The sequence below is a fragment of the Paenibacillus sp. Cedars genome, assembly GCF_003184205.1.
GTDB lineage: Bacteria > Bacillota > Bacilli > Paenibacillales > Paenibacillaceae > Paenibacillus_AQ > Paenibacillus_AQ glucanolyticus.
Map to the genome: position 1 here is coordinate 4,992,672 of NZ_CP020866.1, position 115,343 is coordinate 5,108,014.

General features: G+C 50.7%; 101 protein-coding genes (2 of these 101 cut by a window edge). 31 read left to right on the forward strand and 70 right to left on the reverse strand.

Features of this window, described 5'->3' with window-relative positions; translation table 11 throughout:
• The 4 genes from B9D94_RS24540 to B9D94_RS24555 form a co-directional block, all read left to right on the forward strand.
• Positions 1-608, forward strand: the 3' portion of a protein-coding gene (locus B9D94_RS24540; protein ID WP_148248196.1) for a Fe-Mn family superoxide dismutase. 562 nt of this gene lie to the left of the window's left edge; only the last 608 of its 1,170 coding nucleotides appear in the window; the start codon falls outside the window, past its left edge; its stop codon occupies positions 606-608.
• Positions 609-909: 301 nt separating this feature from the next.
• Positions 910-1,221 (forward strand): hypothetical protein, encoded by a 312-nt coding sequence (locus B9D94_RS24545; protein WP_006208204.1) that lies wholly within the window; start codon positions 910-912, stop codon positions 1,219-1,221.
• Between the two features lie 28 nt (positions 1,222-1,249).
• Positions 1,250-2,509 carry a Tle-like phospholipase domain-containing protein gene (locus tag B9D94_RS24550; protein ID WP_006208203.1) on the forward strand — a complete coding sequence of 420 codons (1,260 nt, stop codon included), beginning with the start codon at positions 1,250-1,252 and terminating at the stop codon, positions 2,507-2,509.
• Positions 2,510-2,541: 32 nt separating this feature from the next.
• Positions 2,542-2,814 (forward strand): hypothetical protein, encoded by a 273-nt coding sequence (locus tag B9D94_RS24555; RefSeq protein ID WP_006208202.1) that lies wholly within the window; start codon positions 2,542-2,544, stop codon positions 2,812-2,814.
• A 100-nt stretch (positions 2,815-2,914) separates the two neighbouring features.
• On the opposite strand, the gene folE is transcribed toward B9D94_RS24555, so the two are convergent.
• The 9 genes from folE to B9D94_RS24600 all read right to left on the reverse strand — a co-directional run bounded on the left by folE (position 2,915) and on the right by B9D94_RS24600 (position 13,400).
• Positions 2,915-3,508, reverse strand: a complete 594-nt coding sequence (gene folE / locus B9D94_RS24560) for a GTP cyclohydrolase I FolE (RefSeq protein WP_006208201.1) — start codon at positions 3,506-3,508, stop codon at positions 2,915-2,917.
• A 121-nt stretch (positions 3,509-3,629) separates the two neighbouring features.
• Positions 3,630-3,866, reverse strand: a complete 237-nt coding sequence (locus B9D94_RS24565; protein WP_006208200.1) for a YneF family protein — start codon at positions 3,864-3,866, stop codon at positions 3,630-3,632.
• Positions 3,867-4,009: 143 nt separating this feature from the next.
• Complete coding sequence (gene queG, locus B9D94_RS24570) at positions 4,010-5,863, reverse strand: tRNA epoxyqueuosine(34) reductase QueG (protein ID WP_148248198.1); 1,854 nt, start codon at positions 5,861-5,863, stop codon at positions 4,010-4,012.
• 40 nt (positions 5,864-5,903) lie between these two features.
• The gene (lepB, locus tag B9D94_RS24575; RefSeq protein ID WP_006208198.1) at positions 5,904-6,506 is read right to left on the reverse strand and encodes a signal peptidase I; all 603 of its coding nucleotides are present in this window, start codon (positions 6,504-6,506) and stop codon (positions 5,904-5,906) included.
• A 202-nt stretch (positions 6,507-6,708) separates the two neighbouring features.
• Positions 6,709-7,131 (reverse strand): GNAT family N-acetyltransferase, encoded by a 423-nt coding sequence (locus B9D94_RS24580; RefSeq protein ID WP_148248200.1) that lies wholly within the window; start codon positions 7,129-7,131, stop codon positions 6,709-6,711.
• Positions 7,132-7,566: 435 nt separating this feature from the next.
• A complete protein-coding gene (locus B9D94_RS24585; RefSeq protein WP_006208196.1) occupies positions 7,567-8,655 on the reverse strand; it encodes an efflux RND transporter periplasmic adaptor subunit in 1,089 nt (362 codons plus the stop codon).
• Between the two features lie 33 nt (positions 8,656-8,688).
• Positions 8,689-10,017, reverse strand: a complete 1,329-nt coding sequence (locus B9D94_RS24590; RefSeq protein ID WP_006208195.1) for an ABC transporter permease — start codon at positions 10,015-10,017, stop codon at positions 8,689-8,691.
• A 14-nt stretch (positions 10,018-10,031) separates the two neighbouring features.
• Entirely contained in the window at positions 10,032-10,802 is a 771-nt protein-coding gene (locus B9D94_RS24595; protein WP_036638752.1) for an ABC transporter ATP-binding protein, read from the reverse strand.
• 27 nt (positions 10,803-10,829) lie between these two features.
• Positions 10,830-13,400 carry a hypothetical protein gene (locus B9D94_RS24600; protein WP_036638750.1) on the reverse strand — a complete coding sequence of 857 codons (2,571 nt, stop codon included), beginning with the start codon at positions 13,398-13,400 and terminating at the stop codon, positions 10,830-10,832.
• 305 nt (positions 13,401-13,705) lie between these two features.
• Between B9D94_RS24600 and B9D94_RS24605 the strand changes: the two genes are divergently transcribed.
• The gene (locus B9D94_RS24605; RefSeq protein ID WP_006208191.1) at positions 13,706-14,314 is read left to right on the forward strand and encodes a superoxide dismutase; all 609 of its coding nucleotides are present in this window, start codon (positions 13,706-13,708) and stop codon (positions 14,312-14,314) included.
• A 98-nt stretch (positions 14,315-14,412) separates the two neighbouring features.
• Here the strand turns inward: B9D94_RS24605 and B9D94_RS24610 are convergent, their stop codons facing one another.
• The 6 genes from B9D94_RS24610 to B9D94_RS24635 form a co-directional block, all read right to left on the reverse strand.
• Complete coding sequence (locus B9D94_RS24610) at positions 14,413-15,648, reverse strand: MFS transporter (RefSeq protein ID WP_036638746.1); 1,236 nt, start codon at positions 15,646-15,648, stop codon at positions 14,413-14,415.
• A gap of 59 nt (positions 15,649-15,707) precedes the next feature.
• Positions 15,708-16,850, reverse strand: a complete 1,143-nt coding sequence (gene mutY, locus B9D94_RS24615; protein WP_006208189.1) for an A/G-specific adenine glycosylase — start codon at positions 16,848-16,850, stop codon at positions 15,708-15,710.
• Between the two features lie 26 nt (positions 16,851-16,876).
• The gene (acpS, locus tag B9D94_RS24620) at positions 16,877-17,269 is read right to left on the reverse strand and encodes a holo-ACP synthase (protein ID WP_006208188.1); all 393 of its coding nucleotides are present in this window, start codon (positions 17,267-17,269) and stop codon (positions 16,877-16,879) included.
• Between the two features lie 256 nt (positions 17,270-17,525).
• Positions 17,526-18,335 carry an NAD(+) synthase gene (gene nadE / locus B9D94_RS24625; protein WP_148248202.1) on the reverse strand — a complete coding sequence of 270 codons (810 nt, stop codon included), beginning with the start codon at positions 18,333-18,335 and terminating at the stop codon, positions 17,526-17,528.
• Positions 18,336-18,449: 114 nt separating this feature from the next.
• The gene (locus B9D94_RS24630; protein ID WP_006208186.1) at positions 18,450-18,884 is read right to left on the reverse strand and encodes a BrxA/BrxB family bacilliredoxin; all 435 of its coding nucleotides are present in this window, start codon (positions 18,882-18,884) and stop codon (positions 18,450-18,452) included.
• A 327-nt stretch (positions 18,885-19,211) separates the two neighbouring features.
• Entirely contained in the window at positions 19,212-20,936 is a 1,725-nt protein-coding gene (locus B9D94_RS24635; protein ID WP_036638743.1) for a two-component system sensor histidine kinase NtrB, read from the reverse strand.
• A gap of 215 nt (positions 20,937-21,151) precedes the next feature.
• Between B9D94_RS24635 and B9D94_RS24640 the strand changes: the two genes are divergently transcribed.
• Positions 21,152-22,429, forward strand: coding sequence for a BaiN/RdsA family NAD(P)/FAD-dependent oxidoreductase (locus B9D94_RS24640; protein WP_148248204.1), 1,278 nt, complete (start codon positions 21,152-21,154; stop codon positions 22,427-22,429).
• An 80-nt stretch (positions 22,430-22,509) separates the two neighbouring features.
• Here the strand turns inward: B9D94_RS24640 and B9D94_RS24645 are convergent, their stop codons facing one another.
• The 3 genes from B9D94_RS24645 to B9D94_RS24655 form a co-directional block, all read right to left on the reverse strand.
• Positions 22,510-23,775: an ABC transporter permease gene (locus tag B9D94_RS24645; RefSeq protein WP_148248206.1), complete on the reverse strand. Its 1,266-nt coding sequence runs from the start codon at positions 23,773-23,775 to the stop codon at positions 22,510-22,512.
• 14 nt (positions 23,776-23,789) lie between these two features.
• A complete protein-coding gene (locus tag B9D94_RS24650; RefSeq protein WP_082834290.1) occupies positions 23,790-24,524 on the reverse strand; it encodes an ABC transporter ATP-binding protein in 735 nt (244 codons plus the stop codon).
• A gap of 86 nt (positions 24,525-24,610) precedes the next feature.
• Positions 24,611-25,948 (reverse strand): MFS transporter, encoded by a 1,338-nt coding sequence (locus B9D94_RS24655; protein ID WP_148248207.1) that lies wholly within the window; start codon positions 25,946-25,948, stop codon positions 24,611-24,613.
• A gap of 213 nt (positions 25,949-26,161) precedes the next feature.
• Here B9D94_RS24655 and B9D94_RS24660 point away from each other — a divergent pair, with 213 nt between their 5' ends.
• Entirely contained in the window at positions 26,162-26,629 is a 468-nt protein-coding gene (locus tag B9D94_RS24660) for a MarR family winged helix-turn-helix transcriptional regulator (protein WP_006208179.1), read from the forward strand.
• Positions 26,630-26,707: 78 nt separating this feature from the next.
• Here B9D94_RS24660 and B9D94_RS24665 read toward each other — a convergent pair whose 3' ends face one another.
• The 12 genes from B9D94_RS24665 to B9D94_RS24720 form a co-directional block, all read right to left on the reverse strand.
• Positions 26,708-27,763, reverse strand: a complete 1,056-nt coding sequence (locus B9D94_RS24665) for a glycoside hydrolase family 53 protein (RefSeq protein WP_172964074.1) — start codon at positions 27,761-27,763, stop codon at positions 26,708-26,710.
• A gap of 291 nt (positions 27,764-28,054) precedes the next feature.
• Positions 28,055-30,127 (reverse strand): beta-galactosidase, encoded by a 2,073-nt coding sequence (locus tag B9D94_RS24670; protein WP_148248209.1) that lies wholly within the window; start codon positions 30,125-30,127, stop codon positions 28,055-28,057.
• A gap of 39 nt (positions 30,128-30,166) precedes the next feature.
• Positions 30,167-31,045, reverse strand: a complete 879-nt coding sequence (locus B9D94_RS24675; RefSeq protein WP_036638729.1) for a carbohydrate ABC transporter permease — start codon at positions 31,043-31,045, stop codon at positions 30,167-30,169.
• A 21-nt stretch (positions 31,046-31,066) separates the two neighbouring features.
• Positions 31,067-31,957, reverse strand: coding sequence for an ABC transporter permease (locus B9D94_RS24680; protein ID WP_006208175.1), 891 nt, complete (start codon positions 31,955-31,957; stop codon positions 31,067-31,069).
• Between the two features lie 172 nt (positions 31,958-32,129).
• Entirely contained in the window at positions 32,130-33,821 is a 1,692-nt protein-coding gene (locus tag B9D94_RS24685) for a type 2 periplasmic-binding domain-containing protein (protein WP_006208174.1), read from the reverse strand.
• Positions 33,822-33,918: 97 nt separating this feature from the next.
• Positions 33,919-35,559, reverse strand: coding sequence for a response regulator (locus B9D94_RS24690; RefSeq protein ID WP_172963995.1), 1,641 nt, complete (start codon positions 35,557-35,559; stop codon positions 33,919-33,921).
• Entirely contained in the window at positions 35,537-37,321 is a 1,785-nt protein-coding gene (locus tag B9D94_RS24695) for a sensor histidine kinase (protein ID WP_148248211.1), read from the reverse strand. The genes B9D94_RS24690 and B9D94_RS24695 overlap by 23 nt, the downstream gene beginning before the upstream one ends.
• A gap of 321 nt (positions 37,322-37,642) precedes the next feature.
• Complete coding sequence (locus B9D94_RS24700; protein ID WP_148248213.1) at positions 37,643-39,160, reverse strand: MDR family MFS transporter; 1,518 nt, start codon at positions 39,158-39,160, stop codon at positions 37,643-37,645.
• A 193-nt stretch (positions 39,161-39,353) separates the two neighbouring features.
• A complete protein-coding gene (locus B9D94_RS24705) occupies positions 39,354-40,904 on the reverse strand; it encodes an ABC transporter ATP-binding protein (RefSeq protein ID WP_148248215.1) in 1,551 nt (516 codons plus the stop codon).
• A gap of 4 nt (positions 40,905-40,908) precedes the next feature.
• On the reverse strand, positions 40,909-41,499 hold the full coding sequence (locus B9D94_RS24710; protein WP_006208169.1) for an ECF transporter S component: 591 nt from the start codon (positions 41,497-41,499) through the stop codon (positions 40,909-40,911).
• Positions 41,500-41,620: 121 nt separating this feature from the next.
• The gene (locus tag B9D94_RS24715) at positions 41,621-42,379 is read right to left on the reverse strand and encodes an energy-coupling factor transporter transmembrane component T family protein (protein WP_036638720.1); all 759 of its coding nucleotides are present in this window, start codon (positions 42,377-42,379) and stop codon (positions 41,621-41,623) included.
• A 1-nt stretch (position 42,380) separates the two neighbouring features.
• Positions 42,381-42,962, reverse strand: a complete 582-nt coding sequence (locus B9D94_RS24720; protein ID WP_036638719.1) for a GNAT family N-acetyltransferase — start codon at positions 42,960-42,962, stop codon at positions 42,381-42,383.
• 224 nt (positions 42,963-43,186) lie between these two features.
• Here B9D94_RS24720 and B9D94_RS24725 point away from each other — a divergent pair, with 224 nt between their 5' ends.
• Positions 43,187-44,203, forward strand: coding sequence for an alpha/beta hydrolase (locus tag B9D94_RS24725; RefSeq protein WP_006208166.1), 1,017 nt, complete (start codon positions 43,187-43,189; stop codon positions 44,201-44,203).
• A gap of 119 nt (positions 44,204-44,322) precedes the next feature.
• Here B9D94_RS24725 and B9D94_RS24730 read toward each other — a convergent pair whose 3' ends face one another.
• The gene (locus B9D94_RS24730; protein WP_006208165.1) at positions 44,323-44,628 is read right to left on the reverse strand and encodes a hypothetical protein; all 306 of its coding nucleotides are present in this window, start codon (positions 44,626-44,628) and stop codon (positions 44,323-44,325) included.
• Between the two features lie 182 nt (positions 44,629-44,810).
• Here B9D94_RS24730 and B9D94_RS24735 point away from each other — a divergent pair, with 182 nt between their 5' ends.
• Both B9D94_RS24735 and B9D94_RS24740 read left to right on the forward strand, forming a co-directional pair.
• Entirely contained in the window at positions 44,811-45,296 is a 486-nt protein-coding gene (locus B9D94_RS24735; RefSeq protein WP_006208164.1) for a GAF domain-containing protein, read from the forward strand.
• 76 nt (positions 45,297-45,372) lie between these two features.
• Positions 45,373-45,735, forward strand: coding sequence for a hypothetical protein (locus tag B9D94_RS24740; RefSeq protein ID WP_006208163.1), 363 nt, complete (start codon positions 45,373-45,375; stop codon positions 45,733-45,735).
• Positions 45,736-45,859: 124 nt separating this feature from the next.
• On the opposite strand, the gene B9D94_RS24745 is transcribed toward B9D94_RS24740, so the two are convergent.
• The 4 genes from B9D94_RS24745 to B9D94_RS24760 form a co-directional block, all read right to left on the reverse strand.
• Entirely contained in the window at positions 45,860-46,420 is a 561-nt protein-coding gene (locus B9D94_RS24745) for a hypothetical protein (protein ID WP_040680246.1), read from the reverse strand.
• A 172-nt stretch (positions 46,421-46,592) separates the two neighbouring features.
• Positions 46,593-46,790 carry a YwbE family protein gene (locus tag B9D94_RS24750; RefSeq protein ID WP_006208161.1) on the reverse strand — a complete coding sequence of 66 codons (198 nt, stop codon included), beginning with the start codon at positions 46,788-46,790 and terminating at the stop codon, positions 46,593-46,595.
• 189 nt (positions 46,791-46,979) lie between these two features.
• Positions 46,980-47,735, reverse strand: a complete 756-nt coding sequence (locus B9D94_RS24755) for a C40 family peptidase (RefSeq protein WP_235187332.1) — start codon at positions 47,733-47,735, stop codon at positions 46,980-46,982.
• Between the two features lie 513 nt (positions 47,736-48,248).
• Positions 48,249-49,013 carry a pirin family protein gene (locus B9D94_RS24760; protein WP_006208159.1) on the reverse strand — a complete coding sequence of 255 codons (765 nt, stop codon included), beginning with the start codon at positions 49,011-49,013 and terminating at the stop codon, positions 48,249-48,251.
• Positions 49,014-49,250: 237 nt separating this feature from the next.
• On the opposite strand from B9D94_RS24760, the gene B9D94_RS24765 reads away from it, so the two are divergent.
• Complete coding sequence (locus B9D94_RS24765; protein WP_006208158.1) at positions 49,251-49,937, forward strand: response regulator transcription factor; 687 nt, start codon at positions 49,251-49,253, stop codon at positions 49,935-49,937.
• Positions 49,934-51,427, forward strand: a complete 1,494-nt coding sequence (locus tag B9D94_RS24770) for a sensor histidine kinase (protein WP_148248217.1) — start codon at positions 49,934-49,936, stop codon at positions 51,425-51,427. Before B9D94_RS24765 ends, B9D94_RS24770 begins: the two co-directional genes overlap by 4 nt.
• On the opposite strand, the gene B9D94_RS24775 is transcribed toward B9D94_RS24770, so the two are convergent.
• Both B9D94_RS24775 and B9D94_RS31665 read right to left on the reverse strand, forming a co-directional pair.
• Positions 51,424-51,639, reverse strand: coding sequence for a nitroreductase family protein (locus B9D94_RS24775; RefSeq protein WP_253806038.1), 216 nt, complete (start codon positions 51,637-51,639; stop codon positions 51,424-51,426). The two genes, B9D94_RS24770 and B9D94_RS24775, sit on opposite strands and share 4 nt — an antisense overlap.
• The gene (locus tag B9D94_RS31665) at positions 51,627-51,770 is read right to left on the reverse strand and encodes a hypothetical protein (protein ID WP_234972781.1); all 144 of its coding nucleotides are present in this window, start codon (positions 51,768-51,770) and stop codon (positions 51,627-51,629) included. The genes B9D94_RS24775 and B9D94_RS31665 overlap by 13 nt, the downstream gene beginning before the upstream one ends.
• A gap of 326 nt (positions 51,771-52,096) precedes the next feature.
• Here B9D94_RS31665 and B9D94_RS24785 point away from each other — a divergent pair, with 326 nt between their 5' ends.
• The 6 genes from B9D94_RS24785 (at position 52,097) to B9D94_RS24810 (ending at position 58,644) form a co-directional block, all read left to right on the forward strand.
• On the forward strand, positions 52,097-52,798 hold the full coding sequence (locus B9D94_RS24785) for a response regulator transcription factor (protein ID WP_006208153.1): 702 nt from the start codon (positions 52,097-52,099) through the stop codon (positions 52,796-52,798).
• Positions 52,795-53,802 (forward strand): sensor histidine kinase, encoded by a 1,008-nt coding sequence (locus B9D94_RS24790; RefSeq protein WP_148248222.1) that lies wholly within the window; start codon positions 52,795-52,797, stop codon positions 53,800-53,802. Before B9D94_RS24785 ends, B9D94_RS24790 begins: the two co-directional genes overlap by 4 nt.
• Positions 53,803-54,000: 198 nt before the next feature.
• Positions 54,001-54,771, forward strand: coding sequence for an ABC transporter ATP-binding protein (locus B9D94_RS24795; RefSeq protein ID WP_036638703.1), 771 nt, complete (start codon positions 54,001-54,003; stop codon positions 54,769-54,771).
• Complete coding sequence (locus tag B9D94_RS24800; RefSeq protein WP_036638701.1) at positions 54,746-56,695, forward strand: ABC transporter permease; 1,950 nt, start codon at positions 54,746-54,748, stop codon at positions 56,693-56,695. The genes B9D94_RS24795 and B9D94_RS24800 overlap by 26 nt, the downstream gene beginning before the upstream one ends.
• Positions 56,696-56,738: 43 nt before the next feature.
• A complete protein-coding gene (locus tag B9D94_RS24805) occupies positions 56,739-57,350 on the forward strand; it encodes a DedA family protein (protein WP_148248224.1) in 612 nt (203 codons plus the stop codon).
• Positions 57,351-57,801: 451 nt separating this feature from the next.
• Complete coding sequence (locus tag B9D94_RS24810) at positions 57,802-58,644, forward strand: undecaprenyl-diphosphate phosphatase (RefSeq protein ID WP_006208144.1); 843 nt, start codon at positions 57,802-57,804, stop codon at positions 58,642-58,644.
• Positions 58,645-59,652: 1,008 nt separating this feature from the next.
• On the opposite strand, the gene B9D94_RS24815 is transcribed toward B9D94_RS24810, so the two are convergent.
• The 3 genes from B9D94_RS24815 to B9D94_RS24825 all read right to left on the reverse strand — a co-directional run bounded on the left by B9D94_RS24815 (position 59,653) and on the right by B9D94_RS24825 (position 62,757).
• Positions 59,653-60,555 carry a helix-turn-helix domain-containing protein gene (locus B9D94_RS24815; RefSeq protein ID WP_006208142.1) on the reverse strand — a complete coding sequence of 301 codons (903 nt, stop codon included), beginning with the start codon at positions 60,553-60,555 and terminating at the stop codon, positions 59,653-59,655.
• 211 nt (positions 60,556-60,766) lie between these two features.
• Entirely contained in the window at positions 60,767-61,762 is a 996-nt protein-coding gene (locus B9D94_RS24820; RefSeq protein ID WP_148248226.1) for a Gfo/Idh/MocA family protein, read from the reverse strand.
• Positions 61,759-62,757, reverse strand: coding sequence for a Gfo/Idh/MocA family protein (locus B9D94_RS24825; RefSeq protein WP_148248229.1), 999 nt, complete (start codon positions 62,755-62,757; stop codon positions 61,759-61,761). The genes B9D94_RS24820 and B9D94_RS24825 overlap by 4 nt, the downstream gene beginning before the upstream one ends.
• A 270-nt stretch (positions 62,758-63,027) precedes the next feature.
• Between B9D94_RS24825 and B9D94_RS24830 the strand changes: the two genes are divergently transcribed.
• A complete protein-coding gene (locus tag B9D94_RS24830; protein WP_063478544.1) occupies positions 63,028-64,491 on the forward strand; it encodes a carboxylesterase/lipase family protein in 1,464 nt (487 codons plus the stop codon).
• A 99-nt stretch (positions 64,492-64,590) separates the two neighbouring features.
• Here B9D94_RS24830 and B9D94_RS24835 read toward each other — a convergent pair whose 3' ends face one another.
• From B9D94_RS24835 to B9D94_RS24845, 3 genes are all read right to left on the reverse strand, one after another.
• Positions 64,591-65,409: a carbohydrate ABC transporter permease gene (locus tag B9D94_RS24835; protein WP_006208139.1), complete on the reverse strand. Its 819-nt coding sequence runs from the start codon at positions 65,407-65,409 to the stop codon at positions 64,591-64,593.
• The gene (locus B9D94_RS24840; RefSeq protein WP_006208138.1) at positions 65,409-66,275 is read right to left on the reverse strand and encodes a carbohydrate ABC transporter permease; all 867 of its coding nucleotides are present in this window, start codon (positions 66,273-66,275) and stop codon (positions 65,409-65,411) included. Before B9D94_RS24840 ends, B9D94_RS24835 begins: the two co-directional genes overlap by 1 nt.
• A gap of 167 nt (positions 66,276-66,442) precedes the next feature.
• Positions 66,443-67,663 (reverse strand): ABC transporter substrate-binding protein, encoded by a 1,221-nt coding sequence (locus B9D94_RS24845; RefSeq protein WP_006208137.1) that lies wholly within the window; start codon positions 67,661-67,663, stop codon positions 66,443-66,445.
• A gap of 207 nt (positions 67,664-67,870) precedes the next feature.
• Between B9D94_RS24845 and B9D94_RS24850 the strand changes: the two genes are divergently transcribed.
• Both B9D94_RS24850 and B9D94_RS24855 read left to right on the forward strand, forming a co-directional pair.
• Positions 67,871-68,623, forward strand: a complete 753-nt coding sequence (locus tag B9D94_RS24850; protein ID WP_036638683.1) for an RNA polymerase sigma factor — start codon at positions 67,871-67,873, stop codon at positions 68,621-68,623.
• 67 nt (positions 68,624-68,690) lie between these two features.
• A complete protein-coding gene (locus tag B9D94_RS24855) occupies positions 68,691-69,101 on the forward strand; it encodes a VOC family protein (protein ID WP_036638681.1) in 411 nt (136 codons plus the stop codon).
• Positions 69,102-69,197: 96 nt separating this feature from the next.
• On the opposite strand, the gene B9D94_RS24860 is transcribed toward B9D94_RS24855, so the two are convergent.
• The 6 genes from B9D94_RS24860 to B9D94_RS24885 all read right to left on the reverse strand — a co-directional run bounded on the left by B9D94_RS24860 (position 69,198) and on the right by B9D94_RS24885 (position 75,378).
• Complete coding sequence (locus tag B9D94_RS24860) at positions 69,198-70,418, reverse strand: sn-glycerol-1-phosphate dehydrogenase (RefSeq protein WP_148248231.1); 1,221 nt, start codon at positions 70,416-70,418, stop codon at positions 69,198-69,200.
• Complete coding sequence (locus tag B9D94_RS24865) at positions 70,415-71,182, reverse strand: glycerophosphodiester phosphodiesterase family protein (RefSeq protein ID WP_036638677.1); 768 nt, start codon at positions 71,180-71,182, stop codon at positions 70,415-70,417. Before B9D94_RS24865 ends, B9D94_RS24860 begins: the two co-directional genes overlap by 4 nt.
• A gap of 25 nt (positions 71,183-71,207) precedes the next feature.
• Positions 71,208-72,521: an ABC transporter substrate-binding protein gene (locus B9D94_RS24870; RefSeq protein ID WP_036638676.1), complete on the reverse strand. Its 1,314-nt coding sequence runs from the start codon at positions 72,519-72,521 to the stop codon at positions 71,208-71,210.
• A 62-nt stretch (positions 72,522-72,583) separates the two neighbouring features.
• Positions 72,584-73,420, reverse strand: coding sequence for a carbohydrate ABC transporter permease (locus B9D94_RS24875; RefSeq protein WP_148248233.1), 837 nt, complete (start codon positions 73,418-73,420; stop codon positions 72,584-72,586).
• Between the two features lie 31 nt (positions 73,421-73,451).
• Complete coding sequence (locus tag B9D94_RS24880; protein WP_006208128.1) at positions 73,452-74,330, reverse strand: carbohydrate ABC transporter permease; 879 nt, start codon at positions 74,328-74,330, stop codon at positions 73,452-73,454.
• On the reverse strand, positions 74,323-75,378 hold the full coding sequence (locus B9D94_RS24885) for an ABC transporter ATP-binding protein (RefSeq protein WP_148248235.1): 1,056 nt from the start codon (positions 75,376-75,378) through the stop codon (positions 74,323-74,325). The genes B9D94_RS24880 and B9D94_RS24885 overlap by 8 nt, the downstream gene beginning before the upstream one ends.
• Before the next feature lie 363 nt (positions 75,379-75,741).
• Between B9D94_RS24885 and B9D94_RS24890 the strand changes: the two genes are divergently transcribed.
• Positions 75,742-76,503: a DeoR/GlpR family DNA-binding transcription regulator gene (locus B9D94_RS24890; RefSeq protein ID WP_036638670.1), complete on the forward strand. Its 762-nt coding sequence runs from the start codon at positions 75,742-75,744 to the stop codon at positions 76,501-76,503.
• A gap of 106 nt (positions 76,504-76,609) precedes the next feature.
• On the opposite strand, the gene B9D94_RS24895 is transcribed toward B9D94_RS24890, so the two are convergent.
• The 3 genes from B9D94_RS24895 to B9D94_RS24905 all read right to left on the reverse strand — a co-directional run bounded on the left by B9D94_RS24895 (position 76,610) and on the right by B9D94_RS24905 (position 79,700).
• Positions 76,610-77,839, reverse strand: a complete 1,230-nt coding sequence (locus tag B9D94_RS24895) for a sensor histidine kinase (RefSeq protein ID WP_148248237.1) — start codon at positions 77,837-77,839, stop codon at positions 76,610-76,612.
• Between the two features lie 145 nt (positions 77,840-77,984).
• Entirely contained in the window at positions 77,985-79,022 is a 1,038-nt protein-coding gene (locus tag B9D94_RS24900; RefSeq protein ID WP_006208124.1) for a lytic polysaccharide monooxygenase, read from the reverse strand.
• A 378-nt stretch (positions 79,023-79,400) separates the two neighbouring features.
• Positions 79,401-79,700, reverse strand: a complete 300-nt coding sequence (locus B9D94_RS24905) for a hypothetical protein (RefSeq protein ID WP_036638865.1) — start codon at positions 79,698-79,700, stop codon at positions 79,401-79,403.
• A 203-nt stretch (positions 79,701-79,903) separates the two neighbouring features.
• On the opposite strand from B9D94_RS24905, the gene B9D94_RS24910 reads away from it, so the two are divergent.
• From B9D94_RS24910 to B9D94_RS24920, 3 genes are all read left to right on the forward strand, one after another.
• Positions 79,904-81,319, forward strand: a complete 1,416-nt coding sequence (locus tag B9D94_RS24910) for an NAD-dependent malic enzyme (RefSeq protein WP_006208122.1) — start codon at positions 79,904-79,906, stop codon at positions 81,317-81,319.
• On the forward strand, positions 81,312-81,917 hold the full coding sequence (locus B9D94_RS24915; protein WP_006208121.1) for a class I SAM-dependent methyltransferase: 606 nt from the start codon (positions 81,312-81,314) through the stop codon (positions 81,915-81,917). Before B9D94_RS24910 ends, B9D94_RS24915 begins: the two co-directional genes overlap by 8 nt.
• A gap of 77 nt (positions 81,918-81,994) precedes the next feature.
• A complete protein-coding gene (locus B9D94_RS24920) occupies positions 81,995-82,510 on the forward strand; it encodes a DinB family protein (RefSeq protein WP_063478532.1) in 516 nt (171 codons plus the stop codon).
• Between the two features lie 105 nt (positions 82,511-82,615).
• On the opposite strand, the gene B9D94_RS24925 is transcribed toward B9D94_RS24920, so the two are convergent.
• From B9D94_RS24925 to B9D94_RS24955, 7 genes are all read right to left on the reverse strand, one after another.
• Positions 82,616-83,680, reverse strand: coding sequence for an anti sigma factor C-terminal domain-containing protein (locus B9D94_RS24925; protein ID WP_253806039.1), 1,065 nt, complete (start codon positions 83,678-83,680; stop codon positions 82,616-82,618).
• 126 nt (positions 83,681-83,806) lie between these two features.
• Positions 83,807-85,231, reverse strand: coding sequence for an alanine/glycine:cation symporter family protein (locus tag B9D94_RS24930; protein ID WP_148248239.1), 1,425 nt, complete (start codon positions 85,229-85,231; stop codon positions 83,807-83,809).
• A 237-nt stretch (positions 85,232-85,468) separates the two neighbouring features.
• Entirely contained in the window at positions 85,469-86,242 is a 774-nt protein-coding gene (locus B9D94_RS24935; protein WP_148248241.1) for a MerR family transcriptional regulator, read from the reverse strand.
• Positions 86,243-86,465: 223 nt separating this feature from the next.
• Entirely contained in the window at positions 86,466-87,233 is a 768-nt protein-coding gene (locus tag B9D94_RS24940) for a hypothetical protein (RefSeq protein WP_148248243.1), read from the reverse strand.
• A 261-nt stretch (positions 87,234-87,494) separates the two neighbouring features.
• Positions 87,495-88,691, reverse strand: a complete 1,197-nt coding sequence (locus tag B9D94_RS24945) for an acyl-CoA dehydrogenase family protein (protein ID WP_006208115.1) — start codon at positions 88,689-88,691, stop codon at positions 87,495-87,497.
• Between the two features lie 85 nt (positions 88,692-88,776).
• Positions 88,777-89,556, reverse strand: a complete 780-nt coding sequence (locus B9D94_RS24950) for an alpha/beta fold hydrolase (protein WP_006208114.1) — start codon at positions 89,554-89,556, stop codon at positions 88,777-88,779.
• 25 nt (positions 89,557-89,581) lie between these two features.
• Entirely contained in the window at positions 89,582-90,175 is a 594-nt protein-coding gene (locus tag B9D94_RS24955) for a TetR/AcrR family transcriptional regulator (protein WP_006208113.1), read from the reverse strand.
• Positions 90,176-90,362: 187 nt separating this feature from the next.
• Between B9D94_RS24955 and B9D94_RS24960 the strand changes: the two genes are divergently transcribed.
• Entirely contained in the window at positions 90,363-93,485 is a 3,123-nt protein-coding gene (locus tag B9D94_RS24960; RefSeq protein WP_172963996.1) for a beta-galactosidase, LacZ type, read from the forward strand.
• Positions 93,486-93,678: 193 nt separating this feature from the next.
• Here B9D94_RS24960 and B9D94_RS24965 read toward each other — a convergent pair whose 3' ends face one another.
• From B9D94_RS24965 to B9D94_RS25010, 10 genes are all read right to left on the reverse strand, one after another.
• Positions 93,679-94,746 carry a hemolysin family protein gene (locus B9D94_RS24965; protein WP_006208111.1) on the reverse strand — a complete coding sequence of 356 codons (1,068 nt, stop codon included), beginning with the start codon at positions 94,744-94,746 and terminating at the stop codon, positions 93,679-93,681.
• Between the two features lie 80 nt (positions 94,747-94,826).
• Positions 94,827-96,125 carry a hemolysin family protein gene (locus B9D94_RS24970; RefSeq protein WP_148248245.1) on the reverse strand — a complete coding sequence of 433 codons (1,299 nt, stop codon included), beginning with the start codon at positions 96,123-96,125 and terminating at the stop codon, positions 94,827-94,829.
• A 536-nt stretch (positions 96,126-96,661) separates the two neighbouring features.
• Positions 96,662-97,156 carry a pyridoxamine 5'-phosphate oxidase family protein gene (locus B9D94_RS24975; protein WP_063478526.1) on the reverse strand — a complete coding sequence of 165 codons (495 nt, stop codon included), beginning with the start codon at positions 97,154-97,156 and terminating at the stop codon, positions 96,662-96,664.
• Between the two features lie 239 nt (positions 97,157-97,395).
• On the reverse strand, positions 97,396-99,429 hold the full coding sequence (locus B9D94_RS24980; protein WP_148248247.1) for an alpha-L-arabinofuranosidase C-terminal domain-containing protein: 2,034 nt from the start codon (positions 99,427-99,429) through the stop codon (positions 97,396-97,398).
• 68 nt (positions 99,430-99,497) lie between these two features.
• The gene (locus B9D94_RS24985; RefSeq protein WP_006208108.1) at positions 99,498-100,391 is read right to left on the reverse strand and encodes a carbohydrate ABC transporter permease; all 894 of its coding nucleotides are present in this window, start codon (positions 100,389-100,391) and stop codon (positions 99,498-99,500) included.
• A gap of 16 nt (positions 100,392-100,407) precedes the next feature.
• Positions 100,408-101,370, reverse strand: a complete 963-nt coding sequence (locus B9D94_RS24990; RefSeq protein ID WP_006208107.1) for an ABC transporter permease — start codon at positions 101,368-101,370, stop codon at positions 100,408-100,410.
• Between the two features lie 33 nt (positions 101,371-101,403).
• Entirely contained in the window at positions 101,404-102,975 is a 1,572-nt protein-coding gene (locus B9D94_RS24995; RefSeq protein ID WP_036638633.1) for an extracellular solute-binding protein, read from the reverse strand.
• A 198-nt stretch (positions 102,976-103,173) separates the two neighbouring features.
• Positions 103,174-104,823 (reverse strand): response regulator, encoded by a 1,650-nt coding sequence (locus B9D94_RS25000; RefSeq protein WP_148248249.1) that lies wholly within the window; start codon positions 104,821-104,823, stop codon positions 103,174-103,176.
• 3 nt (positions 104,824-104,826) lie between these two features.
• Positions 104,827-106,626 (reverse strand): sensor histidine kinase, encoded by a 1,800-nt coding sequence (locus B9D94_RS25005; RefSeq protein ID WP_148248251.1) that lies wholly within the window; start codon positions 106,624-106,626, stop codon positions 104,827-104,829.
• A gap of 88 nt (positions 106,627-106,714) precedes the next feature.
• Positions 106,715-107,569 carry an AraC family transcriptional regulator gene (locus B9D94_RS25010; RefSeq protein WP_006208103.1) on the reverse strand — a complete coding sequence of 285 codons (855 nt, stop codon included), beginning with the start codon at positions 107,567-107,569 and terminating at the stop codon, positions 106,715-106,717.
• Between the two features lie 125 nt (positions 107,570-107,694).
• Between B9D94_RS25010 and B9D94_RS25015 the strand changes: the two genes are divergently transcribed.
• From B9D94_RS25015 to B9D94_RS25035, 5 genes are all read left to right on the forward strand, one after another.
• Positions 107,695-109,233 carry a sulfatase family protein gene (locus tag B9D94_RS25015; protein WP_148248253.1) on the forward strand — a complete coding sequence of 513 codons (1,539 nt, stop codon included), beginning with the start codon at positions 107,695-107,697 and terminating at the stop codon, positions 109,231-109,233.
• Positions 109,234-109,241: 8 nt separating this feature from the next.
• On the forward strand, positions 109,242-109,880 hold the full coding sequence (locus B9D94_RS25020) for a chromate transporter (protein WP_100086470.1): 639 nt from the start codon (positions 109,242-109,244) through the stop codon (positions 109,878-109,880).
• A 26-nt stretch (positions 109,881-109,906) separates the two neighbouring features.
• Entirely contained in the window at positions 109,907-110,437 is a 531-nt protein-coding gene (locus B9D94_RS25025) for a chromate transporter (protein WP_006208100.1), read from the forward strand.
• Positions 110,438-110,457: 20 nt separating this feature from the next.
• Positions 110,458-111,435 carry a formylglycine-generating enzyme family protein gene (locus B9D94_RS25030; RefSeq protein ID WP_006208099.1) on the forward strand — a complete coding sequence of 326 codons (978 nt, stop codon included), beginning with the start codon at positions 110,458-110,460 and terminating at the stop codon, positions 111,433-111,435.
• A gap of 122 nt (positions 111,436-111,557) precedes the next feature.
• Positions 111,558-113,729: a peptidase G2 autoproteolytic cleavage domain-containing protein gene (locus B9D94_RS25035; protein ID WP_148248255.1), complete on the forward strand. Its 2,172-nt coding sequence runs from the start codon at positions 111,558-111,560 to the stop codon at positions 113,727-113,729.
• Positions 113,730-114,334: 605 nt separating this feature from the next.
• On the opposite strand, the gene B9D94_RS25040 is transcribed toward B9D94_RS25035, so the two are convergent.
• Positions 114,335-115,343, reverse strand: partial view of an ABC transporter permease gene (locus B9D94_RS25040; protein WP_006208096.1) — the 3' portion only. The gene runs 296 nt beyond the window's last position; the window shows 1,009 of its 1,305 coding nt (coding positions 297-1,305); its start codon lies beyond the right edge, outside the window; its stop codon occupies positions 114,335-114,337.

Sequence of the window (115,343 nt, forward strand, 5' to 3'; positions counted from 1 at the left end):
ACCGCCTCCCCCCTCTCCCTTACGCTTATGATGCGCTTGAGCCTTACATTGATGAAAAGACAATGCGGATTCATCATGACATTCACCATCAGAGCTATGTCGACGGCTTGAACAAAGCGGAGAAGAAATTGGAGGAAGCCCGAAAAAGCGGAGATTTCGAACTCGTGAAACATTGGGAACGCGAGCTGGCCTTCAATGGTGCTGGCCATTATCTGCACACGATCTTCTGGAATATTATGAACCCTCGGGGCGGCGGCGAACCGGGCGGGGAGCTTGCCCAGCAAATCAAGAACTATTTCGGCAGCTTCGATCGCTTTAAGAAGCAATTTACCGAAGCAGCAGACAAGGTGGAAGGCGGCGGCTGGGCCATCCTCGTCTGGAGCCCGCGCAGCCATCGGCTTGAAATTTTACAGGCTGAGAAACACCAGAACCTGTCCCAATGGGATGTCGTCCCTCTCCTCACCCTGGATGTATGGGAGCATGCCTATTACCTCAAACATCAGAATAAACGGAAAGATTACATTAACGACTGGTGGAAAGTGGTCTACTGGCCAGAGGTTGCGGATCGCTTCAAACATGCCAGCAAGTTAAAATGGAAGCCGTTCTAAGCAAAATCCAGCTGGATTGCTTCGCAATGGTTAATATTGGGTATTAAGTTATAGCCCTCCTTACTTCGCTTCTGAAGTTTAGGGAGGGCTTATCCATTATTTCAGATAACCACGTTGTTAGGTCTTAATAACCATTACTCTGGTTATTTATTCGGTTGAAGTCTCCTATTTACTGGATTATGATAAAAAGAATGAATGAACATCTGGAAGGGATGAAATTGATATGCTTACCCGATTAGGGTGGAAAAAACCATTCATATTCCTTATGTTAACAATGGTTGTACTAGGGGGTTGTCAAAATATGAATTCAAATAAAAACAACAATACCTCAGGTATCACGGATGACATTACAAACCATGATGATGAATTAATGAGCCAAACCAGAGAAACTGCAATTCAATTCTTCAAGGAAGAATATGACCTGGAAGTTGAGATAACAAACCAAAAGAAAATGCCTACCTATGTCGCAGATGAGATTGATGTTGAAGGATATGTCATTGGACATAAAGATCAAACATTTAATATTTCTGTAAATTACAAAACCTTTCAAACCAAAAATTTTGTCATGAGTCCTGAACTAAAGAAGGTTATCCAATCTAAGAAGCAAAAATAATGAATTATGTTTGATGGAGGAACTCATCATGGTCAATGATGAAACATATAACATTTTATCCAGATTGGCATACAAGGATCTAAAAGAAGGCACTCAAATTGAAGATCTTCCACAATGGGAGGTTTTAGAAAATACTAAAAGCTATAAGTTGTCAGGATTTGATGCTGTCACTTTTGTGAATAGAGATACTGGGGAAGCGGTCATTGCATACAGAGGGACAGAGGGAGAAGCACAGTTATCAGCATCTATACCTGATTATGTAAGTGATGTTGGAATTGGAATTGCGGAACTCAAAAGGAAAGCTGAAATTGAAAGACCATTTGAGGACCATCTAACCAAATTTGAGGATGCGGTTGGAATTAGCAGCATCAACGATTGGCTCGGCGAAACTTCAAGAAAGCTTGATAAGAATATGAATATTCTGGGTACCAATCAGATGTACCAGGCGGAAGACTACGCTAAAGAAATGCAGGAAAAACATAAAGATCTAAATTTTTCTCTGACAGGTCACTCACTCGGCGGTGCAAATGCACAATATGCTGCTGCTTATACAGGTATGACAGCTGTGACTTTTAGTGCCCCCTCTGTTATTGGGAGTCTGTCTCCGGAATTTAGAAGAAAAGCCGAGGATGGGGGGTTCGACTCCCAGATTATTAATTTTGCGCATCCAGGTGATATTATTGCCAGTGGCACTTTGGGAGGTTATGACGGCCACGTAGGCTCTACCTATTACATAGACTCTAGTTACCAAGATGCTAACGATGGGATTAGCATAAAAGAAAAAATTGATAATACACTAGGGGGTCCGAATTATCATCAGCTTGAACGATATCAATTCGAGAATGGGTATATTTCCAACCCTCTGTATGACGGCAGCTCTGACAAGTCTATCGAGTCTCCCCGAGTCCCATCAGAAAGCATGCTCTTTGATGGGTTGAGGAACATGATACTTGGAACTGCAGGAGCCTTATCTCCATTCTTGGGCCTAAATAGAGATGCTGCAGGCAGTTCCTCCAGCACCATCCAGGTCACCCCTGCCGAGCTCCGAAGCGTGGCCGAGAAATGGAGAACACACGCCCAGCAAAGCGATGCCGAAGTTCAAGGAATCAGGCAGCGTCTCGCTAAGTATATGTATTCCAGTCACAGCAGACGCCTCCAGCCGATTGTACAGCAACTGGATGCATCCATCATGTCGATGAGCGAGTGGCATTTACAGCATACCACGGATATTGTTCAGTACATTAAATTTAAGGCTGATCTATTTGAGCGGACAGACAACATCGGGTAAACATCTATAAGAAGTGACCGGGAGGGAAAGATATGAGTCGAGAAATTTTGCTGGAACTTGATGATTTGCTTCAAGCAGAACGTGAGCTGTCGGGACTGCTGGCCGCCATCCAGGCTGACGAACAGGAAGCGAAGGTCATGTACGCCCGTCTGCAGGATTGGAAAGGCCAGTCAGCCCATGTTTTACGGGAGCAGATCGAAGCCTTCTTCCTGGAAATGTCCCGCCGGATCAAGGATATCGAGGAACACAAAAGCAACCTCACCCAGTATGTACAATATATGAAACAGGTAGATGGCGCATCATAGGTCCTCATGCTCATCTTGAAGTATTTAAAATATCCATTCATCATACAGCAAAAAAAGGCTTCGCCTCCATGGGCGAAGCCTTTTTCCATTATCCTCATTCTTAGTCTTTGATCAAAGACAGGAATTCCGAACGCTGCGCGGAATCGCTCCGGAAGCTTCCGCGGACAGCTGACGTTACAGTCTTGCTGCCTGGCTTCTTCACGCCGCGCGCGCACATGCACAGATGCTCGCCTTCCACAACGACCATGACACCGTTTGGCTCCAGCGCCTCGACCATAATATCCGCGATTTGCGAGGTGATGCGCTCCTGTACCTGAAGCCGGCGGGTAACCGCCTCTACCAGGCGTGCCAGCTTGCTCAGGCCAGCGATTTTGCCGCTTGGGACATAACCGATATGAACTTTACCGAAGAACGGCGCCATATGGTGCTCACACTGACTGTAATAGACGATATCCTTTACAATAACCAGTTCCTCGTGATTTTCGTCAAATGTAACGCCGAGAACATCCTTAGGATCGACTTCGTATCCCGCAAAAATCTCCTCGTACATCCGTGTCACGCGGGCCGGTGTCTCAAGCAGTCCCTCACGCTCGGTATCTTCACCGATCAGCTTCAAAATCTGCTCTACATGGTACTCGATCTGCTCTCGGTTTTCGCCTACTTTGTTATTTACATAATCTTTTACGCCCGCCACAGTACATCCCCCTTTCCGTCCCAAAAAAAAGCAAACGGTTAACTTATAGCCGCTGTTAGCGGCCTTTTTAAATAGAAATGCCCCTCCGTCCTAAATGTAGACGCGAGCGGGCCTTCTGGCATTATGATTTGCGTTTACGACCTTGACCTTTACCAGGCATTGGCTGATTTTTCATCATTTGCTGCGCACGCTGCATTTGCTTGCCGTTCATGTTGTACCCCATTTGTTTGGCCATCTTCTGCAGCATTTGCGGATCATTCTGCATCTTCTCCAGCTGCTTGCGGAGATAGAATACACCGATGAAAAATCCGCCAACCAGACCCACGATCAATGTAATAATCGGAATGACATAGTTCATCACTTGACCACCTTCTACTATACTAATATTTACCATTTAATGGCGCATATACGAACCTATCATAGCATGTCCTTTTCGACACAGCAAATGAAAATAACGGATACATAGCAGCCAGGCAGTCCCATGATGGCACCTTAGATCCCTTACGACCCTTTCCGGTCAGGCATAGCCCCTTCCAGCGTTAACAAGGTACGTTTAATTTCCGGGCCGCCGGCATATCCAATCAGTGCCCCGTCGGTTCCAATCACCCGGTGGCATGGCACGATAATCGGCACAGGATTTTTGTTGTTTGCACCGCCTACAGCACGCACGGCTTTTGGACGACCGATGGATTCGGCTATATCCTTATAAGAACAAACCGTCCCGTAAGGAATGGATTTCAGAGCTTCCCATACTTGCAATTGGAATGAGGTTCCCCGCATATCCAGCCCAATGTCGAACTCCTTCAGCTCACCTGAAAAATACCGTTCCAGCTGCGCTGTCGCAGGAGCTAACCTCGCCTCGTCCCGCTGGTAACCGCCGTTGCCGGCCCAGGTCCGAGACCACTGCTGGATGACTGCTTCCTTTACATAGAAGCTGCCGAACTCAATCAGACAAAGTCCCTTCTCCGTTGCACAAACCGTTAAAGGTCCGATCGGCGATTGAATTTCGTCATAATACAAAACTTCGGGTCCGCCTTCCGGAATGGCCATAGGCTCTACTCCATGAATGGCGGGGCTCTCCTGTTCCGGCTTATTTCCCTTATCCGGGGAAGCCGGCAACGCGTTGCCACTGGATAAAACTTCTGCCCCGGCTTGCGCCTCAGTTGGGGCCTCTTTCTCATTCGATTCAGGCTTCAATTTATTCAAGGCTTGCTGCAGCATATCTCGTACTTGGGAATCCCCTTCTGATTTCATGCTTTTCTCTAAGTTGTTCAACGCTTCTTCGCCTCCAATACGGCCCAGAGCCCATGCAGCGGTTCCCCGCAGCTCCGGGCGCGGGTCTTTCAGCAGTACTTCGCTCAGCTTCGGTACAGCTGAAATATCTTTAAAGTTGCCAAGCGCGATGACAGCGTTGCGCTGTATCGGCTTTCGGCCGCGCCAAGCGGCAGATGTATCTCCGAACGTTTCCTTGAATTCACGGTTGCTTAAATCAAGGATCGGCAGGAGCAGCGGCTTGGCTTTTTCAGGATCGGGTTTGAAGGCCTCTTGATGAGTCCAGTTCTTGCCCCGATTCTTCGGACAAACAATCTGACAGGTATCACAGCCGTACAGCCGGTTGCCAATCTTGCGCATGACTTCTTCGTCCAGAAACCCTTTGGTTTGGGTCAAAAAAGAAATACAGCGCTGGGCGTTAAGCTGCCCCGGGCCCACAAGCGCGCCGGTAGGGCAAGCATCGATGCACTTGGTGCATTCCCCGCAGTCCTCGGTAACCGGCGTATCCGGCGGAAACGGGATATTGGTGATCATCTCGCCAAGGAATATCCAGGAGCCTAACTTCGGAGATATGATGGCACAGTTCTTAGCACTAAAGCCAATGCCTGCACGCTGGGAAACCGCCCGGTCGACAAGCGCTCCCGTATCGACCATGCTTTCAAGTCTTGCATCCGGTACCCGTTCTCTTATAAAAGCCTCCAGACGGCTCATGGCCTCCCGAAGCACCTGATGGTAATCTCTGCCCCAAGCAGAACGCGCCATAATTCCCCTGTACTTTCCAGGCTCCGATTTTGGCGGGTTGTCCATTTTGGAATGGTACGTTATCGCAATCGCGATTAAGGACATGGGCTCGTTTCCCGGGAGAGCCGGAGTAACCCTCTTATCCAGATCCGGCTCTTCAAACCCGGATTCATAACCTTTGTCCCGATGATTCTGCAGGACTCCCTTCAAGGACTGAAACGGTTCCGCCGAAGCAAAGCCGATATCATCAATACCAAGCTCTGGGGCAACGGATTTCAGTTCCTGTTTGAGCTCCTCCCAAACCGAAGGCGGAGGAGCGTACGAGCCGAGTGTGTAGGTCATTCTCCAGCGCCTCCTTTCCTGGGATGATGTCCATTGGCAGCTACAGCTTTTTGATCTCGGACAGCGGCCAGAATATGAATTCCGCCCTGCCTACAATGTCGCTTTCCTTCACACTGCCAAACATGCGGCTGTCCTTGCTCTTTCCGAGATGACGGTTATCTCCCATAACAAAATACCGTCCCTCCTCGAGGGTAACAGGCTCAAAGCCTGGATCTTCGATCGCAACATCGGTGTATCCTTCCTCCTTGGCCACACCGTTAACATACAGCGTCTGATCCTTTACTTCAATGGTATCCCCTGGAACGCCGACAATACGCTTCACCAAAAACTCCTTCTTGTCTGGACCATCGCTTGGATCCTTAAGCACGATGACATCACCATGACTCGGTTCTGCAAAGCGATACACTACTTTATTAATAAATAGCCGCTCCGATGCTACCAGTGTCGGCTGCATTGATTCACCTTTAACCATGGACAGGTTGAAAACAAACATATTTAGAAGCACCATAATAACAAATGCAATCGTAATCGTCTTTACCCAGTCCCAAAGCTCGGCTGCCCACCCGTTCTTCTTGCTGGGTTGATTCTGTGGTCCGTTGTTCTCGCCATTCTCAGTTGAATCCGGAGGAATCACTTGTCCCATACTGCACCTACCTTACTTCGATTTCGCCTACAAGCTCCGACGGCGGCACCCTCAAAAAAGGTACATTAATAGAAAAGCATATCTCCCAACCATTTGCAACGGCCGGTAGATATGCTTCATATAGAAAAAATGTCGTTTCTTATCTCTGTCGAAGCTTAAAGCCGCCGTTTTACGTGGCAGTATGTACCGCTTAGTCGTTCAACTATTGACCTAGGATACTGAGCTTCTGGAACGACCGCAGGATTTGGCTGGCACCGTATCCCATGGCTTCATAAAATGGCATGGCTGCGGCGTTGTGCTCGTCTCCGGCTACCATAATCCGACTGACCTTACGTGATTGAAAACGCTGTTCCATCGCCGATATCAGAGCCTTGCCAATTCCTTTTCTGCGATAGTTAGGATGAATGGCAATGCGGTAATAACAACCATGATTGCGTTCGATCGTACCAATTAGGGCACCAACGATTTCACCGTTTTCTTCAGCCACCATAATCAGATCAGAGTCCCAAGCGAGCTGTCTGGAGAAGGGCTCCATCGTGTTTTCGTAGCAGTCTTCCGATAAAGCAATCTGTAGTAGCTCGGTTACGGGGGTACAGTCACTCAACTGAAAGGAACGAACATGCATTTCAAAATCTCCCTTTTCGTTAGCATGATGCGGTTTACCCGGTTTACAAAGATCTAGTATTCCGTTAACGCAAACCTGACATTTGTGTTTACTACAAAAAACGCGAAAATCCTGTTTCCTTGTCCATTAAACCACATCTTTCTCGTAAATTCACGAGTTTTCTTCTGTAAGCGCTTTATCTGAAGCGGTTACATTTTTATTGATGGATTTACTTCCATATTTTTGTTGAATGTATGTGCTGTTTCCTGCTGAAAACTGTTAGCGCACTGTAAAAATCAACTCCAATACTTTCTATACATGCTTTTTGTATCTGTACTAATTTTACAAAGCGACCCACTAAATCCTCTGCTTATCTTATTGGGAAGGGTACGAATAGAAAAGCAGCGTCCTCCCGGCTATATGCCGTTAAGAACGCTGCGTAATCGATTTCTATTTTTACTGGAGAACCACGGTATCGCCCGATTTCAGTCCTGACAGGACTTCGATTTTGTCGAGAGTTTGCATACCGGTCTCAATATCCTGACGTTCAATTTGACCGCCGCCCCTATCCACCATGACGTATGATTTACCCCCATCCGTCATGACGGCGAGTTTGGGAACGACAACGGCTTTGTCCTTCCGCTTGGTCACAATGTCTCCGTTAAGCGTCAATCCGCCGATCAAGCGGTCATTCTTAGGCAGCGAGACAATCACCTTGAACTGCGGTGTCTGAGACGTTTGTTTTTCCTGGGCGGTTGCCTCAGCGAATTTGGCCACCTCCAGCACTTTCCCCTTCAGCTTCAAATCCTTGATGGAAGGCATCTTCACCTCAACCGCCATATCCGGTTTAATGTTGAACACCTCGTTCTCCCCTACATATGCCACGAACCGGAGGGAATCCAGATCGACGATTTTACCGATATACTGGTTCGCCGTGACCGATTGCGGCACCTGCTGTGTCGGGTCGAACAGAAACAACCCCGTAGCCGGAGATTGATATGTGGACTTCTTCAGTCTATCATTCAGATCATTCATCGTCTGTCGTTCAATATCATTGTTCACTTCGTCCAGCTGGCTGCTCAGCCGCGCATTTTCCTGGTCTGCCAGCATTTTCAGACGCTCGGCCTCGGTTGCCCCGACTGGCGCGTTATCCAGGTCCTGATTCAGCGTGAATTCCTTCAGTTCCTGCTCCAGCTTCTTCTTCTGCAGTTCGGCCTCTTTCTGCTGAAGCTGCTGGCGGATCGCTGTTTGCTCCAATTTAAAGAGTGTATCGCCCTGCTTGATCTGCTGGCCATTCTCTACGCTCCATGACTCGACCTTCGCTTCAAAAGGGGCGTACACATTCGTCTCCCGTCCGTACTCGGACGTTCCCTTGACCTGCACGGTCGAAGTGATGGTTTCCTCGGTTACGGGAAACGAGATGACCTGGGGTTCTTCCATCATCGGAATTTCAGGCTCTTTCGGTTTCACCTGTCCATATCCCCAATAACCCACCACACCCAGCACAGCCACGATAATTGTCCATTTTATGATTTTTTTGATCATACCGATTTAGCTTCCTTTCCGATGCTCATAATCCTAATCCCGCTTAATGGCAAGGAGCGCATTTGTTCTTGCTGCGCTTATCGCCGGATAAATCCCCGAGAGGATTCCGGTCATCACCGCGAATGCGATGCCGATGGGCAGCGTGCCCAGCGTAACTGCAATCTGCAGCCCCGACATCCCTGCAGAAGCTGTAATGAATGAATTCAACCCGTTGATGATCAAATACGCGAACACGATGCCAAGCAAACCGCCAAGCAAACCGAGCAGACTGGCCTCCACGATAAACATATTGCGGATTTGCGGCATATTCGCCCCCAAGACCTTCATAATGCCGATTTGCCGGCGGCGCTGATGCGTAGACATTGTCATGGCTACAATGATCGAAATGGAGGCCAGCAATAGAATAAATACGCCTACGCCCAGTGCAATCGCCTTGAATGTGTCCAATTGGGAAGCGATCTGATCGCGCATCGCCAGATTGTCGCTTGCATTAAGCGCAAGTTTTGATATCAAATCCTCAAGTGGTTTAATATTCTGCAGGTCATCCACTTTGACCGTTACGCTGTCGTATACCCGCTGCTTGGAAGCCGTCCCATTTTGCAAATTCAGGCTGTCTGCAAGCCATTCAGCCGTATCAAAGGAAACATAGGCCTGCCTGTCGTAGATGGCAAACTGGGCTTCCCGCCCCGTAGGCACATCCAGCACACCCCCTACGTACATCTGCGGACCCAGCAGCTTCTTTTCGTTGTCCATCTGCTCAAGCTGAATGCTTTTGCCGCTCATGTCCGTCACGGTGCCCTCATACATCTGGAATTCTTCCCACAGCTTCGGATTGTTGGGATCGGTATTCATCATATTGGTCAATCTCTCGCTTGTCTCTGCATCCTTCCATCCTGTTGTGGCTCCATAATTGAGGACGACGGCGCCTATCTGCTCAAGCGCACCACCCTCCTTGAACCTGTGTCCCTGCTCTTTGAGTTTGGACAGGTCCACGGCCACTACATTAACACCTTCGCTAATCAGATTGTCGGACGAAATGGATCGGAAATATCCAAGCTGCTTGGTCGCGATAACGGATTTGACATGATTAAAGCCCTGAATCACCTGAACCTTATCATCCGTAAGCAATCCACGCTCCCCACCGGCAGCGCCGCCCCCCTCTCCGGGTCCACTGCTGCCCTGCGGGGTCACCGTAATCTCATCCAGCTTCATACCGCCTATAATCTCGGTCTCCAAATAACCCTGGGCGGCGTTGCCAATGCTGATCGCAACAATGATTGCCGCACATCCAATGGAAATACCGGTCATGCACAGGGCTGTCACTACTTTGCGGCGCTTGATCTGCCCCCATGCCAGCCGCATGCTGTCTAGAATTTTCAGCTGACTTCACCTGCCCCCTCCGAATGAACCTCGACACCGGACGGAAGCGATGAGGCATTAGGCGCCTTAGAGCCTCCTGCTGCGGGTCTCGTGTATTCCTCCGGCTGAACTAAGTAACCGTCACGGAGCATGATCGTTTTTTTCATTTGGGCCGCAACTTCCATCTCATGGGTAACGATGACAAATGTCGTATTCATGGACTCGTTCAGCGCCATCATAATCCGGATGATTTCCTCTTCCGTTTTGGTGTCCAGATTGCCTGTCGGCTCGTCCGCAAAAATGACGGAAGGCTCCGTGATCAGCGAGCGCGAAATACTGACGCGCTGCTGCTGTCCGCCGGACAATTGGGAAGGGTACAGTGCTGCCTTATCGCCAATTCCCGTCATCTCCAGAAGCTCCATCGCTTTCTTCCGGCGCTTGGACGGTGAAACGGACTGAAAAACAAGCGGCAGCTCCACGTTTTCCCGTACCGTCAGGGTCGGAATAAGCTCGTAGGCCTGAAATATAAATCCGATATGCTTGCGCCTAAAGACGGCAAGTTTGTTCTCCCCGTATTTGACAATATCCTGATCGGCAATATAAATATGGCCCTCCGTGGGCTTCATCAGTCCAGCCATCAAGTTGAGCAGCGTCGACTTGCCCGACCCTGAGCTGCCGAGGAGAGCAATCATCTCTCCCTTCTGGACTTCAAACTGGATGTTATGAAGCACCTTTAACACTTCGTTGCCGTTCTTAAAGCTGTGCGATACATTTTCCAAACGCAACATGTTCGCTGTTCCTTTCCGATTCTTAATCTATCTCTCCTCATTCGGATCCACAGTAGGCTGGAATGTCAGATTATAGCTTTGGCTGCCAAGCGTGATTCGCTCATTCTGGAATTCGTCCACAAGGGTCAGGTTAAACCATCCGCCGCGAAGTCTTTTATATTGATCGTCCGTCAACTCGATCGACATAGACCGAGTACCTGGCACCTGGATATCCGTACCTGGCGTAAGTGTGCGCTCCTGTGTCTGTCCCAGCACGTCTTTGATGATCAGAATCAGCTTGTGGCCGGAATCCGCGGCAGTAATACTCTCGCTGCGTTTCACGTCAAACGTGACATTCAGCGAAATGGAAGAGCTGCCTTCCTGCAAATGCCCTGACGCCTTCGTGACGGAGACGTTGTAAGGATACCAATCGAGCTGCGTCAGCCCGGAGCTTGCTGCCGGTCTCACCGGATTCAGCATCAGTTTCTTCACGCCCATCACACCGGTAACGTCTTTCCCCGTTTCCGCAAGCTTGCCGCCGGACATCGCCGTGCCAAGAGCTAGTCCCAGTTCGCCCGATACCCCTTTTGGCACCCTTGCCCAAAAGACAACGGACTGCTTGGACCCTGGCTGTAGCGCGGCTTCCGGCTGAATGGTGTCCGCTTCGTAAATCATTCCGTCCGCGCTCTGGAAATACCCTTTCAGCATGGCCGCTTGCACACGGCGCTGTTCATTGCTGGTCAGCAACAGCTCGGAATAGACAATGTCGGTATCTACCCCCTCATAGATCACGGTCCGTCGCTCCTGCGCATCTGCACGTTTACCGATAACGGTAACCGAGTAGGGTTTTCCCTTCTCCAGCACTTCAATCGACTGCGTGGCTCCTGAAGTGGTTACGGTCAGGAAAGAAGATTTAGCTGTATCTTTCTGGGTAAACAGCTCGAAGCGGAGCGAACGGATGTCCTTGGTATAAGGGATCCGCGCCATGACATACACCTCTGTTGATGACCCGGGGGCAATCAAAGAGCCCTGTTCCTCTGCAATAACCTCAGAGCCGGTCAACACCGTTTTTTCGTCCGATGTGACGTTTGCCTTAAGCTCAGGCAGCGGCAGCGATTTGGATTCCTGAGTATTTCGCAGACGCAGCTTGGCAACAATGAGATCTGTATCCTGCCATGGGAGACGCTGCATGGATACAAGCGTGTAAGCAAATCCCTGGGCAGACTGCGCGCCGTATTCGACACCGATGGAAGCCTTGCGCTCCGTTTGATACGAAATGTCAAAATAGGCAATCGGCAGGGCCACTTTCTCCTGAGCTCCTGACGCCGATTCGCTGCCCGGCTCGGCCGGATTAGCAGGGGTTTGGGTTGAAGGATCATCCCCGGCAGAGGATTCAATCATTTGCAGCTTCAGCTTGTCCTGCTTGAGCTCAAGCGGAAGCGAAATTTCCATCGACATCGTTTTCTCTTCGCCAGGTCGCAGTGTCAGACCCACTTTGTTATCCGGATTGTAAGGATGGAAGGAGCCTTCCGAGGCTTTAATCGCAAAATCATAACCCGGCACTGCCACCGATTTCTTGCCTTTGTTCTTGAAAGACATCTCGATGTTCCATATGCCCTCGCCCCCGGAGGAACGCAGCGAAGCCTGCCTGATTCTGGCTTCAACCGGAATCCCCTTGATCGTCATCTTCTTGGCTGCCCCCGCCGCGATATCCCATTTAGGAGCTGTTGCCGCTGGCAGCTTAAAGGACTCGACCGGCAAGGTGAGCTTCAGTGTGTCGTCGTTTTCGGTCCATAGGAAACGCAAACCGGCCGATTTAAGATAAGAGGGAATTTCCGTTATGTAATATACCAATTTCTTCTCTTTCGGCTGGATGGGTACCCCCTCTGTACCTGCTTCGTGATGAAGAAGGAATGAATTGCCGCTTGCTGTCACCAGATGAGGTTCGAAACCGCGGTCGCTCCACACTTTCCCGCCATGGTTTGTCATGTACATGCCGACTTTGGCTATCACTTTGCCGTCATACTTAATGATCTCCAGCGATTCCGCCTGAACGGTAACCGGCGTACCGCCCAATTGCAGCTTGGTACTCGATCCCGGTGCGGCAGCTGCCGAATAATTGGCAGGCAATCTGTACGTTCCGACACGCTGCAGGTAGCCTTTGGCTTTCGGATTCCATACGTCCATCACCAGCTTCATGCCGGATAAGGAGTTGCCTTCGGTTTTGGCATAGTAGGTCACGCTGAGGCTCTGACCCGGTTCAATCTTCTTCTTGGCAAGATCTCTGGTAATTGGATTAGCAGCTGTCACAGAACCGCCGGGAAGCACCACCTTAGGAAAATAGGATACCAGCCGTGCGGAGCTCTTGCCCCCGTTTTTGTACTTCAGGGTAAACACTGCAACATATGTGCCGTTTTGCTGCCATCCGTCGGCATGCTCCAGCGTTGCCGTAACGTTATTGCCAAGCGTTACGTTCCATGCAGGCACTGCATGATTCTGCGAATTGGATTTCGTGACTTGCGATGGCCCCGTCTTAGCTGCCGCTGCCTCTGCTTGCGGTGCCGCTGCCAGAATTGCAGCCATTAAGACGGCAGTCACTCTGAACTTTGTACTACTCATGTTTTGAAACGACTCCCTTCTACCTCGGCATATCCCTTTCATTGTCCCATGCAGATGTCATCGACTTGTGTCCATGGTCATATATATAACGACAAGTTTCACAGGAAAGTTCTTCATAAATTTTTGCTGATTTATCAGGTCTTTCGGACTTTTCAAACATAAAAGTTGATTTAATCACCCAAAACGGTTTAATATATGTAGTGTAGCCGGATTACATATCTCATTGCTCCGGGATGATAAAGACTTCCTGATGAAGGAAGACCTTTCATCATAACCAAAAACTAAATTTACAGGAGGTTTTTATTATGGCATTTCAATTACCAGCACTTCCTTACGCAAACAACGCGCTCGAGCCTCATATCGACGCACAAACGATGGAGATCCACCACGATCGCCACCATAATACCTACGTAACGAACTTGAACGCTGCGCTTGAGAACGCTCCTGAGCTTCAAGACAAATCCCTTGAAGAACTGATTGCTAACCTTGACGCTGTTCCAGAAAGCATCCGCACAGCAGTTCGTAACAACGGCGGCGGCCATGCAAACCACTCCCTGTTCTGGGAAGTTATCGGACCTAATGGCGGCGGACAACCGACTGGCGCATTGGCTGATGCTATCAACAATGAACTGGGCGGCTTCGATAAATTCAAAGAAGATTTCGCAAAAGCAGCTACAACACGTTTCGGCAGCGGCTGGGCTTGGCTCGTTGTTAAAGACGGCAAATTGGCAGTAACCAGCACACCTAACCAAGACAGCCCGATCATGGAAGGTCAAACACCTGTCCTTGGCCTTGACGTTTGGGAGCATGCTTACTACCTGAACTATCAAAACAAACGCCCTGATTACATCTCCGCTTTCTGGAATGTAGTCAACTGGGAAGAAGTCGGCAAACGCTACGATAACGCGAAGTAATATCGTTTAACTAAGCCGATGCATACAAAAAGGCTGCTTACAGCTGTAGATCATGTCTACCGCTGTAGCAGCCTTTTTTTGATGTCTACGACTATCGTTTAATGGATGCCGGTCGCCGTCACCTTATCGGACTCGTAATAGCGGACTTTGGATGGTGCATAGATGACACCCCATAATACGACCGAGATAAGAACCGCTGCACCTGCACCGATCAGGCAGACGGCCTGTAGTGACCATACATCAGCTGCAAAGCCTAGCAGAAGCGTAAGAGCGATCTGAAGCATCCCTTCCAACATACGGGTCACGCTGGTGAAGCGTCCCATCAGATCGATAGGCACCTGATTTTGAAAGAATGTGGTAAACCCCGCATTGGCATACGAAGAGAAAAAACCAAAAATGATAAATCCGATTACTGCAGTCACAAGGCCGGAAGCTGCATAGAAAATCATATAACCCGCACTCGACAGCAGGACGCCAGCTCCGATAAACATACGCAGCGACAGCCATTTTACCGATAGAGACGCCGCCGCCGAGCCTGCCAAATACCCTGCTCCTGCTACACTTATAAGCAAACCGTAATCCTCATCTCCGAGCAGCAGCACTTGTTTAATGAAGGTTGCCTCCTGGGAATCGAGCGCAAATCCGAGCAGCATCGCGCATTGAAACAACAGGTAGACCAGCATGAAATATTTCGCGGCTTTGCCGAAATCAATGACAGCGATCCAGTCCTGAAGGAGTGTCTTCATCGTGATGACATTCCGTTTGCTGCCATCCAATTCCTCCCCATCCACATCGGGAAGAAAGTAAATGACCAGTGCGCAGATAAAGAATGATACCGCATTAATAACAATGCTGATTCGAATATCCGTATAAGCGATCAATAGTCCAGATATAGCGGGACCCAGCAGTACGGCTCCGGAAGTAGTAAAGCTGGACCATGCATTAAACCGCTTTCGTTCCTCTGTCGGAATCAACTTCGTGACATAAGTCATTGAGGTAGGCCCGAAGAAGGAGCCCGCCACATTTATCAGGAACATGATGATATAAATCCCCCACACGGAGGACATAAAAGGGATTGTGGCAATCAGGACACCCCGAATAATATCGGTTGAAATCATAAGCTTGCGCTTATTCATCCGGTCAATGATGCTCCCTGCCCACGAGTTAGTCAATAAGGTTGCAAGCGGCCGAATGATGAACAATCCAGCCACGGCAGCAGGAGAGCCTGTCATATGCAGCACAAGCAAATTGATCGCAACCAGATAGATCCAGTTCCCGAGATTGGAAACCCCGATACCAAAAATGTACAACAGCGCATTCTTCCAGCTATGCAACAGCTTCACTACTCCTTATGCGGTTTCCTTCTATACTTCTCCTAGGAAGGAGAACAGCTTCAAGATGAGAAATACGAATGTAAAATACGGATGAACACGTTCGGGAACGCGTAGCGTTCCATGTCATGCACGTGAATCCAGCGGAATTGCTCGATGCCCGTCTCATACGCTGCTGCGCTTTCTGCGGCTTGCAGGGAAGATATCGGCGCATCCTGCCATGTGCAGCGGTATACCCCCATATTCCAATGAATATGGCTAAAGGTATGCTCCGCGTCCATCACATGGCCGATTGGCAAAACCGGAATCCCTTCCTCCAGCAAAGCGCCTTGCAGATGGCTCATAGCCGGCTCCTCGGGCATCACAGCCGGGTTTGCCGATGCCGGCACAATGACATGAGGCAGCTCCCACATTCCTGCCAACAGGCCGGTTGATGGCCGCTTGCGGATCAGAATTTTTCCTTCGTGCACGCCCGTACCCTCTACGATGGCTGTAAGGCGATATTCAGGACGAGGGGGCTTCGCCTTTGTCTTAATCGGAAGGGACTCCTCCTTGCCCTCATACCGTGCCGTGCAGTGCTCCATGACCGGGCACACCAGACATTTGGGCGACTTCGGCGTACAGATTAATGCCCCCAGCTCCATCAGTGCCTGCGTAAAATCCGATGCTCGTCCCTCAGGGACCAGAGTAAGCACCAGCTCCTCCATCTTGGTACGTGTCTTCACTTTCATAATATCTTCTTCAATCAAAAAATAACGGGACAGCACGCGCATCACGTTACCATCCACCGCGGCCGCGGGAATGTTGAATGCAATGCTGCGAATGGCGCCTGAAGTGTAAGGACCGATGCCTTTAAGTCCCGACACTTCGTCTTTACCGCTTGGCATAACGCCACCATACAGCTCCGTTACTTGCCTTGCAGCAGCCTGGAGATTGCGTGCCCTGGAATAATACCCTAGACCCTCCCAGCATTTCAGCACATCGTCCTCCGGTGCATCTGCAAGCGATTGGATCGTCGGGAACCGCTCGATAAACCGATGAAAATATGGAATAACCGTATCCACCCGGGTCTGCTGCAGCATAATTTCCGATACCCAAATATAATAAGGATCGCGGTGTCTGCGCCATGGCAGATCCCTTTTATTCACCTCGTACCAATCCAATAGCTCCTGGCTGAAATATCGTTTAAGTTCTGTGTTATACATCTATATAAATCCCCTTCATAACCTTACTATAGTGTCTCAACAACCGCGAAGGCCGAAGCCAGCTCTGTCTGATGCGAAATCGTCAAATGAATCGTGTAATCGGCAGGTTGGTCAATTCCAAGGCGTGTCCAGGCTTCCTTGGACAAAGTGGCGATGGGTTTCCCGAGGCCATTTGGCAGCACTTCAATGTCCCAGAATCCGATCAGGCGACCGATTCCGCAGCCAAAGGACTTAGATATCGCTTCCTTGGCAGCAAAGCGCCCGGCAACAAACTCCGTCCGTTTAGCTCCCTTACGGGCAGCGATTATCCGCTCTCCCTGTGTAAGTACACGTTCCATGAATTTCTCTCCATGCGGGCCTGTCATCAGAATGTCCATTCGTTTCATGTCCAGCACATCATGTCCAATTCCGTAAATCACATCTTCCGCTCTCCTTCACTAACCCGTCTTCCGTCCATAATCAAACTCACTACTATATTGTATCAGTCGATGTACGTCAACGCGAGACTGTCGTGTTACAACAACATGAAATCATTCAATTTGTGTCATTTCAAATTTTATCTGTTTAGACGGTTCAAGCCGCATCCTGATGGGGTGTGGGGGCCCGAATATAAAAAAACAAAAGCCTTCTGGAAGGTAATCCCCCAAAAGGCTTTTTGGCCTGAAAATCGTTATATTAAATTCCTGGAATCGTGTTGCGCTTGTGAGTGGTTTTTACGTAATAACTCTCCAGTTTCTCCTGAACTTCAGGATTGATTGTCTTGCCCTCCAAATAGTCACTGTTATCATCGTAGCTGATTCCGAGCTCTTTCTCATCCGTCTGTCCTTCCCATAGCCCAGCGGAAGGCGCTTTGTCCAGGATCGATTGCGGTACTCCCAAATAGGATGCAAGCATACGGACCTGACGTTTGTTCAAGGAACTTAGCGGCGTGATGTCCACTGCTCCATCGCCCCACTTGGTGTAAAAGCCGGTGATGGCCTCAGACGCATGGTCAGTCCCGACAACAATCAAATTCTGCTCAAACGCCAGCGCATATTGCACCACCATGCGAACTCTGGCTTTTACGTTGCCTTTGCCGGGAACACTGATATGTTTATGAACACCAATATTTTTCAGACCATGCTCAACCTCAAGAGCAATCTCATTTACAGCTTCCTCGATATTGGTCTCCACGGTATGCTTCAGATCGAAGGCTTTGGCCGTAGCATAGCTGTCGGAAATATCGGCCTGTTCACCGAATGGCTGAAATACTCCAAGTGTTTTGTATTCCTTGCCAGTCTCCTCGGTGAGCTCGTCGGTTGCCCGCTTGCACAGACCCGCTGCCACAGCGGAATCGATCCCGCCGCTAATAGCGATCAGCAGCCCCGAAGTGCCTGAGTTTTTCACATAATTTTTCAGAAAATCAACCCGTTTGCTGACCTCTTCCTCCACATTAATGGTTGGTTTGACACCCAGTTCAGCAATAATTTGTTCTTGTAGGCTCATGATTCAAAGACTCCTTTCAGTATGCTCTCTCTTTCTTAAGTACGTAACATATACAACAAAAGCCCCGCGGCTTCGGAATATGCCGAATGCTTCGGGGCCTATGTAACTGCCAGCTTACTGGCAGTAGCGATTGAATGCGTCGGACAAATCAGCCGCAATTTCTTCTGCGGAACGGTTCTCCACTTGGTGACGCTCAATAAAGTGCACCAATTCCCCGTCCTTCAGCAGAGCAATCGATGGTGAGGATGGCGGATACGGAGCAAAATACTCACGGGCTTTTGCCGTTGCTTCCTTATCCTGTCCAGCGAATACGGTATACAAATGATCCGGCTTCACTTGGTTCTCAAGCGCTATGGCTACACCTGGGCGTGCTTGCCCTGCAGCACATCCGCATACGGAGTTTACAACAACCAGTGTTGTACCTTGCGCATTTGGCAGCACTTCCTCTACCGCTTCAGGAGTTGTGAGCTCCTTGATTCCCAAACTGGTGAGTTCATCCCGCATCGGTTGAACCATATCGCGCATATATCGGTCAAAAGACATACCCATAACTGCTTCACTCCTTATATAAACAAGATTGTTCGAATTATAACAGCTCATCGATATCTATATTATACAATCCTAAAGAGTGAAAGCAAGAAAATACAAAACGAGCAGCATCACAAAATGGGATACCGCTCGTCTTTAACTGTTTCCGGTGGTTTAAACTAGGTAGCAGGATAGTTGGCCCCATCCTTTTTCTTGTCAACGATGGGTTCGCCACGACGATCCTTGTTTTCGCGCTGCTGCTGCTCCTGCTGTTTCGAATCATTTTTACTCATCCGAATCCCTCCTTTGCCATTAGCTCTGCCTTATGATGCCTATTCATCCTCCTAATTATTCGGACGCGGCAGCGCTTTGGGATTCCATTAAGCCCTGAGGGTACGAGCGGACAGAAAATGAGATAATGAACACCGTTCCCTCGCCTTGCTGTGACTTCACATCGATCGTTCCATGATGCCGCTGAACAATGCTCATACACAGGGCGAGCCCAAGCCCCGTTCCCTTACTCTTCGTGGTGTAGAAGGGCTCAAACAAACGCTCCAGCTCGCTCTCCGACATGCCCGTTCCGGTATCTGCCACATACAGCTGCACCTGGTCCCCTTCGATCCTGGTTTCAAGGGTCAACGTTCCTTTGTCATCCATAGCCTCCATGCCGTTGCGACACAAATTCAGGATCAGCTGTTTCATCTCTTTAGCATTCAGGTGCAGCTTGGGTACATGGGTTCCGAGCTTCAGTTCAATGCTCTGTCCACGCAAGTTCGCGTCAGCCCACAAGAGCGGGCTCAGCTCATGGATAATATCATGAAGATGACAGTCTTCCTTCTCGGCAGCCCGGTTCTGGGCCAGAGACAAAAAGTCATTAATGATGCCATTGGCACGGTCCAGCTCCTCCATGACGATCCGGTAATAGTGATCGAGTGTCTCCGGGCTCTTCTCCTTCATCAGCTGCAGGAACCCGCGAACCACGGCCATCGGATTACGAATTTCATGGGTAATGCTTGCCGCCATTTGGCCAACCAGGCTCAGTCGTTCTACATTAATAAATTCGGTTCGAAGCTTCTCAAGCTCCGTGATGTCTTCCATAACACCCACCGCACCCAAGATGTCGCCTTTCTCATTATGTATAAGCGGATAAATGCCCGTTGAATAAACTCGCGTTGGGCTGCGCATAATCTCGCCGGTGCTTTCAATTCCCTCCATGGCCTTCAGAAACCGGTTGCGGAGATGTTCCTTCTGAATCATACCGTCCAATAAATCGAACAGCGGTCTTCCAATCACATCTTTGGACGTCAAATTCGGAAACACACTCCTGCAACTGCGGATAAGAAGTTGGTTAAAAGCGATGATGTTCCCTCTTTTATCCACGGCCACCATTCCTAAAGGGATCATCTCTATTATTTTTGTCAAAGAGATCATTTCTTCACTCTTCACGTCATATTGGCCTGAGGCCAGACGCTCGCTGGTCAGCTCGATCCAATACACAATCATGCCGGAATAAAAGATGCCAATCAGCATATAGAGTATGGTCACCAGGATTGTATCCGGATTCAGGTGATCATTATTAACCTTTCCTTCAATGGCATGAGAGGCTACAATGATCAACATAGCCGGAATCAGTGCACTCCACAGCCAGCAGATCTTCTCGGTCTTGGAGCCTTTCTTGAAATTGGAGGAAATCCAGGGCAGAAGCGAGTAAACCAGGACCAGTACATTGAGGATGAAGTCGATCATCGACCAGCCGTTTATCAGCCCATGGCTTGTCATATACAAGACGGCAAGACATAACCCTGAACTTCGACTTCCATATAATATGCCTAAAAATAACGGGATCACGCCAAGATTGATCGGAACGTAATATTCGTTCATCGCTGAAATCAGGACGCAGAGTACGGTGCTGACTCCGCTCGAAATTACGATATGCTTGTGAAATCGAAGCAGATCATTCGGATTCTTCTTGTTCAGCCACTTGAGATGTCTGTCGAGGAGAAGGGGTAGATGAAAGATGAGTGTACCAGACAGCAAAACTTGCAGCAAAATATCCTTCCATAGGCTCAGCACAGTGATCAATCACCTCAATTGGACAACGTGTCTAATATTTCTGATTAAAACACAGGCGACATCATTTTACAATATCTTGTAAGTTCCTGTTGAAGCAACAGAAAACCCCGTCTTACGTCCTATTCATGAGGTTTGGGTTAATTCGCGAATACCTATATAATTATAATAAGATTCATCTATTCATTGATATAACCTCAAAGGAGCTATGAGCAAACATGCTTGATTATGATATTATCGTCGTCGGCGGTGGACCTTCCGGATTGATGTCCTGCGTAGCTGCAGGAGAAAGAGGAGCTTCCGTTCTGCTGATTGATAAAGGGGATAAACTGGGCCGCAAGCTGGGCATATCAGGCGGTGGAAGATGCAACGTGACAAACGCCAAGGAACAGGATGAATTGATAGCCAACATCCCGGGCAACGGTCGTTTTTTATATAGCGCTTTTCAGCACTGGAACAATCGGGATATCATGGCCTTCTTCGAGGGACTCGGCATCCGGCTCAAAGAAGAGGACAATGGGCGCATGTTCCCTGTGACGGACAAAGCATCCAGCGTAGTGAATGCCTTGATTAGCAAAGTGAAGGAGCTCGGAACCGATATCCGGACGAACAGTCCGGTTAAAAGCGTTCTGTTCGAGAACGGCCAAACGGCTGGAATTCAATTAAAATCCGGGGAAGTGATCAAATCCTCCTGTGTCATCATAGCCACAGGCGGTCAGTCCGTTCCTCAAACAGGCTCGACCGGGGACGGTTATCCTTGGGCGGAAGCAGCTGGCCATACCATTACTGAGCTGTACCCCACTGAGGTCCCTATCGTCTCAACCGAGACGTTCATCGCATCCAAAGAGCTGCAGGGTTTGTCGCTGCGTGATGTTGAGCTTTCCGTCTGGAATCCCAAAGGGAAAAAAGTGATCGCTCATCGGGGAGATATGCTGTTCACCCATTTCGGGGTGTCCGGCCCGATCGCTCTGCGCTGCAGCCAATTTATCCGCCAGGTGCAACGGAAGTTCGAAATCGTGAACGTGGATATGGCAATTGACATGTTCCCTGATCGCTCGCAGGCCGAAATCGAGGCCGAGCTGAAGGAGCGCTTTGAGGCTGAGCCCAAAAAGAGTATTAAAAACGTTCTTAAGGGTATGCTGCCGGAGCGCATGATTCCGCTGCTGCTATCCAAATCATCTATCGACAGTGACATGATCTGCAGCGGTTTATCCAGAACTGCACTTACGTCCCTTGCAACCATTTTGAAAAAATTTGCGTTCCGAGCTTCAGGCACCCGGTCGCTGAAGGAAGCCTTCGTGACCGGAGGCGGCGTCAGCCTTAAGGAAATTCAGCCGAAAAGCATGGAATCCAAGCTCATGCCCGGCCTGTTTTTCTGCGGCGAGATTTTGGATATTCATGGATACACCGGCGGCTATAATATCACGGCGGCGTTCGCAACGGGTTATACCGCGGGCAAGCACGCCGCGGAAGCGGCAGCGTATAACAAGAACTGATCCAATGGTATTGGAAATTACGAATAAAGCACGAAGCGCGCCAGTATGCCCTTTCCTACCCGGGTCATACTGGCGCGCTTTTATTCATCTTGCTGATGCTTATCCTCCCTGTACATCGGCCATGACATCAATGATGGTGCGATCATGACTGCCGCAGTCGTCAATGCCAGCGCGGCCAGCCATCCGACTCCCCCCTGAAACAGCGTGAGCCCTGCCACCAGGGAATACAAAAATGCCGGGAGAGCAAGCAGCGTTCTAACGGCAAGAATACCTGCAGAGCGGTGCTGTTCATTCGTAAAGGGAAGCACGTGCATAAATTCAGCCTTCGCGAACACGGCCCACCGTGTATTGAGCCAATACGATATCATCAGCACAAGCGCGATATACACAACGATTTTAATGATCAACGGCGGGAGCCATACGGCCGGAATGCCAACCAATGTAATCTGAATATATAATGTCAAACTCTCAGGGTGACGCAAAATCGCTTTTAACCCTGCATCGGCAAGCCTCTTCTCCGCTGTGCCCTTGAACAACCGGCCGGACTTGCGCATAAACCAGGTCTTGCTTCGCACACTCGGCGGTTTGCCGACAGCTTGAACCAGCAGCTTCTCGGTCAACTGGATGCGGGTCCTGGCATCCTCCCTTGTATCCGCCATAAAGGTTCCTTGCATGGCAAGACGCCTGCGGCTCAGAAGAATTAATACAATCAGCAGAATGACGACGATTGTCCATAAGACTGCATAAACCTCAAGCCACAAGGATACAAGCAGCGTTAGTAATCCAACGGAAAGCCAGCGAACCGTATAAATCATCAGGTGCTGCCGCCACCCTTTGCAGCTTGAGCGAATCATCCCGGCCCATAGATTCGTACACCAGGCACAGACAACCGTAATCACCAGCAAGGTTATCAAGGTACCCCCGATAATTTCATGTTCCCTGACCAGGATTGGCAGGGCAAGCAGGGTAAACGACAGTCCCTTTAGCGCTGACATAGCATGGCTGTATGCCATGCCTCTGATCAGCAGCCCCTTCATCCATTCCCGCTGCTGGCGGAGAAACAATACGTCAGCCTCTTCGAGGAACAGCAGCACTCGGCCGGAGAACATAAAGAGCAGGATGACAACCACCGCTTGGAGGGGCAGGAACTGTGCCCACCCTGGAAGGGGGCTTGTCCACAACTCACGGTATAACCCGCCTCCCAGAAGCAGGCCTGGAATCAGAATGTAGATCATCACGATCCAATCAACCACGGTCGCCAAGCTTTTACGTTGATAGGTCCAATGTGCAAGCACCCTTCTCCAGAAGAGCGCCCCCGGATGGCTAAGCTGCTGTGAGCGATTCATACCCATCCCCTCCCTCATGTCAGCGCATCGAAGCAGTCAAACAACGATGCGCCTGGAAGTCCCGCGGCCTCACGGAGATGATATAGCGTGCCTTCGGAAACAATCCGGCCCGCGGATATGAGCACAAACCGATCACAAATCTTCTCTGCGGTGTCCAGCACATGCGTAGACATCAGCACACCGGCACCACGGCGTCTCTCCTCCAGCAATAAGTTCAAAAAATCGCGAGTAGCCCGCGGATCCAAACCGATAAACGGCTCGTCTACAATATAGACATCGGGCTTGGAGAGGAAGCCGATCATCAGCATCATCTTCTGCTTCATCCCTTTGGAGAAACCTCCCGGCAGTTCGTTCCGTACAGTCTCCATTCCAAACTGCCGAAGAAGCTGTTCGGCCTGCTCTTCGAAATGGTTGTCATCCATTCCGAATGCAGCAGCAGCCAGGTCCAAGTGCTCCCACAGCGTTAAATCCTCGTAGAACACAGGCTGCTCGGGTACGTACGCATATCGGGGAGGATCACCCGCAATCCTGACATCAGCCTTGCAGTCCTTCAAGAGCCCTAACACCGCCTTGATGGTTGTGCTCTTTCCGGCACCGTTCGGCCCGATCAAGCCGAGCAGTTCACCGGGAACCACTTGAAACGATATTTCGTGTATGCGGGGTCGGCCAGGTTCGTACCCGGCTTCCTGAATGTCTACTTCCAGCACCGGCTCGGCCCCGCGAATGTTCTCCAGAATCCTATCCTGCATCCTAACACCCCATCCATTCATTCTATTTCCATTATTACGCAGATGGACAAGGATTAGTTGCAAGCACCGAAACTTTCTTTGTGGTTTTACATTGTCGAGGGTTCAGGTACCATAGGGACTGCGTTCAAGGAGGCAGAGGCTTCGTCCTTTCTTTCAATCCTTCCCTTGAACAGGAGTAGTACGCCTCCCACTGCAGCAGTTCCGAGTCCTGCAACAATATATGTTGGAACAGCGCCGATTCCCGTGATAAGCGCACCACCGATAGTAGGTCCGACAATGGCCGCGCCGCTTGTAAGGCTGTTGACCGTTCCGAATACACGGCTGGTCATATGCTCCGGCGTTCTTTTCATGAGCAGCATCTGGAAAGGAACCAGCACGAATCCTCCACCAGCGCCCGCCAGAAAGAATGAACCGAACAGCACCACGCTCTGCAGCAGATGCGGCATCTTTGTCACTACAACTACGGCACATACGGCGAAGACCAGACCGGCTGCGGTAGCGCCGGCGCCCATCTTGGCAAGAGTGCTCCAGCTCAGCTTGCGGACAAACATGGCTGCGATTAAAGTACCTAAACCGCTGGCGGAAATACAGTAACCAAGCAGATCCTCCGATACATTAGGAATCAGCCGGAACAGGGTCACGATCTGGGAGTCGGCCATCTGCAGCACCAGCACTACTGCACATATCGTAACAACTCCTCCCAGCAGCAGGGGGATGCCATAAATCAATTGCAACCCTTCACCGATCTCCTTCAAAAAGGATTTCTGCTCGCCCTGACCAGCCCGCACTCCATGGTGCGACTCCCCGGTCAGGCCTTCTTGTTTAACGATCTTTCGGCCTGGAACACCGAGCAGAAGCAGCGCCGATACCACAAAAGCGCCTGCATCAATGATGAAGCATAACTGTATGCCGAACAGAGCCATCAGCAATCCGCCCAAGGACGGCCCGATAATTTTGGACATTTGCTCAATCGAAGAACTGATCGTAACCGCCTGATCGATATGCTTAGGATCTACAATTTCTTTAATTTTGCCGCTCTTGGCAGGAGAGAACAGAACATCCATCAGTCCCTTAACGATGAGCAGAACATAAATTTGAATTAAATTTCCCGCCAACAAGACTCCCAGCAAAATGAAGACTCTCACAACATCCGAAATGACCATGATCTTTTTCCGGTCATACCGGTCGCCGATCCAGCCTGCTATCGGTCCTCCGATCAGAACAGGAAGCGCCATGCATAACGTCATAGCGGTAATTTCCCATGGCGCGGCTTGCCACTTCAATCCGACAAGCGTCAGGAGCGCGATGATATACAGCCATTCGCCCATGTTGGACACCAGCTGAGACCCCATCAACAACATATAGTTCCGATTGCGGAGCAGCGGTTTAAATCCCTCTGATTCTACGGTTTGTACTTGATTCATTCTCCCACCCTTTTCTTCCCATTCGAATAATTTCATTATAGAATCGGCATTCAGGGAACGTATCAGGCTTAAGGCGTAGTTGATACCGGAGCTGGAGAATGAAAATGTTTCGGCAGCATTGTGACAAATCACATGTTGAAATTGTTCATTTAAGCGTAATCTTAGATTTGAAGTAATTCAGGACATGAGTCCATATCAAAGGCGGGAGAATGTATGAAGGTATTACATGATCGCGATACACAGCTTGCTATGCACCTGTATCGGGTGTTTGCCAAGTCATTCAAGAGCGTCAACGAACATGTCGTGAATGGCAGCAAAATCGAAGGCTTTAACCCCACCTCTTTTGCCGTAATGGAGGTGCTGTTCTACAAAGGCCGCCAGCCTATCCAGCAGATCGGCGCACAGTTGCTTCTGCAAAGCGGGAATGTCACCTATGTGGTTGATAAGCTGGTTGCAAAAGGATATGTTCGCCGCAGGCCCTGTCCCGAGGACAGGAGAGTCATCTACGCCGAACTGACTACTACCGGAGAGCAATTGATGCAGAAGCTGTACCCCATACATGAGCAGCACATCCAGCATGCGCTTGGCGGACTGAACGAAGAAGAGAAGCAGCAGCTGATCAGCCTTCTCGCCAAAATGGGAAAACATGCGGAGCTGGCGCAATTGATCGTACGACAGTAAGTGCAAAACGAAGAGAAGAACCCTCCTCCTTAACTTCGGAATCAGGGTTCTTCTTATTGAAATCGTGTTTAGCTATACTCAGTCTTTGAATCCCTCCAGTGCAATGGTCGGTTTCCCATCCGCCTGCCAGGCCCCCTTGTTATAACCCGCATTGTAACCCGGCGCAGCTTCCGGTTCCCAATAAAATACTCCAAGCCCCGTTCCTCCCGATAATCCGCCCACTTTGGTTTTAATGGTCTGAATAAAACTCTTGGCAGCCGCCGGCTGGCTGTAATCCATGCCGATTTCACTGATCATGATGCTTTTTCCATACCTAGCGGTCATGTCTTTGGCATTGGTGATGGTCTGATCCACCTTCGTTGACCAGTCCCCCGCTTCCGGGTACAGTGACATGCCGATAATATCAAAGTTCGCACCGTTACTGATCAAGCCGCCGATGTTCCATTTGAACAATTCATTATCGTAGCCGTTGGATAAGTGGACTATGGTCTTGGTCGAGCTACTGACGGACTTAACCGCATTATGCCCCGAGTTGACAAGCCATGCATAATTTTTCATGTTCACCGAAGCTTTGCCGTCCTCCCATAACATTCCGTTGTTGGTTTCGTTGCCAACCTGTACCCAATCCGGCTTCACGCCCTTATTCTTCATGGTGTTCATCACGTACACGGTGTGGGAATAAACCGCATCCATCAGCTGCTGGAAGGTGAAGCTGCGCCAGGCATACGGCTTGTTCTGCTGCCCCGGGTCGGCCCAGGAATCGCTGTAATGCAGCGTGAGCATAATGCTCATGCCTTTATTCTTGGCACGCAGAGCCAGCTCAGCCGCTTTTTCCGCATTCAGATAACCGTTCATGTAATCATTCATATTGGGATTGACCCAGACTCGAATCCGCGCAGAATTAATCTGGTAATCATTCTTCAAAATGTCGAGAATATCGCGCTGAATCCCATTCTTATCCTTCCATTTATACCCCTGAGCCTCCATGCCGGTGACCCAGCTGATGTCGGCTCCTTTGGCAAAAGCCGGCGCCGCCTCAGCCGAGCCGTTACCCGTGAAACCGAATGATAACGCAAGCATCGATAGACAAAGAAACATCCTGAACAGAACTCCTTTCGTATCCCCGGTCATCATCATACCCCCTTCGTTATTCGTTCACTGCGCAGTGACACCCCTATTGTAAGCGCTACCCAAACAAAGCCACAGGGCATAATCCCAACATTTCCGGTGCTTTTTCAAGTAAAATAAAATCAGTCCATAGAGGCTGACTGGCCTCAGCCTCTTCGGACCGTACGGGCTTCCAACATGAGATGCATCACATGCCGATATCGCCGTGGACGAAAATATAAATAAAACAGGTGCCAGCATGCCGACACCTGCCATATTAAGGTGATACGCTTGATGATCTAATTGAATTAAGGTTTATTAACCATTCACTTTGCGCGTAATCACCTTCACGCCATAAGGCGCCAGTTCTAGCTCCGCACCCACTGCCTCGCCTGAGACCAGATCGCTGTACCGAGCCCCATCCAATGCAACCTGCCTTGGCTCGTTCGAGAAGTTCATTATAAAAATATAATCCGACTCTCCATCTGTGCGAATGGATGAGCTTACGCAGGAAGGCAGCTTCGCGGCCAATGCCCGCCGAACGGCGGTCTGTTCAACGAGTTCCTTGTAGAAATCAGAATGAAAAGGCTCCTTGTTGCGGGAAGCGATATAATAGGCTCGACCCTTCCCAAGCTGATTGACCGTCAACGCCGGGCGCCCGGCATAAAAATCAGATCGGTAAACGGCCAGCGCTTCGGCCGTCTCCAGATGAATCAGATCGCACAGCTCAGCGGCATCATACATTTCCGCCAAGCCAAGTCCACCGCCGGCATTCGTCACAATCCCATTGACATCATGATCATGCAGGGCGTCGATTTCCTCCGACCATATACCAAGCGTCTCTCGGAGCGGACCGGGAAAACCGCCCAGGAAACAAAGATCATTCTCGTCCACGATGCCGGACCAGTACGTAGCAACAAACGTGCCGCCCGCCTCCACAAATTGGTGAATCCTCTCGCCCACTCCCGGCCGGACCATATACAGCATCGGCGCGACCAGCAGCTTGTAAGGGGCAAAATCCTGCTCCATATCAATGACATCAAGAGGAACTCCTTGCTCCCACAATGCCCGGTAATGCGCCTGCACGGTGTCCTCATATTTGACCCCCATATTCCGCGGACCCTGCGCATCGTTGATCGCCCAGCGATTCTCCCAGTCAAAAATGATCGCGGCTTCGGCCGGAACGCCCGTTCCGACCACAGCATTCATCTTCTTGAGCATCTCTCCGACCTCAGCCACATCATGGAACACCCGCGTGTGTTCGTGACCGACATGATCCACGACAGCGCCGTGCAGCTTCTCGCTTGATCCCCTGCTCTTGCGCCATTGAAAATATTGCACGGTGTCCGATCCATGGGCGATGGCTTGCATGGAGGACAGGAGATGCATTCCCGGCCGCTTCAGCTTGCTCACCTGCTGCCAGTTCGTAAGACTCGGCGTGCTCTCCATCAGCATCCATGGCTGTCCGCCTTTGATCGAGCGGATGATATCATGCATCATGGCAACACGGGCCGCCTGAGCGGCATCATCCCCGCCACGATCATGCCAGGTCGGATAGCTGTCCCAGGATACCACATCCAGCAAATCGGCAAACTTCCAGTAATTCAGCCCTTCAAAATACTCCATCAGGTTGGTTGTGACCGGAAGGGATGGATTGATCCTGCGGAGAGGCTCAATCTCATGCCGGATGAAATCGGCCGTCTGATGCGTCACAAACCGTCTCCAGTCCAGGTTCATTCCGTGGACCTGCGTCTCTCCATGAGGCGCCGGGGATTCGATCTGACTCCATTTCGTAATCGTATGACTCCAGAATGCGGTCCACCAGACATGATTCAACTCATCCAGTGTTCCGTACTTATCGTGAAGCCAGGTTCGGAATGCCTCCTGGCAATAATCGCAATGGCAATCGCCGCCAAACTCATTGGATATATGCCAGCCGATGACCGCAGGATGATGGCCGTACCGCTCCGCAAGCTTCAAGTTGATCGTATGAACCTTCTCCCGGTATACAGGCGAAGTATAACAATGATTATGCCGGAAGCCGTGCAGGTTCCGAACGCGCCCTTCGCTTACGCGCAGCACCTCCGGGTACTTCTCCGACATCCAGGCCGGTCTTGCGCCGCTTGGCGTAGCCAGAAAAGCGTAAATGCCATTGGCCGCAAAACGGTCCAATACACCGTCAAGCCAGTCGAACGTAAATACCCCCTCCTCCGGCTCCAATGAAACCCAAGAGAATATACCAACGGACATCACATTGCAGTTCACCAGCTTCATTAGCCTGATGTCCTCTTCCAGCACTTCGGGATAACGGAGCCACTGCTCCGGATTATAATCTGCGCCATGCAGCATATGCGGAACGCGCGGGCTGATCGGATCAAACATTTGCTTCATGTTACGAGAACCTCCTGTTTCCTGATATGATCTCAACTCTTATTCTTTGACAGAACCCAGCGTCATTCCTTTAACGAAAAAGCGCTGCAAAAACGGATACACCAGCAGGATTGGCGCTGCGCCGATAAATATCTGCGCGGCATTCACCGTTGTCTGGGACAACATCTCCATCTCCTTTGGGCTCATGCTCATTGAGCTCATGTCCCGCTGAATAATGACTGTCTGCAGGAAGGTAGCCAATGGGAAGTCCTTGGCGTTGTTGATATACAGCAGCCCGTCAAACCATGAGTTCCAATGGAACACCATGCTGAACAGCGCAATGGTTGCAATCGAAGGCAGCGAGATTGGCAAAAAGATTTTAAACAGCGTTTTGAAATGACCCGCTCCATCAATCAAAGCCGCTTCCTCCAGCTCTTTCGGGATCCCCCGGAAAAAGTTCAGCATCAGAATCACCAGGAAGGTATTCACGGTGCTCGGCAGCACCAGCACCCAGAACGAATTGATTAATCCCAGCTTCTGAATCACGATATAGAACGGCACCAGCCCGCCGTTGAACACCATGCTGAACACAAACAGCCAGGAATAAATGCTGCGGCTGCGGAAGACTCGGTTGTCCTTGGACAGCGGATACGCGGCCAGAAACGTTACGGCGAGTGTCAGAGCGGTTCCCAATACAGTGCGGGCAATGGAAACCCAGATCGAGTGCAGAAATGCCGGGTTGTTAATCGTTTTCTTATAAGCCTCAAGTGAAAAATCGACTGGCCATAAACCCACCAGACTGGCATCAGCAGCTGCTTTGGAGCTGAATGAAATCGCCAGCACATGAAGCAGCGGAATGATGCAGAGAATGGCCAGCGAGACAAGCAGGCACGTGTTAAACACATTGAATATCCGGTAGTGCATCGTTTTATGGTACATGGCTCTCCCTCTTTCACGTAACTAGAATATACGGTACCCCGCCCACTTGTAGGCCAGACGATAGGATACGAGAATCAGGGCCATACTGATGACCGATTTAAACAATCCAATAGCCGTTCCGAACCCCATCTCCCCGTTCAAAATAGCCGTCCGGTACACAAACGTATCAATGATATCGCCTTTTTCGTACACCAGCGGGTTGTACAGGTTGAAGATTTGATCAAAGCCGGCATTCAAAATGTTGCCAAGCGCCAATGTTCCGACAACGATCGTGATCGGGATCATCGAAGGGATGGTAATATGCAGCGTTTGTTTCAAACGATTGGCCCCATCCATTTCCGCCGCTTCATACAAAGTCGGGCTAACACCTGCCAGTGCAGCCAGGAACACAATCGTGTTGTAGCCAAACTCCTTCCATACATCTGACACAATCACCGTGAATCGGAACCAGTTATTGTCGCCGAGAAAAAAGACCGGGTCCAATCCAACCGCCGCCAGAATCCGATTGACAAAACCGTCCACAGCCAGCATTTCGATCAGAATGCCGCCCAGTATGACCCAGGACAGGAAGTGAGGCAGATAAACCATCGTCTGAATGCTCCGCTGAAGCGCTGTTTTGCGAATTTCATTCAGCAGAATGGCAAATACAAACGGGATGAGCAGATTGAACACAATTTTCATCACCGCGATGACCAATGTGTTCCATATGACCTGCATGCTGTCCTGTCGTTCGAACAAATAGCGGAAGTTATCTAAGCCCACCCACGCAGAGCCGCCAACGCCTTCCCACGGCTTATAGTCCTGAAAGGCCATAATGATGCCGCCCATCGGCAAATAACTGAACAAGAACAGACAGATCAGGGCCGGCAGCAGCATAACGTGGAAAGGCCATGTTTTTTTTATCCTCTTCATCCAAGATCCTCCCGTTAAATCAATCTACCTCCTGATTATAGGGCCCGTCCCAAGAGCTGTAGTAGCCCACAAAACCAATATTCATGGCACGATATCAATCAGTTTGGGAAGGGTCCCTCATTGAAAAAAGGACGGCCTTGGCAGGCCGCCCTTCATACAGATCAGATATAAACTATTTCACGCTTTGATACCAGTCGTTAACCTCTTTCGTAATCTGTTCACCGCCCCCGGCTTTCCACGTCTCCACGAATTGATCAAACGATTCAACAGGCTGCTTGCCGTAAATAATTTCGTTCAGCGTCTGGTTCTCGATCTTTGTCAGGTAATCCCATTTCGACTTCATCGTTGCCGTGACGGGTCCCGTAAACATGTCTTTCTTGGAGATCTCCTCTTGGGATAGCAGCACCTCAGCGGCGGCTGGAGTATCCTTGCCGTAGTTTACCGCTACATCCTTCTCCAGTCGGCTCTCCGGCTTCCCGCCTTTTGCCAGCTTCAGAAGCGCCTTCATCTGCTCATCGGGAATCCGGGCTCCGTCACGGACCAGCAAGTAGCGGACAACGTTGACGTAACCGCCTTGGATTTCATCATTCGGCACCATTTCGCCGTTTGCATCAAGTTCAAAATCATAACCCTCGAACAGACCATTGGCAAATTCGCCACCTTCCTTGGACACGGCAAAGTTATCAAACAGATAGTTCTGATACGTAAAGAACGCTTCCGGATGCTCCATGTCTTTATGGATCAGCGTAACGCCATTCGTATACTGTGTTCCATGACGCATCGCCGTACCGTCCGGCCCCGTCGGAATCTGCACCGGCTTCCAGACGGCCTCCGGCGCATTTTTCACCGTATCCAGCAGCGGCCAGCCGCTCATCCAATAAGGCCCCGGAATAATCCCGGCGGTTCCGGCTACTGCCGGCTCCGCTGTCTTGTTCTCATCCCACAGCGCGGCTTCCTTCGGAATATACCCTTTATTCATCCACTCGTTCAGCTTGCTCAAGCCTTGCTTCATGCTTGCGTTGACCGAGCCGTACTCCAAACTGCCGTCCTCGGCCACGTTCCACTGCTGCGGCAGCGTTCCGTAAGCGCCGAATATCCAGGACGGATCTCCCATCCAAGTGTTCATGGACGTCTTAAAGCCAATGCTGAGCGGTGTGACTTTATCCGGGGCAAGCCCCGACGGATTCTGGTTCTTGAAGGCATCCATCACCTTCTCAAGCTCATCCATCGTCTTCGGTGCACCCATGCCCAGCTTGTCCAGCCAATCCTGCCGGATCCATAACACGTAGTCATGATTATAGGCAAAGTCCAGCACCGGGATACCCATGCGTTTTCCGTCCCGGCTGTATTGATTCCACACGTTGGAATCCAGACTCATCGCGCTCTTCCAATTGTCCGATGCATACTGGTCAAACCATGTCCCCACCTCAGCAAACATACCGGAATCGATTAAATCCTGAGCCAGCTGCTGATTCTCCGTTCCGAGCGTTACAATATCCGGCATTTCCTGTCCGGAAGACATCGCCAGACGCAGCTTGGTTGCAAAAGCGCCATTGGTGTCCGTAATGGACCACAGCGATTTGATGTTAATGCCAAACTTCTCTTTGGCCCACTTCGTGGCCACGTTGTTCTCAATGGTTTCCCCATTCTTGAATTGCAGCGTCGGATCGACGCCCCATACCGTCGTAATCGTAACTTCAGGATCATATTTGTCTTTGTAGACGTTTTCAGTTTTGGGTTCGGCAGGCTGTGCTGCTTCCGATTTCGGCTCACTGCCACCGCCCGAGCATCCAGCCAGCGTTCCGGCAAGCAAGATAGACGCGGCCAGGGTTGGCAGCAGCCAATTCTTCCTTCTATCACTCATATCTAAATCCCCCTTCTACCACCTTATGGATTACATGTTTAATTATAGAGGGGAGCGCATAAGCATCCTATGTCACGAATCGAACATTTCTGCACCTTTAGCAACATCCTTGATCCCTGTATTCGTTCGGGGTCATCCCGTAATGCTTGCGGAACATTTTACTGAAATATTGCGGATTCTGATAACCCAGCTCTGCGGTAATTTCGTAAATCTTCTTGTTTGTATGCTTCAGCAGGTATACTGCCCGCTCCATCCTTTTCCGAATGATATAGTCACCGAGGCCCTCACCGGTCTCGCTTTTATAAATTTTGGATAAATACACCGGATGCAGGTATACCCGGTCCGCAATCGTTTTGACGGACAGATCATGACCACAATCGGTAGTCACCATCTCCTGCACCTGTTTGATAATATGGCTTTTGCTCGTTGTCTCCTGTTCGGAGGAAATAGCCTGAAGTTTATTCAGCATATCAAGCGACCAGGACCGCAGCTTGGCAGCCGACTGAACAACCTGCTGAATATAGAGCGGGTCCCAGCCTGCCTGGTCCAGCTGGTGGATATAATATCCCTGCTTGTGGGCCATGTACATATAGGCATTCGTAACTGACAAAAAAATCTCGTACAACGCGCTCTGTCCGATGAAGGCGGTTTCAAGTTCCACGAAGAGCTGTTCTATTTTCTCCCGAGCGGAGTCCCACTGTCTCGTCTCCAGAAGATGGAGCAGACTGGGCGGCTTCATGAAGGAATGGGTGGCATGGGAGGCCGAGTCGCGCCGACTTCCGTCGTTGTCAGCAGCGAAACGAATCGCTTCATGGTCCCCGCTCCCTCCTATATAAAGTGAGCTTAGCCCTGTCCGATAAACGCCTGCCAGCTCGCTCGGAAAATCAAAGCTTGCCGATACGAGAACAGAAATGCCGCCTTTCAAATAACTTCCTACATCTTGCTGAAACTGGGTCACATACCGCTTCATCACATCGGAAGCAGCAGGCCCATCCGTCCCTTCTGATAGGAGTTCTGTCTTTAATTGTGCCAGCAGAATCATCCCGCTGTGCGGGGTCTTGCTCGGCCACACGCGAAACAGCTCCGCAAACACCTCTTCGGCGATGTTCCCGATGGCATATTCCATCAGACTGATCGAATGATCGTCCATGCCGGTGAACTTCGGACCAAGCTGGATCAGCAGCATGATGGTCCTCTGATCGGTTCCAAGAGGGATTTCATATTCACGAAGCTTGTGGTCAATCACATGCCGCGGCATCTCGTGTCCCAGCAAGAGATCATGCATCAGACTGGTTCTCAGAATCCCGATATCCGATTTACGACTGTACCTAAGCTGTTGGTATTCTCCAAGCTCCTTCCGCTCCTCCCGGATCGACTCCAGCGCTGATTGCACACTTCGCATGAATTCGCCATCGTCCACCGGTTTTAAAATATAGTCCGATGCGTTCAGCCGAATCGCCTGCTTCGCATATTCAAAATCGGAGTATCCCGTCAATAAAATACAGCGGATATGAGTCCACCTCCCGGCAATGGTCTCTATCAGCTCCAAGCCGGTCATGACCGGCATACGAATATCGGTAACGACCACATCAATGTCCTGCTCCTCCAGCAGATCAATCGCCTCCAGGGCAGATGAAGCCTGATAGACTTGTCGTATATTCAGCTCACGCCATGGAATCGTCTGAAATAAACTCTCCGTAACGTAACTCTCGTCATCAACCAATAAGAGATTCATCATTTTCATGCCCCCTGCCCTGGCTTATACTGCCATGTAATTGCGGTATTGGCCAATAGAGAATGGCCCGTACGCCGCCTTGAGGAGATGCCATGAATCGCAATCCGGCATTCTCTCCGTAACGCAGCCGCATCCGCTGGTGAACATTCCAGACGCCGCAGCCCATTTCTTGATCCATCGGCTTGTTTAACCGCTCCTCGATGTCGGACAGCTTCTGTCCATTCATCCCGATCCCGTTATCATCGACCAGAATGCAAGCCATACCGTCCATACTCTGAAAGGTTATCCCGATTTCGCCTTCGCCAGAATGGGGTTCAATGCCATGCAGCACGGCATTCTCCACTAACGGCTGAATGACCAGCGGCGGAATTTCAGAGCGGCCCGCTCCCTCAGTCAAAGCGACATAATAACGGAGCCGCTTCATCCGCATCTGCTGAATCTCCAGATAATGAGTAACAAATTCCAGCTCATCCGACAAGGGGACGAGCTCCCTCTCCTGACGCGTGGTATAGCGGAAATACCGGGACAGATTATGCGACATCGCCACCACGGCTTCGTATTTCTGAAGTTTGGCCATGCTGGTAATAAATGAGAAGCAGTTATAGAAGAAATGAGGATTGATCTGCGACTGCAGCTGCTTCAGCTTCGCTTCCCTGACGTGGATTTTCTCCATATATACATGCTCAAACAGCTCCTGGATCTGCTCCACCATCGAGTTGAACCTTGCAGCCAGAAAACTGAATTCGTTTCTGCCCGAAACTTTCACCCTTACCCCGTAATCACCGGCTTGCAACCTGCGAAACACATATACCAGCTGCTTGATCGGTACCTGAACCTGAGAGTACAGCAAATACGCAGCGAGGCAGCTCATCAGAAGCAACGCGCTGATCGAGATATAAAAGAGCCTGTTTGACGTAAGGATAGGCTTCATGATGTCCGATAGCGGGATATAATCAATCAAATACCAGCCGGTCGTTTCCGACAATACGATGCTGACCGAGTAGGTTTTGCCGTCTACTTCCTTCACGCGGTTCTCTACATCCTGGAGCGGCTCGCTGCCAAGCTCCGCAATCATCTGATGGATCAGCTCTTGATCCGCGGTTCGGTTATAAATCACGCCCGAAGCCGGTTTATAGTAGAACGGATCGCTCCTTCCGTCACTCTTGAAGCGGTCCAACATATCCTGGATGTTGGTGCTATCGAATTCAACCTTGATGATGGTATTTGACTTCCCTGTATGCTGCTGAGTGGAATAGGGTGCCACCGAATACCACACAAACAGAAACCGCTGATCGGTCCCCTCCTGATAAGGAGTCACCTGCCAGCCCGGCTTCACGTCCTGCGCTAGCTCCTCCGGCGAGTAGAATCCGGCATCACTCTCTGTGACCACCCGCCCGAGAGACGGGGAATAGATGGCCAGATGGCTTCGCCAGTTTGATGAACTCTCCTGTATGCTCAGCTTCGTCTGGATCTGCTTCACCAGATTGATCGCGTCCAGATTCAAATACTTGTCCTGCAGATAAATATCCCGAAAGCTGGAGATGTCCGGGTCATGCAGCAGTAAATTCGGCCATGATGCCAGAATATCGATGTTGGTATTCACCTGATTCTGAAAGAAGACAAGCTGGTTGGTATTCGATTGGCTGAGCTCATCGCTAAGCACATTCGTAGTGGTTTGATTGGAATAAAAATAAAGACCGACAATCGGGATTAACATCAGGAAGATAAACAGAATGATTTTTCGGAACAGATTAAATCTGGACATGCTGCAGCAGCCCCTTGGTTTATGTAGTATGAGGAGTTCCTATTATAATGAAATATGTTTATTATATCGGAGTTCCGTCAGGGCCGAATAGGGTATTAATGCAATATTTCGGGCACTTTCGAAGGGTTTGGTCATGAAGAGAGACTAGTGTTGAAAAAGCGCAGCTTTTGATGGTCGACAGCCATCCAAGCATGCCCCGAACCACGCATCGTGCGCACAAGGCGAAGTGCGTACGATGTACAATACAAAACAAGGGACCCCTGCGTCCAAAAGGCAGGGGTCCTGTTACTCTTCTATATCATGAGTTAATAAAATGAATGCTTAAGATTTCACGGAAGGCTGCGCTCTCCCCTCCTCCGGCTCAGGAGGAGCATTGCGGAAGGCGGTCACGATAAACAAACAGATCACGGCCATTATGGCCATCACCACAAACAGCGAATTCAGACTGCCCTCCAGTATTCCGCTCAGCAGACCGCCTGACCCTTCAGGCAGTTCAGCGATTCCATGCGGAGAGAGCAATTTGTTAATGTCGTCGCTGGTAATGCCTGCAGCATCCGGCTCCGCCGCAAGTCTGCCCGCAATTCCCGCGTTGACCCATAATCCAAACACCGCTACACCCACGGTCTGACCGAACGTCCGAATGAAGGAGTTCAGCGCCGTGGACGCTCCCCGAACCTGATAACCCACCGAGGATTGTGCAATGATCTGGAACAAAGTCGAGATGTATCCGAAGCCGACGCCATAAATGAAAGTAAAGACCAGCAGCACGCCCAGCGCCGTATCCTTATGCATATAAGCCAATCCCACCGCTCCGATCATCAGGAATACGACGCCGATAATCGCCGTTTTCCGGGAGCCGGATTTAACGATCAAACGGCCGCTGATAATCGAACCGATGAGCCATCCGATCGACATCGGTGCCAGCGTCAGGCCCGACAAGGTTGCATTGCCGCCTCGAACGCCTTGAATCCACAGCGGCAAATACGTGGTCAACCCGATGATAAGCGCACTGACCAGAATGTTGGCCACCGTCGATACCGTAATATCCCTGATCTTAAACAGATGGAGCGGCAGCATCGGTTCCTTCACCTTGCTCTCCACCACCAGGAATGCAAGCAGCAGCACCACGGAGCCGATGATCAGACTGAGCATAAATGGAGAAGTCCAGGAATAGGTCTCTCCGCCACCTACCGCGAGCGCAAATAACAGCGCCGTCATCCCCACGGTAAACAGAGCTGCTCCCCCGTAATCAATCGACACCTCGCGGGTGGTCCGTTCCTCTTTGAAATAACGGAAAATCAGCCATATCGATAACAGCGCAAACGGTACATTAAAGACAAAGATCCAGTGCCAGGACAGGTAATCGACAAAATACCCGCCAAGCAGCGGACCAATCAAGGAGGATATTCCCCATACGGAGCTGATCATCCCCTGAATTTTTCCACGCTCCTCCAGATTGTAAATATCCCCGACAATCGTGAAGGTCACCGGAATGACGGCGCCCGCCCCGATCCCTTGGATCGCTCTAAAAATAATAAGCTGCGTCATGTTCTGGGACAGACCGCACAGCAGCGAACCTGCCAGAAAGATTAGCGAGCCGTATAGAAATACAGGCTTGCGTCCGTATAAATCACTAATTTTGCCGAAGATCGGCGTTGTCACAGCCATCGTTAACAGATAGGCCGTAAATATCCAGCTCATCAGGCTCACACTGCCGAAGCTGCTAATAATGGCTGGACCAGCCGGTCCGACAACCGTGCCTTCAATCGCAGCCATAAAGGTGGATAACAGAATCCCGACCAATATGTAACTGCGTTTATCCTGTTTCAGTACGTTCACGTTCCTTACTCCCCTTTACTTTAGACAGCCCCTGCCGAAGCAGGCATTTTATTGGATATCTTGCAAGATATATGCCAAAATCGGGGCTCATAGCATAAAAAGCGCCTACCTGATATCAGGAGCGCTTCCACATCATGTAATATTTCTATTATAAAGGTTACCTCGTAGTATGCACAGTCACATTTTACCGTTCCTATAGATGAATGAACGATGTGGCATGTTCCTTTATGAGCTCGGGATCGTGAGTAATCATGAGTATGGCCGATCCTTCTTCCAACATATGCTGGCAAAGGCCAATCACCCGGTCGATGGCGGCATAGTCCATCCCCGAGGTTGGTTCATCTAATATATACAAAGCCCGCGGAAGCATCAATTGGCTGATCACACTCAGAAGACGCTTCTCTCCCTGACTGAGCAGATAAGGGGACATGTGAAGCCGGTCCGTCAGCCCAGCCTTCTCCAACAGGAACCTGGCCCGCTCTTGCTCGGCAGCCGACAACTCCCGTCGTTTCTTCACGGGTACCCCTCCATGAAGGCTGTATATCAGTTCCTCCCATACGTTGGGGGCAGTAAACATATATTCGGGCTGCTGGAACACGTAACCGATCTGCTCGGCCCTGCGGTACACGGCCATGCCCTTGATATCTTCCCCCTGCCAACGTATACTGCCTGCTGGAGCTGGCAGCAGTCCCATGATCAGGCGGCTGAGGGTTGTTTTGCCCGACCCGTTCTCACCGGTCAGCAGCACCCAGTCGCCGGGGTATATCTTGGCATGGATGCCGTGCAGCGCTTCCCGGCCCCCGGGATAGGCAAATGTTAGCGAATCGACCTCAAGCAATGGGGAGGCGGCAGACTCCCTCGCGCCTTCTGCATGGGGTGCCGCGGCAGGAACGGAACCTGCGGCGATCGGCTTGCCCGCATGGCGTTCAGCCGAATGCGGGGGAGTTGCCGCCGGGACAGGTTTGTCCCCGGCGGCGGCACCCGCTGCCTCGCCTGGAGGACGAGGCAGCAAGCCTAGCTGCGCCAGCTGCTCCCCGCAGCAGCGCAGCAGCTCCTCCGGCGGCCCGTCGAGCACGACGGTCCCGCCGTCCAGGACGATGACGCGCTGCGCTGCGCGCGCGGCATCGTCAAAGCGGCCGGACGCGGTAATGAGCGTCCGGCCCTCCGTCTGCAGCGTGAAGCACAGCTGCAGGAAGTTCGCCTGCGCCGCGGCGTCCAGGCTCGCGCAGGCGTCGTCGAAGACGTAGAGCCGCGGCCGCAGCGCCAGCACCGCGGCAATGGCCGTGCGCTGCCGCTGTCCGCCGGACAGGCGGCGCACCGGGTCCAGCCGGCGGTCAAGCAGCCCGACCGCGGCAAGGGACTGTGCCACCCGCTCCTCAATCTCCGCCGGTGATACCCGCATGTTTTCAGGACCGAAGGCCGCTTCGTCCTCTACGATGCCCTGCACAAGCTGCGCATCCGGGTCCTGAAACAACACCCCAACCGCCTCCGCTATGCTAGCAATCGGCGCCGCTGCGGGATCGATGCCATCGAGCAGCACCTCCCCTTCTCTCGTGCCCCCGCCGCTGCGCGGAAGGAGACCGCACAGCAGCTGGCACAGCGTAGATTTGCCGCTGCCGCTTGCTCCGATGATCGCCACCCGTTGGTTGCGCGCTATCTCCAGATTGATATTTTGTATAACCGGCTGTTCTTCTCCATCATAAAGAAAACCCAGTTTCCGGCATGTTATCGTTGTTCCTGACATCCGTTTATCCCTTCGTTGAGGCGGCAAACCGGCGAAGCAGCCCCGTCTTCACTAAAGCCTCTCCCAAAACTTTGGTTACCAAACCACAGAGCAACACACCGCTGAGAATCCGCACAACGAGCGCGATCCCAAGCACTTCAAGCGGCCAGGATGTATACCCGAACATATTGGCTGCGAACAGGAACCACAGCGGAACCATGGCTCCGCCAACCAGCATGAGGACGCCCGCGCTCCATTTTTGATAACGGAAGATCGCAAATATCGTCTCTGCCACAATCATATAACAAGCAGCAGCCACGAAACAGGAAGGAATGCCGTACACCGTTCCCGTCAGAGCCTGTATCGTGCCGCCAATGGCAAAGGTGACAACCGCTGTTCCCGGTTTGCGAATGATGTAATAAGCCAAGAGACCATAGATCATATAGATTCCGGTTGTAGTCGAAGTTGCAATGGGTCCTCCAAGACTGTTCAACAGCTTGTTGACCGGCCCTATGTATATCGTAAGAACGGCATTAACAGCGGCAAGCATCGCCATCAGGATAATTTCCTGGGTAGTAAAAGCAAACCATTTTTTCTGAAATGATGATGAATTCAAGTGGAGTCCTCCTTAATTCCAGTCATGAATGACTGTACTTGCGTTCGAATGCTTCATTATCATATTTTGCATCCTTCTGCCCTTATCGTCAACTCGGTTTTTGATATATCCGGTTAACAATTTAAACAATCCACCACAGCCACACCGTTGCAAGCACATAAATCACAGCCGATACGGCCGCCCATGAAGGTATGTTAACCTCCGTTCGGTACGTTCGGTCCGGATACGCCCCAAACCCCTTGGATTCCATGGCTCCCGCTGTTTGCTGCACACGTCGCAGCGCATTGAGCAAGACTGCCGATACAAACTTTAATCCATAACTTATGCGGCTTCCTAATCCCTTCGGCGGACGATGTCCCCTAACCTGCTGGGCAGCCAGAATATGGTTTCCCTCTTCCTCCAACAGCGGAATGAACGTGAGGGCAGCCGATATGCCGAATGCAAACCGATAAGGGACCCGAAGACGCCGGGTCAACTCCGCCACCAGCTCCCTGGGGTCTGTTGTAATGATGTACGCCATGGAGGTCAGGAACAGCGTAAACATTCTCAGGGTCATGGCCCCTGCAGCATTCAGCGCTTCTATGGTCACCGATACCGATCCCCATTGCAGCCACACGGTCTCCCCTTGAACGGTCAGACTGGTCAGAATAAAATAAGGCACCGCAACGATGGCAATCAGCCGAATGCCTCCCAGCAGCTGCCTTCCTGACATATGTCCAGCATATCGGGCTTGTCCGATACAGAGAAGCAGAAAAACCGCCTGCTGCCAGGCCTGGTCAAGCAGCATCGCAATCACGGCTGTACAGAACAATATCACGAGCTTGCTTAAAGGATCATATCGATGAAGAAGCGAGCTGCCCTTCTCATATTGAATCAACACGTCACCACTCCTGCCTTTCCCTTGCCTTAAGCCAATCTTGCCTAAGCAGTGAAAACACTGCTGCATCCACATAACCGCTGGACGTATGCCGGTACTCCCGCAGCACGCCCTCGCGCATATAACCGATCTTTGCAAACCAACGGCATGCCCGCTCGTTTCGGGGATCCACAAAGGCTTCGATCCGGTTTAGCCCCATGGATGAATATCCGAAGTCAGCTGCCAGTTTCGCCGCTTCCGACATGAAGCCTTGCCCCCAATAAGAACGGGTCAGCTCGCAGCCGAATTCAGCCCGAAACGCACCCTTGAGCTGCCAAATATTAAATCCACAGCTGCCAATCAGCTCCCCGGTTTCGATGATTTCGACTCCCCAGCGGATGGCTTCATCCTGCTCGGCAAGCCGAAACAGCCATTGAATCAATGCCTTCGCATCCTCAGCTGAATGCATGACCGGCAAATCCAGATAAGCCGTGGTGGCCGAATCCGACCAACAGCGGAACATCGCTTCCGCATCTTCTGCTGTCATCCTTCGCAGCCGTATTTGCCTACCTTCCAGTTCAGGAATATTTCCTTCACAAATGTACATGGATCTGAGGTCCCCCCTTACAAAAAAACTGACTTGTATCCGCTGTTTCCGGTGATACTATCTATGTGTATAAATGAGTATAACGAAAAATCCGATCCGTTCCTGGTCATCCATTAGCATCCTAGTGGCTGGATGTTTATATATTGATGGATTCGGGAGGCTTCCGTCAATATGTGTTGCACAGCCCCCTGTACAGTACGGAAGAAGGAGGAAGTCATCTGAGTATGTATATCGCGATTGTATTGCTGTTAACCGTCGTTATGGTCGCCGCTGCCATTACCCAAATCGGATATCTGCAGATTACGCGGATGAGAGTGAAGAATGATCTCAAACTGTTCACGGTGCTGGAAAAAGCCGGACTTTACAGCAGGGAGCGATATGAATCCCTTCGAAAGAGTGAAGTGGCTATCACCAGCTTTGACGGATTGAAGCTGTGCGGAGCTGCCATAGAAAACAACCCCGGTTCCAAGCACTGGATGATCCTCGTGCACGGTTATACCGGCTCCCGAGCAGTTTCCACCCAATTCATTGATCTGTTCACGGAGGAGGGCTACAACGTACTCCTCATTGATCAGCGCCGGCATGGACGAAGTGAAGGACGATATACCACCTACGGTTATTATGAGAAACACGACGTGCAGGCATGGGTTCGCTGGATCACTCAGCAGTATGGGCAGGACGTGGCCATCGGGCTGCATGGCCAATCTCTGGGGGGTGGAACCGTACTGGAATATCTGTCTATCGCCGAGCCGCAGGTCAAACTCGTTATCGCCGATTGCCCGTATTCCGATTTGACAGATTTAATGCGTCATCAGCTTACCCGCCTTAATAAAATCCCTTCCGTGCCATTTCTGTCGTGGGTGAATGCAAGGATTCGGCGCAAGGCCGGATTCAGCCTCGACCAGGTCAGTCCAATCCGCGCTGTTCGGAACAGCACACTTCCGGTCTTGTTTGTCCATGGCACCCAGGATCATTACGTACCGACCCGAATGAGCATCGAGATGTTCAAGGTTAAACCGGAACCGAAACAGCTGCTCCTTATTGAAGGAGCCATTCATGCCAACGCATACCATATCGACCCTGAGTTATACAGGGCAGGTGTACATGCTTTCCTTCGCAAGTATATAGGCCAACCCGTGAAGACATATCAACCGGAAGCCGCTCAAGTACCTCAGACGGAGGAAACTCCTCCCTTACATCCGTTTCAATTGGAGCTGGACGGTTCTCTTGAGACGATATAAATGGTTTGCTGCAGCTGAAGCATGGATACTGAACCGACAGCATAAAGAGCCCCCGCTCTAACGCACAGCACCTAGTGTTAGTCGGGGGCTTCTTTCTCATTATTCATCATTATTCATGTTTATGCCATGGAATCTTCCTTCTTCGATTTTACCGGCTTGAGCACTTCTCCGCAGAGATCCTTAAGCTTGCTCTGAATCTCCTTAAACTCTTCGATTCCGGCACCAGTCAAGCTGTAGCCCTCACCGTGTGCAGTCAGGAAATTCTCTTCCGTCAAACGTTCGAGCTCATGCTTAACCTCCCGATCGCCGACCTTATATCCTTGTCGCTCCAGTTCAGGCTGCATCTCACTTATCGTAAGGTCACGCTCGTGTGCGTGATAGAGCATATGAATCCCAATAAACAAATTTTGTACGTCTGCCCGCATTCACTTTCTCTCCCTCCACCTGTTAAGTTGATACCTGGTCTTGTCATTCATTACCCTTGCACCCTGGCGGGGAATCAGCCGTCTGGCCGGATCAAGCTCCCCATGCTCGTCCCTTGACGAATATCTTATACTTATACTATGGTGAATGAACCACGACGATATAATGGAAGGCGGAAATCAGCATGTTTCAAAATACACCTTATGAAGGCACCCGGAGCGAGCAATATGCCCAGGTCCTGAATCAGTTAAAAGCACTTATACACGATGAGCCAAACGCGATTGCCAATCTGTCTAATGCAGCGGCTCTGCTCAAACAGTTTCTGTCCGATACAAATTGGGCCGGATTCTATCTCTATGATGGCAAAGAGCTGGTGCTTGGCCCATTCCAGGGGCTGCCCGCATGCATTCGCATTCCGATGAATCGGGGAGTTTGCGGCACGGCTGCTGCTAAACAAACGACGCTGCTTGTAGACGATGTACACGAGTTTCCCGGACATATTGCCTGCGATGCTGCCTCGAACAGCGAGATTGTTGTCCCTATTATCGTAGAGGGTGCCTTGTATGGCGTTCTCGATATCGACAGCCCTCTGAAGAGCCGGTTCGATCAGGAGGACCAGCTATTCCTGGAGGAGTTCGTCCACATATTGGAAGCCCAGCTCACCTTATAAACAGGATGTTTTTGCGTATTCTTCCATACACTAACCAGGAGTTTGAATCCAACAATTCTTAGGAGGAATACAAGCAATGTATCAAATGAACAACAATAACTCACAAATTTCGCAGCAAATCCGTCAGTGTGAGCAAATTCTTCAACAGTTGACCCAGCAAACGCAGCAGGGCTCAGCCATGTACCAACAACTGCTGCAGCAGGAACAGCAGAATGCAGCCCGCCTGGAGGAAATTGCTCAACGCGAACGTCAAGCAACTCAAATGATCCAATCCGCTCTGCAGGGCCATCAACAAGCCATGCAGCAGTACCAGCAAATCTCTCAGCTTGTCAAACAAGTGGAGCATACCGCGCAAGCTCACAATCAAACACAGCACATTCAGCCTTCCTTCGGGCAGCAGGGTTTCCCTAACATCCACCAAGGGCAAGGCTTTCAATAAGAACATCAAGAAGGGGTACCCATGATCTGGGTACCCCTTCTGCTGTTTCTGCCATGTGACAGCGACTCGCATGTAAGATCTCTCTCTATGAAATTCCGTCATCCTTGTTCATTGCTTCTTGTTTCTACTTCGATTCATCGCTTACGCTGAATTCGATCTCTGCTTGAATCTTGTACCTCTTCGGCTCTTCCCTGTTCGAATCACGCTGCGCCTTCGAATCAATCATAAAGTCCGCAGATCCGTACACCACATACTCTCCTTCAGGAAAACCATTCCTCAGGGAATGAATAAACGCTTTAAACTGTTTATCATCCCCGCCGTTGTATCCGCCACCGCCGCTATAATACTCGCGCAGGGGCTCTCCCTTTTTCAACGTGGTCGTAATATACGGTTCATTCATCGCATAGCTGATGTTATAATCCCTGATGAGCTCCTTCATCGGAAAATAAAAAGCGGAGGCTGCATGGCCGATCGTTATCTCAGCCTCTTCGCCCACATATTCCAGCTCCCCGTATACTTGAACTTTTTCATTTGGCTCGTAATGCTCCTTCTCGCTAACCAGGCGATACACAAAATCCCCATCGGGAACCTCCGCATGACTATCCCTGTCCGCTTTATTCAATGAAAGATTAGACTGAGCCGCCCCCGACATCTCCTGCTCCGCGCAACCTGTAAGAATAAACATCAATATAAACCCCAAGCAAAGGTATCTTCTCATCTTTGATTTCACCTCAACCTCCAGACGGCTCGGGTGGTTACAAAGTTGCATAGATATGCAAAAAAGCCGTTTCCAAAAGTCCGCATATCTGCGAAGTTTTGGAACAGCTCCTCAACTGGTGCATATCAATAAACCGAATCTACGATTCGTAAATGTTCTTAACCCGTCCAACCTGGCCGTCTTGAAGACGTACTTTGATGCCGTGCGGATGGTTCGGCGAATTGGTCAGGATATCCTTAACCACTCCACGGGTTAGCTTCCCCGTTCTTTGATCCTGCTTCAATACAATATCAACCTCAAGTCCCGGTCTGATGTTGGAACGCTGCCCACCATTCATCATCGTCCCTCCTGTTCTCATCATTCATGCTGTTCATTGCGCTATGTCCACCTTACTGAAATCAAAAGCCAAAAGCAAATCTCAACAACAAAGGACTGCCCGTTACGGATCCTTTCAGATCTCATAACCGGGCAGTCCCTCTATCTCATTCCAAGTATGGGGTAACCCCCTATGAATGGATTGGCATTGTTACAGCACACTTCCGCCATACAGGAAGCGGTTTTTCCAAGAGTCGCCGAAGCTGCCTACCAGGACGCCGCCGGATTCTTTCGAATACGTATGCAGCAGCTTGTTGTCTCCCAGATAGATAGCAACATGCGTAATTCTCTGCTTGGACTTGTCCAGTCCCGCATAAGCCGAAGCTGATGATCCTTTATAACTCATGAAGAATACTAGATCTCCGCGTTTCAGTTGATTTACGTTTGTAACCGCTGTTCCTTTATCTTTAACATATTGTCCTTGAGTACGTGAATTACTTGGCAGCGTAATGTTAGCCCCATCCATGAATGCGCGGCGGACAAAGGCCGAGCAGTCAAAAGTTTTCGTTGAACTGCGGTTAGAACCGAATTCATACGGCGTGCCCAGATACTTCATGCCTGCACTGATAACTTTTTCAACGCTGGCATTGGTAGAAGGGGTAGTTGTTCCCGAATTGCCGGAGTTGCTGCCCGAGTTATTTCCAGAGTTGCTGCCGGAATTGTTTCCGGAATTGTTAGAAGAGCCGTTGCTTGGGGTAATCAATTTAGATGAAGCGTACCCTTGCTTGCCACTAGAAGTTTTAATCTTATACCAGCCGGAGCTGCTGCCCAGAATTTGAACGCTGTCTCCTTTATAGACACGATCAACGACTTTACCGGAAGTCGAAGGCTGACTGCGCATATATACATTCGAGCTTGCTACACCTTTTGTTACAGACTGCGCAGTGGCAGCAGAGACTTCATTCACAGACCCATATCCGTAAGAACCAAGAACTGCTGCTGACAGAAGCGCTCCGGCCATCAATTTTTTAAAGCTTTTTTGCGAGAAAATAAGTATCTCCCCCATCTCGTTAGATTGTGGGATGACGAAATTGTCATTTTTCGTGATCCCGCAATCATTATAGACAGGCTATGTCTTGGGACGCATGCTACCATTCTCACAAAAACGCATGCCAACTATTGGTAAAGAGTAGGACTTTAGTCTCTTTTTATACTTTAATTTAGTATATATAGATTATAATAGAAATAAAAAACGCCAAAATAACCCAACGGGCCCGGTGAATAAACGTCCGGATCGCTCTGTTGGGTCTATCTGCTTATTAAATATACGAATGTATTTCTTACATTTGTGCATGGGGCACCTGATTCAGGTTCTCTTACACCTAAAAAAGAGCCTGTCCAGACGGTATCCCATCTGACAGACTCTAGTTTATCGTACATATTAAATTTCATTCCACTACAATATTGTAAACTTTTCGCTTTACGGTCTCTTGGAATAGAGCGGATATCCAGGGTTTTCCGGTACATCGATCAGAATGACCCGTACATTCTCTTGCGCCTTAAGGTTTATCGTCTCCCCCTGCTTCGTATCCATTACCATAAAGTCCCGATGTTCAAATAGAAGTTTCTCCTCTTCGGAGCTAAAACTGCCGGCCCCCCTGACTGCGAGCGCAGCAGCACGTCTGCCGGATTTCAATTCATACTGGGCCTCATGCCCAGCCAGAATCTGGATATCCAGCATCCTCACGTCTACGGATAGATCCGTTGGCGCAGAACCGCCAATCATCGTTTTGACCAGTCCACCCTGAATGCGGGTTACCGGAAATGAATCCGGTCGATACTGACGACAGGCCGGATTCTGTTTCAACGAATCCCTAAGATACGGCTCGAACCATAATTGGAGCCCTTCTGCATCAGGTCCGGTCAAACGTTCCTCATGCGTAAGTCCAGATCCGGCCCTCATCAACTGCAGGCCTCCAGGCCCCAATTCGCTGTGCATTCCCTGTGAATCCTTGTGTACACCCTTACCCTGCATCATATACGTCACGATTTCAAAACCTTGATGGGGATGGGGTGCAATATAACCTTCAACAGGCGAGCGGAACCAGGACCAATAGAAAAGAGGTCCCACCCGGGTCACAGCCGACCCTTCTCCAGAGAAACCGATCGGCTTCAGCTCTGTTATCCTTCCTCCGTCGAGAGAGCCCTTGCTCTGATTCTCAGGTGGATATACATTTCCTATCATGTCCAGTCTCCTCCTTTCACCCATCCATGATTGACCTTGAACAGGTGTTCACCTTGATATCTCGGCTTTAAGATAGTATTAACGATAACAGAATATATATCAACATCCTTATTTTCCCTGATTGAGAATGCATATTTGCGAATCACCTTCAGTTTATTTTCAGTTCGCTTTCAGACTTCATTCAGTTAGAGAACGTATGATACAGTTAAAGGAACGAAATAAGAGGAGTTTTGAGTTATGGAATCTGTTCACCGTATTCGCATTTTGCTTGTCGATGACGAGCCGCATATCCTGCAATTTTTGGAGTTGGGATTAAGAAATGAAGGCTTTGAGGTGCGCTCGGCCCCCGATGGAGAACAAGCAGTTATAGTAGCAAGCAACTTCGAGCCGCATGTCGTCGTGCTGGATGTGATGATGCCGGGGATGGACGGTCTGGAGGTGTGCAGACGCTTGAAGGAAGAGGGCAAGGATGTCGCGGTGATTATGCTAACGGCCAAGGATGAGATTGATGACCGGGTAAAGGGGCTAACCATCGGTGCGGATGATTATATGGTTAAGCCTTTCAGTTTTGAAGAGCTGCTTGCCAGAATCCAAGCACGGCTGCGCAATCAATTTCCAAGCCTGCTGGGTGAAATCCGGCTGGGTTCCTTCACCATTGATGACCGCAAGAAGGAAATTGCATACCAGGGTGAGGCGCTGGAGCTGTCACCTACGGAATACAAGCTGTTGAAGCTGCTTGTGACCAAACACGGCAGCGTTCTGAGCAAATCCAACATTTTGAATATTGTGTGGGATTATGATTTTGGCGGAGAGGATAACATTGTGGAGGTCTATATCCGTTCCCTGCGCGAGAAACTTGGAGATAAGGAGCACCGGGTTATTCGCACTCTTCGCGGTGCCGGTTACCGGGTGGACTTGTTATGAGAATCCGCGACCGGATACGCTCATCAGGTCCTGGTTCTCTAAGGACGCAGCTGCTGTCGCGTTCCCTTATCGTATTGGCGCTTCTGCTGGTGCTGATCGGTGCGCTGCAATATGTATTGATGAAAAATGCCATGTTCCGTAATCAAGCCGAGGCGCTTGCTCTTCAGGTCCGCTCGCTCCCCAAGGAGCTCTGGGAACCTGACCGCGAGCCTCGTAACCGGCCTGCACTTCCGGATAAAGACACCGGTCAGGAGAACTCTCGCCAGCAAGACAAACCCCTGTTCTTTCTGCCGAATATGTCGCTTGCCAAGATTGATATCGATGGGAGCTACTCGGACTTGGCCGCCGACAACGGGCTCACCGCCCCGCAGCTGCCCTCCGAGGATTATACAGCAGTCCTGGCCCAGCTCAAGGAGCGCCAGCCCATTCGATATGAAGTGATTGAAAATGCCGAAGGCACAGAGCAGATCGTTGTCTTTCGCCCTTACGGCAGCCCTGACAGCCCTTCCGGCCTGCTGCAGCTTGGTATGGATACGCAGCCGCTGCACGCGGTTCTTATGCGGCAGCTGATGATTTTTGCCCTTCTGGCCTTGCTTGCCATGGCGGGTGGAATCGCGTTATATCTGCCTTTACTGCGCCGAACGCTCAATCCGCTCAGCCGAATGGTGGAGACGGTAGAACGCACCGATGCCGGAAATCTGGCCGAGCGTTTTCCCGTTATGCAAGGGCAGCAGGAGATCGACCGCTTGGCCGAGTCGTTTAACGGCATGCTGGAAAGGCTTGAGGATGCGTTTCAAGCCGAACGTGAAGCCAAGGAGCAGATGCGGAGGTTTATTGCGGATGCTTCCCATGAGCTGCGGACGCCGCTCACTTCGATTCACGGGTTTCTGGAGGTGCTTGGCCGCGGCGCTGCCGACAACCCGCAGCAGCTGCATGCTGCGTTATCCAGCATGCACGGCGAATCCAAACGCATGAAGAAACTGGTCGAGGACCTGCTGCTGCTGGCCAAGCTTGACCGCAAGCCTGAGCTGCACCTTCAGGAAACCCGGCTCGATCAGCTGCTGCATGAGATGGAGCCCCATCTGAAGATGCTTGCCCAAGGACGGAAGGTATTCTTTCAATCGGCCCCCCTTCTATGCCGATGCGATCCCGACAAGATCAAGCAGGTTATCTACAATCTGTTCCTTAATGCGGTGCAGCACACGAATCCTGACAGGGGGCAGATCCATGTGACGCTTGATAGGGCTGCGGATCATGCCGTACTGCTGGTTCGCGACAACGGGACCGGGATTCCGAAGGAGCATCTTCCCCATCTGTTCGAACGTTTCTACCGGATCGATGAATCCCGGACCAGACAGCAAGGCGGTTCGGGTCTTGGACTCGCCATAACCCAGTCCATCATTGCCGCGCACGGCGGCTCGTTGAGTGTGGACAGTACAGTTAACCTAGGTTCTGAGTTCCGTGCCGAATGGCCGGGGATTATTCCCTAGCCTAAAAACACAGCTTCAAACACCAGCTCATTCAAGGAACGGCGGCTTGTAGGAACCTCGCGCGCCTGCAGCGCCTCCGGAAGTGCCGAATTGTCTCCCGGATAACCAAGCGTAATGACCGCGAGAAGCTCATATTCTGCCGGAATCTGCAAAGCTTCGCGGGCAAGCACACGGTCATAACCGCCAATGGCGCGGGTGTTCAGGCCGAGCAATGCTGCCTGTGAGGCGATTGTGCCCCAGGCTGTTCCCTCATCAAATGCATGACTGCCGCTGGGCGTCCCGCGGGACCGCCGCCGATCACGAGGACATCCGCCGTCAGTTTCAGCTCATCAATCGCGTTCAACCCATCATCTCCCCACTCCCTTTTGTCAGTAGATAAACCTGGATAAAACAACAAAAGGAGATCATGAATAGGGCTCATGATCTCCAGTGGACTGGTCGTTTGCAAATTTATCATAGTTATTCGATTGGAATTATCAAGAATTTTATCAGGTGAGGACACCAGCGTCAAAATATTTTTTGCAGTGAAGCATTGGTTATACGAGGTATGAACTCCACCCAGTCACCCCTATGTACGCTGCCTTGACTCACGCGTTTTTTCCTTATATCCCGACAATTTGGTACAATACAATCGGTAGTAGAATGTCAGATGAAGGGACTATTAACGATATGTTCAAAATTTTCATTGTCGAGGACGATGCCGGGCTGGTCAGCCTGCTGAAAGAGCATCTTCATAAATTCGGTTATATGACGGAGTCCGTTCATGACTTCGAAACGGTACGTGAGCAATTTGAATCGTATGACCCTCACCTCGTGCTTCTTGATATCAATCTGCCGAAATATGACGGCTATTACTGGTGCCGCCAGTTCCGCAGCCTCTCCACCTGCCCGATCATCTTCATCTCCGCCCGCGACGGCAAAATGGAGCAGGTGATGGCACTGGAGAACGGTGCGGACGATTATATTACCAAACCTTTCGATTATGAAATTGCGATCGCCAAAATCAAGAGCCAGCTGCGCCGCGCCTACGGCTCGTATGCCGCCGGACAGAACGAGCGCATCCTGAGTGTCGCCGGACTAACGCTCGACGTTGAACGCCTCTCCCTTTCACTGGAGCAAACACAGACGGAGATCAGCCATACCGAGGCCAAAATATTGGACGAGTTAATGAAGAAACCCGAGATGGTGGTCAGCCGCGACAGGCTCCTGGAGAAAATATGGGATGACCAGGCCTTTGTAGACGATAATACGCTGAATGTGTACATCACCCGGGTCCGCAAAAAACTCGCCAACCTCGGGATCGAGGAAGGCCTTCAAACCGTGCGGGGACGCGGCTACCGGCTGATTCCGAACTGGAGGGATGAAGCTTGAGATTATTTCTGCAGGAGCAGCGTCCCCTAATCATTGTTTATATTGCACAGCTTCTTGTCGTATCGCTGATCTACAGACTTGACGGCTTCCGGAATATCACGGTCAGCCTGTACGCCGGCATCATCAGCCTGCTGCTGCTTCTCGGCTACCTGATTTTCCGATATATTGCCAACCGTTCCTTCTATAAACGACTGGAGCAGCCTCTCCCGGGAGAATCTCTCACCGGCGAATCCTCTGCAGAATCCTCCCACACTCCGCTCGCCGAAGCACTTCATCAGTTGCTTAGAACCCAGTTCCGGCAATACACAACGGATCTGCATAACTACAAGCACAAAATCGAGGGCCATCTTCAGTTCATCAACCAATGGGCCCATCAGATGAAAACACCGATATCGGTCATTCACCTGATTCTTCAGGATGACGATGATCCCCGTTTTGCAGCGATTGGCGACGAGCTGGATCGACTCAAAAAAGGGCTTGATCTGGTGCTGTATACCGCCAGGCTCGATACGTTCGAGCACGATTTCTATGTCGAGAACCTGCCGCTTCAACGCATCGTCCGAGGTGTCACCTCAGAGCAAAAACGGCTGTTTATCCGGCGCCGAATTTACCCCTCCATCCGGATGGAGAGCGGATTAACGGTCGCTACGGACGAGAAATGGCTCTCTTTCGTGCTGACTCAGCTGCTGACTAACGCAGTCAGGTATACCCTGGAGGAACAAGGGCGCTTGTATTTTGATGGTTATGCCCGGGAGGGTAAGGTTGTGCTTGAGATCCGGGATGAGGGCATCGGCATCCCTCCAAGCGATCTGCCCCGGGTGTTCGATCCCTATTTTACCGGAGAAAACGGGCGCCGATTCCGGGAATCGACGGGCATGGGGCTGTTTCTGGTCAAACAAATATGCGATAAGCTCGGACATGCCTTCGAGATCGAATCCAAGGTGGATGAGGGAACGACGGTACGCCTTATTTTTGAAGGTACCGGCAGCCATAACTCGCACTGATCCCGTATATGAAGGTAAGGGATTGGCTTTGTGCCGGTTCAAATCCTGGTTAAGATGCTTTAAACCAGGTTCCCGAAGCACCGGCTTGCGATGCAAATAGAAACCTTACAAGGTTGTAAGGTAACTGTAAGTTACGAACATGGCATGGACGCGGTCAATTATTTTACAATGATACCATCGTATTAGAGGAGTGAAGATATGCCCATCCTGAGCGTCAAGCATCTATCCAAAATCTACGAGGGCAAAGTGGCGTTTCAAGCGCTGAGCAACATTCACTTCAACGTCACCCAAGGGGAATTTGTCGGCATTATGGGTCCTTCGGGCAGCGGGAAAACCACGCTCCTCAATCTGATTGCCACCATTGATCAGCCCACCGCGGGCGAAGTTATCATCAATGGACGCAACCCTCATCTTCTCAGCAGAAGTGACACCGCTCTGTTCCGGCGTCGGGATCTGGGTTTTGTCTTCCAGCATTTCAATCTGCTGGATACGCTGACAGTTGAGGAAAATATCGTTCTTCCGCTAACGCTGGAAGGTATGGCTCTAGGTGAAATGGACAGCAGGCTGGGCCGGATTGCCAACCAACTCGGCATCGAGTCCATTCTGAACAAACACACATATGAGATCTCCGGCGGGCAGATGCAGCGAACGGCCATTGCCAGAGCGCTCATTCAGGAGCCCTCCCTGATTCTTGCCGACGAGCCCACGGGCAATCTGGACTCCAGGGCTTCCAAAGAGGTCATGCAGACGCTCTCTGCCTCAAGCAAAGAGGCTTCTGCAACGATCCTCATGGTCACTCATGATCCGGTAGCAGCCAGTTACTGTGATCGCGTCTTGTTCATTAAGGACGGACAACTATATAATGAAATGTATTGCGGCGACAACCGGCAAGCCTTTTTCCAGAAAATCATCGATATGCTGGCTCTGCTGGGAGGGGGAAGTCATGACCTTTCGACAATTCGCTTTTAGGAATGTCCTGAGGAATAAGCGGACCTATGCAGCCTATTTCCTAAGCAGCGCATTCTCCGTCATGATTTTCTTTGTCTGTGCTTTGTTCCTGTTCCATCCTGCCATTGCAAATGAGATGTTCTATCCGGTTGTAATTCAGGCCATGGTCGGAGCAGAGCTGATTATGTATGTGTTCTCGTTCTTCTTCGTGCTGTATTCCGTCGGGGCTTTTCTCAAGACACGCAAACGCGAGTTCGGCATTCTGTTCATGCACGGGATGACAGACCGCCAGTTTAACAAGATGGTGTTTCTCGAAAATATGATCATCGGCTTAAGCGCCATAGCAACGGGTATCGTATTCGGCATCATTACAGGCAAGCTGTTCCTGATGGCCGGTTCGGCATTCCTTGGCATTCCGCCCCTGCCGTTTCGATTGCCGCTGCGCGCGCTTGGGCTGACCGTTGCAAGTTATGTACTGCTGTTCATCATTATCTCGCTGTGCACATCCTGGCTGATTCGGCCCAAAGCGTTAATCGAATTGTTTCAATCCGGGCAACGTCCGAAAACCGCACCCGAGACATCACCATGGCTATCGGCACTGGCCGCTGTCCTGCTGATCGTCAGCTACAGCCTGGCGGCCACGACAACGGCCTCAACCCTCGAGCTGCGCATGTTCCCGGTAACCATAATGACGATAATCGGCACCTATCTGATCTATTCTCAGCTCGGGGTTGCTCTCGTTCGCAGGCTGAAGCGGAGCCGCAGGTTAACCTGGAGGCGAACCAAACTCATCTCGCTTTCGAGCCTGCAGTATCGGCTCAGGGATCACGCCCAGATGTTCTCGATGGTGACCATCGTGCTGGCCGTGTCTTTTTGCTCGGTTGGCGTATTTGCCTCCATCCCGGTGCTTACGAAACAATTCAACGAGGATTATCCTGCCGCCATCGGCTATCTTGCCAAAGCAGGTGATACCTTCGAGAAACAGCATTTGAATGAAATCAAGCAGGAGCTTGAATCTAAAAAAATACCGTTTGAAACGCTATCGTTTCGCGTTAAATATACGGAAGCCACATCGGCCTCCGCTCTGGATCAGCCTGTGGAGAATCCGTTAGCCTTGATATCCTTCTCCGACTACAAGGCAGCGGTGCTGATGGCGGGGCTGCCGTTCGACGAACAGCCGCTTCGGGGCGAAGATGCGCTTGTTCTGATTGCTTCTCAAAATGACAGAGCCTATACCCGCAACCGGGAGCACGCCTCTTACCAGCTTCAGGATTCCGGAATCAGGGTGCACGAAATCGGTTATTCCGATCATGTTGGTGTGCCGGAATATTTGCTGCCGGAGATGGATGACGATTCCCGCTTCGGCGGGCTTGTCGTCCGTGATGCGACCTTCGCCGCCATCACGGACCCGGTACGACAGGAACGGTACACCGGCTTTTACGTGGATGATTTCACGAAAACGGAAGGCATCGTTCCCCATCTCGCGCCGCGAGGGGCCGTACGTTATGAGATGGGCCAGCCTTACGCGCTGGCGGTCAGCGGCACGCTGTTTGCCCTGCGGGACAGCCTGTATAATATGCTGCTCTTCGCGGCACTGCTTGTGGGCACGGTGTTTTTTATTGCGGCAGGCAGTTTCCTGTATTTCCGACTCTATGCCGACCTGGATTATGACCGCAGGCATTATGCCACGATATCCCGGCTCGGGATGACCGATAAGGAGTTCCGGCGAATCGTAACCGGACAGCTGGCGCTGCTGTTTTTTGTGCCGATTGGCCTTGCGATTGTGCACAGCATCTTTGCGTTTATTGCGCTGCAGAGCTACTTCTATCTATCCATTGCAGCTGAGATGGGGATTGTGCTGATCAGTTTCCTGATGATGCAGGTCCTGTACTTCTTCTTCATCCGCAGTCAATATCTGCGCAAGCTGAAGCAGTCACTTATATAAAGGGTGGAAGAGCCGTCCTTATCTTTTGAAAGAGGTGTAACTTTTGGAAAACTGGATTACGGATATTATGGAGCAATTCGGCTACATCGGCATTCTGTTCATGATTGCTCTGGAAAACGTGTTTCCTCCGATCCCCTCCGAGGTCATTCTTACCTTCGGCGGATTCATGACAACCTATACGAAATTGACGGTGCCCGGCGTCATTATTGCCGCTACGATCGGCTCTGTGGTCGGTGCGGTTATTCTGTACGGCATTGGCCGTCTGCTCGATGTCGAGCGGCTTGAGAAGATTGTGGATCGCTGGGGACATATCCTCCGCGTGAAAAAAGAAGACATCCGCAAAGCGGATGCGTGGTTTGATAAATACGGCTACTGGACGGTGCTGTTCTGCCGCATGATCCCGCTGATCCGGAGCTTGATCTCCATCCCGGCGGGCATGTCCAACATGAAGTTCGGCATGTTCCTGCTCTTCACCACCATCGGGACCTTGATCTGGAACATCATCCTGGTGTCCGTTGGAGCCGCCGTCGGCGATTCATGGGAGAATATCGTGGCCTTCATGGACGTCTACTCCTATATCGCTTATGCTGTAATTGCTGTGGCAGTTATTGCGTTTTTGTTCTTTTTCTTCCGCAAGCGGAGAAAATCCGCATAACGTCAACTTGGGATTACGACATGAAATGACCATGAGATCCGATTGGGCTCGTGTTTGAGTGCGAATTGATCAGACGTTGGTGATTACGTATTTGGTCGCATGGATCACTTATTCGGCAAAATATTAGTCAGGCGTTTGGCGCGCAGTTCGCACGCATGGGTCGCGTAATTGATCATGCATTCGGTCGTTTTGTTCCACGCATGGGTCACGCGTTCGGTTGGCATTCGCGTTCGATCGCATTGGGTCACACGCATTTGATCACGCACTCGGTCGTTTTGATACACTCATGGGTTACGCATTCAATCCTACATTCGGTCGTTTTGATCCACGCCTGGGCACGCACTTGTCGCACATTCGATCACCCATTGCTCAGGTTATTTCATGCCATACATCATTAACATCATTACGGTTTAACATTTTATATTATCATGTAAGGGAGAGGCTGTAGGTCATGGATTTTTTAACCATCCTCAAAGCAATTATTCTGGGAATCGTCGAGGGACTGACCGAGTTCGCTCCTGTATCCTCAACCGGTCATATGATCATCGTTGACGACATGTGGCTTAAATCCGAGGAGTTTCTGACGAAATACGTAGCTAACACATTCAAGGTTGTCATTCAGCTTGGCTCCATCCTGGCGGTCATCGTTGTGTTTAAAGACCGTTTCCTGGACCTCTTGGGACTTAAGCGCAAAAAGCCTGAAGCTGGCGCTCCGGCTGATACAGGCAGACTGAAACTCAGCCAGGTTATCGTAGGCTTGATTCCTGCGGGTATCCTCGGCGTATTGTTCGAAGATTTCATCGATGAACATTTATTCTCTACCGAAACAGTGCTTATCGGACTTGTGATCGGGGCCATTTTTATGATCGTTGCCGACAAAGTCAGCTCGAAAAAAGAGCCGAAGGTTGTGTCCGTCGACCAAATTACGTACAGGCAGGCCTTCAGCGTCGGACTGATCCAGTGTCTGTCGCTCTGGCCGGGCTTCTCACGCTCCGGCTCCACCATCTCCGGGGGCGTCATGCTCGGCATGAGTCACCGCGCGGCAGCGGACTTTACCTTCATCATGGCTGTACCGATTATGTTCGGGGCCAGCTTCCTGTCGCTGCTGAAGAACTGGGAATACTTCACCCTGGAGGCCCTTCCGTTCTTCATCGCCGGATTTGTAGCGGCCTTCGTATTCGCTCTGATCTCCATCCGCTTCTTCCTGAAGCTGATTAACCGGATCAAGCTGGTACCGTTTGCGATCTATCGGATCGTGCTCGCTGCTGTAATTGCGTTGGTGCTGTATCTGTAAGTAAGTTGGGTAACTCTGTGGGTGATTTGTGGGTGATTGGTAAGTCTCTGCGTTTGAGTCTCTAATAATGAGTCTCTATGAACCCGTTAGACTGTGGAGACGCTTAGCAGACATACCGTTGCTCCAACTACTGTAGTTCCCCGGATTGCTGATATGATTCATCATACGAAGAAATCCGGGACAAAGGTGACCACTCCGCTGTTCCGGAATCGATTCGTTCGCTTCGCTGATTCATGTGAGTGGTGCTCCTTTTAGAGTAAAAAGGCAGGTCAAGATCTAAAAATCTTGCCCTGCCTTTTGTTATTTCAGCTGCCAGGTTCCCACGAGTTATTGGGTTCCTCTATTCGAACACCTTGACCCTTGATTACTGATAACCGTGATTCCTAATGCGTTACTGTGCCTAATGCGTACTGTGCCTAATGCGTTACTGTGGACGAAGGTATGGAGATGGAGTATTGCAAGGCTAACAACGGAGGCTGTTCCGGACCAGAGAGCCGTTATTTTCGAAAAATCGACTCATTTTTAAAATGAGCGGACACCAGAGCCGTTATTATACAAAATTATGCTCAACAACTGCTCATTTTCGGGGAATAGCGGATCTCTTGTCCGTAACCTTTGCGAAAATGCCTAGTTTCCACCAAATAAGGTACTCTGTGTCCGCTAGCGATTCACGATTTTAATTTTTCCTATAACAACAGGCTGTTTCCCCATACAAGGCCATATTGTGCCCCCCCAATTGTGCCTCGTTCATTATCGTCCCCTGTACAGCTCCAGCTCCTCGCACTGCTCCTGTACCGTTTACCGCACTACTCTCCTTGCACAAGCTACATAACTGCCTGTACACTCCCGGTGTGCCAACTCCTATCATCATGATTGCACACTCCGAATAACGGCTACGCTTGTCCCCCATCCCCATCATCCATCAAAAAGAACAAACCTTCCCCTTCGGGAAGGCTTCTGTTTCTGATCTCAAGGATCTAACATGAATTCACGCTGGTCAGCCTCGCTTCACTCTTCAAACGATAAATTGGCGGGCTCCTCCAGCATCTCGTATTGAACCTCGAGGTTGGTCGTTGGTACACTCCGATCCACCTCTTCAAAGCGGAAGCTGTCCACCCATACCTGACCTGCTCCCATCAGCAGCACACCGATCGAGATCGTGGCACTATCTTCTGGCACGTCCAGCACGATCGCATAGTGATTCCAGTTCGTGCTGCCAACAATGCGCCGATCGTTCATATTGTCGAATTGAAGCACATCCTCTGAATGGCTGTCGACACGCATCCACAGCCCGCAATATTCCTTGACGTTCTCGGTTTTGACAAAACCGGAGAATCGCATCCGTTTGCCGACGAATTTACCGGCTTTAAACTGCTGCATCATGGTCGCAAAAGCACCCATGTCCATGGGTGTGACAGCTTTAAGATAGCCCGAAGTGCTTCCTTGATGGACGGTGGTCCGGTCGATGCCGATTTCATAATCCTGAGGATGGCTTCCGCTCAGGAACCAGCCCTTTAATGCGGACTGAGACTGTTGCTGCTGCATAGAATCATCTCCTTGTTCAAAAATGGAATGGTGAGCGTGCGCCGCGAAGATTTTCCGATAACGTCCCGGGGGCATGCCGTACAATTTCTTGAAGGCTCTCGTAAAAGACTCCTGGCTCTCGAAATGGCAGTGAAAGGAGATGTCGATGATCGCAGCCTCGGAGTGCAGCAGAAGCTGCGCCGCATAACAAAGCCTTCGTTTTCTAAGGTAATCCGCGATATTCATACCGACCTCCTTCCGAAACAAACGGTGGAAGTGATATGGAGAAAAACCGGCATGAGATGCAATATCTGCGAGGGTCAGCTGCTCCTCCAGATGCTGCTCCATGTACGCTATGCTCTTTTGGATGATTAGCTGGGTACTCAAGGTTAAGCCCTCCTTTGTTTATAAGGATACCAAAAGGAACCGGCGCGGTTTTGATCTTTTTTGCCAACATAACAAACCCCTTCGAATATACGTTTCGAAGGGGCTTATTTAACGATTTATTCAAGTCACTCCGGTCCTGATAATGGAATGACTCCTTATAGCGCCAAAGACTGCGCCGTGAACAAAGGCACGGCCCTATCTACAAACCATATTACCCCTGCGCCTTCAGCTGGACGGTGCGCTTGGTGCTTGCGGACTCGTACGCTGCAATGGCGACACGGGCAGAGTAGTAACCGTCCTCACCGGTTATTTCAACCGGTTTGCCGTCGCGGATGCTTTCCACAAAGCTGTTCACAAGACCTTCGTCCATATCGTCGCCCCAGAAGCTCCATGCGGCCTTACCTGTCACATCGCTGTACACGTCGTTCTTCTGGGCGAAGGAATCGATGTTCAGCACACCCTTGGTGCCAATAATCTCAAGTGTCACATCTCCCCAGGTCGGGAAGGTGCGGTTACGGGACCAGCTCGGGTCCAGCACGGCTACAACGCCATTCGAGAATTTGACGTGCACCATGCCTGCATCATCAATCTCCGTGTCATTGAACAGGGTCTCCGCATGGGCATAGACTTCCTCTGCTTTGCTGCCGGTAAACCAGTGCATCAGATCCATGACATGGACGGTATGGTCCAATACGGCTCCCCCACCCGATTTGTCCCGTTCAATAAACCAGCCCCCGGGCATGCTGCCCCGGTTGGTCCCCTTCATGGCCAGAATATCGCCGATCTGGCCGGCGTCAATCGCTTCCTTGGCCTGACGTACGGACGTAATGTAACGGCAAGGAAAAGCGGTCATAAGCTGAACACCGTTACCCTGGCACACTTGGATCATCTCCAGCATCTCCGATTCAGACAATCCTAAAGGCTTCTCGCACAGGACATGCTTGCCCGCTGCAGCAGCGTGCTTGGTGATTTCCGCATGACGCGAATTTTCCGAACAGATCACGACGGCATCCAGTTCCTCTGCCAGCAGCTCGTTATAATCCGCATAGTACCGAATCCCTCGATCCACGGAATATGGTCGCACGCGTTCCGCGTCTTCATCCGCGATTCCGACTACCTCGACATCATCCCGCTTCAGCATGCCCAACAAATAACTTGCTGCATGCATATGGGCGAAGCTGATGAATCCTACTTTTACTTTCTTCATGAAACCGTCCCTCCGATCGTCACGGGCTGTCCGGTCTGAGCCGATTGCTCCGCTGCTTGAGCGATTTGAACAGCATAACAAGCATCCTTGATGCTTACGAGCGGCTCGCTGCCGTCACGGATACACTCGATGAAATGCAATACCTCTTTATAATAAGGGTCATGGAGGCTTGGACTTGCGGGAACCTGTACCGCTGCTCCATCCCCTGCCTCTGCGCTTACCCGTTTAATGTCCAGGGACTGCACCTGATTGCTATCGAATCTGATGATTCCTTGATCTCCTGAAATCTCGAACTGTGTCGTAAACGGTCCGGGATACCCCCAGTAGCCGGTTAAACTCGCAATTGAGCTATTCTTAAAATGAAGCGTCAGCTGGGCGTACTCCATCTCGGGCTCGGCCCGTTTAACGATGGAAGCATATACCGACTCCACCTCCCCGAACAGCCAGCAGGCGAAATCGATGTCATGAATCATGAGATCCATGATAACGCCGCCGCTTTTGCCCGGGTCGTTATACCATAAATCCATGCCCTGCGGATAGGACCCGTACCGCTTAAAGTGAGCCATCTTCGGCGTTCCGATATGACCGGAGTGGGCCTTCCGATAAGCATCCTGATAGTTCGGAAAGAATCGGACGACATGTCCGATAAACAAACGGACTCCGTGCTTTTCGCAGGCCGCCTTCATCTCCTGTGCATCCTCCAGCGTTAAAGCTGCCGGTTTTTCGCAGATGACGTGCAGCCCTTTTTCCGCCAACTTCAGTACAAACGGTTTATGGAGATAGGTGGGCAGACACACCGCAACCGTTTCCAAATCTTTTTGCTCCAACAGCGAATCTACATCCGTGTATGCCTTCGCCCCGGTCAAGGCAGCAGCCTGCTCAGCCCGTTCGGCGTTCAGATCGACCACGCCCGTTACTGTTACGCCCGGCATTTTCGCCAAATTATGCGCATAGGCCGTCCCCATCGTTCCACAGCCCAATATCGCTATGTTCATGCTTATCCCTCCAGTATGCCTATAATGACCTGAATCAATAGGTGATGCCGTATCCACGATCCGCGAATACTTTCCACCCTGTTTACATTCTTCATGTGACATGACATTCCTGCCTGTTTTTCAGGATTCGTGCTTTTTTGAACTTATGCCGCTAACTTGGTAAAGTGTATATAGTAAGTAGTAGTAATAATAACATCCCTTAGCGCTGCAAATTCGAAATTGGGATGCGTTCCAATCCAGCACAATAGAGAGAAAGGGTGTAGAGAGAACATGTCAGAACTTGTCGTACAGACGAAAGACGGGCGTATTCAAGGCATTTTGGAAAACGGAGTGCGTGTTTGGAAAGGCATTCCGTATGCGAAGCCCCCGATTGGACCGCTTCGGTTCCGTGCCCCCGCAGCTCCCGAGCCTTGGGACGGGATAAAAGACACCACCGCCTTCAGCCCCATGTGCCTCCAGCCGTTGGAATCCACATCAAGCATGCTTGGAGGAGGCGTAACCAAGACCGTGTCGGAAGATTGCCTTTACCTCAATGTGTGGGCACCCCGGAACGCTCCTGCTGAGCCGCTGCCAGTCATGGTATGGATTCATGGCGGCACGTTTGTCACCGGCTCTGGCAGTTTGCCAAGCTATGACGGTTCGGCCTTCGTTCTCCGCGGCAGCGTTATTATGGTTACCATTAATTACCGCCTGGGCCCTCTCGGATTTCTTCATCTGGCTCCGTTCGGTGAATCTTATGCCTCCAACACCGGCTTGTTGGACCAAATCGCAGCTTTGCAGTGGGTGCAGGACAATATTGGCGGCTTCGGTGGAGACCCGGATCGGGTTACAGTATTCGGCGAGTCAGCCGGCAGCATGAGCATTGCCGCCCTGCTGGCCATGCCTGCGGCAAAGGGGCTGTTCCACCGGGCCATCATGGAAAGCGGTGCTGCCCAAGTTATCACATCGGAAGAGGCACAGATGATTACGGCAGGTTTATTGAAGGAGCTTGATATCCCGCGAGCAGAGATGCATCGGTTGGAATCCCTCACCGGAGAGCAAATATTCGAAGCCGGGGAACGGCTGAAGAAGCGGGTGGGTCCTGGTGTAAGCATGCTCTTCCAGCCCGTCCTGGACCCGGACACACTCCCCCAGGATCCGCTGCAAGCTGTTCAGGAAGGCTCGGCCAAGGATGTACCCATCCTGATCGGAACGAATCTCGATGAAGGCGCTTTGTTCTTCCGGCCGGACATGCCCCTGGTGAAGGAGAGAGATCTGGTCCACGTCGTTGAACGGATGACCGGGATCCCCGATGCGGCTCCCCTTACCAAGGATTACCCTTATACCATTGACGGACATGCCCAGATTATGACCGACCTGTATTTCTGGCGTTCGGCCCTGCAGTTCGCTTCAGCTCAGATCGGACATGCACCGGTATGGATGTACCGATTCGACTGGACACTGCCGAATCACCCGATTCTCGGAAAAGCGATGCATGCACTCGAAATTCCATTTGTATTCAATACGCTGGCGCTGTTCCGGAATATCGGCGTTCAGGTGGATGCTCAAACGCAGGCCTTGTCCGACCGGATGCAGGATGCATGGATTGCCTTCGCACGGGGCGGCTCACCGGATACGGAGGGACTGCCGTGGCCGACTTATGAGCCAGCGTCGCGCTCAACGATGATATTCAACTCCGATTGCTCGATCATCGAGGACCCGGATGCGGTAAAGCGCATGAATATGGGTTTATAGCATACATCACACATCTTGCCGCAGCAAAAAGCTGTACTCCGCGCATCTCGAATCGCGCAGAGTACAGCTTTTCATTTGTCTTCGTCTATTCTTCACTCATTATTTTACGGCACCCTGCGTAATGCCGTTGATGATCCACTTCTGCGCGAACAGATAGATGATAATCATCGGCAGCATCGCCATCAGATACGAAGCAAAGGCCAGATTGAAGTCCGTATTGAACTGCCCTTGGAATATATACTGCACCAGCGGCAGCGTGTAGGAATTCGTATCGCTGATGATGATCAGCGGCAGCAGGAAGTCATTATAGGTGGAGAGGCAGATCAGAATCCCTACCGTTGCATTGATCGGTGCCATGATCGGGAATATGATTCTCCAGAACGTTCCCCAAGTCGATGTGCCGTCCACTCTGGCCGCTTCCTCCAAGGCAACCGGAATGGATTTGATGTAACCCACATACACAAATACGTTAAATGCCAAAGCATATACGGTATGCAGGATCGTAAGCCCGACCAGATTGGTCATATGGAGCCCGGCCGTCAATTTGACCAGCGGCAGCATGATGATCGGGAACGGAATGAACATCGCGCTGATGAAATAGAAGTACAGTCCCTTGAAGAATCTACGATTCATATTGCGAGCGATGGCATACGCCACAAGTGAATTGGTCAATAGCGTCAGCACCACCGTTGCCGTTGTTACCATCGCGCTATTGCCCAGCGCATTGAAGAAATTGGTCATTCGTATCGCATTGGTAAAATTCTCGAAATGAAGCTCCTTCGGCAAACCGAACAGGGAGGTAAGCATGTCCTCCGGCGTTTTGAGCGCAATAGTGATTGTCATGTACAGCGGGAACAGGATGAGGATGGTACCCAGTGTGATGAGAATCATCACCGTCCAATTGGTTTTGGTCCGCATTACATCTCCCCCTCCCTTCTCTGCAGGAATCGGATTTGCACGATCGAGATCGTGGCAATCAGAATGAAATAGATCACGGAGTTAGCCGATTGATAGGCAAACTCCCCTCCCTCGAAGCCGCCGGTGTAGATCAGATGGGAGATGGACTGTGTCGCCCGTCCCGGCCCCCCGTTGGTGAGGGCAACGATCTGGTCAAACACCATCAGGGAATTCTTCATCGCAAGCACCATGTTAATCGTAAAGAACGGTGCAATCAGCGGGAACGTAATCCTCCAAAACTCCTGCCAGCGGTTGGCTCCATCCAGATTGGAAGCCTCGTACAGCGTATGGGGAATAGTCTGCAGCCCGGCCAGATACAGAATCGTGTTATAGGCAATACCCTGCCATACCGCTACGACTACGATACCAATCCAGGCATGCTGCTCGCTGCCCAGAATATTGGTGGACAGCCACTCGATCCCCAGGTTTTGTCCCCAAATGGTGAATACATTCGAGAACAGGTAATTGAATATGTAGCCTACAATCAGCACACTCAGAATATTCGGCAGGAAGTAGATGCCTCTGAAGAAATTCCTCGCCTTGATTTTGGCATTAAGCCCCATGGCAATCAGCAGGCTGAAGATATTGATGAGGATCGTTACTACCACCGCGAATTTAAATGTGAACCAGTACGCATTGCCCACGTTGCTGTCCTTAAACAGGTTCGCATAATTCTTGAATCCGATGAAATCGAAGTTGTCCCCAAATCCGTTCCAGTTCGTGAAGGAGTAATACACCCCTTGCAGTGCCGGCAGTGTCAGAAATACGAAGAACAGTATCACCGCAGGCACGGTCATCAAATAGTAAGGCATAAGCCGCTTGTTCATGTTGGGTCCTCCTCAGTGCATCTTGGATATCGTGTATGTCACAGAAAACTCGCTTGAGAAGCTTACCGGGGAATGATCGTACTGCAACATGGCAACGTTCCTCCGTCTCTTCATTATGGAGCCCTTCTTCTCATGTTGCCGCACTTCATTCTCTCGTGCTGCAACTGTTAGCGCCTGTCTGCTACCTTGTCCCATTCGGTGTCCAGTTTCTTCAAATACCCATCAATGTCCCGGTTCTGTAAAAAGGACTGGATAACCGAGTTCAGCTGCACTGCGGCAGGTATGTAATGGTCGGCAAAGTCTATCACTTGCCCCCGCTCCAGGTAAGGCAGCAGCTCTGCAACGGCAGGATCGTCCTGCGTTACACCCTCAACGGTGGAGAACAGTGTTTGCTCCGTTATATATTGCTTGCTATTTTCAGGCTCCAACAGAAATTGAATGAACTGCTGGGCCTCCTCTTTATGCTTCGAATCCTCGGATATAGCCAGCAGGGTGTCCACTCCCGAAATCAGCTTGTTCTCTTCCGGATTGTTGCCGGTCGGCAGCGGAAAGAAGCCGATCGGTGCATCCGGATTGGCTTTCCGAATCTCCGGAATCGCCCAGGTCCCTTGGATGTACATGGCGGATTCACCTCTGGCGAACTCCCGGTTACCATCTGCATAATTCTTGCCGAAGTTATCCCCATGACCATAATCCATCAGCGCCAGCTGCTTCTCTGCAATCTCTTGGTATTTGTCGGCAAAGGTTACAGTGCCTTCCCGCCGCTCCATATAAAATTCGATGCCTTCCAGGTTGGACGCCAGCGCATTGAACGGAAGCACCGTCTGCCAATCGTCTTTATAGGTAAGATAGAACGGGATTTTGCCAGCATCCTTGGCCTTCTGTGCTGTAGCCAATAACTCATCCCATGTCTTCGGAACGCTAAGTCCCAGTTCTTTAAAAATTTCCGTATTGTACATTACGCCGTTAGCGTTCGTGGAATATGGAATGCCCGTAACCTCGTCCATGCCCGCTACGTCTTTCAGCATCTGAACATAAGTCTCATCCACCTGACTCAGCAGCGGGTTATCTGTCAAATTCATAAAGATGCCGCTCTGTGCCAGCAATGAATAGGTATCCGTTGCACCCATGCCGATAATGTCAGGAATGTCATTCTTGACAACTCTCGTCTTAAGCACCGTCTCTGCATCCGGCGGATTTACCTGTACCACCTTAATCTCGGATTGGGATGAATTAAACTTCTCAATCAGTGCATCAAAAGAGCCCTTCGCCTCAGGTTTATTCTGAAAAAACTCTACCTGTACCCGTCCGGATTCCTCTTTAGCTCCGCAAGCGGTCAGCACCAATACAGTCAACAAACATGCAGCGATATATTTACCAAGCTTCATGGTCTGCCCCCACTTCCTATCCTGATGTAATTTAGGTCAATGCCCATATCTATTTACTACCCTTATTGCTTGGTTGGTAAACGTCCGCTCCCTCACGTGTGGCCCCGTAGACCCATCGCCGTGGAGGCCTTGTCCCCTTGTCTGCCCAGCAGGAAATGGCCTACAGGTTATGGAATGTATAGGGAACCTGATAGGAGTGATCCCGATTTGTCATCCCCATTCTCTGAAGCCATATCCTCTTACCTCCCGGACCTCCGGCGTTACTGCATGCAGCTTGCATCAGGGTCCAAGTGGGATGCAGAGGACATCGAGCAAGAATCCTTAATCAAAATTCACAAAGCCCTTGAGCAGTCCCCTGACCGGCCCATCACCAAAGCCTATCTGTATCGGATAGCGCGGAATACGTGGATCGATTCCTACCGTAAGCACACCGGGAAACCCGTTCTGCTGCCCGATGCCGGCAATGATCGGGAATATCATGAGAGCCGCTTCTTGGTAAGGGAGACGCTGGAGCTGCTCGCAGCCCAACTCACGGCACATCAGACGGTATTGATCATTCTGATCGACATTTTCTCGTATACGGCCAGGGAAGCTGCCCAACTGATACAAAGCACCGAGGGAGCCGTGAAAGAAGCATTGAAACGGGCCCGTAAACGGTTGAAGGGAATTCGGGCAAGCGGAGAAATTCATGGTTACGCCCTGCCATCCGAGCGGAATCAGGAGAGCCGTGACACTTTGGAATGGATGGAATCCTTGATACGCGGCTTTCAATCTGCCAATCCGTACGCCATTGCCAACGCCTATCTGTCCATGCAATCTCGGCGTATTCAGCTGCAGCGGGTGCAGCGTGCCGGGGAGAGGCTTCTTTTTACCTTCCGTGATCCGGACGGTCATCTACTTACCATGACAACAGAAATTTTTTGGGACCCCGTTTCTTATGCACCCTCTTCTTCCGTTTAATTTAATTGAGATCGCATATATAGCGAAGTCCTCAGGATAGAACTATCAAAAAAGGAGTGTATAATCAATGGCAGCAACCCCCCACCGGATAGCTGTAATTCAGTGGCCTGTAAAAAATGTAGAGCGATCGCTAAAGTGGTACCAGGATGTGCTCGGCGTTACGCTGACCTTCCCTTTTACCCCGGGAGATCCTGCGGCCTGGCTCTGCATTGGCGATGCCGGGTTCGGTCTTGTGCAGACAGAAGATGTTCCTCGGCTGGAATTTACGGATTCACAAGGCAATCTTCAATCCATCGTTCAATTGCAGGTGAATGAAATTCACGAGGTATACCAGGACCTGCAAAATAAAAAGGTAGCCGTCAGCGATATGAAATATATTCCGGATGGCGGCTACAGCTTCAGCCTCACCGATCCGGATGGAAATACCGTCAGTCTCTGGGGCGGCTGGCCTTCACCCGGCGAAGAACAAGCGGAATAAATTTCCCAGATGAGCAAAAAAGGCTGTTCCTTCAAAGCAGATTAATCTGCTATGAGGAACAGCCTTTTACTTCTTTAACAACGTTCGCAGCCTTACTTAATCCACGAATAAAACATCCTGTTCATTGTATGCACGAAGAAGTGTGTACCGGCTGTACCGAACCTTGTGGGCTTCACGCAGGCTCCGCATCAGCAGCTCGCTCTGGATCGGGAGCTCCGACACGGCTGCTGGGCCGCCCACCATTGACATCAGATCGCCAAGCTCGGACGGTTCCGGGATCCCTTTAATCCCTTCGCTGATATCATCCCAATGACGGGAGATGCGCTCCGCCATAGAATCAACGTCTGTGGCAGCATTAGGGACGATCCCGAGTTTCTGCTCACCGAGGCGGTGATACAGCTTCGAGATTTCAATACTGGCAGCGCCTACCTTAGCCCCGTGCAGCAGCTGCTTCTCCCCGAGCCGGATGAACTCCATCTCCCAGTAGTGGGACAGATGATGTTCAGCACCCGAAGCCGGATGGGATTGACCGAACAGCAGCATAGCCAGGCCGGATTCAATGAGTGCGCCCATTAAGGTGCACACCCCCTCCTCGCTCCGCCGGGCAATCTGTTCCACCCCACTCACACATTGGCTGAGCGCGAATTTCGTAATGTCCGCCGAAAGCTGCAAATATGGCTCCTCTGCCACCAGGCTTCCAAACTTCCAGTCGAACAGGGACGTATACTTGCCCAGCATATCGCCAAAGCCAGCTGCGGTAAGCTCGGTGGGAGCAGACATGAGAATATCGACGTCGGCAAAAATCGCACTTGGCCCAATAGCCGGTATGGTTTTCTTCTGTCCCCGGATCATGATGGGAGCTCCCTTGGAATTGAAACCATCCACTGACGCGGCCGTTGGTATCGAGAGGAATGGAATCCCAGTGGTATAAGCCGCGTACCGGCTAATATCGTGGATCGTCCCTCCGCCAACTGCAAGCACAGCCTTCGCCCTGCTCTGCTGGATATCCAGTATGACCTGGATCAGGGAGGGTTCATCTGCGATGACATCCCCCTTCTGATCCGAAGAAAGCTTGGTAACCTGGACCTGAATAGCGGATTTCGTGAGCAGTCTCTCCAACGACTGGCCAGCCGCATCATAGGTATTGCCATCAACCACTATCACGACCACCGTCCATTGCTTCGTCTCTAGATAACCGGCGACCTCGCGTAGGGCTCCGGCTTGAATCCGGACAGAATCCACTTCATCCAGATTTGCATGCTGATGGACCGGCAAACCTGCCGCCAAGCTTCGGATGTTCGATAATAGATCGGTCATATCAGGGTGTCCTTCTTGCCTGTAACCGCCAGGGCCGGGAGCGGGTCGTTGCAGGTCATGCCTGTAACTCCACACTCCAGCGAGTACCTGACACCCTCCTCTTCGTCCGGGCAATAGCTCCAGACTAACAGCCCCTGTTCCTGGAACCGGGCAACAAGCGCTGGTGTAAGCAGCGACATCTCCACACCGATCGCCCACATCCTGGTATAGGTTCCTGCTTCGCCAGAGACAAAATGGGACATTTTCTCGCCGAGGAACCCTTGCGTCTTCAGACCATACGTATCGTGAATATAGGTCAGAACTTCTGCATCGAAGCAGGTGAATACACAGCGTGGCAGGTATCCGTATCGGCCCAGTATGGCAACGGCCCGATCAGCAGCCTCTATGGCGTCGGGACTTGGCTTAATCTCAATGTTGCACAATACCTCAGGATATTCCTTGAGCAGATCGCAGAGCTCTCCAAGCGTCGGAATTTTCAACCCTTCAAACTCATGTGCGAACCAGCCTCCCGCATCCAGAGACTTCAGCTCCTCCAGGGTAAAATCCCGAACCGCGCCCGAACCGCTCGTCGTACGCTGAACGGTTGCATCATGGATGACCACCACTTCATGGTCCTGTGATAGCCGGAGATCAAATTCCAGCATATCCACACCTAATTCAAGCGCCTTGCGAAAGGCCAGCAGCGTATTTTCCGGATAAGCTGCTTTGTACCCGCGATGTGCAGCCACCATCATACAGGATGGTTCCTGTAGTCGTTCGATCATATGTCCTGCACTCCTTTACCGATTGTTATTGGGCGAGAATCCGCTCCGTCTCTTTCTTGAAGGTATCCAGCGTAGCCGGAATATCCTTGCTATCGTACATAATCGCTTCAATAGCCGAGAAGAACTCATGCATAATTTCTGGCCATGCCACATCCTTATTGGTATCTACGGCAAATTCCAGCTGATCATAGGCGACTTTGCGATTCGGTTCTTTGGCCCACAGCGCTTGCATCTTCTCCGACTCCACCATCTTCTTCGTGAAGGGCAGGTATCCCGATTGCAAAATAAATTCCAGACCGCCTTCCTCCTCCATCTCCATCCACCGGATGAACTCCCACGCCGCTTCCTTGTTCTTGGAAGAAGAGAGCATTGTCACATTCGCGCCCCCGGTCGGATTCGCGTACACTTCGTCCTTCGGCAGGAATGCCGTCACGTAATCAAAATCCACCGTGCTGGACAGCCCGCCGATCGACCCCGTGGATTGATACATCATGCCGACCTTGCCTTCCACAAACATGCTGTTCACAATGTTGCCGGAATCCTGTGCCGGCGGATAATACAGTGCGCCCGTGCTTTGCAGGTCTTTAAGGTATGCAAACATTTTGGTGCCGGCTCCGTTATCGCCGAATCCTATCGACGAATGGTCATCATTGAAAAAGGTGCCGCCCGCCTGCGAGATCATGGCAATGGGATACCAGGTGTCATAAGGCATCGTAACTCCGTAACGTTTATACTCGCTGCCTTCTTTGACAACCAGCGCATTTGCGACTTCCTTCATCTCCTCCCACGTGGTCGGAATTTGCAGCCCCAGCTCATCCAGCAGCGTTTTATTCACATGCAAAATCGGGGTGGAACGGTTAAGCGGCAGTGACACCAATTGATCATTGAAGGTGGAGTGCCCCATCAGCCCCGGCGTGAAATCATCGACACTGATGCCGGAGCCTTCAAGATAAGGCGTCAGATCCTCCAGCACCTCCGAATCGGCGAACATCTGAACGTAGGCGCGCTCCAGCATGCTGACATCGGGACCGGTACCGGAGGCAATCGCCTGCTGGAGCTTGGTAACCGTCTCGTCATAACTTCCCTGGAACGTGCCGACAACTTCAATATCTTCATGGGATGCATTGAAGCGCTGAATAAGCGCGTCCATGTACTCCCCGTTCTTGCCTCCGAGCGAGTGCCAGAACTGAACCGTGGTCTTCCCCTTATCACCGGACGGAGCTTCGGTGCCCCCGCCTCCCGGCGCTTCGCCAGTCTCCCCGGAACCTCCTCCACTGCACGCGGCAAGCAAACTGAACAGCAGGATGACGGATAGCAGTGAATACCATTTGGATTTCATTCGATTCATTCCTCCATTTAATTATTCGATTATGATTTGTATAAACCTGTCATTTCCTGTAATTATTTAATGCCTGAATAAACAAATGCCTTCACGATATGCTTCGAGCAAAACAAATACACAAGCAGGATAGGCACCACCAGAATGACGTTTCCGGCCATAATGATATGCCAGTTGCTGATGCCCTCCGTCTCCCGGAGCATGGCAATGCCCAAGGTCAACGGCCGGACAGCAGCCGAATCCGTCATGACGAGCGGCCAGAAATAATCATTCCAGTGACTGACAAAACTGAACAGCGCAATGGTAGCAAGTGCCGGCTTCGACATGGGGATCATAATTTTCCGCATAATTTTGAATTCATTGGCGTTATCAAGACGGGCCGCTTCGATAATCTCTTCCGGGATCTGCATGAAATATTGCCGCAGCAGGAAGATGCCAAAGGCATTCGAGATGAACGGTATGATCTGCGGCAGCAAGGTTTTTACCAGGCCCCAGTCCGCCATCATCAGATACACCGGAATGAAGGTAACCTGTCCCGGAATCATGAACGCCAGCAGAATCATGCCAAACAGCAGGGTTTTGCCAGGGAATTTGTATTTGGCAAAGGCATATGCAGCCGGAATCATGATCAGGAACTGCAGAACGATGATGGAACCCGTAACCACAACGGAGTTCTTAAAATAGGTCAGGAAAGGACCGGCGGCATTCATGGCCTCCATGAAATTGCCCCATTGCGGCGAAGCCGGAATCCAGGTCGGCGGAAACGTCATCGTCTCCCGGAATGTCTGGAGCGAGGTGGAGATCATCCACAGAAACGGGAAGATAAAAATCATGAGAACCGCAGCCTTCAGTACATAGCCGAGCAGGATCCATACGGTTTTTAATTCAAAGGTCTTCAAACTGTGCCTCCTTTCTGCATGGACGCGCCCTTTATTGATAGTGAACCTTCTTGGACAGCAGCCGGAAATAGATGAACGTCAGCAGACCGATAATCGCCATGAGTACAACGCCGGTTGCTGCCGAGTACCCGATATTGGTCGTTCGGAAGCCGTATATGTAGTACACAAGCGTGGTTGTTGCATTGTTCGGTCCACCGCCTGTCATCACCTGAACCGTATCAAATACCTTGAAGGAACCAATCGTCATGATGATCAGGATAAAAAACAGCTGTGGCGAAATCATCGGCAGTGTGATTTTATAAAACACCTTGAACTTACTGGCGTTATCCAGCGCAGCCGCTTCATAAATGCTCGGCGAAATGCTCTGCAAGGCCGCTACGATAATCAGCGTGTAGTAGCCGATGGCCTGCCAGACCGATACGATAATGATCGAGATTAATGCTGTCTTGGAGCTTTGCAGCCATGCAGACGGCGGGAGCCCGACCAGCTTAAACACATAATTAAGCAGACCTTGATTCGGCTCCATCAGCCACAGCCACACCAGCGAGATCGATACGATGGATACGACATGAGGCGTGAAAATCCCGGCCTGAACGACGGAGTTGAAACGGCTTTTTTTGTTAAGCCATACCGCAATCAGCAGAGACAGCAGCATGGTCAATACCACAACGCCTGCTGTATAGATGGTGGTGTTCCAGAGCGCCTTGTAGAAATCGCCGCGGCCCAGAATCTGAGTGAAATTATCCCATCCGACAAACTTGCTCTTGTCTTTGTTCATCAGATTGTATTTGAACAAACTTAAGTAAATCAGATACCCTACCGGATACATCACGAACAGCATAATGCCCGCCATCGCCGGTGCGATCAGCACATAAGGTCTGAGCCCCTCCCATATTCGCTTCTTATCCATGTACCAGCCCTCTCAGCCGCTCCATGAACTCCCGGTAACGAGCATCCTGCTCCTCGACCCGCTTCTCGTCTGCACCGAAAAAAAACAATTTATCGGCTGGCACGCCGAGATAAACCTCCTGATCCACATGGAACTCATCTTCCAGGCACTTCACCATGAATGCCTGACCCTCCGTCGTTTTCACCTGATAAATGGTCTCGGCGCCCAGCATTTCACGCGTGATGATCTCACCCTTAGCCTTATAATGAAACGAGCCGGGCTCTGTACCAACCACGACACTCTCCGGACGGAAGCCGAATGTTGTGTTATCGTTGCCAAGCGGCGCAATGTTCATCGGAGGAACCCCGATAAACTGTGCGGCAAACCGATTGCTGGGCTTGCGGTATACTATCTCCGGCGGCGCCTCCTGCTGAATGACGCCTTTGTTCATAAGCACGATGGTATCGGCCATCGACATCGCCTCTACCTGATCATGGGTCACGTACACAAAGGTTGTTCCGAGCTTCTTGTGCAGCTCAATCAGTTCAATCCGCATCTGAACCCGCAGTTTTGCATCCAGATTAGACAGCGGTTCATCCATTAGAAATACCGACGGGTTCTTGACCATCGCCCGGGCTAAAGCCACCCGCTGCCGCTGTCCGCCGGACAAGGTGGATGGCCTGCGGTCCAGGTAATCGTTCAATCCGACGGTTTCTCCAATGGTCTCTACCAGACGTGTCCGCTCCGCTTTGGGAACCTTGTTGTTCACAAGACCGAACTCGATATTTTCGCGGACCGACATGGTCGGATAGATTGCATAGTTCTGAAATACCATGGCCACGCCACGTTTACCCGGTGCAATCCGTGTAACGTCCTGGCCATCGATGAGAACGGAACCGGAGGTTTGAGGGTCAATGCCCGCAATCATCCGCAGGAGCGTGGTTTTCCCGCACCCTGACGGACCTACCAATACGGTGAATTTGCCATCCTCAATGGTTAGATCCAAATTCTGAATGACGGGTTGACGATCAAACCACTTGCTTACTTTCACAAATTCAATAGATGCCAAGAGCTATCCCCCTCACGAAAATGTAATGATGCTATCATGACAAGCAAATAATGAACAAAATTCATTGAAATGAAAACCTTTACATGCTCTCGATAATAAATACGCATCAAATGCACATGTAATGATCATTTTTGCTCATTTTTATTTAGTTTGATTGTAAATCTGCAATATTAGGGGAGTGTTAGGCCTTCGTACGGATTTTGTAAATTCGCATAGCATCAAGGGGTTTAACATTGCGTTAACATAGTGAGGGTACACTGTAGAGACATGGAATCCATAAGCATAAAAGAGCAAAAGTGCGCATTGTATGTACAAACGCATCTAATTCATTCATCGTCTTAATAGGAAGGGAGATATCATCGATTGCTGGCACATGAACGAAAAAAAAGAATCATTGATTATGTAAGACAATACCGTACGGCAACGGTTGCTGCACTGGCATCGGAATTCGGCGTTCATACGGCCACCATCCGCCGGGATCTGGCGGAGATTGAACAGGAAGGCGCTTTAAAGCGTACGCACGGCGGCGTCATCATGGAGCAATGGACGCATAACGAGCCATCATTTAATGAACGAACCAACTTTCATCGGGATGAGAAGATTCGGATTGGCCAGCTCGCGGCATCACTTGTGGAGGACGGCGAGAATATCATCATTGATTCGGGGACAACTACCCTTCATATTGCTACACATCTGGTACACCGCTCGGACATTACCGTCATTACCAACGACATGAACGTGGCTGTCGAACTTCGCGATGCTCCAGGCATCAAGGTTATTCTGACCGGCGGGGAGCTCTACCCGTCCAGTTATATGCTGAATGGCATGTTCACCGATCATGTGCTGAAATCACTGCATGTGGAAAAAGCGTTCATCGGGACCCCTGCCCTGCATCCGCAGTATGGCTTAATGCACCCGGAGGCACTGCTCGTCCCGGCCAAGCAGAGCATGATTCAGGCTGCCGGTGAGATCGTTGTTGTCACAGACCACAGCAAGATTGGCAAGCTATCCCTGCACACCGTTGCACCCAACAGCGCCATTCACACCCTTGTAACCGGCGCTTCGGCATCCGACTCGGATATTAAGCCATTTCAAGAACGGGGCATCACGGTATACCGGGCTTAAGGATGGTTTCCTCTTGGTTCACCTGCGAAAAACACAAAAAGCACCCGTATGGGTGCCCTGATTAAGCTGCTGCCAGCCAGCAGCTTTCCTATTTATTATTATGAAATCATGTATTTACCGGTTCCATCATGCCTATTAAAGGGATTGTAAAGGTAAAACATGCTCCTTCGCCAGAAGTCTCCTCCAGCCAGATTCGACCATTCATCAGCTCCGTTAGCTGTTTGCAGATCGACAGGCCAAGACCCGTTCCGGTGTATTCTCTGGTCACTTCAGCATGGTGGGCTTGAGAGAAGGACTTGAACAAGCGATGTCTCCGGTCAGCTGGAATGCCTATTCCCGTATCTCGAACGGATATCTTGATGGCTTGCGTTTCTGGAGAGATTCCAACAGCGACCGATACCTCTCCTTCACTCGTGAATTTGATGGCGTTGGAGATCAAATTGATAAGCACCTGCCTAATCTTATTGGCGTCTGCTGTCACCTTCTCAGGCACTTCATCGCCAATAACGACATGGAGTCGGATCCCCTTACGCTGCACGTCATTCATAAATAGGCTGGTCACCTGCTTCATCAGCGGACGGAGGTAAAACGGCTCCATAACCAGCTCCATCTTGGTATTCTCGACCTTGGAATACTCCAGGATATGTTCGATCATGGAGAGAAGCGATTCGCTGCTCTGCTCAATCAGCTCCACATATTCCCTCTGCTCCTCATCAAGCGAGGTCAACTGCAGCAATGCCGACATCCCCATAATCCCGTTCATCGGAGTGCGGATTTCATGACTCATCACGGCCAGCAGCTCTGACTTCTCTTGCAAAATTCGGTCGTTCTCATCTTCCATCTGCTTCAATTCATCGATGGTGGACTCCAATTCAAGCATATCTCCAAAGAATGCCGAGAGTGATAACAGCAAATCGATATCCTCTTGGCTGTACTCGTAAAAGTTATGATCGAAAGCACACAAAGAGCCATAGATCTCGCCCGAGCTTGTAACGATCGGAACGCCCATAAACGAGCATCCGCCAACAAACCGCGTGGCATCCATGTCCTTGGTCAACGCATGCGTCAAATTATTCGGTATCACAAGCGGTCCTTCCGATTTCTCAATAACAAGATGACAATAGGAATCCTCGTTCGCTACGATCAAGCCTTCCTCAAGCATAATCGTTTCCCGGTTAAACGATTTCAAAACGGTTGTTGTATGCCGGTCGTTCAGTGCGATGCAGAAGGTATTGGCCTGCATTAATCGGCTGGAAGTCTGGATCACTCTAGCTGCAGAATCATATAATTTCGTGGATATTACGGTCAGTACATCAACATAATCCGTCTTTAACATGATTCTCCTCTCGTTCTAACAAAATGCCGCCTTCTTACCTTCATATCATAGCATTCTCATAACAAAAGTAAAGTTTGGCCGTTTCTGCCATTGCATAAAAAAAGATCCGGCAGTCATAGGACGCCGGATCCTCTCGTACTGTTGGTTAAGGGATTACTTTCCATACTTCGGCAGATCCAGGAGTTTCACCTTGTGTCCACCATTTCGCTTCATAGTTCACGCCATTGTGGCTGACTTTATTGCCATTGGTATAAACAGCTGTTGCACTCCAAGCCGGGTAGGCCGTTGAGCCTCCGGACGTTGACACCGTAAGCGGTGCCGATGCGGAGGATTTGCTGCCTGAGCTGTTAACAGCTACCACAGTATACGTATAAGACGTGCCTGCAGTTAAACCTGTATTGTTGTAAGACGTTGTAGTGGATGTACCCACAAGTGTTCCGTTACGGTAGATTTCATAGCTGGAAGCCCCTGTGGAAGCTGTCCAGGCCAAGGAAACACTACTGCTTGTTTGGGATGGGGAAGTCAGTCCCGTCGGTGCCGGTACGCCTGGATTCGGAGTTCCGCCGCCGCCACCGAAGTCAACATCGATCGCGTTATAAAAAGCATTAGGTGTATCAGCTACTTCCCATACAGCCAGGATTACATGGTATCCGGATTTAGCAGGGACGTTACAAGTGGAAGCATAGTTTGTTGGAGGTTTAGCACCGCCGTAGTCAATGGAGCAGAAAGGCGTCAGATCAAAGGAAGCTCTGCTCAGTGGAGCATTTTGATTCCAGCCGTCTTTCGTGATGTAGTATTTCCAGCTTGCCGTCGCATGGTTGGCTGTCAAATGCCATTGGAACGTTTTGGTTCCCGGGGTAATGCTTACTTTGCTCCAGCGTGTTGCAGATTGCTCATCAAGTTTAGGGAACACACCGCCTGCACTGGCGATTTTGCCATCAGCAGGACCAGCGTTTGGCCAGCCCTTAGGGGCTTCCAAACTTTGCGGCTCATACACGATTGCCCCGCAATCGGTGTTTTGCCCCTGCTTACACAGAATGGCGCGGCTTCCCGGAGAATCGACATACCCGTGGGCAAAAGCCTTATCTGCAAATAAAACCATGAATAAAGCCATCAATAACATCGTGGAACCAGCAATAATCAGATTTTTGAGCCAAGCTTTGTTCGGCAAACTTAAAGTCATACAATATTTCCTCCTCTTAATGTTGAATTTATAATTAAAGCGTTTCCACAACCTCCGGGCTGCGCTTCCCACCTCCCTTCATTTAGACAAGTGTTGCGATCTGAATTGACTGAACTTGGAGATATAATCAAAAAGCGAATGTCCAAGCTTTACCAGTGCTATAATTATTTTAAAGCATATGGAATCGGTATCCCATAATACTAATCAACGATTTATTACACATATCAATGAAATTGGATAAATATGTAACTTGTTATGTAATGAAAAAGCGCATTTTTTGCTGAAAAAGATCACAAAAAAAGCATGCCTCCCATAAGGATTCATGCTTTCGTTCCAAACATCCAGTCCATTCGTACTGCCGGGCAGAACGGAACTGCATTATTCGACTCCGTCCTTAAAGTGCTTCTTGTAATGTTTATCGCCTTTGTGCTCCAAATCCTCAATGGTAAGCTCCAGGGTATGCACAATCTGTTCCTTGACCTGATTCAACGTGTCAAAATACACATTTTCCTCCGTCCCTACGATACGCGTACCACTAAGTGCCTGAACGGCCTGGTAGACCCGGTGCTGTTCGGCCAAATCATCGACTGCCTTCAGTGTATGTTTCATCTGAAGAAACAGGTCTTTATGGTGCTGGGTGGTTAAACGCTTCTCAAGCTCTTCGATTCGGGCATTCACAGCAGATCTCCCCTTCATATTATGATGCTTCGATTATACTTTGTGCGATCGTCTTTTTCCAATAAATTCTTCTTATATATATCACGGTTTCTTGGTTGCTAAACAGGAAATCGCCCCCTGCTCAGCGAACTATGATAACGTTAACATTCTGCACAATTACATACCTTGGCATTACAAAAATGATCAAACATTTGGAGGTAGCAATGGAAAACAACGGACTCGGCGGAAAAAGCATCATCCTCAGGCTGGAAATGAATACTCAAGAGATTAAATTCGGTCAGGTCGCATCCGCGATATTCGAAGCTGGAGGAGACATGGTCGCTATCGACGTCATTCAGGCGAGCGGCAACATCACCGTGCGGGATATTACCATTACGGTAACGGACAGCGTTGATATCGGCAAGATCACAAATAGCGTGAAGGAATTAAAAGGGGTTCGTCTCGTCAACGTTTCAGACCGTACATTCCTGCTGCATCTCGGCGGCAAAATCGAGACCCAGCCCAAAATTCCAATTCAAAACCGGGATGATCTATCCCGTGTCTATACACCAGATGTGGCCCGGGTGTGTACAGCCATTCAGGAGGACCCGAAAAAAGCCTTCACACTGACGATTAAAAGAAATACGGTGGCTGTTATTTCGGACGGCAGCGCAGTACTCGGTTTGGGAAATATCGGCCCTTATGCGGCCATGCCGGTCATGGAAGGGAAATCCATGCTATTCAAGCAGTTTGCCGGCGTAGACTCCTTCCCCATCTGTCTGGATACTCAGGATACGGAAGAGATCATCGCTTGCATCAAAGCTTTGGCTCCGGCTTTTGGCGGCATTAATCTGGAGGACATCTCCTCCCCTCGCTGCTTCGAGATTGAGCAAAGACTGCGCGATGAGCTGGATATTCCGGTATTCCACGATGATCAGCACGGTACAGCAGTCGTTCTGTATGCCGCACTCATCAATTCCCTGAAAATTGTCGGCAAATCGATTGATAACGTCAGAGTGGTGGTGTGCGGCATCGGCGCGGCTGGTATAGCATGCAGTAAAATCCTGATGTCGGCCGGCGTTAAAGACATCATCGGTGTCGACCGCGAAGGCGCCCTGGTTGCAGGGAAGGAATACGGCAATAAGATGTGGCAATGGTATGCCGAGCATACGAATCCGAATAAGGTTGAAGGTACTTTACGCGAGGTGATTCAAGGCGCCGACGTGTTCATTGGACTCTCTGCCGGCGGTCTGCTGCGCCGCGAGGACGTACAAGCCATGGCCGAGAATCCGATTGTGTTTGCAATGGCAAACCCTACGCCGGAGATCAGACCCGAAGAGGTGGAAGATATCGTCGGGGTGATCGCAACCGGGCGTTCGGATTATCCGAACCAAATTAATAATGTCCTCTGCTTCCCGGGTATTTTCCGTGCTGCTCTTGACTGCAGAGCGACCACGATTAATGAGGAAATGAAGCTGGCAGCTGCCGAAGCCATTGCATCGGCCGTATCGGACGAGGAACGCAACCCATCCTATATCATTCCTAGTGTCTTCAACCAGAACGTTGTAAAAGCCATACGTGATCTTGTCGTAAAAGCCGCCGTCAAAACCGGCGTGGCCCGGAGAATCCCGCGTGAATAAGAATTCCCTCATCCGGAAGTTCAACAAGCAGGCTGCTCGATATGAGAGGAATACAAGACAGCGCAGCCTCGGTGAATGGAGACAACGGCTTCTTCAGGATGTCGAGGGACATGTGCTTGAAGTCGCTGTTGGCGCCGGTGCCAACTTCCCCTTTTATAATAGAAGCAAGGTGGACGTAACGGCAGTCGATTTCAGTCCCGAGATGTTAAGCCGGGCACGGCAGATGGCCTCTGAACTTGGCATCCAGGTGACTTTCCAGGAGCAGGACATCGAGACGCTGGAGCTTCCGGAACGATCTTTTGACTGCGTGGTCTCTACCCTTTCATTATGCGGTTATAAAGATCCGGTCAAAGCACTCAATCAAATCAACCGCTGGGCGAAACCCGGCGGCCGCATTTACCTGCTGGAGCATGGCATGAGCACGAACCGGCTGCTCGGCTATGCGCAGCATCTGCTCAATCCGGCGGCACGGCGGATATCCGGCTGTCATTATAATCGGGATATGATCGAGATCGTGGATGCCTCGGCGCTGAAGGTCGTTAAGACAGAACGCTACTGGAACGGCATTATCCACCTGATCTGGGCGCAAGCAACCTGACCTTTTCATTCATTCATTTGAACCTGTCTGCATAGTTTTAACGTGAGCCCTTATTAATTGATCTGGAGGAACTTGTTATGAATACAAGGCCTGATTCTCATGAGTATTTGCCCCTCGCTGAACCGTACGTCTCTCTGGTCCCTGAGGGCAGCATCACGGAGATTTTGCAGCAGCAGCATGATGAAACGTTAAAATCGCTCAGCGATCTGACGGAAGAACAAGCCAATTACAAGTATGCAGAAGGCAAATGGAGCTTAAAACAGGTGGTTGGGCACATCGCCGATGTTGAGCGCTTGTGGAACTACCGCATCCTCTACATTGCGCGGGGGGATGCCCGTGAATTCTCGGGTTATGACCGCGAAATTTTTGTCCGGAATTCTCCCTTCGGCAGTCTTCCGTTGAGAGAAGCCCTTAAAGATTACGCCGCTGTCAGGCAGTCCAGCATTACGCTCATAGGAAGTTTGACGGAGGAAGCGCTGCTGCGCGAGGGCACGTTCAACAATTACCCCCTCTCCGCCCGCGCTGCCGCTTACGTCATTGCAGGTCATGAGCTTCACCACCTGAATATTCTCCGGGATAAATATTTAACGTAATGTAAGACCTGTGCTAGATTCTTCGTCATCTTGGCTGTTTCACGTATCTACATTAACAAAAAGAGGAGGCCCTCCATGAATGCCTCCTCTTTATCGTTTTCAAACCTAATCCCAATTCCAAACCTCGATGCGGCCCAAGCGGAATTCCCGGAATTGCGGCTGCTCCTTCAGCTTCTCCAGCTCCCGCACAGGTCCCGTCACGGTAGCGCCGTAAACCTGAACCCCATGTTTCTCCAAATATGCCAGCCGCTGTTTGTCTATGCCCACACCGTTGTATTGAATGCTCTCGGTCAGCCATTTGAGGTCGGAGATCATATTCGCAGTATGCTCCGACATCTTGCCTACATCCTCAGCTGTAAAATAGAGCCCCCACATAGACAGTCGATTGTCCTCCTCGAACGCGTACAGGGGCCTTAGGGTGAGGTGCGGAACATAATAGTCTTTGCCACCGGCAATGTTTGAACCAACCTCGAATTCCTTAAGCTCTCCCGCATATACCGGCATTCCCGTCACAGCCAGGTCATAACCTTCCAGAAGTTTCAGCAGCTGCTCGGGCTGCATTAAAGTCATCGTTGAAAATGACATATCCGCTACATTTCCGTCATCCATTCTGCCTAATTGCTCGATCCCCTCCTCCTTGCGCTGTTGATCAGGCGGCGTCGTTTGTTCAGACATAATCGATGAAGGCAGAATAAATGCCCCCTGCATATCACTGTCACTATTCAGATAAGCCCCGGTATCTTCAACGGAATACGTCAACTCGCCAAACAATGGCTGCTCAGCTCGAACCTCACCGGTAATGACTTGCCATCCCCCGATATCTCTATATAACTTCAGCGTTGCCTTCTGGGTCAGGAGGGGCGTAACCTCAACATTCGGAAGACCCGTTTTCTCCACCTTAACGCCGTTTCCATGCAGCTCTACCGCCGTGATAACAGACCGGATAAACGTATCATTCCTCTCCGGGGTATCAAAAAATATCTGACTGAGCGACAAATACAGCACGTACAAAAGATAGAACAGCAGCAGCGCTCCCACCGCATTCGACAACAGCCTCACGCGCGTCCGCCACACCATCCGGTTAAACTTCTTCTCGCTCCACTCGGGCTGTTCATCCTCGAAATCCCCGTTCCGGAGCACTTGCTTCTCCTGATCCTCATCATTGCGCATACTTCTACGCCTCCCCTTCTCACCTAGACAACGGTTTGAACGCGCAATTGTTACAGTTAAAAATAAAAAAATCGTCACAGCCGCAACAAATGCTGCTGCCATGACGATTCCACATTCATTCATCTATTATTGCGCTTCAGAGGACGACATGTTCTGTCCATCCCAGCACTCCACATCATGGAGCCCTGGAATGCTGTCCTTGGTGAAGACAGGATCCAGACCTGCCCGCTTCTGCTTCAAGTAGTCCTTAAGCGCAGCGAAGGCCTTCCGGGAAAGGAGTGTGATCGCCACAAGGTTTACGATGACCATCAATCCCATAAATAAATCCGCCAGATCCCACACCAGCTTCACGCTTGTAACCGAACCAAAAATGACCATAGCCAGCACGGCTACCCGATAGATCCAAACCCAAGCCCGGTTCGACTTCAAAAATTCGATGTTGGTCTCCCCGTAGTAATAATTGCCGATCAGCGTACTGAACGCAAACAGGAAGATCATAATCGCCAGGAAGTCGGACGCCCACGCTCCCATCTCCATACCCAGGGCAGCCTGCGTCAGCGCGATCCCGTCAAGCCCGGTCTGCTTGTACGCGCCGGTGAAGAGAATAATGAAGGCCGTGCTTGTACATATAACCAGCGTATCGATCAGCACACCAAGCGCCTGCACCAGCCCTTGCTTCGCAGGATGGCTTGTCGTTGCGGTTGCTGCGGCGTTCGGTGCACTCCCCATTCCCGCTTCGTTGGAGAACAGGCCTCTTTTGATTCCGTTCAGCAGCGCCGCACCGATAGTCCCGCCAGCGATTTGCTCATAGCCGAACGCGCTTTTGACAATAAGAACTAACACTTCCGGCAGTTTGGTAATGTTGGCTAGTACGATAAAGAGCGCCGCACCGACATAAACCACGGCCAATACAACAACGATCAGCTCCGACATTTTGGCAATCCGCTTCACTCCGCCAACGATGATCGCCGCAAATATAACCGCCATGATGATCCCAATGGTTAAACGATCCGCGCCAAATGAATTCTCGAAGGCAATCGTAATGGTATTGGATTGAACCGCGTTAAAGACAAGGCCGAATGATAACGTGATCAGGATTGCAAACAGCACACCCATCCACCGTTTCTTCAATCCTTGCTGCATGTAATAGGCCGGACCGCCACGATAACCGCCCGCTCCGTCCTTTACTTTATAAATCTGAGCCAGCGTGCTCTCGATAAAGCTTGAGGCTGACCCGATAATCGCAATAATCCACATCCAGAACACTGCCCCGGGGCCGCCAAGGGAGATGGCCAGAGCAACCCCCGTAATATTCCCTGTCCCGACACGCGCCGCCATACTGATGGCAAATGCCTGAAAGGGCGAAATACTGCCCTTTGTTTTACTTTTGGGTTCGCGGATTACCCGGAGCATTTCACCGATCAAACGAAACTGCAGGAATCTGGTCCCCACTGTGAAATACAGGCCAACCGCAATCAGCAATACGATGAGCAGTTTAGACCAGAGAAAATCATTAAAGATATTAACGGTATGCTGTACAATTTGATCCATATTCTACCCTCGCTATATAAGTCATCACCCATGGTGTAGGTTTGTGAAAAATAGTCCAATTTTCATCTAACCATTACTTCCCCCTTAAATACAAGAGGTTAATTGTGGAAATCAGGGGTTTGATGAACAGCGCAGGTTCTTCTTGGCCTTCCATATAAGAGAAGTCCCTCTCCACTGCGTGTTAACAACAGTGAGAGGGACTTGCAATCAGAGCAGGGCAACTCTCTTCAGCTTGCCTTATATGGATGGAGGTTTTGCGCCCGTATAGATCAGAATCGCATCCCGAAGGAATTCCGCAGTTCCGGGATGCTTCTCATCGTAATGGGCCGTAAAGCGCTCATCGTCGACATACATCTGGGCAAGGCCAGCATGAGCTTCCTTGCTGTAATCGTTCCAATAATAAGTGAGCCACCGCTTGTGAAGATCGGCTGCCTTCTGCGCCAGATCGCTGGCCGGATCGCCTTGCTTGAACGCTTCGGCCAGCGTCTCGTACAGCTCCTCCGCGAGCCGCGTCACCTCATCATGCTGTGCCTGCGTCATATTTCTCAGCTTGGCATTCGATTTATTCACAGTCTCTTCGCCATACTTCGTGCGAATTTCCTTACCGTATTTCTGCTCATTGTCCTCAATCAACCTCTGTTTGAATCCTTCGAATTTCTCTTGGTCACTCATGGTCATTCTCCCTTCCGTGGAGGCGATCGTGTTCTCCACATTGGTAATCAGCATATCCAATTGCTTTCTTTTGTCCAGAAGCTGTGCATGGTGTTCCTGGAGCGCCCGGGATTTGTTGAAGGATGGCGAGGTCAGAATTTCTTTGATACCGTCCAGATGAAGCCCGAGCTCCCGGTAAAATAGGATCTGCTGCAATTGATCGACCTCCTCCTGCCCATAAATCCGATATCCCGACGAGTTGATCCTGGCCGGCTTCAGAATGCCAATCTCATCGTAATACCGAAGCGTCCGGGTACTGATTCCTGCCAACTTCCCAAGCTTCTGCACCGTGTATTCCATGGTTTCACCTCCTGACAACACCACTGTACACCTTCACGTAACGTTAAGGTCAACACATTGCGCGAAAAAAATTCAGAGCCAAACCAAAAAGTCCCCCACACAAGGTGGAGGACTGACTGAAAACTCGCCCCATAGGATAGCCGGCGACCTCTATCATGAATAGCGACGGGGCAGCATCCATTATCTTAGCGTAACCGCACCTGTTTCAAGCAAATGATACACGTTATACCGCTTCATCTTCGGTATCGGTTTTAGCAGCAGCTCCTGATTTATCCGCGTCCGTATGCTTCTCGTTAATCCACTGCTTCAAGGGCTCGGTCATTTGATCTTTCAGCTTTTGCAGCAGCTGCTCCTCTGTAATTCCCTTGGTGGCAGCCAGCTCGACCAACGATTTACCATCTTCCATGCCTGCCTTGAGCTCGTCCTCCGTTATACCGAGCAGGGCGGCTATTTCCTCCGGATTACCGAATTTCCCGAAGCCATGCCCCCCTCTGCCATGACCTTTCATCCCAAAACCGGGATCACTGCTCGCCACCATTTGCTCCAGACGGGCACTTAGCCCCTCCTTCCACTCGGCTGCTTCGGTTTCCGTAATACTGCCTTCGCTCAGACGTTCCTCAATCTTGGCGGTCTCCAGCTCGGTCAGCTTCTGTACCAATACAGCTTTCGTCATCCCTTTATCTTCGGCAATCTCGGCAAATGTACTGCCGCCTTCAAGCGCCGTTCGGATCTCGGCCTCGGTCAATCCGAGCAGCTCAGCCGTTTCTTTCAAGATGTTGCCTCCGCGGGGACCTCCTCCCTTATGATCCATCCGCTTACCCTCCCATTTCTTTACGGAATCAGATGTGCCTGTCTGCCCTTCTTCAGTAACCGAGGCGGAAGTGTCCGTGCTTGCCGCGGCGTAGGTCTTGCTCTGCAGATATCCGGCTCCTCCCAGCGCAATCGCTGCCGCCATGCTGCCCACTAATACTTTTTTACTTATCGGATTCATCGTAATCTCTCCTTCAGGGTTATAGTTTGTCTTACCATTTGAAGTATAGAGAAGGAAGCTGAAAGTAAACTTAGGGGAAGATTATGCCAGGCTTAGGCCTAGCTGAAGGTTTGCTGAATGCGGGGTCGACAACGTAGAAAACCAGCTGATCCTGCACAAAAAAACCACCGGGGATGGCCTCCCGGCAGTTCATGTTCATCCATTCTCTTCATGATCATATAGCATGCAATTCCATATTGCCTAACCTATTATGGAGGGCCTTCATTCATCCCCCTCATCCGCAGCTTCCTGAATGGCCCGATTGGCCAGGTTAGTCAGCACCATGTCGTCCATTGGCGGGTTATGAAGCCCTGCCCGAACATCCCTGTACATTCTCTCCAAGGGGAGATTCCGGGATAGACTTAATCCACCGACTATCCGCATAGCCTGATCTACAATCCGAACCGCTGCGTTGGTCACGATGTATTTGGCAAGACCGAGTTCGGGCTTTAGCGAAGCGCGGTTCTCCACTTCCTTGTCCCAGCGGTCGGCCGTTTGATACAAATAGCTTCGGGCTGTGAGCAGATCCACCTCGATTTGAGCGATCTGGCGTTTAATATTCGGCAATTCCGCAATGGGGACTGTCAATGAATTCGGTTTATGATGTCGTGCAAAATCGATAGCAAAATTGCGCGCGGCATAGGCAATCCCCATATAACATGCCGGTATGTGAAGCAGGACGCCTTCTGTAGGTACGGGTTCCTCAGGTTTCTCATAATCAAGTCCACGGATCACTTCCGCATCCGGCACAAATACATCCTCCAGAATCACGTCATGGCTTCCTGTCGCCCGCATGCCCAGCGTATTCCAGGTCTCCTCAACCTTGACACCGGGCCCGCTGCGAACCAGAAATGCACCAACCTTCTCGCTGTGCTCCATTCCCGCCGTAACAACAAACTGCTTCAAAATCGGACTTAATGTGCTGAAGGTTTTACGTCCCGTAATGCTCCAGCCACCCGTCACCCGCCGTGCAGTCGTCTCCGGCCTTCCGCCCCGGCTGGGGCTTCCCGTCGCAGGCTCGCTTGCCAGCTCATTCATGACGACGCCTTCGGCCACAACGTCCTTGCACAGCTTCTCAAATAACGGCGCCGGCCAGGCACCGGAAAGACGCAGCTGCAGCATTTGCCCAATATGCCAGCCGACGGCCAGCGCAGTGGACCCGTCCCCTCGGGCAAGCCTTTCCTGGGCAAGCACCATCTCGTAGACGGAGGCTTCTTCTCCGCCGAAGGATTCCGGCACGGTCAGCTTCAGATAACCGGATGCCTTCAGGTCTTCAAAATTCTCGAACGGAAACGATCCCTCCAGATCATGCTTGGGTGCTCTTTCCGCGAATTTCGCTCCGAGCTGGTCGGCCCGAGCAACAATCCATGCTTCGCGTTCATTACGTATGAATGGATCTGTAGAACCGAATCGATTCAAGGTCGTCCCCTCCTCATTAACCCATTATTCCGATGGCTATATACATAAAATTGTAGCAACCCTATTTTCGAGTGTCAATGAAGGGCTAAATAACGTTTCCTGCCAGAAATGAAGCGATGGCTTCATTCACCTCATCGGGGTTATCCAGATTCGTGGCGTGGTGGGCGTTCCGGATGATTTCCAATCGCGCATTCGAAATTCTCTCCAGCATGTATTCCTGCTGCCTGCGGATCATCGTGTCGCTTTCGCCCTGAAGAAGCAATGTTGGACACTGGATCTTGTGCAAGTCCTGCCTGCTCTCCATTCGGGTAACCGCATCCCATATCCGAACCCAATCGCGATGCGTTATGGAGCCGAAGGCTTCCTCGATATAGGCTTGATTGTCCTTATTATATTTGGATAACATCTTGCCCTGGATTTTCCCCGATAAAGAGATCGGCATGAGGTAACTCGACCAACGGTTCAGGGGCACAAACATTCGCTCGAACCAATTGAACGCATTCGTGAATGGAGTGCCTATCAGTACCAGCGCTTCAACCTTGTCAGGATAGCGAACTGCAGTCTGTAACGAGATATGACCGCCCAGAGATAACCCGCATAGGATAGCTTTATCTATGTTCAGATGATCCAGCAGATCCGCCAAGTCCCGGCTGAAATCCTCCGAATTCACTTGTCCATCGGGCAGGGCAGACGAACCATGTCCCCGAATATCCCACACGACGGTTCTATGAGTTTGCGAGAAATAGTCGATCTGCGGCCGCCATTGCTTATGATTCCAGGAGGCCCCGTGCGTAAACACAAGCGGCTTCCCTTCCCCTTGTACTTCATAATACAAATCGACTCCACTTCCGTTATAAACTGGCATGACGCTCCCCCTTCAACTCATGAAATTACGGCTTATCGCTGTTTGTTAACGAGGCAAATATCACATCAAAGCACTCATCAAACAGTTCGTCCAATGACCGGTTGGACTCTTTAATCCAGATCAGCATGGCACCGCTGATGGCAGCCTGTAATACCCTGCTGAGCGAAGCGACATCACATGGAATGATTTCGTTGTTTGTTATCGCCTGGTTCAGCATCTGCCGGGTAAACTCATCGATCAGCCGCAACCGGTACTGCGTCTTCTCCAGCAGATCGGGATCGGCCGTACTCTCCAGATAGAAGGAAGTGTGGTTAGCCAATTCAACGGGATGGCTCATACGTGAGGTAGAGTGCTTGAACACGGCCTTTAGTGCATCGATTCTGGGTTGATCAGACAGGCTGGCCTCATGGAAGGCTTGCCGGGTTAATTCAATGACATAATCGCTGTATGCCAGGAACATATTCTTCTTCGAGCCGAATCTCTTCATTAAGGCTGCCGGCGAGATATGCATTTCATGCGTGATATCCGTTAACGCTACTTGACCGTAGCCTTTTTTGCACAGTGCTCTGTAGACGCCATCAAATATGGCCTCGTCTTGAAATTCGCGAGGTCGTACCATCCAATACACTCCAATCAATTAGTGAATGATTATTTACTAATCATTATTTCATAGACCTTTTTACATGTAAACCCTTAATTCCCGGCCACTTATCTTAGAAACGTGAAATATGTCTTATTCTCTTAGGCGGGTTTAACCTCTATACTGTCAGTAGAAGGAAACCATAATCTAGGAGGAGCTGAGCAAATTGCGTATGAAGTTCGTTTACCAGGCACCTGCAAACGGTTATCCCGAATGGAATAATAACCCCCATATCTTTCAGCTAAATCGTCACAAGGCACACGCTTATATGATGACGTTCCCATCCGAATCCGAAGCGTTAAACCACGACCACTCCTTGTCCCCCTTATATAAGTCATTGAATGGGACATGGAAATTCGCTTTTGCGGAAACACCGGAAGCACGCATTCGCCATTTCCATGAAACCGATTATGATTCCAGCAGCTGGGCCGATATTCCCGTCCCTTCCCATTGGCAGCTTCAAGGCTACGACTATCCACAATATACGAATGTCAGATACCCTTGGTCCGATTCGGAGCCTGAATTAAAAGCTCCCTTCGCGCCAACCCGATATAATCCCGTAGGCTCCTACATCCGGGAATTCACGGTACCCGATACATGGGAGGGGCAGCCGGTTTATATTAGCTTTCAAGGTGTTGAATCCGCTTTCTATGTATGGGTGAACGGCGAAATGGCCGGGTATAGCGAAGATACGTTCACACCGACCGAGTTCGATATTACTCCCTATCTGATCAAGGGCGGGAACAAATTGGCTGTTGAAGTATACCGATGGTGCGATGCGAGCTGGCTTGAGGATCAGGATTTCTGGAGACTTAGCGGCATCTTCCGTGACGTCTACCTCTATTCGGTCCCTGCGCTTCATATCTCGGATTTCTTCGTGCGGACGATTCTCGATGATGATTACCGGAATGCCGAATTGCAGATTGATGCAGTCATCACGAATTATTTTAATGAAACCATCGATAAGGACACCCTTCGGCTTGAGGCGCTGCTGTACGATCATGACCATCGACTGGTTCAGAAGCAATCACTCACCATCACGGATTACATTATTGATGAGGGCACCTTCTCCCTGGGCATGGACGTTCATCAGCCTGAACGATGGAGCGCGGAATCCCCCTGCCTCTACACTGTAGTTCTGGCATTGAAAGATTCAGACGGGGCATGTCTCGGAACCGTTAGCTGCCGCACGGGCTTCCGCCGCTTCGAGCTTAAAAACGGATTGATGCAAATCAATGGGCAGCGCATTCTGTTCAAGGGTGTCAACCGGCACGAGTTCTCCCCTGATACCGGACGGGCTCTAAGCCGCGAGGACATGATCACCGACATCGAACTAATGAAGACCCATAATATTAATGCGGTACGGACGTCCCATTACCCGAATCAATCCATATGGTATGACCTTTGCGATGAATATGGCCTATATGTCATCGATGAAACGAATCTGGAGACACACGGCACGTGGGTGTATGGGCAGCAGGAACTGAAGGATACGATTCCGGGCAGCAAACTCGAATGGCGCGACAACGTATTGGACCGCTGCAATTCGATGTTTCAACGAGACAAGAACCACCCCTCCATCCTCATCTGGTCATTAGGCAATGAGTCTTTTGGCGGCGACAACTTCATAGCAATGCATGATTTCCTTAAGGAGGTCGATCCATCGCGGCTGGTTCATTATGAAGGGATATTCCACTACAGGGAATCCGAAGCGGCCAGCGATATCGAGTCCACCATGTATGCCAAGCCGCAGGATGTGGAGAAGTATGCAACCAGCAATCCGGGCAAGCCCTACATTATTTGCGAGTACAGCCACGCGATGGGCAATTCATGCGGCGGGCTTCACCTCTATTGGGAGCTGTTTGAGAAGTATGACATCTTACAGGGAGCCTTCATATGGGATTGGATCGATCAAGCGATTCGCACCCAGACGCCGGACGGTACAGAATACCTTGCATATGGCGGGGATTTTAACGAGACGCCGCATGACGGCAATTTCAGCGGGAACGGCCTGATCTTCGCGGACCGCAGCAAAACGCCAAAGCTGGATGAAGTGAAAAAATGCTATCAGAACATCAAATTCGAAAGCACCGATCCTGCCGCAGGTCGGATTCGGGTCAGCAACCGCTTCTTGTTTACCAATCTGGATCAGTATCTTGTACAATGGGACGTGCAACTAAACGGAGAAGAGAGCCAATCCGGTACACTTCAGCTTTCCCTGCCTCCGGGCGAGCATACCGAATTCTCGATTCCCTGCCTTCCTATGGAACATAATGGAAAGGAAGCGATTCTTACCCTCTCCCTCGTGAGGAAGGAAAGCGTCAAGTGGGCGCCAGCCGGACATGAAGAGGCCTGGGAACAGTTCGCTCTTACGCCATACGTTACGGAAAAATCGGAGCACGGGACTCACGGGCAGACGGATGCCTTGCTGGATGTTACCGAGTCTGAAGAAGACCTCCTCATCACAGGGTCTGCCGTTTCGCTGCGCTTTAACCAGATCACCGGCAATCTGACATCTTACACGCTGTCCGGCAAGGAATACTTGCGGGCTCCCGTCAGACCTAATTTCTGGCGGGCCGTTACCGATAACGATCTGGGCAACCGCCTCCCTGAACGCTGCGGCGTATGGAGAACCGCCCATAATCAGCGGAAGCTGATATCGCTGAGCTGGCAAACCGAGGGCCCTGCCGTTATCGTCTCCAGTCAATATCAGATGGAGACCCACCCCATATCAAGCCTCACCCTGGACTATCGGATATTCCCTGACGGAACGCTTCATGTGCATGAAACTTTCATTCCTGGCAGCGGCTTGCCCGAGATTCCGGAAATCGGCATGCTGTTCCTGCTGGATAACGAACTGGACACCCTCCGCTGGTACGGCCGCGGACCTCATGAGAATTATTGGGACCGGAAGACCGGAGCCAAAATCGGCCGATATTCGGGGAAGGTGGCGGATCAGTTTGTCCCCTATCTGAGACCCCAAGAGTGCGGGAATAAAACGGATGTCCGCTTCGCCAGCCTTAACGCAGGAAGCAGCGGCGTCGGCCTCCGTTTCGAAAGCCCATCGCTCATGGAGTTATGCGCTCTGCCGTGGACGCCGGATGAACTGGAACGTTGTGACCATGCTTATAAACTTCCCGCAAGCGATAAAACCGTCCTGCGCATCAACTACAAGCAGATGGGTGTAGGCGGCGACGACAGCTGGGGAGCGCCCATTCATGAGGAATTCACCCTGCCTGCAAACCGTACGTACAGCTTCGGATTCACGATTAGGCCAAGCCCAGGGTGAAATATATGAATGCTGGTTAACCGTGACCCATTGAGCAGCCAGAATATTGCGCAGAGGCCAGAACGCAGGTCACACTGAGAATTCCGATAGAAACATAGAGAATATAACAAAAAAATGCCCTCTCACCTCCCAAATGGAGGGAAGAGGGCATGGTTATTTACTTTTTCTTGATCGGGTGCGAATCCTATATCACTTACGCCTGTACGCCTTGCAGCTCATTGCGATCCGATTCGTCCCGGATATCCCCGACGATTTCTTCCAGAATATCCTCCATCGTCACGAGTCCGGCGGCAGCGCCCGACTCATTCGTTACAATCGCCATGTGGACGCGGGATTGCTGCATCTTGATCAGGACGTCTTTGATTGAGGACGATTCCGAAAGACGCGGCATCTCATGAATAAATTCATGCACGGCGCAGTCCCTTCCTGCCGCAATGCCTGTCAGCATCTCTTTGGTGTTGATAAACCCGATGAAACGATCGGCATTCCCTGCTTCGGCAACCGGATAGCGGGTATAATCATACTCACCCAGAACCTCAATGATTTTAGCAAGTGGCCAGCCCTGTTCCACCGTAATGATTCGCTCTCTAGGAATCATGATTTCCTGTAAGGTGCGCTCATCAAAAGCGAATATATTCTTCAGGTAATCCAGCTCAGTTTGGTTGATCTCGCCGCTCTCGTAGCTCTGATCCACAATCCACTTCAACTCCTCCTCGGAATGGACCGTCTCATGTCCAGCCGGCTTTACGCCAAATATACGAAGAAGAAGACGCGAAGCTCCGTTCAGTGCATAGATAAACGGGTACATGATTTTACCGAACCAGTATAGAGGCGATGCCAGCAGCAGCGTCATCTTCTCGGCAAATTGGATCGCCAATGTTTTCGGTGCCAATTCTCCGATGACAACGTGCAGGAATGTGATAATCGAAAGAGCAATGACATAGGAGAGCACGGTTGCAATGGCAGCCGGCACATCAAATCTCTCAAACAGAGGATGGAGCATCCGCTCAACCGTCGGTTCGCCCAGCGCTCCGAGTACGAGCGCCGTTATGGTTATCCCGAGCTGGCAGGCAGACAAGTAGTAATCCAGCTCGTGTGCTACCTTCTTGGCCTTGACTGCTTTTTTATTACCCTCTGCAATCAATTGATCGATTCTTGACATCCGTACCTTCAATATCGCGAATTCGGCTCCGACAAAGAACGCTGTCAGTCCTATAAACACAGCTACTAAAAATAAGTTTAACACGATTATTCCGTCCAATGATTTCCCTCAGTCGAGGGATTCACCTCCAAAAAAATGATGGTCTGAATGTATCAACGAGAAGCCCTTAACACGCAATCTCAAGCTTGTCTTAGAATGACTTGTTTAATCTGCAAGTTATCGGTTTCCGATACAACCCATACGTGCTCGCCTTGCTTGATCTCATCGCCGTCCTGAACCGTAGTGCCTTTCTGATACTGAATCCAGCCGCCAATCGTATCCATCTCTTCACGATTCTCGAAGACCAGTCCAAACTGCTTCTCAAGCTCATCCAGGAGAACCCGTCCATTAATCAGGTATTCACGTTCCCCGGTCTTCCGGATATCCGCCACTTCGTCGGCATCGAATTCATCACGAATCTCCCCAACGATCTCTTCCAATATATCTTCCATGGTCAATATCCCAGATGTGCCGCCGTATTCATCGATAACCAGAGCCATATGCATACGTTCCTGCTGCATCTTCAACATCGCTTCATGGATCGGCGTAACTTCAAGCACGATAGGAAGGTCCCGGACAAATTCCGTCAGTTTGCGCTCCCGTCCAGCCACGATATGCGGCAGCATCTTCTTCACGTTGACAACGCCGACCACCCGGTCCTTGCTGCCCTCTTCAATGACAGGATATCGCGTATAGTTGTGTTCATCCAATATACGGACGATATCCGGGTTTTTCATATCCTTGTTGAGGGTAACCAGAGCGGTTCTCGGCACCATGATATCCTTGGTCACACGCTCATCGAATGAGAATACGTTCTCCATGTAAGCCAGCTTGGTCTGATTGATCTCGCCGCCCTGATAGCTTTGCGTCATAATAATGCGCAGCTCGTCTTCCGAGTAAGCCTGTTCATGTCCAGCAGGCTTCACGCCAAAGGAACGCAGCAATACTCGTGATGCTCCATTCAATGCCCAAATGAATGGTTTCATGATTTTCCCGAACCCATACAGCGGGGCAGCGAGCAGCAAGGTCATCTTCTCCGAGAATTGGATTGCCAGCGTCTTGGGTGCCATTTCCCCAACCACGACATGCAGAAATGTCACGAGTATGAAGGCAATGGCGTAGGAAGCAATCGAAGCCGTTGAGGCCGATACGTTAAAGAGATCAAATACCGGGTACATGATGCGTTCAACGGCAGGCTTACCAATGGCTCCAAGTCCGAGAGCCGTTACCGTAATCCCGAGCTGGCAGGCCGATAGATAATAATCAAGGTCGCCGGCTACTTTTTTGGCCACAACCGCCTTTTTATTCCCTTCAGCAATTAATTGATCAATCCGAGACATACGAATTTTTACAACAGCAAACTCAGAGGCCACAAAAAACGCTGTCAATGCAATCAGAACTGCAAGTATGAATAAATTAGTGATGGTAATAATGTCCAATGATTTCCCTCTTAAGAGGGATTCACCTCCAGATTTAATTAAGGCTGTATTCAATGTTATTCAGAAGCAAGTACATCATGTATTACAAATACCCAGGCAGAAGAGGCAGCCAATAGAAAAGATGTCACTCCCTTTAGTTCCGTAACTTGATCCATTTGCAATAACGCCTTCCCAATGTACTACCTCCTCTCCGAATGTAAATTTTCATAATTACGAAAAAAGTATAACACAATCAGAGCCAAACCATCCAGTTGAACGTCATGGTTTAGAACCAGTTCTGCCGTTTAATTCACACAATTCTCACTTGATTTATGGGTTTAAAATAGGTTTCAGGGTAAATCTGCCTTCTTACGTATTAAAGTTCCCTCTTTCTTCCTTCTTAAACCATTTATCTATCAATACGTATGAGCTGATGACTTGCCCGCATACATATCGATCCGTTACTAGAGGACAGTCATGACCATAGCCAAAATTCCTAAAAAAAACCGCAGGATCGTGGCTTGATCCTGCGGTTTTTATAATTGAATTATTTCCGCTTAATGAAGATCAACGGTTTTGTTAATATCCGAGTTGCCCTCCGGCTGCTGGCCCACCATTTTTTTGAAGAAGGCCTTCACCGTTTTAGTTTTATTTCCGGTTTCCCAGTACTCTGCCGTGTCCGTATTCACCTTGATCAGAATCATGTTGGGATCGTCGTAGGATGTTTGCAGCAGCTTCTCGTATGCTGCATTCCAGAGTGCTTTTTTCCGTTCCACATCCTCTACAACTTCAGCCGTTCCACGAATCGATACGTAGGATTTGCCGACATACGCAATATTCACGTTGGGATTAGCCATGATTTCCGCATATTTGCTGGTATCCCGTTTCGTTAAGAACCAGAGGTCCCCATCAAATTCAATATCCTGTGTCTGCATCGGCCGGGAATTGATCCCACCCTCCGATATCGTGGAGAACATCGCAGTTTCCACATCCTTGATAATATCCTTAACAATCTCAACGGCTTCCTGGTTCACAACGGTTCCGTTTGACATATTGATCACCCCATCCTTCTGTTTAGTCTCTAATTACACTTCCCATAAATAAGTTAAACGATGAATGAAGACCATTTTCCCTGATTCTTGGATAAGATCAGCCTGTATCATTCCATTTCGGGCCGCAGCGAGTTTCGAATGGCTTTATGTCAAAAAAAGAGCCGTGACTGTCAGCGCAGTCACGGCTCTTCGGTTATAATAGATACTTTAGTCTTGATGGTCACAGCCAGCCTAGGTGATTATTCCACTCCACCGGATTCGGGCTTCGCCCTGAATTCAAGCGCATAAATGGAGGAAGGACGCAATGCGTAACCGCGCTGCAGTTCCTCCGCCGAAACCCCGTATTCCTTACACTTGATTTGCTCAGGCTGGAATACGGAATTGATATCATCATAAAAATTCCCGGTAATTTCATAAACGGTTGTTTCCCCGGAAGCTTCGAAAGCTTGCAGCTCAAGCTCGGCCCGAACCTCCCCCAAGCTTCGGTTCACGATAAGCAGCGTAATCACGCTGCCGTCGTCATTCGTACCGGCCACAATGTCCAGATCCGGAAGCGCATCCAGCTCCACAGGCGTCTTCTTGTGTGACGGCACGGAGAAGGTGCCGCATTCCGCCTTAACAGGAAGGATTCGCCGGATATCCCGATTCGCGTAAAGCTTTAACACTTCATAGGTGGGTGTACCGTATATTTCGAGAGGAAGCCCGCTCCAGCCAGGTTCTTTGCCGCAATACTGGTCGGCATAATAATCCCCCACTCTGATGCATCCTCCCAGCCAGCCGTTAACAAGATCGGAGAAGCTGCCGATATGCACCATATCGCTGCAACGAATCATTTCATTCAGGTTGGCGGCATTGGCCACGGCTGCTCCCAAGGTATGTTCGTTCGGCAGCCCTTTTCTTACCGTGTTCGGATAGTACATCGTGTTGTATTCGGTGATCGCCAGCTTCACGTGGCTATGCTTCGACTGGGACCGAATAAGCTCCGTCGTCTGCCGGATATAATGCCGGGTCCATTCGGGATAAGAGGCGATCGCTTTATAGCGGTCCTCTGCCGGGGTGTCCCGGTTCATGCCGAAGGGACCGTAGCCGTGGTACAAATGCAGTGTCAGATAGTCCATATACTCACCGGCCAGATCGAGGACCGTTTGATTCCAGTCCTGATCATAATGCCCGCAGGCCAACATTACGATGGAATCGTCCGCCTCCTTCATGGCCTTGGCAAACGATATCGTCCGCTCCGCAAACCTGTCAGCTGTGCAAGTGCCGACCTGCCATTGCCCCCAAACCTCGTTGCCAATCTCCCAGTACCTTACATCGTATGGCTCGGGTGATCCATTCTTTGCTCGCAGAGCTCCCATCGGTGTATCAACGCTTCCATTGCAGTATTCGATCCACTGGGCAGCCTCTTCTGGCGTGCCGGAACCATCGTTCACGCAAATGAGGGGCTCGACCCGCAGCTCGCGGCAAAAGCGGATGAATTCGTCCGTTCCGAAATATTTGCTGGTCCACCCTCCCCACGCTTCGTTGTACATGACAGGTCTCTCCAGAACAGGACCGATCCCATGCTCCCAATGGTACGCGCTGATATAATTGCCTGCCAGTCGCATCATCCCCGCGTTCAGCTCGCGGGTCATGTCTACCACTTCGCGCTTCACCATGGCAATGCTGTCTACTGGCAGCATTGACACATGATCGATCCAGAGCATGCCGGTGGATACGTGGTCGACCCACCTTGGGTGCTCGGCCGGGATATACACCCGAATTTCCGCATCGGCACAAGCACGGGTTATGGACAGCTGCCCCTCGTATTCCTGCCAGTTATGGCTGCCCAGCTCGACCCGCAGCTGCCCCAGCGTTTCTTCCGTACGCCGGTCCACCGCTTCGATCATCAAATAACGAAGCTCGATGGAAGCCCTTGCAACCATCCGAACGGTGTAATCCTTCGGCCCTTGCAGCGATGTGATCTGCGTTATGCCGGCATAGGCCTCATCATCGCTCAGAATGCGGATGCGCTGGGCGCGGCCCGAATGCTTGGGTGCCGGCGCCTCCATGGCATACCTGGTGTTCCTTCCGTTGGTGTACGCGCGCCAGCTTCCCGATACCGCGGTCTTTGATTCCGTCTCGCTTTCGAAATCCATGTCCTTCAAGGGAAATGCGAGCATGGCCTCCATATGGTCCCGTATATCCTCCACGAAATGTCCGAACAGGTAGGGGTTGACCGTATGCTCGCTCGGCCTGACGCAGTCAATGGTAATCTTGGCGTTTGTTTTCAAGATAAATCCTCCATAAGCGTGATATATTAGGGGAATTAATTCGTGCGAAAATGGCATGTGAGCTGAGCTCACCCTTTTACCGAGCCAATCATGACGCCTTTAACAAAATGCCTTTGCACAAACGGATACATAAGCAGTACAGGCAAACTGGAGACAATAATGACCGCGTATTTAATGCTCTCGGCAAGCAGGATTTTGTCTTCCAAACCAATGCTGCCGTCCACCGCATCAGATTGACTAATCAGCAGAATTTCGCGGAGCACCAGCTGAAGCGGATGCAAATTCTCGTTACGAATATAGATGAGCGCATTAAAAAATGAATTCCAGTGTCCTACCGCATAGAACAGCACCATGACCGCCAGAATCGGCTTGGATAAGGGCAGGATGATGCTCAGCAGCAGCCTCCAGTTGGAACATCCATCGATATGGGCAGCCTCCTGCAGCTCCCACGGAATGCTCGATTGGAAATACGTTCTCATCACGATCAGATTGTAGGTCGCGATGGCACCGGGAACAATCAATGCCCACATCGTATCGACCATTCCCAGATCCTTGACCAACAGATAAGTCGGAATCAGCCCTCCGCTGAAAAACATGGTCAGGGTGATAAACACCATAATTGTATTGCGTCCTGGAAGGTCAGGTCTCGATAGCGGGTACGCTGCCAGTATCGTCATGATGATATTAATTACCGTCCCTACAATCGTATAGAAGATCGTATTGCGGTAACCGATCCAAATCTTATCGTTATGCAAAATATTCGTGTAGGCATCAAGCGTTACGCTCTTGGGCAGCAGCCAAACCTCCCCGTTCAGCACCCTTGCCGGATCACTGAACGAAGCGCTGACAATAAAGATTAACGGATACAGCACAATGAGAATAATGATGGCGGCGACCGCGTAAATGATCACATCGAATACCCATTCATCCGAGGTTCTTTTTATGGTCGATGGCTTGGACATGTCGCGTTTTCCCCCTTTACCATAAACTCGTCTCCGACGTTTTACGCGCAATTCGGTTTACAAGCAGCAGCAAAATCAGGTTGATGATCGAATTAAACAGCCCGATTGCTGCCGTGTAACTGTACTCACCCTTTAAAATGCCTGTCGTGTAAACAAACGTGGAAATGACATCACTCGATTCGAGATTCAAATTATTTTGCATCAGCAAAATTTTCTCAAAGCCAATGTTCATGAAATGGCCGATATCCAAAATCAGCAGAATGATAACAACAGGAGCGATGCCGGGTAAGGATATATGCCAAATCCGCTTCAGTCTTGTCGCTCCGTCCATCTTGGCAGCCTCATAAAGCTGCGGGTTCACCCCGCTCAATGCCGCAATGTAGATAATGGACTGCCAGCCCATGTTCTGCCATATGTTAGAGCCGATAAAAATGGTCTTAAACCAGCCGGCTTCCTCCATAAAACGGACCGGCGTGCCTCCCATTGCCTCGATCAGCAGATTGACCGGACCGCTGGTAGGCGAGAGGAATACATTCAATATGCCGACGATCACGACTACGGAAATAAAGTGCGGAATATACGTAATGTTCTGCAGCCATTTGCTGAAGGTCTTGTTACGAATTTCATTAATGATCAACGCCAGCAAGATGGGAATCGGAAAAGCGATCAACAGCGAGAACAGATTAATGGACAACGTATTCCACAGCAGCCTCCAGAAATAATACGAATCGAAGAAGCGTTCGAAATGCCCGAAGCCCTCCCAGCTGCTCCCAAGGATTCCCTTGGCCGGGTTGAAATTCTTAAACGCAATTTGCAGCCCGTACAACGGACCATAGTGAAAAACCAGATACCAGACGACCGGCACAAGCAGCATGAGGTACAGGTCATACCTTTTGGCCATTTGTCTTAGCAAGCGGGGACCTCGCCTTCGTTGACCTGGAGGCATAGTGATCGTTGTATCGGCTTTGACACTCTTCATGGGCATCCACTCCTTATCCATGATGTGGCAGCATTATTTCTGCATCTTGTCATAAGCATCCTGATACAACTTCTCCAGCTCATCGATTTTCATCTTCTTCAGCGTAGACTGGAATTGTTCCCACTTGTCGAAGCTAAGCGCGCCCACAATGAATTTCGTGCTCTGCTCTTCGTAGTATTTATCGATATCGTTACGCAGAATGTTCACTTGCTGAGCGGTTTGCTCGTCAAACATGGGAGCCGCGTAGCGAACCTCCGGCATGAATGGATCCAGCTTCTGCTGCGCCTCCTGTACCTGCGGCGGATTGATGAAAGAGGCGACCTGCTCGCTGATGAGATGAGGCGCTCCTCCTCCGGCGTAAGGCGTGATTTTTGCCTGGTTGGTAATATCCTTCAAGAAATCCTCTGTATAGTAGGGAATTCCGTCCTTCATCTCGTAATGCTCTCCTTCTCTGCCGAACCGGAGAAGGGTAGATCCTTCGTCGCTATAGAAGTAATCGATCCAGCGCATCGTGACTTCTGGGTATTTATTGACGGACGTGATGGCAAAAGCTCCAAAATCCCGCGCAATCGGCAGCGCCTGACTTTGCATCCGGTCTCCGTCAGGCCCTGCCGGAGGCGCGATCCCGGTATATTGATCCTGGATTGACAAAAAGTTGTTGTTTGTCTGGTCAAAGAAGAATCCCGCATTCCCTGATCCCTGCTTGGCCAAATATTGCGCTTCAGTGTGCGAGAATATCTCGGGATCCAGAAGCTTTTCCTTGTAAAGCTTGTTTAGATACATCAGCATCTCTTTATTCTTGTCGCTACCCATCCAGATGCTTGCCTTGTCATTTTCAATGTTGATGTTGTAGCCGAGCTGTGTGTCCAGTCCGAACGATCCGCTCATCGCGCTCACAACCGATAACCCGATTCGGGCGGTCATCGGAATCTCATCCTGCTTGCCGTTGCCGTTCGGGTCCCCGTCACGGAAAGCAAGCAGCACCTGATACAGTTCTTCGGTTGTCTCCGGCACCTCCAAATTCAGCTTATCCAGCCATTTCTGATTAATCCATTTCTTATCCGTACGCGCCGCGCCCAGCGTGACGATGCCCGGAATCGCATAAATGTGGCCCTCCGGCGTTGTGATGCCCGAGCGGATTTCGGGATATTCCTCCATCCATTTCTTCAGGTTCGGAGCGTATTCATCGATAAGGCCTTCCAGCGGGATCAATTGGCCTGCCGACCCGTAGCGGACGGTTTCAAGCGGCGATAGCCCCGAACGGAACAGCGCATCGGGCAGCTCATTCGACGCGAACAGCAGGTTTTTCTTCTCCTGGAAGCCGTCTGTCGGCGCTTCGATGAACTCCACCTTTACATTGCTCAATTTCTCGTAATCCTGAAAAACCGGCATCTCCTTAAACGGACCATTAACGGGGGCAATCCGGGTGAACATCTTGAGTTCCACCGCCTGCTCTACGATCGGAAATCCCGTGGTGTGAACGACATTCTCCGAACCTTCGGGTGCGGCTTCCTTCTTCGAACCTCCATCTGAACTGCATCCGGCCAGCATCAAGCTGGAAACGATCATGGTCATGATCGCGTTTCTTCCCCAGTGTTTACGCATGAATAGGTGACCCCCACATTTCTTAATCACCACACGCTTAGTGTAAGCGTTTACCGTTGGTGTGTGATTATTATAATTCAACGGCCCTGGCAGCCAATTACAATAATATGATCATTTACTCCACATATTTTACGGTTTTTTTTATACTGGCTGCTTCCGAAACACGGTTTCTGCCGATCCGAATGCTTGGTTTTTCTCTTATCCTTTTCCCAGACTGTTCAAGTACTCTTGCGGTGTCATTCCCGTAATCTCCTTGAACACTTTAAAAAAATAGTTATGAGTCGTGAACCCCACTTGATTGCTGATTTCCTTGATGGTATAGCGCCCGCTTTCCATCAGTTTGCACCCTGCGTCGATTCGTACCCGATTCAAGTATTCCGAGAAGGTCCGCTGCGTCTCCTCCTTGAAAATTCGGCTTAAGTAGGATGAGTTCAACCCGATGGCGCCTGCCGCTAGCTCCAATGTGACATACCCCGGATATCTCTCCAGGATGAAGTGGATGGCTTGCGTGACATGACGAGAATATGCCCCGCTCACACGGTTCTGCTTCAGCAGGCCCAGCAAGTCGGCATAGAAGGATAACAGCCACTGCTCCAATTCCCCGACACTGCCCATCCTTCCGAGTTCGGTTCTTGCAGGAAGCCTGTCCCCTGCTGCTTCAATGGATGGCATCCATGTTTTCAATGCCTTATCACCGGTCTGCATCAGCTCACTGACAATGATCTGAACCGTATGCGAATGGATTGGCTGATGGGAGATCGAAGCAAATATGGATGAAATTAAAGCCTGCACATCTTGGGTGTCCAGTCTTTCGATGGAGAGCAGAAGCTGCTTGTGCTCTTCGATCGTCAAAGAAACGCGCTCTTTGTACCCTCCGGCAAATCCGACAGCGTGGTCCATTATCCTTGGCGGCGTATTCTCGGCGAGCGGCACCTTGACGGATGAAGCATCTAGTTCCCGCTCAGCTGAGCTGTAACTGGATCCAAGCTGGGATAAGCTGGTGCACACATGTCCTATAGCGGTTACGCATCTTAAATTGAGGAATAATTCAAGGGCGTGCTGAATCTTCCTTATTCGTCCATCTGCCTCGCTCATCACGGCAAATTCACTTCGTTCCTTGTTCGCAAACACAACAACAAACCGCCCATCCTCCACATAAGCTGCCGTCCGCTCATGGATATCCCCCAAACTCTGCTGCATCATATCCACTACCTGCTGAACCAGCCGATTCGTTTGCACATCGCTGTACGATTCCGTCAGCAGCCGAAACGGGATAATCTGCACAGCCGCAGCCGTATAACTGAAGGTCTGGGGATACAGGTTATTCCGCTGGGAGAAGGTTTCTGACTCCAGGCTTGCTTCCATCCCTCCTCCCCGGATTAAATGCACAACATAATCACGGATCAGGACAGGGTTTATCCTCTCTTCCAGGGCCTGCCGGGCAATGCGTTCTTTAAACAGCCGATCCTCCTGCCGCAATGCCAGGACCGCTTTATTCAGCATGGCGATCAGCGTTGCCCCGTCCAGCCGATGCTTCAATACATAATCGATGGACCCGTTCTTCAGGGACTCCCGCACGTAGTCATAGTCATCAAAGCTGCTGAGCATGATGGTCTTAATGGCCGGGAAGCGCTCTTTGATCGCTCGGTTGAGCTCTACACCGTTCATGCCGGGCATGTTCACGTCAATAATTGCAATATGAGGAGGGGACTGCTCCATCATCGCCAGAGCCATGAATCCGTTATGCGCTTGGCCGCACAGCTGAAATCCATGCTCATTCCAGTCGAGTAACGTCCACAGATTATGCCGCACCAGCGGCTCATCGTCGACAAGCAGCACTTGGAACATCGCTTATATCACCTCTTGTTCGGATTCTCCCTTACACTCCGTAAGTTTCGGCAGCCGGATCTCGACCTTGGTATACAGACCTGGCTCACTGTACAGCTTGACGCCGTATGAATGACCATACAGGTGTACGATCCGTTCATGCACATTACGCACCCCCATTCCGCTAAAACGGGACGTATTCCCGCTCTTTCCCCTTTCACCCAACAAAGCAGCCTTCTGTCCCTCTGTCATACCCTTGCCATGGTCGATCACTTCAATCTTGAGGTCGCCCCCCTCTTCGCATACGCGGATCAACACAAGTCCCTCCCGCTCCAGCGGTCCGATACCATGAATAATGGCATTCTCCACAAGAGGCTGCAGCATCAGCTTCAGCACCCGGCATTCCAGCAAAGCATCATCCTCAACCTGGGCAACCATCCGGATCGGCTCCATATACCTGTACTTGACGATGGAGATATAGCGTTCAACATAATCCAGTTCCTCCCGCATCGTCAGAAATTCGCTTGAATTGCCCAGAACCCCGCGCATGAGCTCAATCAACGATCCCGACACTTCTTCGATGTTAGGCACGCCGTTCATCTTGGCCAGATACTTAATGGTGTTCAGCGAATTGTATAAAAAATGAGGATGAATCTGCGCCTGAAGGGCCGTTAACTCGGCTTCCCGCTTGGCCCTCTCACTGACCCGGATTCCTTCCATCAGCCGCTTCAAATCCTCCACCATGCTGATAAAGACGCGGTACAGCTGCCCGGTCTCATCCTCGCCCTTGATCTCCTTCCTGGGAAACGTTAAATTCCCCTCCTTCACAAACATCATCAACGATTTCAATCGCCGGATATTAAGGGTGATTCGCGAAGACACCTGCAGCGACCCGATGAGAACCACAACAAAGACGATAACCGACACCTCCGCCAGCAGCTTGCGCAGCCTTGCCGATTCGCTCAGCAGCGAATCCATCGGAATCAACGCCAGCGTGGTCCAGCCCGTATAACCGGATCGGCGGCTGACCACGATATAGTCTCTCCCGTCAATAACTTGCTTGATAGCATCACCATTACCTGCAAGCTCCTGATTGAGTCCGACAATCCTATCGGATGAAGGGGCAAAAGACGGTGCCGATTCGGCCGCATAAACGAACCCGCCCTGCTTGTCCAGCACATAGATCATGCTGTCCGTAGTCGGCTTCACGCCGTATGTTTTTTGGATAAAATCATAATTCAAGTCCACCATGACCACCCCGATCGGTTCACGATTGTAGCGGATCTCCCGCCCTACTGTGATGGCGTCCGACACCCCCGTCTGCTTGAAATACGCATGGCGGGATCCATTCTGCAGCATATAATCCAGCATCGGTGACCCCAGCACCGTCCTGTCCAACCACGGCCCACCGGAGAAATACACCTTTCCGTTCAAACCGACAACAGCGATCCGTGTAATGTAGGGCTTATAATCGATCAGAACGGACAGGAACTCATCGATCCGCTTCTGCTCCTGAAACCACTCGTAACTGATCTCTTCATTCGGGCTTAACAGGGTGTCAATCACCGTGTTTTTATTGGTCACCACAACGGTGTTCAAGCGATCGATCTCTTCCAGCATCATATTCAGCGATTCATCCGCCTGCCGAATGCTGTCCGATACCGAGGTGACCGCATTGTGCATGATCGTCTCACGCATGCTCATGTAAACAATGACCGTAATCGAGACAATGGACACGAGGGTTACCGCACTAAACGCAATGAATATTTTCCCTTGAATGCTTCGACCGGGCGATATCCACCTCTGAATCGTAGAAAGCTTCATAGCGGAATTCTCCTTTTTCAAGATCAACCGAAATAAAAAGTAACCGTTTACAAAATGTCGTTCACATGAGCATTCCCATGGTACGCACTCAGCATTGGGTTCCCCGCATGGTAATGGGAGGCACCTTGTAATAAATCTTGAAGGCTCTCGTGAATGAGTATAAATTGGGATAGCCAAGAGACAGGGCAATCTCCGTGATCGTTGCGTCCGTTTCGGTCAGCAATCGTTTCGCCTTCTCCATCCGTATTTTCTGCATGTATTTTAACGGAGGCATTCCTACCTGACTGGTGAACATATTGGAGAAGTACGAACGGTGCACCCCCGCAAATTCAGCCACCTGCTGTACTGAAATCCCTTCGGTCGCGTGAAGTTCCATGTAATCCAAACACTCATGAATCCATCCCGCAAGCTCTGTCGGCTGCAAAGAAACCGTGTCCGGCACCAGTCCGGCAAGCAGTCCGTAGATCAAGCCATGCAGTTCCAGTGAAATTGAAGGCTTCCAGCGTTCCACGCCAGCCAGGGCATGAATCACGCTTTCCGACGACTCTTTGACCCGGGCGGATAACATTTGTTTGCCAAACGGGCTATCCGGAAGCAAACCGGCAAGCTCCAATAACGGCTTGACCCTGTTGCCGTCCAATGCGAGCCAGCTCATTTGCAGCGGAGAATCCGAGGGAAGCATGTGATAGTAATAGGTCCGCCCCGGAAACAGGCAGAACACATCGTTCTTCTGCAGATCCACCCATTTACCATCAAACTCAAGCCGGACCATGCCTTCATGCACAAAATGCAGACTGTAACACTCGATCCGTTTCGGTCCGACCTTGTAATTGGGCTTGGCTGCAGTTCGTCCTGCCCGAACCGGCCAAATTTGTTCCTCCTTATCCAAATATCCCGGCGTATAGTAGATGAATTCCGCATACTCGTATTCATATTCCTGCATTTGGCGACGCCCCTCCTTTCCTTCATTTTTTGCTTAATCATAACAAAATGACAACAAAAATATAACACTAAGCTATTTTTATAACTGATTTTTTTCAATATTATCATACTAGGAGGGGATTACACTTGTCGAGAACACCTAACATTTTGCTAATAACTAGTGATCAACAGCATTGGAACACCATCGGTACATTTCAGTCTGAAATTTCCACGCCGAATCTGGACCGTCTCGCCCGGCAAGGGACAACGTTCGATCGGGCCTATTGCCCAAATCCCACCTGCACCCCCAGCAGAGCATCCATCATTACGGGAATGTATCCCAGTCAGCATGGAGCATGGACGTTGGGTACAAAACTGCTGGAAGACCGCCACACCGTGGGTCAAAGCTTCCAGGAAGCCGGATACCGAACGGGTCTTGTCGGCAAAGCTCATTTTCAGCCACTGAAATCCACGGATGTTTATCCTTCGCTGGAAGCGTACCCGATCCTTCAGGATTTGGAATATTGGAGAAATTTCCACGGGCCATTTTACGGATTCGACCATGTTGAACTGGCCCGCAACCACACCAATGAAGCCCATGTCGGTCAACATTATGCACAATGGCTGGAAGAGCAAGGGTGTGCCAACTGGCGGGAATACTTCCTGCCGCCGACGGGAACCATGGATCCTTCCCGGACGTACACATGGCCCATCCCGGAGAAATACCATTACAACGCCTGGATTGCCGAACGAACCGGCTCCCTTTTGGACCAATACCAGCGCTCGGATGACCCTTTCTTTCTGTGGGCCAGCTTCTTCGACCCGCATCCGGAATATCTGGCCCCTGAACCGTGGGACTCGATGTATGACCCGGACGAGTTGACCATTCCATCCGTAACGCCGGGAGAGCATGACCGAAATCCGCCGCATTTCCAGTTGACGCAAGAGGACGATCCGGATTTCTCGCATCTTGCAGAGACCGGGTATGGCATACATGGCTACCGTTCCCATCACTATTACGAGTATGGTGCAAAGGCACGACTAACGGAGTATGACAAGAAAAAGCTTGTTGCCGTGTATTACGGCATGATCAGCATGATGGACAAATATATCGGCAAAATCCTCGATAAACTGGATGATCTGGGACTGGCGGAGAATACCGTCGTTGTATTCACAACGGATCACGGCCACTTCTTTGGCCAGCACGGCCTTCAAGCCAAGGGAGGGTTCCATTACGAGGATTTAATCCGGATTCCGTTCATGGTAAGGTACCCCGATCAGGTGCCTGCCGGAAAAAAATCAAATGCCATGCAATCCCTGGTCGATCTGGCCCCGACCTTCCTATCGCTCTGCAACGTTCCGATTCCGCACGCCATGACGGGCGTCGACCAAAAGGAAGTATGGTTCGGCAAGAAGGCGGCCGCTCGGGAGCATGCCCTCTGCGAATTCCGGCACGAGCCGACAACGATTCATCAAAAAACATATATCGAACAGCGTTATAAGATCACCGTCTATTACAATCAATCCTACGGTGAGCTGTTCGACCTTGAGACCGATCCTAACGAGCTGCATAACCTGTGGAACGAGCCGGAGCACGAGCAGCTGAAGGCCGAGCTATTGCTCAAATATATCTGGGCCGAGCTTGGCAAGGAACCGATGCCGATGCCCAGAATCCATCATGCGTAATGGAAATCATGAGAGATCGCATCAAGGGACTGAAGCATAAATTCAAGCTGCTGAACCAGCTGTTCTGGACCTTCTTCCGCATCGGGCCCTCCACCTTCGGAGGCGGGTATGCCATGCTGCCAATTATTGAGCGCGAAGTGGTGAGCAAGAAAAAATGGATGCAAGAGGATGAAATCGGTGAGCTTATATCGCTCGCCGGCTCAGCTCCCGGAGGCGTTGGCGTTAATGCGGCTGCCATCATCGGCCACCGTCAGGCTGGCGTTGCCGGAGCTGTGTCGGCGGTCATCGGAGTGACATGTCCCACGTTTCTGATTGTGATTCTGATCAGCATATTTGCCATGGTGTTCCGAAACCAGCCTAAAGTCGAAGCTGCTCTAAAGGGGATGAACGGTGCCATTATAGCGCTAATCCTCATGGCGGCATATCGGATGGCCAAGTATTCCGTCTTTGACAGGACGACAGCGATAGCTGCCCTTGCTACCGTCTCCGTGCTGTTATTTGCTGGTGTCCACCCCCTCTATCTTATAGCTCTGGGTTTGTTATGCGGCATGACGGTCATCCGGATCAAACTACGGCTTGGACTTCGGGCCCGGACCGAGAAGCAGACCGCAACCGGCAGCCCTTCGGAGCTGGAGTATTACATTTAAGCGAGAGAAATCGGGGCGATCGAATCATGTATTGGGACTTGTTTATCATGTTTATAAGCGTAGGCCTTGTGTCGTTTGGCGGCGGTTATGCAGTCATTCCGATGATTCAGTATGAGGTCACGGAAAAAGGATGGCTGACAGCCGCGGAGTTCCAACAGACAGTGGCGCTGGCTGGAATGGCGCCCGGCTCGATTGCAACCAATGCCGCCACGCTGATCGGCTATGAAACAGCAGGTTATCTCGGAGCCGCCGTCTCCACCGCTGGGATCATTATCCCGTCGTTGATCGTTGTTGTGCTGCTATCTGCCTTCTTCTACCGCTTGCATGACAACCCATGGCTGAAATCTTCCCTGTACGGCTTGCGGCCTGTAACGACCGGGCTCATTCTATATGCAGCCATTCACTTTGGCTTGTCTAATGAAGGCGCAGCGATAACCTGGGGCATCGTCCCCACGCTCCTTATCAGTGGTGTTTGCCTGTATCTCTTACTGAAGCACAAGCTCCACCCGCTGCTCCTGCTCATCGTCGCCGGCGCTGCCGGCATTGTTTTATTCTAACTTGAACTGGGAGGTGCATGATGGAATCCAAACCGTCCTGCTGCACCGCAGCACGAAACAGGCTGAACGTCACGGCCCCAACTCCTGCTGCAGGCCAGGCAGCGTTACCTGGCATTACGATTGCCGAATCCGAGAAGGACCGTATGGTTCAGCTTCCTGGCGGTCTATTTCTGATGGGCACCTCCGATCAGGAAGCCAATCCGTATGATGGAGAAGGACCCGTTCGGGAAGTAAATGTCAACGCTTTTGCGATTGCTCCCTATACGGTGACCAACAGCGATTTCGTCCGTTTCATACAAGCGACCGGATATAGGACAGATGCTGAGCAGTTTGGCTGGTCGTATGTGTTTCACTTGTTCTTGACCGAACAGGCTGCTGCGGCAACACAGGCCCCGGCCCATACGCCATGGTGGAGAGCGGTACCCGGTGCGGACTGGGCTCATCCGGAAGGCCCCGGGTCAAGTCTCGTTCATCGTATGGACCATCCTGTCGTCCATGTGTCCTGGAACGATGCCGACGCCTACTGCAAGTGGGCCGGAGTCAGGCTGCCCACGGAAGCCGAATGGGAATATGCCGCACGCGGCGGACTCGTGCAGAAACGATACCCTTGGGGCGATGAATTGAAGCCTGCTGGAGAGTTTCGCTGCAATATCTGGCAGGGGAGGTTTCCCGTGAAGAACCATGCCAGCGATGGTTATCCTGGCACGGCACCGGTTGGAGCCTATAGGCCGAACGGGTACGGTCTGTATCAGATGTCGGGCAATGTGTGGGAATGGTGCTCGGATTGGTATGACCGAAGCTATGATGTGACTGGACACACGGACAATCCCAAGGGACCACTGCAAGGACAAGAACGAGTCATGCGCGGCGGCTCCTATTTATGCCATCGATCCTATTGCAATCGCTATCGCGTTGCCGCAAGGAACAAAAATACGCCGGACAGCTCATCCAGTCATGTCGGATTCCGCTGCGTCAAGGATATGGGTTACCTATCGTAGTCTCGAGAGGTCAATACATATCGTGTACAATAAGTCCACTCATGCTCCTTAGACACACATATCCTGTATCATAGGGAAGTTTAGTGACATTACCACACCTTATAGATAAAGGAATGAATACGATGGCTGAATGCAATCGAAATCCAATCGGTGAATGCTCGGAGGCTGAAGGTTCGAATACGACAGCCAGTGGATTCGCCTCCCATGCGGAAGGAATTCTGACGACAGCTAGCGGAGCCGTTTCCCATGCGGAAGGCAGTACGACCAGAGCGTCCGGGGACGCTGCCCATACGGAAGGCTATAATACCGAAGCGCTGGCCGACAGTTCCCATGCCGAGGGATCGACTACTATGGCAAGTGCAACAGCTTCTCATGCCGAAGGTTTTACAACGATGGCCTACGGCGAAGCCTCCCATGCCGAAGGCAACGCAACGACAGCTCTGGGCCATGCCTCTCACACCGAAGGCTATCTGACGGAAGCGATAGAGGATACCGCCCACGCGGAAGGCTCAAACACCGTAGCAGGCGGAACCGCATCTCATGCGGAAGGGTACAGAACCATGGCCAGTGGAGAAGCCTCCCATGCCGAAGGCATCTCGACAACGGCGAGCGGGTTTATATCGCATGCCGAAGGATTGTCTACAACGGCGAGCGGCCTCGTATCCCACGCCGAAGGAACCAACACTACTGCGCAGGGTAATTATTCTCATGCCGAGGGCGCATATAACACAGTAACCGGCAATTACGGTCATGCGGAGGGCGCAAACAACACGGTGGACGGGAATTATGCCCACGCGGAAGGCGGAAGTAATACGGCTCAGGGAAATTTCTCTCATGCAGAAGGATACGATAATTCGGCAACCGGCAATTATGCACATGCCGAAGGTTCGCTTACGACTGCAAGCGCCTTTAATTCCCATGCCGAAGGCTACACTACGTTAGCGGAAGGTTACGCTTCGCACGCGGAAGGAAATACAACGATAGCTTCAGGAAACAATTCGCACGCCGAAGGTTTTACTACGACGGCGGGTGGTTATGCTTCGCATGCAGAGGGAAATACCACCACCGCATCGGGCGGAAATTCCCATGCGGAAGGAGTCAACACCCTCGCCGAGGGCAGCAATTCCCATGCCGAGGGGTCCGGTAGCCAGGCATTAGGGATCAATGCGCATGCCGAAGGCTCCAATACGCTGGCTTCGGGGAATAATGCGCATGCCGAAGGTGCTAATACGGTTGCTTCCGGTGTATATGCCCATGCCGAGGGAGCAGACACAACGGCATCGGGCAATTACTCCCACGCGGAAGGTTCAAGTACGCAGGCAACCAACAACTATGCCCATGCCGAGGGCTCCCTCACCACGGCCAACGCCTTTAATTCGCATGCGGAAGGCTACACGACGTTGGCATCCGGATATGCTTCGCACGCGGAGGGCAATACCTCCACTGCCTCAGGCAATAATTCACACGCGGAAGGATTTACGACTTCGGCAGAAGGCTATGCCTCCCATTCTGAAGGGTCCAACACCGTGGCATCGGGCAGCAGAGCGCATGCCGAAGGAGTCCAAACGACGGCAAGCGGAGATTTCTCCCATGCGGAAGGCCTCCAAACCACCGCCACCCATAACGGAGCCCATATTATGGGCAGATATGGGGCGTCGCTCTATACCTATTCCTGGCATGTCGCGAACGGGACCTCCGCTGATGCACAGGGTCTGGCCGCTGTTCTGCAAGGGTCAACCGGCAATATGTATATTGACGGCAACTATTTTTCCGGTGGAGCCGATTATGCCGAAATGTACGAAACACTGGATGGCACCGGCATAGAGCCCGGCTATTTTGTAACCCTGGATGGAGATAAGGTCCGGATCGCTACGCAAAGCGATGGTTACTTGCTAGGGATTGTCACCTCCACTCCCTCTATTGTGGCAGATGCCGCAGAACTGCGATGGAAGGATTACTACCTCCGTGATGAGTGGAGAAACGTGCGGTTTCAGGAAGTTACGATTCCTGAGGAACGGGATGAAGAAGGAAATATCATTGCACCTGCATCCACCGAACAACAGCCGATCTTGAATCCGGAGTGGGACCCTTCGATGGTCTATATTCCAAGAAGCCAGCGCGAGGAATGGGTAACCGTCGGTTTGATTGGAAAACTGCTCGTTCGTGATGATGGAACGTGCACGGTTAATGGCTATTGCATGCCCAATGACGATGGGGTTGCCACTAATGCCGACAGCGGATACCGTGTAATGAAGCGCACCGGACCCAATCAAATCATGGTGCAGTTTAAATGAGGGTGGAATGCACCGTGATCTGGCTGAGCGTAGAAGAACCGACTTCTTGGAGTCGGTTCTTTGTACATAAGAATAATAATCGATCTGATTGGGATACAACATTCTTAGGAATAGAGACAATGCAAAGGGTCAAATTGATATAATACACTCTATAGTTTAAATGATGTGACTAATTTCCTGATCTAACCTATGTGATTGGTGGAACAGAATATAGATTGCTTCATTCCGCTAGTAACTTAGTATAGTTGTTGTTTAAATCGGTCTCTTGTTCTGCCAAAGAAAAAGACTAGTAAAATCAGCAATCTGATTTCACTAGTCTTTTACATTCGCCTCATTTAAACCATTTCTTTTTAAACTCTATTGTTTTCGTTTACCAAACGCCCACAGACCAACGCAGGCTAATAATATCCCAAAGCCCATCAACACTCCCTGAACGACCTCTTTCAGCATAGAACCTGTAGTGTATCCATGGTCGTTCCAAGCAAAATACGCAGGACCGCTGAGATCAAGACCATCATCATACTTTGGTTTTTATCCATCGTCATGTCTATCTTTACATCCATGTACCTCTTATTTTGGTTTAAAGCCTCTTTTTCGTACTTTGACTACATCTTATAAGCCTTCATCGCTTTTCTAAGCTCCTTGAATGTAGGGCGTTTGCCGTACATCAGGACACCAGTGCGATAGATTTTTGCAGCCAACCAGCCAAACACGAGGATGGATACGATCAGGATAGCAAGGGATAACAGGATCTCCCACATCGCTACGTCGCCAAGTCCGATACGAACCAGAATCGTTGTTGGTGAGATGAATGGAATATAACTGGACACCTTCATCAGCATCGAGTTCGGAGCGCTCAGGCTAAAGATTGCGATATAAAATGCCACCAGCGACAGCATGGTAATCGGCATGACAGCCTGCCCCAAATCCTCTGTACGGCTGACAATCGAACCAATGGCCGCGTATAACATCGCGTACAAGAAATATCCGAGAATGTAGAAGATTAAGCCAAACACCAGCAGCATCGGATCAATCGCAGTAAGGTCAAGATTCATTTCCTTCAATGTGTCCATGTTGTGAGGCAGCATCAAATTCGCTGCGGCAACAATGCCGAACGCCAGGATCTGTGACAGACCCAGCAGGAACATGCCGATAACCTTACCGAACATTTGACTCAGCGGAGAGACGCTGGTAATGAGGATCTCCATAATACGGGAGCTCTTCTCTGTCGTCACTTCCGAAGCAATCATGTTGCCGGTCCCCATCAAGGTGAAGAAGAAGAGAATAATCAGTGCATACACCACGATGTAGTTAATAACCTCGGAAGCCCCATCCTTCTCTTCGGATGCTCCTCCAGCACTGCCTGATGGATTCGTGCCAATACTGCGAGCATCAATCTGAACCGGCGCATTCAGCTCATTGATCTGTGCATCAGACAAATCAAGCCCATCTACAATGCTGCGAGTCTTTGCCACTTGAAGAGCGGCTTGCAGATTCGATTGCAGCTCCGGACTCATTCCCTCTTCTTCGGAGCTGTAGACCACGGCCGGGAACGTGCTGCCTTCTTGTGCTTCAAATTTTAAATAACCTTCAATAGTGCCATCTTCAATGTCT

Bases quoted from the DNA above. Each gene is read 5' to 3' on its own strand.
- B9D94_RS25000 (WP_148248249.1), bottom strand. From the start codon at position 104,823: ATGTTCCAAGTGCTGCTTGTCGACGATGAGCCGCTGGTGCGGCATAAT.
- B9D94_RS24925 (WP_253806039.1), bottom strand. From the start codon at position 83,680: ATGCGCAATGATGAGGATCAGGAGAAGCAAGTGCTCCGGAACGGGGAT.
- B9D94_RS24650 (WP_082834290.1), bottom strand. From the start codon at position 24,524: ATGCAGGATAGGATTCTGGAGAACATTCGCGGGGCCGAGCCGGTGCTG.
- B9D94_RS24545 (WP_006208204.1), top strand. From the start codon at position 910: ATGAATTCAAATAAAAACAACAATACCTCAGGTATCACGGATGACATT.
- B9D94_RS24670 (WP_148248209.1), bottom strand. From the start codon at position 30,127: ATGAAGCAAATGTTTGATCCGATCAGCCCGCGCGTTCCGCATATGCTG.
- B9D94_RS25035 (WP_148248255.1), top strand. From the start codon at position 111,558: ATGGCTGAATGCAATCGAAATCCAATCGGTGAATGCTCGGAGGCTGAA.
- B9D94_RS24810 (WP_006208144.1), top strand. From the start codon at position 57,802: ATGGATTTTTTAACCATCCTCAAAGCAATTATTCTGGGAATCGTCGAG.
- B9D94_RS24855 (WP_036638681.1), top strand. From the start codon at position 68,691: ATGGCAGCAACCCCCCACCGGATAGCTGTAATTCAGTGGCCTGTAAAA.
- B9D94_RS25005 (WP_148248251.1), bottom strand. From the start codon at position 106,626: ATGAAGCTTTCTACGATTCAGAGGTGGATATCGCCCGGTCGAAGCATT.
- B9D94_RS24820 (WP_148248226.1), bottom strand. From the start codon at position 61,762: ATGAAGAAAGTAAAAGTAGGATTCATCAGCTTCGCCCATATGCATGCA.
- B9D94_RS24675 (WP_036638729.1), bottom strand. From the start codon at position 31,045: ATGTACCATAAAACGATGCACTACCGGATATTCAATGTGTTTAACACG.
- B9D94_RS24655 (WP_148248207.1), bottom strand. From the start codon at position 25,948: ATGAATCAAGTACAAACCGTAGAATCAGAGGGATTTAAACCGCTGCTC.
- B9D94_RS24725 (WP_006208166.1), top strand. From the start codon at position 43,187: ATGTATATCGCGATTGTATTGCTGTTAACCGTCGTTATGGTCGCCGCT.
- B9D94_RS24665 (WP_172964074.1), bottom strand. From the start codon at position 27,763: ATGATGACCGGGGATACGAAAGGAGTTCTGTTCAGGATGTTTCTTTGT.
- B9D94_RS24800 (WP_036638701.1), top strand. From the start codon at position 54,746: ATGACCTTTCGACAATTCGCTTTTAGGAATGTCCTGAGGAATAAGCGG.
- B9D94_RS24690 (WP_172963995.1), bottom strand. From the start codon at position 35,559: ATGATGAATCTCTTATTGGTTGATGACGAGAGTTACGTTACGGAGAGT.
- B9D94_RS25030 (WP_006208099.1), top strand. From the start codon at position 110,458: ATGGAATCCAAACCGTCCTGCTGCACCGCAGCACGAAACAGGCTGAAC.
- B9D94_RS24695 (WP_148248211.1), bottom strand. From the start codon at position 37,321: ATGTCCAGATTTAATCTGTTCCGAAAAATCATTCTGTTTATCTTCCTG.
- B9D94_RS24585 (WP_006208196.1), bottom strand. From the start codon at position 8,655: ATGATCAAAAAAATCATAAAATGGACAATTATCGTGGCTGTGCTGGGT.
- B9D94_RS24680 (WP_006208175.1), bottom strand. From the start codon at position 31,957: ATGAAGAGGATAAAAAAAACATGGCCTTTCCACGTTATGCTGCTGCCG.
- B9D94_RS24590 (WP_006208195.1), bottom strand. From the start codon at position 10,017: ATGCGGCTGGCATGGGGGCAGATCAAGCGCCGCAAAGTAGTGACAGCC.
- B9D94_RS24825 (WP_148248229.1), bottom strand. From the start codon at position 62,757: ATGAACATAGCGATATTGGGCTGTGGAACGATGGGGACGGCCTATGCG.
- mutY (WP_006208189.1), bottom strand. From the start codon at position 16,850: ATGTATAACACAGAACTTAAACGATATTTCAGCCAGGAGCTATTGGAT.
- B9D94_RS24830 (WP_063478544.1), top strand. From the start codon at position 63,028: ATGTCAGAACTTGTCGTACAGACGAAAGACGGGCGTATTCAAGGCATT.
- B9D94_RS24995 (WP_036638633.1), bottom strand. From the start codon at position 102,975: ATGCGTAAACACTGGGGAAGAAACGCGATCATGACCATGATCGTTTCC.
- B9D94_RS24660 (WP_006208179.1), top strand. From the start codon at position 26,162: ATGAAGGTATTACATGATCGCGATACACAGCTTGCTATGCACCTGTAT.
- B9D94_RS24745 (WP_040680246.1), bottom strand. From the start codon at position 46,420: ATGTTTATTCTTACAGGTTGCGCGGAGCAGGAGATGTCGGGGGCGGCT.
- B9D94_RS24685 (WP_006208174.1), bottom strand. From the start codon at position 33,821: ATGAGTGATAGAAGGAAGAATTGGCTGCTGCCAACCCTGGCCGCGTCT.
- B9D94_RS24740 (WP_006208163.1), top strand. From the start codon at position 45,373: ATGTATCAAATGAACAACAATAACTCACAAATTTCGCAGCAAATCCGT.
- B9D94_RS24870 (WP_036638676.1), bottom strand. From the start codon at position 72,521: ATGAAATCCAAATGGTATTCACTGCTATCCGTCATCCTGCTGTTCAGT.
- B9D94_RS24600 (WP_036638750.1), bottom strand. From the start codon at position 13,400: ATGAGTAGTACAAAGTTCAGAGTGACTGCCGTCTTAATGGCTGCAATT.
- B9D94_RS24985 (WP_006208108.1), bottom strand. From the start codon at position 100,391: ATGTCCAAGCCATCGACCATAAAAAGAACCTCGGATGAATGGGTATTC.
- B9D94_RS24760 (WP_006208159.1), bottom strand. From the start codon at position 49,013: ATGATAGGAAATGTATATCCACCTGAGAATCAGAGCAAGGGCTCTCTC.
- B9D94_RS24900 (WP_006208124.1), bottom strand. From the start codon at position 79,022: ATGACTTTAAGTTTGCCGAACAAAGCTTGGCTCAAAAATCTGATTATT.
- B9D94_RS24950 (WP_006208114.1), bottom strand. From the start codon at position 89,556: ATGCCAGTTTATAACGGAAGTGGAGTCGATTTGTATTATGAAGTACAA.
- B9D94_RS24865 (WP_036638677.1), bottom strand. From the start codon at position 71,182: ATGATCGAACGACTACAGGAACCATCCTGTATGATGGTGGCTGCACAT.
- B9D94_RS24645 (WP_148248206.1), bottom strand. From the start codon at position 23,775: ATGAATCGCTCACAGCAGCTTAGCCATCCGGGGGCGCTCTTCTGGAGA.
- B9D94_RS24975 (WP_063478526.1), bottom strand. From the start codon at position 97,156: ATGTCAAACGGAACCGTTGTGAACCAGGAAGCCGTTGAGATTGTTAAG.
- B9D94_RS24840 (WP_006208138.1), bottom strand. From the start codon at position 66,275: ATGAACAAGCGGCTTATGCCTTACTATTTGATGACCGTGCCTGCGGTG.
- B9D94_RS24605 (WP_006208191.1), top strand. From the start codon at position 13,706: ATGGCATTTCAATTACCAGCACTTCCTTACGCAAACAACGCGCTCGAG.
- B9D94_RS24930 (WP_148248239.1), bottom strand. From the start codon at position 85,231: ATGGATCAAATTGTACAGCATACCGTTAATATCTTTAATGATTTTCTC.
- B9D94_RS24935 (WP_148248241.1), bottom strand. From the start codon at position 86,242: ATGGAATACACGGTGCAGAAGCTTGGGAAGTTGGCAGGAATCAGTACC.
- B9D94_RS24940 (WP_148248243.1), bottom strand. From the start codon at position 87,233: ATGAATCCGATAAGTAAAAAAGTATTAGTGGGCAGCATGGCGGCAGCG.
- B9D94_RS24750 (WP_006208161.1), bottom strand. From the start codon at position 46,790: ATGAATGGTGGGCAGCGTTCCAACATCAGACCGGGACTTGAGGTTGAT.
- nadE (WP_148248202.1), bottom strand. From the start codon at position 18,335: ATGAGCCTACAAGAACAAATTATTGCTGAACTGGGTGTCAAACCAACC.
- B9D94_RS24730 (WP_006208165.1), bottom strand. From the start codon at position 44,628: ATGCGGGCAGACGTACAAAATTTGTTTATTGGGATTCATATGCTCTAT.
- queG (WP_148248198.1), bottom strand. From the start codon at position 5,863: ATGACCTACACACTCGGCTCGTACGCTCCTCCGCCTTCGGTTTGGGAG.
- B9D94_RS24565 (WP_006208200.1), bottom strand. From the start codon at position 3,866: ATGAACTATGTCATTCCGATTATTACATTGATCGTGGGTCTGGTTGGC.
- B9D94_RS24955 (WP_006208113.1), bottom strand. From the start codon at position 90,175: ATGGTACGACCTCGCGAATTTCAAGACGAGGCCATATTTGATGGCGTC.
- B9D94_RS24910 (WP_006208122.1), top strand. From the start codon at position 79,904: ATGGAAAACAACGGACTCGGCGGAAAAAGCATCATCCTCAGGCTGGAA.
- B9D94_RS24735 (WP_006208164.1), top strand. From the start codon at position 44,811: ATGTTTCAAAATACACCTTATGAAGGCACCCGGAGCGAGCAATATGCC.
- B9D94_RS24835 (WP_006208139.1), bottom strand. From the start codon at position 65,409: ATGCGGACCAAAACCAATTGGACGGTGATGATTCTCATCACACTGGGT.
- B9D94_RS24785 (WP_006208153.1), top strand. From the start codon at position 52,097: ATGTTCAAAATTTTCATTGTCGAGGACGATGCCGGGCTGGTCAGCCTG.
- B9D94_RS24795 (WP_036638703.1), top strand. From the start codon at position 54,001: ATGCCCATCCTGAGCGTCAAGCATCTATCCAAAATCTACGAGGGCAAA.
- B9D94_RS24705 (WP_148248215.1), bottom strand. From the start codon at position 40,904: ATGTCAGGAACAACGATAACATGCCGGAAACTGGGTTTTCTTTATGAT.
- B9D94_RS24845 (WP_006208137.1), bottom strand. From the start codon at position 67,663: ATGAAGCTTGGTAAATATATCGCTGCATGTTTGTTGACTGTATTGGTG.
- B9D94_RS24880 (WP_006208128.1), bottom strand. From the start codon at position 74,330: ATGGATAAGAAGCGAATATGGGAGGGGCTCAGACCTTATGTGCTGATC.
- B9D94_RS25010 (WP_006208103.1), bottom strand. From the start codon at position 107,569: ATGCAGGAATATGAATACGAGTATGCGGAATTCATCTACTATACGCCG.
- B9D94_RS24920 (WP_063478532.1), top strand. From the start codon at position 81,995: ATGAATACAAGGCCTGATTCTCATGAGTATTTGCCCCTCGCTGAACCG.
- B9D94_RS24765 (WP_006208158.1), top strand. From the start codon at position 49,251: ATGGAATCTGTTCACCGTATTCGCATTTTGCTTGTCGATGACGAGCCG.
- B9D94_RS25025 (WP_006208100.1), top strand. From the start codon at position 109,907: ATGTATTGGGACTTGTTTATCATGTTTATAAGCGTAGGCCTTGTGTCG.
- B9D94_RS24580 (WP_148248200.1), bottom strand. From the start codon at position 7,131: ATGCATGTTCGTTCCTTTCAGTTGAGTGACTGTACCCCCGTAACCGAG.
- B9D94_RS24720 (WP_036638719.1), bottom strand. From the start codon at position 42,962: ATGTACATTTGTGAAGGAAATATTCCTGAACTGGAAGGTAGGCAAATA.
- B9D94_RS24630 (WP_006208186.1), bottom strand. From the start codon at position 18,884: ATGGGTATGTCTTTTGACCGATATATGCGCGATATGGTTCAACCGATG.
- B9D94_RS24895 (WP_148248237.1), bottom strand. From the start codon at position 77,839: ATGTTAAAGACGGATTATGTTGATGTACTGACCGTAATATCCACGAAA.
- B9D94_RS24550 (WP_006208203.1), top strand. From the start codon at position 1,250: ATGGTCAATGATGAAACATATAACATTTTATCCAGATTGGCATACAAG.
- B9D94_RS24595 (WP_036638752.1), bottom strand. From the start codon at position 10,802: ATGTTGCGTTTGGAAAATGTATCGCACAGCTTTAAGAACGGCAACGAA.
- B9D94_RS24860 (WP_148248231.1), bottom strand. From the start codon at position 70,418: ATGACCGATCTATTATCGAACATCCGAAGCTTGGCGGCAGGTTTGCCG.
- B9D94_RS24640 (WP_148248204.1), top strand. From the start codon at position 21,152: ATGCTTGATTATGATATTATCGTCGTCGGCGGTGGACCTTCCGGATTG.
- lepB (WP_006208198.1), bottom strand. From the start codon at position 6,506: ATGGGACAAGTGATTCCTCCGGATTCAACTGAGAATGGCGAGAACAAC.
- B9D94_RS25020 (WP_100086470.1), top strand. From the start codon at position 109,242: ATGAGAGATCGCATCAAGGGACTGAAGCATAAATTCAAGCTGCTGAAC.
- B9D94_RS24555 (WP_006208202.1), top strand. From the start codon at position 2,542: ATGAGTCGAGAAATTTTGCTGGAACTTGATGATTTGCTTCAAGCAGAA.
- B9D94_RS24770 (WP_148248217.1), top strand. From the start codon at position 49,934: ATGAGAATCCGCGACCGGATACGCTCATCAGGTCCTGGTTCTCTAAGG.
- B9D94_RS24990 (WP_006208107.1), bottom strand. From the start codon at position 101,370: ATGAAGAGTGTCAAAGCCGATACAACGATCACTATGCCTCCAGGTCAA.